At 64.5% G+C, this 111,640-nt stretch carries 112 protein-coding genes, 1 tRNA gene and 1 pseudogene (1 of these 114 cut by a window edge); 66 read left to right on the top strand and 48 right to left on the bottom strand.

Annotated elements, in window-relative coordinates; translation table 11 throughout:
• The first annotated feature begins 184 nt into the window (after positions 1-184).
• The 4 genes from EJ074_RS15330 (at position 185) to EJ074_RS15315 (ending at position 3,572) form a co-directional block, all read left to right on the top strand.
• Complete coding sequence (locus tag EJ074_RS15330) at positions 185-955, top strand: alpha/beta hydrolase (RefSeq protein WP_095805158.1); 771 nt, start codon at positions 185-187, stop codon at positions 953-955.
• Between the two features lie 3 nt (positions 956-958).
• Positions 959-2,101 carry a benzoate/H(+) symporter BenE family transporter gene (locus tag EJ074_RS15325; RefSeq protein WP_095805157.1) on the top strand — a complete coding sequence of 381 codons (1,143 nt, stop codon included), beginning with the start codon at positions 959-961 and terminating at the stop codon, positions 2,099-2,101.
• Between the two features lie 116 nt (positions 2,102-2,217).
• Positions 2,218-2,700: a DUF2852 domain-containing protein gene (locus tag EJ074_RS15320; RefSeq protein WP_095805156.1), complete on the top strand. Its 483-nt coding sequence runs from the start codon at positions 2,218-2,220 to the stop codon at positions 2,698-2,700.
• 119 nt (positions 2,701-2,819) lie between these two features.
• Complete coding sequence (locus EJ074_RS15315; RefSeq protein ID WP_095805155.1) at positions 2,820-3,572, top strand: M48 family metallopeptidase; 753 nt, start codon at positions 2,820-2,822, stop codon at positions 3,570-3,572.
• Positions 3,573-3,827: 255 nt separating this feature from the next.
• Here EJ074_RS15315 and EJ074_RS15310 read toward each other — a convergent pair whose 3' ends face one another.
• Positions 3,828-4,046, bottom strand: coding sequence for a hypothetical protein (locus EJ074_RS15310; RefSeq protein WP_095805154.1), 219 nt, complete (start codon positions 4,044-4,046; stop codon positions 3,828-3,830).
• 110 nt (positions 4,047-4,156) lie between these two features.
• On the opposite strand from EJ074_RS15310, the gene EJ074_RS15305 reads away from it, so the two are divergent.
• The 5 genes from EJ074_RS15305 (at position 4,157) to EJ074_RS15285 (ending at position 9,493) form a co-directional block, all read left to right on the top strand.
• Complete coding sequence (locus EJ074_RS15305; protein ID WP_095805153.1) at positions 4,157-4,816, top strand: phosphoribosylanthranilate isomerase; 660 nt, start codon at positions 4,157-4,159, stop codon at positions 4,814-4,816.
• A gap of 86 nt (positions 4,817-4,902) precedes the next feature.
• Positions 4,903-6,153 (top strand): tryptophan synthase subunit beta, encoded by a 1,251-nt coding sequence (gene trpB, locus EJ074_RS15300; RefSeq protein WP_095805152.1) that lies wholly within the window; start codon positions 4,903-4,905, stop codon positions 6,151-6,153.
• Between the two features lie 2 nt (positions 6,154-6,155).
• Entirely contained in the window at positions 6,156-6,995 is an 840-nt protein-coding gene (gene trpA, locus EJ074_RS15295) for a tryptophan synthase subunit alpha (RefSeq protein WP_095805151.1), read from the top strand.
• Positions 6,996-7,091: 96 nt separating this feature from the next.
• Positions 7,092-8,018: an acetyl-CoA carboxylase, carboxyltransferase subunit beta gene (accD, locus tag EJ074_RS15290; protein ID WP_095805150.1), complete on the top strand. Its 927-nt coding sequence runs from the start codon at positions 7,092-7,094 to the stop codon at positions 8,016-8,018.
• A 149-nt stretch (positions 8,019-8,167) separates the two neighbouring features.
• Positions 8,168-9,493 carry a folylpolyglutamate synthase/dihydrofolate synthase family protein gene (locus EJ074_RS15285; protein WP_095805149.1) on the top strand — a complete coding sequence of 442 codons (1,326 nt, stop codon included), beginning with the start codon at positions 8,168-8,170 and terminating at the stop codon, positions 9,491-9,493.
• Between the two features lie 22 nt (positions 9,494-9,515).
• On the opposite strand, the gene EJ074_RS15280 is transcribed toward EJ074_RS15285, so the two are convergent.
• From EJ074_RS15280 to EJ074_RS15205, 15 genes are all read right to left on the bottom strand, one after another.
• Positions 9,516-9,929 carry a type II toxin-antitoxin system VapC family toxin gene (locus EJ074_RS15280; RefSeq protein WP_095805148.1) on the bottom strand — a complete coding sequence of 138 codons (414 nt, stop codon included), beginning with the start codon at positions 9,927-9,929 and terminating at the stop codon, positions 9,516-9,518.
• Positions 9,926-10,174: a type II toxin-antitoxin system VapB family antitoxin gene (locus EJ074_RS15275; protein WP_095805147.1), complete on the bottom strand. Its 249-nt coding sequence runs from the start codon at positions 10,172-10,174 to the stop codon at positions 9,926-9,928. Before EJ074_RS15275 ends, EJ074_RS15280 begins: the two co-directional genes overlap by 4 nt.
• Positions 10,175-10,353: 179 nt before the next feature.
• Positions 10,354-10,635, bottom strand: coding sequence for a cupin domain-containing protein (locus EJ074_RS15270; protein WP_095805146.1), 282 nt, complete (start codon positions 10,633-10,635; stop codon positions 10,354-10,356).
• A gap of 130 nt (positions 10,636-10,765) precedes the next feature.
• Entirely contained in the window at positions 10,766-11,089 is a 324-nt protein-coding gene (gene trxA, locus EJ074_RS15265) for a thioredoxin (RefSeq protein WP_041000044.1), read from the bottom strand.
• A gap of 74 nt (positions 11,090-11,163) precedes the next feature.
• The gene (addA, locus tag EJ074_RS15260; RefSeq protein ID WP_095805145.1) at positions 11,164-14,676 is read right to left on the bottom strand and encodes a double-strand break repair helicase AddA; all 3,513 of its coding nucleotides are present in this window, start codon (positions 14,674-14,676) and stop codon (positions 11,164-11,166) included.
• Complete coding sequence (gene addB, locus EJ074_RS15255) at positions 14,673-17,792, bottom strand: double-strand break repair protein AddB (RefSeq protein WP_095805144.1); 3,120 nt, start codon at positions 17,790-17,792, stop codon at positions 14,673-14,675. The genes addA and addB overlap by 4 nt, the downstream gene beginning before the upstream one ends.
• 60 nt (positions 17,793-17,852) lie before the next feature.
• Positions 17,853-18,614 (bottom strand): nucleotidyltransferase family protein, encoded by a 762-nt coding sequence (locus tag EJ074_RS15250; protein ID WP_095805143.1) that lies wholly within the window; start codon positions 18,612-18,614, stop codon positions 17,853-17,855.
• Positions 18,611-20,122 (bottom strand): tRNA (adenosine(37)-N6)-threonylcarbamoyltransferase complex ATPase subunit type 1 TsaE, encoded by a 1,512-nt coding sequence (tsaE, locus tag EJ074_RS15245; protein ID WP_095805142.1) that lies wholly within the window; start codon positions 20,120-20,122, stop codon positions 18,611-18,613. The genes EJ074_RS15250 and tsaE overlap by 4 nt, the downstream gene beginning before the upstream one ends.
• Before the next feature lie 4 nt (positions 20,123-20,126).
• Positions 20,127-22,688 (bottom strand): PAS domain-containing sensor histidine kinase, encoded by a 2,562-nt coding sequence (locus EJ074_RS15240; RefSeq protein WP_095805440.1) that lies wholly within the window; start codon positions 22,686-22,688, stop codon positions 20,127-20,129.
• Positions 22,689-22,875: 187 nt separating this feature from the next.
• A complete protein-coding gene (gene ahcY, locus EJ074_RS15235; protein WP_095805141.1) occupies positions 22,876-24,276 on the bottom strand; it encodes an adenosylhomocysteinase in 1,401 nt (466 codons plus the stop codon).
• A 438-nt stretch (positions 24,277-24,714) separates the two neighbouring features.
• Positions 24,715-25,011 carry an HPr family phosphocarrier protein gene (locus EJ074_RS15230; protein ID WP_095805140.1) on the bottom strand — a complete coding sequence of 99 codons (297 nt, stop codon included), beginning with the start codon at positions 25,009-25,011 and terminating at the stop codon, positions 24,715-24,717.
• Complete coding sequence (locus EJ074_RS15225) at positions 25,008-25,409, bottom strand: PTS sugar transporter subunit IIA (protein ID WP_095805139.1); 402 nt, start codon at positions 25,407-25,409, stop codon at positions 25,008-25,010. The genes EJ074_RS15230 and EJ074_RS15225 overlap by 4 nt, the downstream gene beginning before the upstream one ends.
• 166 nt (positions 25,410-25,575) lie before the next feature.
• The gene (locus EJ074_RS15215) at positions 25,576-26,037 is read right to left on the bottom strand and encodes a serine kinase (protein ID WP_095805138.1); all 462 of its coding nucleotides are present in this window, start codon (positions 26,035-26,037) and stop codon (positions 25,576-25,578) included.
• 13 nt (positions 26,038-26,050) lie between these two features.
• Positions 26,051-27,835 (bottom strand): sensor histidine kinase, encoded by a 1,785-nt coding sequence (locus tag EJ074_RS15210; protein WP_095805137.1) that lies wholly within the window; start codon positions 27,833-27,835, stop codon positions 26,051-26,053.
• A 119-nt stretch (positions 27,836-27,954) separates the two neighbouring features.
• Positions 27,955-28,656 carry a response regulator transcription factor gene (locus EJ074_RS15205; RefSeq protein ID WP_006201274.1) on the bottom strand — a complete coding sequence of 234 codons (702 nt, stop codon included), beginning with the start codon at positions 28,654-28,656 and terminating at the stop codon, positions 27,955-27,957.
• Between the two features lie 342 nt (positions 28,657-28,998).
• Here EJ074_RS15205 and EJ074_RS15200 point away from each other — a divergent pair, with 342 nt between their 5' ends.
• The 3 genes from EJ074_RS15200 to EJ074_RS15190 all read left to right on the top strand — a co-directional run bounded on the left by EJ074_RS15200 (position 28,999) and on the right by EJ074_RS15190 (position 31,906).
• Positions 28,999-30,609 (top strand): phosphoenolpyruvate carboxykinase, encoded by a 1,611-nt coding sequence (locus EJ074_RS15200; RefSeq protein ID WP_095805438.1) that lies wholly within the window; start codon positions 28,999-29,001, stop codon positions 30,607-30,609.
• An 81-nt stretch (positions 30,610-30,690) separates the two neighbouring features.
• Positions 30,691-31,128 (top strand): alternative ribosome rescue aminoacyl-tRNA hydrolase ArfB, encoded by a 438-nt coding sequence (gene arfB, locus EJ074_RS15195; RefSeq protein ID WP_095805439.1) that lies wholly within the window; start codon positions 30,691-30,693, stop codon positions 31,126-31,128.
• A gap of 166 nt (positions 31,129-31,294) precedes the next feature.
• Positions 31,295-31,906, top strand: coding sequence for an alpha-ketoglutarate-dependent dioxygenase AlkB (locus tag EJ074_RS15190; protein ID WP_095805136.1), 612 nt, complete (start codon positions 31,295-31,297; stop codon positions 31,904-31,906).
• Positions 31,907-31,909: 3 nt separating this feature from the next.
• Here the strand turns inward: EJ074_RS15190 and EJ074_RS15185 are convergent, their stop codons facing one another.
• The 11 genes from EJ074_RS15185 to hisB all read right to left on the bottom strand — a co-directional run bounded on the left by EJ074_RS15185 (position 31,910) and on the right by hisB (position 40,474).
• Entirely contained in the window at positions 31,910-33,451 is a 1,542-nt protein-coding gene (locus EJ074_RS15185; protein ID WP_129553555.1) for a hypothetical protein, read from the bottom strand.
• A 68-nt stretch (positions 33,452-33,519) separates the two neighbouring features.
• Complete coding sequence (locus tag EJ074_RS15180; RefSeq protein ID WP_095805134.1) at positions 33,520-34,557, bottom strand: glycosyltransferase family 2 protein; 1,038 nt, start codon at positions 34,555-34,557, stop codon at positions 33,520-33,522.
• Between the two features lie 78 nt (positions 34,558-34,635).
• Complete coding sequence (gene coaA / locus EJ074_RS15175; RefSeq protein ID WP_095805133.1) at positions 34,636-35,595, bottom strand: type I pantothenate kinase; 960 nt, start codon at positions 35,593-35,595, stop codon at positions 34,636-34,638.
• A gap of 145 nt (positions 35,596-35,740) precedes the next feature.
• The gene (locus tag EJ074_RS15170) at positions 35,741-36,064 is read right to left on the bottom strand and encodes a phosphoribosyl-ATP diphosphatase (RefSeq protein ID WP_095805132.1); all 324 of its coding nucleotides are present in this window, start codon (positions 36,062-36,064) and stop codon (positions 35,741-35,743) included.
• Positions 36,065-36,073: 9 nt separating this feature from the next.
• Entirely contained in the window at positions 36,074-36,868 is a 795-nt protein-coding gene (gene hisF, locus EJ074_RS15165) for an imidazole glycerol phosphate synthase subunit HisF (protein WP_165350086.1), read from the bottom strand.
• Positions 36,865-37,704: an arginase family protein gene (locus EJ074_RS15160; protein WP_095805130.1), complete on the bottom strand. Its 840-nt coding sequence runs from the start codon at positions 37,702-37,704 to the stop codon at positions 36,865-36,867. Before EJ074_RS15160 ends, hisF begins: the two co-directional genes overlap by 4 nt.
• On the bottom strand, positions 37,701-38,447 hold the full coding sequence (gene hisA, locus EJ074_RS15155; RefSeq protein ID WP_095805129.1) for a 1-(5-phosphoribosyl)-5-[(5-phosphoribosylamino)methylideneamino]imidazole-4-carboxamide isomerase: 747 nt from the start codon (positions 38,445-38,447) through the stop codon (positions 37,701-37,703). Before hisA ends, EJ074_RS15160 begins: the two co-directional genes overlap by 4 nt.
• 2 nt (positions 38,448-38,449) lie before the next feature.
• Positions 38,450-38,740, bottom strand: coding sequence for a DUF1330 domain-containing protein (locus EJ074_RS15150; protein ID WP_095805128.1), 291 nt, complete (start codon positions 38,738-38,740; stop codon positions 38,450-38,452).
• Positions 38,741-38,742: 2 nt separating this feature from the next.
• Complete coding sequence (gene hisH, locus EJ074_RS15145; RefSeq protein WP_095805127.1) at positions 38,743-39,393, bottom strand: imidazole glycerol phosphate synthase subunit HisH; 651 nt, start codon at positions 39,391-39,393, stop codon at positions 38,743-38,745.
• 1 nt (position 39,394) lies between these two features.
• Positions 39,395-39,871 (bottom strand): DUF2628 domain-containing protein, encoded by a 477-nt coding sequence (locus EJ074_RS15140; RefSeq protein ID WP_095805126.1) that lies wholly within the window; start codon positions 39,869-39,871, stop codon positions 39,395-39,397.
• Positions 39,872-39,874: 3 nt separating this feature from the next.
• Positions 39,875-40,474, bottom strand: a complete 600-nt coding sequence (gene hisB, locus EJ074_RS15135) for an imidazoleglycerol-phosphate dehydratase HisB (protein WP_095805437.1) — start codon at positions 40,472-40,474, stop codon at positions 39,875-39,877.
• 215 nt (positions 40,475-40,689) lie between these two features.
• On the opposite strand from hisB, the gene hslV reads away from it, so the two are divergent.
• From hslV to EJ074_RS15110, 5 genes are all read left to right on the top strand, one after another.
• Entirely contained in the window at positions 40,690-41,241 is a 552-nt protein-coding gene (gene hslV, locus EJ074_RS15130) for an ATP-dependent protease subunit HslV (RefSeq protein WP_095805125.1), read from the top strand.
• A 15-nt stretch (positions 41,242-41,256) separates the two neighbouring features.
• Positions 41,257-41,781: a GNAT family N-acetyltransferase gene (locus EJ074_RS15125; protein ID WP_095805436.1), complete on the top strand. Its 525-nt coding sequence runs from the start codon at positions 41,257-41,259 to the stop codon at positions 41,779-41,781.
• Between the two features lie 4 nt (positions 41,782-41,785).
• Complete coding sequence (locus tag EJ074_RS15120) at positions 41,786-42,385, top strand: DUF2585 domain-containing protein (protein WP_095805124.1); 600 nt, start codon at positions 41,786-41,788, stop codon at positions 42,383-42,385.
• Between the two features lie 5 nt (positions 42,386-42,390).
• Entirely contained in the window at positions 42,391-43,701 is a 1,311-nt protein-coding gene (gene hslU, locus EJ074_RS15115) for an ATP-dependent protease ATPase subunit HslU (RefSeq protein WP_095805123.1), read from the top strand.
• A 256-nt stretch (positions 43,702-43,957) separates the two neighbouring features.
• Positions 43,958-44,917, top strand: a complete 960-nt coding sequence (locus EJ074_RS15110; RefSeq protein ID WP_095805122.1) for a DUF1402 family protein — start codon at positions 43,958-43,960, stop codon at positions 44,915-44,917.
• Between the two features lie 33 nt (positions 44,918-44,950).
• Here EJ074_RS15110 and EJ074_RS15105 read toward each other — a convergent pair whose 3' ends face one another.
• Genes EJ074_RS15105 through EJ074_RS15090 form a run of 4 tightly spaced genes read right to left on the bottom strand, consistent with a single transcriptional unit; the run spans position 44,951 to position 48,493 of the window.
• Positions 44,951-45,757: a 3-methyl-2-oxobutanoate hydroxymethyltransferase gene (locus tag EJ074_RS15105; protein WP_095805121.1), complete on the bottom strand. Its 807-nt coding sequence runs from the start codon at positions 45,755-45,757 to the stop codon at positions 44,951-44,953.
• Between the two features lie 34 nt (positions 45,758-45,791).
• The gene (locus EJ074_RS15100) at positions 45,792-47,021 is read right to left on the bottom strand and encodes an FAD-dependent oxidoreductase (protein ID WP_095805120.1); all 1,230 of its coding nucleotides are present in this window, start codon (positions 47,019-47,021) and stop codon (positions 45,792-45,794) included.
• A 4-nt stretch (positions 47,022-47,025) separates the two neighbouring features.
• Entirely contained in the window at positions 47,026-47,340 is a 315-nt protein-coding gene (locus EJ074_RS15095) for a MocE family 2Fe-2S type ferredoxin (RefSeq protein ID WP_095805435.1), read from the bottom strand.
• 46 nt (positions 47,341-47,386) lie between these two features.
• Complete coding sequence (locus EJ074_RS15090) at positions 47,387-48,493, bottom strand: fatty acid desaturase family protein (protein WP_245420303.1); 1,107 nt, start codon at positions 48,491-48,493, stop codon at positions 47,387-47,389.
• Positions 48,494-48,663: 170 nt separating this feature from the next.
• Here EJ074_RS15090 and EJ074_RS15085 point away from each other — a divergent pair, with 170 nt between their 5' ends.
• The 9 genes from EJ074_RS15085 (at position 48,664) to EJ074_RS15045 (ending at position 57,684) form a co-directional block, all read left to right on the top strand.
• Positions 48,664-49,695, top strand: coding sequence for a LacI family DNA-binding transcriptional regulator (locus tag EJ074_RS15085; RefSeq protein ID WP_095805119.1), 1,032 nt, complete (start codon positions 48,664-48,666; stop codon positions 49,693-49,695).
• A 323-nt stretch (positions 49,696-50,018) separates the two neighbouring features.
• Positions 50,019-50,960 carry a sugar ABC transporter substrate-binding protein gene (locus EJ074_RS15080; protein ID WP_129553554.1) on the top strand — a complete coding sequence of 314 codons (942 nt, stop codon included), beginning with the start codon at positions 50,019-50,021 and terminating at the stop codon, positions 50,958-50,960.
• A gap of 230 nt (positions 50,961-51,190) precedes the next feature.
• Positions 51,191-52,267 (top strand): ABC transporter permease, encoded by a 1,077-nt coding sequence (locus tag EJ074_RS15075; protein WP_095805118.1) that lies wholly within the window; start codon positions 51,191-51,193, stop codon positions 52,265-52,267.
• A 2-nt stretch (positions 52,268-52,269) separates the two neighbouring features.
• A complete protein-coding gene (locus EJ074_RS15070) occupies positions 52,270-53,040 on the top strand; it encodes an ATP-binding cassette domain-containing protein (protein WP_040972873.1) in 771 nt (256 codons plus the stop codon).
• An 80-nt stretch (positions 53,041-53,120) separates the two neighbouring features.
• Positions 53,121-54,113: an inositol 2-dehydrogenase gene (gene iolG / locus EJ074_RS15065; protein WP_095805117.1), complete on the top strand. Its 993-nt coding sequence runs from the start codon at positions 53,121-53,123 to the stop codon at positions 54,111-54,113.
• Between the two features lie 29 nt (positions 54,114-54,142).
• On the top strand, positions 54,143-54,937 hold the full coding sequence (locus EJ074_RS15060; protein ID WP_095805116.1) for an SDR family oxidoreductase: 795 nt from the start codon (positions 54,143-54,145) through the stop codon (positions 54,935-54,937).
• A 160-nt stretch (positions 54,938-55,097) separates the two neighbouring features.
• A complete protein-coding gene (locus tag EJ074_RS15055) occupies positions 55,098-55,364 on the top strand; it encodes a type II toxin-antitoxin system Phd/YefM family antitoxin (RefSeq protein ID WP_095805115.1) in 267 nt (88 codons plus the stop codon).
• The gene (locus EJ074_RS15050) at positions 55,361-55,783 is read left to right on the top strand and encodes a type II toxin-antitoxin system VapC family toxin (protein WP_095805114.1); all 423 of its coding nucleotides are present in this window, start codon (positions 55,361-55,363) and stop codon (positions 55,781-55,783) included. The genes EJ074_RS15055 and EJ074_RS15050 overlap by 4 nt, the downstream gene beginning before the upstream one ends.
• Before the next feature lie 809 nt (positions 55,784-56,592).
• Positions 56,593-57,684: a 3-deoxy-7-phosphoheptulonate synthase gene (locus EJ074_RS15045; protein ID WP_095805433.1), complete on the top strand. Its 1,092-nt coding sequence runs from the start codon at positions 56,593-56,595 to the stop codon at positions 57,682-57,684.
• 27 nt (positions 57,685-57,711) lie between these two features.
• Here the strand turns inward: EJ074_RS15045 and EJ074_RS15040 are convergent, their stop codons facing one another.
• On the bottom strand, positions 57,712-58,347 hold the full coding sequence (locus EJ074_RS15040; RefSeq protein WP_095805112.1) for a LysE family translocator: 636 nt from the start codon (positions 58,345-58,347) through the stop codon (positions 57,712-57,714).
• A 127-nt stretch (positions 58,348-58,474) separates the two neighbouring features.
• Between EJ074_RS15040 and EJ074_RS15035 the strand changes: the two genes are divergently transcribed.
• Complete coding sequence (locus EJ074_RS15035) at positions 58,475-59,176, top strand: YafY family protein (RefSeq protein WP_095805111.1); 702 nt, start codon at positions 58,475-58,477, stop codon at positions 59,174-59,176.
• 12 nt (positions 59,177-59,188) lie between these two features.
• Here the strand turns inward: EJ074_RS15035 and EJ074_RS15030 are convergent, their stop codons facing one another.
• The gene (locus EJ074_RS15030; RefSeq protein ID WP_095805110.1) at positions 59,189-60,298 is read right to left on the bottom strand and encodes a Gfo/Idh/MocA family oxidoreductase; all 1,110 of its coding nucleotides are present in this window, start codon (positions 60,296-60,298) and stop codon (positions 59,189-59,191) included.
• A gap of 154 nt (positions 60,299-60,452) precedes the next feature.
• Between EJ074_RS15030 and EJ074_RS15025 the strand changes: the two genes are divergently transcribed.
• From EJ074_RS15025 to phnN, 9 genes are all read left to right on the top strand, one after another.
• Positions 60,453-61,298 carry a MurR/RpiR family transcriptional regulator gene (locus EJ074_RS15025; protein WP_165350085.1) on the top strand — a complete coding sequence of 282 codons (846 nt, stop codon included), beginning with the start codon at positions 60,453-60,455 and terminating at the stop codon, positions 61,296-61,298.
• A gap of 156 nt (positions 61,299-61,454) precedes the next feature.
• Positions 61,455-63,389: a 5-dehydro-2-deoxygluconokinase gene (gene iolC / locus EJ074_RS15020; RefSeq protein WP_095805109.1), complete on the top strand. Its 1,935-nt coding sequence runs from the start codon at positions 61,455-61,457 to the stop codon at positions 63,387-63,389.
• Positions 63,390-63,415: 26 nt separating this feature from the next.
• Entirely contained in the window at positions 63,416-65,266 is a 1,851-nt protein-coding gene (gene iolD / locus EJ074_RS15015) for a 3D-(3,5/4)-trihydroxycyclohexane-1,2-dione acylhydrolase (decyclizing) (RefSeq protein ID WP_129553553.1), read from the top strand.
• A gap of 172 nt (positions 65,267-65,438) precedes the next feature.
• Positions 65,439-66,356, top strand: coding sequence for a myo-inosose-2 dehydratase (iolE, locus tag EJ074_RS15010; RefSeq protein WP_095805107.1), 918 nt, complete (start codon positions 65,439-65,441; stop codon positions 66,354-66,356).
• Positions 66,357-66,419: 63 nt separating this feature from the next.
• Positions 66,420-66,629 carry a DUF3329 domain-containing protein gene (locus EJ074_RS15005; RefSeq protein ID WP_095805431.1) on the top strand — a complete coding sequence of 70 codons (210 nt, stop codon included), beginning with the start codon at positions 66,420-66,422 and terminating at the stop codon, positions 66,627-66,629.
• A gap of 376 nt (positions 66,630-67,005) precedes the next feature.
• The gene (iolB, locus tag EJ074_RS15000) at positions 67,006-67,818 is read left to right on the top strand and encodes a 5-deoxy-glucuronate isomerase (RefSeq protein WP_095805106.1); all 813 of its coding nucleotides are present in this window, start codon (positions 67,006-67,008) and stop codon (positions 67,816-67,818) included.
• Positions 67,819-67,962: 144 nt separating this feature from the next.
• Positions 67,963-68,670: a DUF1045 domain-containing protein gene (locus tag EJ074_RS14995; RefSeq protein ID WP_095805105.1), complete on the top strand. Its 708-nt coding sequence runs from the start codon at positions 67,963-67,965 to the stop codon at positions 68,668-68,670.
• A gap of 31 nt (positions 68,671-68,701) precedes the next feature.
• Positions 68,702-69,841, top strand: a complete 1,140-nt coding sequence (locus tag EJ074_RS14990; protein WP_095805104.1) for an alpha-D-ribose 1-methylphosphonate 5-triphosphate diphosphatase — start codon at positions 68,702-68,704, stop codon at positions 69,839-69,841.
• Positions 69,838-70,464: a phosphonate metabolism protein/1,5-bisphosphokinase (PRPP-forming) PhnN gene (gene phnN, locus EJ074_RS14985; protein WP_165349942.1), complete on the top strand. Its 627-nt coding sequence runs from the start codon at positions 69,838-69,840 to the stop codon at positions 70,462-70,464. Before EJ074_RS14990 ends, phnN begins: the two co-directional genes overlap by 4 nt.
• 45 nt (positions 70,465-70,509) lie before the next feature.
• Here the strand turns inward: phnN and EJ074_RS14980 are convergent, their stop codons facing one another.
• The 3 genes from EJ074_RS14980 to EJ074_RS14970 form a co-directional block, all read right to left on the bottom strand.
• Entirely contained in the window at positions 70,510-71,505 is a 996-nt protein-coding gene (locus tag EJ074_RS14980) for an ABC transporter permease (protein ID WP_095805103.1), read from the bottom strand.
• On the bottom strand, positions 71,502-73,067 hold the full coding sequence (locus EJ074_RS14975) for a sugar ABC transporter ATP-binding protein (protein ID WP_095805429.1): 1,566 nt from the start codon (positions 73,065-73,067) through the stop codon (positions 71,502-71,504). The genes EJ074_RS14980 and EJ074_RS14975 overlap by 4 nt, the downstream gene beginning before the upstream one ends.
• A gap of 136 nt (positions 73,068-73,203) precedes the next feature.
• Positions 73,204-74,166, bottom strand: coding sequence for a sugar-binding protein (locus EJ074_RS14970; RefSeq protein WP_095805102.1), 963 nt, complete (start codon positions 74,164-74,166; stop codon positions 73,204-73,206).
• Between the two features lie 600 nt (positions 74,167-74,766).
• On the opposite strand from EJ074_RS14970, the gene EJ074_RS14965 reads away from it, so the two are divergent.
• The 3 genes from EJ074_RS14965 to EJ074_RS14955 all read left to right on the top strand — a co-directional run bounded on the left by EJ074_RS14965 (position 74,767) and on the right by EJ074_RS14955 (position 78,144).
• Entirely contained in the window at positions 74,767-75,882 is a 1,116-nt protein-coding gene (locus EJ074_RS14965) for a LacI family DNA-binding transcriptional regulator (RefSeq protein WP_165349941.1), read from the top strand.
• A gap of 50 nt (positions 75,883-75,932) precedes the next feature.
• Positions 75,933-77,012: a nitronate monooxygenase gene (locus EJ074_RS14960; protein WP_095805427.1), complete on the top strand. Its 1,080-nt coding sequence runs from the start codon at positions 75,933-75,935 to the stop codon at positions 77,010-77,012.
• Between the two features lie 325 nt (positions 77,013-77,337).
• A complete protein-coding gene (locus EJ074_RS14955; RefSeq protein WP_095805101.1) occupies positions 77,338-78,144 on the top strand; it encodes a class I SAM-dependent methyltransferase in 807 nt (268 codons plus the stop codon).
• Between the two features lie 118 nt (positions 78,145-78,262).
• Here EJ074_RS14955 and EJ074_RS14950 read toward each other — a convergent pair whose 3' ends face one another.
• From EJ074_RS14950 to EJ074_RS14935, 4 genes are all read right to left on the bottom strand, one after another.
• A complete protein-coding gene (locus EJ074_RS14950) occupies positions 78,263-79,285 on the bottom strand; it encodes an ankyrin repeat domain-containing protein (protein ID WP_095805100.1) in 1,023 nt (340 codons plus the stop codon).
• Positions 79,286-79,480: 195 nt separating this feature from the next.
• Positions 79,481-79,557: transfer RNA gene (locus EJ074_RS14945), tRNA-Arg, on the bottom strand.
• Between the two features lie 241 nt (positions 79,558-79,798).
• Positions 79,799-80,725 (bottom strand): DUF1003 domain-containing protein, encoded by a 927-nt coding sequence (locus EJ074_RS14940; RefSeq protein ID WP_129553552.1) that lies wholly within the window; start codon positions 80,723-80,725, stop codon positions 79,799-79,801.
• Positions 80,726-80,938: 213 nt separating this feature from the next.
• Positions 80,939-81,892 carry a D-alanyl-D-alanine carboxypeptidase family protein gene (locus EJ074_RS14935; protein ID WP_095805098.1) on the bottom strand — a complete coding sequence of 318 codons (954 nt, stop codon included), beginning with the start codon at positions 81,890-81,892 and terminating at the stop codon, positions 80,939-80,941.
• Positions 81,893-82,119: 227 nt separating this feature from the next.
• Between EJ074_RS14935 and EJ074_RS14930 the strand changes: the two are divergent.
• The 4 genes and pseudogenes from EJ074_RS14930 (at position 82,120) to EJ074_RS14915 (ending at position 86,565) form a co-directional block, all read left to right on the top strand.
• Positions 82,120-83,924, top strand: a pseudogene (locus tag EJ074_RS14930) (methyl-accepting chemotaxis protein).
• Positions 83,925-84,094: 170 nt separating this feature from the next.
• Positions 84,095-85,201, top strand: coding sequence for a hypothetical protein (locus tag EJ074_RS14925; RefSeq protein WP_095805096.1), 1,107 nt, complete (start codon positions 84,095-84,097; stop codon positions 85,199-85,201).
• Positions 85,202-85,544: 343 nt separating this feature from the next.
• Positions 85,545-86,156 carry a nucleoside triphosphate hydrolase gene (locus EJ074_RS14920; RefSeq protein ID WP_095805426.1) on the top strand — a complete coding sequence of 204 codons (612 nt, stop codon included), beginning with the start codon at positions 85,545-85,547 and terminating at the stop codon, positions 86,154-86,156.
• Positions 86,157-86,238: 82 nt separating this feature from the next.
• Positions 86,239-86,565, top strand: coding sequence for a hypothetical protein (locus EJ074_RS14915; RefSeq protein ID WP_095805095.1), 327 nt, complete (start codon positions 86,239-86,241; stop codon positions 86,563-86,565).
• Between the two features lie 9 nt (positions 86,566-86,574).
• Here EJ074_RS14915 and EJ074_RS14910 read toward each other — a convergent pair whose 3' ends face one another.
• From EJ074_RS14910 to EJ074_RS14900, 3 genes are all read right to left on the bottom strand, one after another.
• On the bottom strand, positions 86,575-87,279 hold the full coding sequence (locus EJ074_RS14910) for a glutathione S-transferase N-terminal domain-containing protein (RefSeq protein WP_129553551.1): 705 nt from the start codon (positions 87,277-87,279) through the stop codon (positions 86,575-86,577).
• A gap of 126 nt (positions 87,280-87,405) precedes the next feature.
• Positions 87,406-88,614 (bottom strand): beta-ketoacyl-[acyl-carrier-protein] synthase family protein, encoded by a 1,209-nt coding sequence (locus tag EJ074_RS14905; protein ID WP_095805094.1) that lies wholly within the window; start codon positions 88,612-88,614, stop codon positions 87,406-87,408.
• Between the two features lie 4 nt (positions 88,615-88,618).
• A complete protein-coding gene (locus EJ074_RS14900) occupies positions 88,619-88,873 on the bottom strand; it encodes an acyl carrier protein (protein ID WP_095805093.1) in 255 nt (84 codons plus the stop codon).
• Positions 88,874-89,074: 201 nt separating this feature from the next.
• On the opposite strand from EJ074_RS14900, the gene EJ074_RS14895 reads away from it, so the two are divergent.
• Genes EJ074_RS14895 through EJ074_RS14875 form a run of 5 tightly spaced genes read left to right on the top strand, consistent with a single transcriptional unit; the run spans position 89,075 to position 91,467 of the window.
• Positions 89,075-89,926, top strand: a complete 852-nt coding sequence (locus tag EJ074_RS14895) for an urease accessory protein UreD (protein WP_095805424.1) — start codon at positions 89,075-89,077, stop codon at positions 89,924-89,926.
• A gap of 36 nt (positions 89,927-89,962) precedes the next feature.
• Positions 89,963-90,265 (top strand): urease subunit gamma, encoded by a 303-nt coding sequence (locus EJ074_RS14890; protein WP_095805092.1) that lies wholly within the window; start codon positions 89,963-89,965, stop codon positions 90,263-90,265.
• A gap of 11 nt (positions 90,266-90,276) precedes the next feature.
• A complete protein-coding gene (locus EJ074_RS14885) occupies positions 90,277-90,531 on the top strand; it encodes a DUF1272 domain-containing protein (RefSeq protein WP_095805091.1) in 255 nt (84 codons plus the stop codon).
• A gap of 28 nt (positions 90,532-90,559) precedes the next feature.
• Entirely contained in the window at positions 90,560-91,153 is a 594-nt protein-coding gene (locus EJ074_RS14880; RefSeq protein WP_095805423.1) for a HupE/UreJ family protein, read from the top strand.
• A gap of 8 nt (positions 91,154-91,161) precedes the next feature.
• Entirely contained in the window at positions 91,162-91,467 is a 306-nt protein-coding gene (locus EJ074_RS14875) for an urease subunit beta (RefSeq protein ID WP_095805422.1), read from the top strand.
• Between the two features lie 20 nt (positions 91,468-91,487).
• Here the strand turns inward: EJ074_RS14875 and EJ074_RS14870 are convergent, their stop codons facing one another.
• Complete coding sequence (locus EJ074_RS14870) at positions 91,488-91,964, bottom strand: hypothetical protein (RefSeq protein WP_095805090.1); 477 nt, start codon at positions 91,962-91,964, stop codon at positions 91,488-91,490.
• Positions 91,965-92,093: 129 nt separating this feature from the next.
• Entirely contained in the window at positions 92,094-92,471 is a 378-nt protein-coding gene (locus EJ074_RS14865) for a hypothetical protein (protein ID WP_095805089.1), read from the bottom strand.
• A 164-nt stretch (positions 92,472-92,635) separates the two neighbouring features.
• Between EJ074_RS14865 and ureC the strand changes: the two genes are divergently transcribed.
• The 7 genes from ureC to EJ074_RS14830 all read left to right on the top strand — a co-directional run bounded on the left by ureC (position 92,636) and on the right by EJ074_RS14830 (position 98,275).
• Positions 92,636-94,351, top strand: a complete 1,716-nt coding sequence (ureC, locus tag EJ074_RS14860) for an urease subunit alpha (RefSeq protein ID WP_165350084.1) — start codon at positions 92,636-92,638, stop codon at positions 94,349-94,351.
• A gap of 106 nt (positions 94,352-94,457) precedes the next feature.
• Complete coding sequence (locus tag EJ074_RS14855; protein WP_095805087.1) at positions 94,458-95,063, top strand: glutathione S-transferase family protein; 606 nt, start codon at positions 94,458-94,460, stop codon at positions 95,061-95,063.
• Positions 95,060-95,623, top strand: a complete 564-nt coding sequence (ureE, locus tag EJ074_RS14850) for an urease accessory protein UreE (RefSeq protein ID WP_095805086.1) — start codon at positions 95,060-95,062, stop codon at positions 95,621-95,623. Before EJ074_RS14855 ends, ureE begins: the two co-directional genes overlap by 4 nt.
• Positions 95,580-96,287, top strand: coding sequence for an urease accessory protein UreF (locus EJ074_RS14845; RefSeq protein ID WP_245454877.1), 708 nt, complete (start codon positions 95,580-95,582; stop codon positions 96,285-96,287). Before ureE ends, EJ074_RS14845 begins: the two co-directional genes overlap by 44 nt.
• The gene (locus EJ074_RS14840) at positions 96,284-96,724 is read left to right on the top strand and encodes a DUF3995 domain-containing protein (RefSeq protein WP_095805085.1); all 441 of its coding nucleotides are present in this window, start codon (positions 96,284-96,286) and stop codon (positions 96,722-96,724) included. Before EJ074_RS14845 ends, EJ074_RS14840 begins: the two co-directional genes overlap by 4 nt.
• Positions 96,721-97,395 (top strand): urease accessory protein UreG, encoded by a 675-nt coding sequence (gene ureG / locus EJ074_RS14835; protein WP_095805084.1) that lies wholly within the window; start codon positions 96,721-96,723, stop codon positions 97,393-97,395. The genes EJ074_RS14840 and ureG overlap by 4 nt, the downstream gene beginning before the upstream one ends.
• Positions 97,396-97,516: 121 nt before the next feature.
• Positions 97,517-98,275, top strand: a complete 759-nt coding sequence (locus EJ074_RS14830; protein ID WP_095805083.1) for a class II aldolase and adducin N-terminal domain-containing protein — start codon at positions 97,517-97,519, stop codon at positions 98,273-98,275.
• Positions 98,276-98,356: 81 nt separating this feature from the next.
• Here the strand turns inward: EJ074_RS14830 and EJ074_RS14825 are convergent, their stop codons facing one another.
• Together EJ074_RS14825 and EJ074_RS14820 are read right to left on the bottom strand one after the other, a co-directional pair.
• Positions 98,357-98,989, bottom strand: a complete 633-nt coding sequence (locus EJ074_RS14825; RefSeq protein WP_095805082.1) for an HAD family phosphatase — start codon at positions 98,987-98,989, stop codon at positions 98,357-98,359.
• A gap of 121 nt (positions 98,990-99,110) precedes the next feature.
• Positions 99,111-100,130: a 1-aminocyclopropane-1-carboxylate deaminase gene (locus EJ074_RS14820; protein ID WP_095805420.1), complete on the bottom strand. Its 1,020-nt coding sequence runs from the start codon at positions 100,128-100,130 to the stop codon at positions 99,111-99,113.
• 139 nt (positions 100,131-100,269) lie between these two features.
• Here EJ074_RS14820 and EJ074_RS14815 point away from each other — a divergent pair, with 139 nt between their 5' ends.
• Positions 100,270-100,746, top strand: coding sequence for an Lrp/AsnC ligand binding domain-containing protein (locus tag EJ074_RS14815; protein ID WP_095805081.1), 477 nt, complete (start codon positions 100,270-100,272; stop codon positions 100,744-100,746).
• Positions 100,747-100,870: 124 nt separating this feature from the next.
• The gene (locus EJ074_RS14810; RefSeq protein ID WP_095805419.1) at positions 100,871-101,827 is read left to right on the top strand and encodes a sugar-binding transcriptional regulator; all 957 of its coding nucleotides are present in this window, start codon (positions 100,871-100,873) and stop codon (positions 101,825-101,827) included.
• Positions 101,828-101,848: 21 nt separating this feature from the next.
• Here the strand turns inward: EJ074_RS14810 and EJ074_RS14805 are convergent, their stop codons facing one another.
• Complete coding sequence (locus EJ074_RS14805) at positions 101,849-102,034, bottom strand: hypothetical protein (protein ID WP_095805080.1); 186 nt, start codon at positions 102,032-102,034, stop codon at positions 101,849-101,851.
• A gap of 110 nt (positions 102,035-102,144) precedes the next feature.
• Between EJ074_RS14805 and gcvA the strand changes: the two genes are divergently transcribed.
• From gcvA to EJ074_RS14760, 9 genes are all read left to right on the top strand, one after another.
• Positions 102,145-103,053 (top strand): transcriptional regulator GcvA, encoded by a 909-nt coding sequence (gcvA, locus tag EJ074_RS14800; RefSeq protein ID WP_095805079.1) that lies wholly within the window; start codon positions 102,145-102,147, stop codon positions 103,051-103,053.
• 164 nt (positions 103,054-103,217) lie between these two features.
• Positions 103,218-104,528, top strand: a complete 1,311-nt coding sequence (locus EJ074_RS14795; protein ID WP_095805078.1) for a sugar ABC transporter substrate-binding protein — start codon at positions 103,218-103,220, stop codon at positions 104,526-104,528.
• 140 nt (positions 104,529-104,668) lie between these two features.
• Positions 104,669-105,541, top strand: coding sequence for a sugar ABC transporter permease (locus EJ074_RS14790; protein ID WP_095805077.1), 873 nt, complete (start codon positions 104,669-104,671; stop codon positions 105,539-105,541).
• Between the two features lie 12 nt (positions 105,542-105,553).
• A complete protein-coding gene (locus tag EJ074_RS14785) occupies positions 105,554-106,378 on the top strand; it encodes a carbohydrate ABC transporter permease (RefSeq protein ID WP_095805076.1) in 825 nt (274 codons plus the stop codon).
• Positions 106,379-106,419: 41 nt separating this feature from the next.
• Positions 106,420-107,424, top strand: coding sequence for an ABC transporter ATP-binding protein (locus EJ074_RS14780; protein WP_095805075.1), 1,005 nt, complete (start codon positions 106,420-106,422; stop codon positions 107,422-107,424).
• Complete coding sequence (locus EJ074_RS14775; protein WP_095805074.1) at positions 107,421-108,191, top strand: L-iditol 2-dehydrogenase; 771 nt, start codon at positions 107,421-107,423, stop codon at positions 108,189-108,191. The genes EJ074_RS14780 and EJ074_RS14775 overlap by 4 nt, the downstream gene beginning before the upstream one ends.
• 157 nt (positions 108,192-108,348) lie before the next feature.
• A complete protein-coding gene (locus tag EJ074_RS14770) occupies positions 108,349-109,827 on the top strand; it encodes a mannitol dehydrogenase family protein (protein WP_095805073.1) in 1,479 nt (492 codons plus the stop codon).
• An 18-nt stretch (positions 109,828-109,845) separates the two neighbouring features.
• A complete protein-coding gene (locus tag EJ074_RS14765; protein ID WP_095805072.1) occupies positions 109,846-110,529 on the top strand; it encodes an HAD family hydrolase in 684 nt (227 codons plus the stop codon).
• Positions 110,526-111,640, top strand: partial view of an FGGY-family carbohydrate kinase gene (locus EJ074_RS14760; RefSeq protein ID WP_095805071.1) — the 5' portion only. 472 nt of this gene lie beyond the right edge of the window; only the first 1,115 of its 1,587 coding nucleotides appear in the window; the start codon lies at positions 110,526-110,528; its stop codon lies beyond the right edge, outside the window. The genes EJ074_RS14765 and EJ074_RS14760 overlap by 4 nt, the downstream gene beginning before the upstream one ends.

Here is a 111,640-nt window from a genome sequence, read left to right as displayed (position 1 = left end):
GACGCGCCAATGTGGTGAGCGCGCGGGCGGAGTCAATAGCACAGGCTTATCGGAAAATCACCTGCAAGCTTGCCCCAGAGGCTTGCCCCAGAAGCTTGCATCCTCTGCACCAGCAAGAAAACACGCGAGCACTTTTCGTTGAACCGTCGGTTGTGTCAAAAGACCGGCCAGGAAGGATAGAGTCATGAACGCCAGCGCGCCAGTTTTCATCGACGTGGACGGGTCAAGTATCGCCGTCAGGCAGATGCCGGGTGCCGCGCCGGGCGTAGTCTGGCTCGGCGGCTACAAGTCCGACATGCTGGGCACGAAAGCGCAAGCCCTGTCGGACTGGACGAGCCGCGAAGGGCGCGCCTATCTCCGCCATGACTATTCCGGCCACGGGGAATCGGGTGGTGCTTTCGCCGACGGCACGATCTCGAAATGGCTGGCCGAGAGCCTTGCCGTCTTCCGACGGTTCAGCCAAGGCAACCAGATTCTCGTCGGCTCCTCGATGGGCGCATGGATTGCGCTGCGCATGGTGCAGGAACTGCGCAAGGCGGGTGACAGCCGCGTCGTCGGCCTGGTGCTGCTCGCCCCCGCGCCGGATTTCACACTCGAACTGATCGAACCTGTGCTGACAGACGCGCAGCGGCAGGATCTCGAGGAAAAAGGGTTCTTCGCCGAGCCGTCCGACTATTCGGACGAGCCCTATATCTACACGCGCGCGCTGATAGAGGACGGCCGTGCGAACCGGGTGATGGCCGGGCCGATCGACACCCACTGCCCGGTGCATATCCTGCAAGGCCTGGCCGATCCGGATGTGCCGTCGGGCCATGCGCTGAAGCTGGCGGCCTTGCTCCCGGCCGACGACGTCACGCTGTCGCTGATCCCCGATGGCGATCATCGCCTGTCCCGCCCCGAGGATATCCGGATGCTGTTGCGGGCGGTGGGCGACATGGCGCGACGGACCGCCTGACCGATGCGCATTTCCATTCCCATATCCGCCTTCGTTGCGGCGATCGTCGGCTTTGGCGGCACGCTGGCCGTCGTCATCGCCGCCGCCAAGGCGGTGGGCGCGACGCAAATCGAGACGGCAAGCGGAGTGACGGCGCTCTGCCTGGCGATGGCGTTCGAATGCCTGTGGCTGTCCTGGCGCACCAGAATGCCGGTCATTTCCGCCTGGTCGACGCCGGGCCTGGCGCTCGTCGCCGCCTCCAGCGGCTTCTCCATGGCTGAGGCCGTCGGCGCTTTCGTCATCACCGGCATTCTGCTGGTCGCCACCGCCCTGTTGAAGCCGCTGGCCCGGCTGATCGCCAGCATCCCGGCCTCGGTTGCCTCGGGAATGTTGGCCGGCATCCTGGTCAGTTTCGCCGTCAACGCGATCAAGGCGGTTCCGGCCGATCCGTGGCTGATCCTGCCGCTGATCGCCGCCTTCTTTGTGATCCGGCTGTTCAATCCGGCTCTGTCGGTGCTCGTGGTGCTGGTCGGCGGCGGCCTTGCCGCCTTCCTCACCGGCCGCGTCGGCGGCTTGCCGGCGCCCGAACTGTCGACGCTGACCTGGATCATGCCTGATTTCAGCACCGGCGCCGTCATCGGCCTGGGCCTGCCGCTCTATCTCGTCACCATGGCCTCGCAGAACCTGTCCGGCCTCGCCGTGCTGCGGGCGGCCGGCTACCACCCCGATTCGCGCCTGCTGATCGGCGTCACCGGCCTGTTCTCGCTGCTGTCGGCGCCCTTTGGCGCCGGCACCACCAATCTAGCGGCGATCTCGGCGGCGCTCTGCACCGGGCCGGACGTCCATCCCGATCCGGGGGAACGCTGGAAGACCGGTCCGTTCTATTCGTTGGCCTACCTGATCTTCGCCGTCTTCGGCGCTTCGCTGGTGGCGGTCTTCGCCGTCCTGCCGCACGGCCTCATCGTTCTGGTCGCCGGCCTGGCCTTGCTGGCGCCGCTGGCCAATGCGCTCTCGATCGCGCTGAAGGACGAGGCCGAGCGCATGCCGGCGACCGTCACCTTCGCCGTCACCGTCTCCGGCCTCACACTGTTCGGTGTCGGTGCGGCGTTCTGGGGCCTGGTTACCGGCATGGCGGTGCTTTTCCTCGAAAAGCTCAAAAAGCGATAATCCTTTCAGGCTCTTCGCCGGTTTTGGCCGGACTTGTCTTGAATCGCCGATTTCGCCTTCCCATTTCGATTCCACGCAGCCGGTTTGGCTGTCTCCAACGGAAGGATTGGAAGGAAATGAACACATCTGCATTGATCCGTCCGGCCTGGACGCCGGCGACCATCGCACTGATGGTGATCGGCTTCATGGTGTTCTGGCCGCTCGGCCTCGCCATGCTCGCCTACATCATCTGGGGCGACCGGCTCGACGGCTTCAAGCGCGACGTCAACCGCGCGACCGACGGCATCTTCGCCGGCTGCCGCCGCGGTTCCGACAGGGCCGCCCGCTGGGGCCATGGCTCGTCCCGCACCGGCAACGTCGCTTTCGACGAGTGGCGCGAGAAGGAACTCGAGCGCCTCGCCGAGGAGCGCCGCAAGCTCGACGACATGCTGAGCGAGTTCGACGAATATGCCCGCGAACTGCGCCGCGCCAAGGACCAGGAAGAGTTCGACCGCTTCATGGCCAATCGCAACAAGTCGACCGCGCCGACCACTACGACCGGCCCGACCGGAGCGACAGGACCGAAGCGCGGCAAGGGCGAAAACCTGCTTGACGACTGAGGCCCGTGTCTACCTAGCGTTATGAAATGCGGCGTCGCGCCAGCGGCGCCGTTTCTTTTTTGTTCTCCATGTCGCTTCCCTGCTCTGGCCGTTTTCCTCGAATCGCGTATCGTCCAGCCATGACCCTCGGCTTCTTTCGCAACCTGACCAAGCCCAAGCCTGTCGTCGAGCGCGAGCATTGCGTCGCCGGCCGCACGCTGCCGCTCAAGATCGTCGAGAGCGCGCGGGCCCGGCGGCTCACGCTGCGCATCGATTCCGGCGGCCAGGGCCTGCGCATCACGGTGCCGCCGGGCCTGCGGCGCGGCGAGGTGGAAAAGTTCCTCGACCGTCATCAGGACTGGCTGGAGCAGCGCCTGGCCAAGGTGCCGACGCGCCCGCAGGTGCGGCCAGGCATCAAGATCCCGATCCGCGGCGTGCCGCACCGCATCGTCCATGAGCCGGCAAAGCGCGGCACCGTCACCATTGTGCGCGACGAGCGCGGCCCGCTGCTGGTCGTCCATGGCGAGCGCGTGCACCTGCCGCGCCGCATCGCCGATTATCTCAAGCGCGAGGCCAAGCGCGAGATCGAGAAGCTGGTGGTCAAGCACACCGAGGCGATCGGCAAGCGCGCCAAGGCGATCCGCTACAAGGACACGTCCAGCCGCTGGGGGTCATGCACCTCGGAGGGCAATCTCTCCTTCTCCTGGCGCATCATGATGGCCCCGCCGCCGGTGATCAACTACCTGGTGGCGCATGAGGTGGCGCATCTGAAAGAGATGAACCACGGCCCGAAATTCTGGAAGCTGTGCGAGAAGCTCTGCCCGGAGACCGACCGCTGCAAGGACTGGCTGAAGCGCAACGGCGGGGCGTTGCAGGCGATTGTATTTGAATAGGGTCGGTAGGCGGTGGCCCAAGCTATTTGCCATAGCGGGAACGTCGAAGATTGGCCTATCCCCGTGACGTCGTCATACTCGGGCTTGACCCGAGGATCCATTCCGTGGCCTCCGCGCAGAACGCGACGGCGCAGAATTCTGCAACCGTGGCAACGCCTTAGCGTAACGGAATGGATTCTAGGGTCTGCGCGCGTCGCTGCGCTCCTTGCTCCGCCCTAGAATGACGAAGGCACTGTTGCCGAGCCCCGAGAACCATCAATCGTCATTCGCCGCGTTCAATTCCTCCGGCCTGAGCCCCTCTTCGCCTGAATGCGGCCACGGCAGGAAATTCCGGTCGAAGGCATCGCTGCCGAAATAGTCGAGCGCCCGGTGCGCCTCGGCGCCGTTGAAGGCGGCTTTGTCCATTAGAAGCGCGATCACCTCGCGCGCCTGCGCGATCTTCTGTCTGAGTTCGGCGACGGTCTGGTCGGCCATGGTCGTCTGCTCCCGCCTGCATGGTTTATTTCAAAGTTAGCGCATTGCGCTCGCCCGGCAACAGCATGCTTTTTCTCGACTCTTGCGGCTTTTCGTGCCAATCCCGCGCCATGACGCTCGACATCAAGATCTGCGGACTGAAGACCGACGCCGCGATGGCCGCTGCCCTTGCCGGCGGCGCCAGCCATGTCGGCTTCATCTTCTTTGCCAAGAGCCCGCGCTATGTCGACCCGGCCGAGGCCGGCCGCCTGCGCCAGGCGGCAATCGGCAAGGCCATGGCCGTCGCCGTCATCGTCGATGCCGATGATGGCTTCCTGGATGAGATAGTCGCCCAGGTGCGGCCCGACATGCTGCAGCTCCACGGCGCCGAAACGCCGGAACGGGTGGCGGAGATCAAGGCCCGTTATGGCTTGCCGGTCATGAAGGCGCTGTCGGTCGGCGAGGCTGCGGATATCGAACGGACAAAGCCGTACATCGGCGTCGCCGATCGCTTCCTCTTCGACGCCAAGCCGCCGAGGGGATCGCAATTGCCCGGCGGCAACGGGATTGCCTTCGACTGGCGCATCCTTGCCGGCCTTGACGCCGGCGTCGATTACATGCTTTCCGGAGGGCTCAACGCGGCCAATATCGGCGATGCCCTGAGACTGGCCAATCCGCCCGGAATAGACGTTTCGTCGGGTGTGGAGAGTGCTCCGGGCGTCAAGGATCCGGCGCTGATCGAGCAGTTTTTCCGGGCCGTCAGGGCCGCGCGCGACGACCGCGCCGCCTGAGCGGCCTTTTCAAACCGAGCATGTCCCGGAAAAGTGGAATCCCCGGTATGGACATGCTCGCAAGTCAAGAATTTAGGAGATCGGCGATGAACAGGCCGGCCACGCCCAATTCCTTCCGCACCGGACCCGACGAGCAGGGCATGTTCGGCATTTTCGGCGGCCGTTTCGTAGCCGAGACGCTGATGCCGCTGATCCTCGATCTCGAAGAGCAGTGGAACAAGGCCAAGACCGATCCGGAATTCAAGGCCGAGCTGCAGAACCTGTCGACCCACTATGCCGGGCGGCCCTCGAAGCTCTATTTCGCCGAGGGGCTGACGAAGCATCTTCGCGAGGTTTCCTCGGCGAAGGGCCTCGGCGGCGGCGCCAAGGTCTATTTCAAGCGCGAGGACCTGAACCACACCGGTTCGCACAAGATCAACAACTGCCTTGGCCAGATCCTGCTCGCCAAGCGCATGGGCAAGAAGCGCATCATCGCCGAGACCGGTGCCGGCCAGCACGGTGTCGCTGCGGCAACCGTTGCGGCGCGCTTCGGCTATCCTTGCGTCGTCTACATGGGCGCCACCGACGTCGCCCGCCAGAGCCCCAACGTCTTCCGCATGAAGCTGCTCGGCGCCGAGGTGCGGCCGGTCACCGCCGGCCACGGCACGCTGAAGGATGCCATGAACGAGGCCCTGCGCGACTGGGTGACCAATGTCGAGGACACCTATTATCTGATCGGCACCGCCGCCGGCCCGCATCCCTATCCGGAGCTGGTGCGCGATTTCCAATCGGTGATCGGTTGGGAAGCCCGCGCCCAGGTGCTGGAGCAGGAAGGCCGGCTGCCCGATGTCATCATCGCCGCCGTCGGCGGCGGCTCCAACGCCATTGGCCTCTTCCATCCCTTCCTCGACGACAAGGATGTGCGCATCATCGGCATCGAAGCCGGCGGACGCGGCCTCGACGGCGTCGAGCATTGCGCCTCGATGAATGCCGGTGCGCCCGGCGTGCTGCATGGCAACCGCACCTATCTGTTGCAGAATTCCGACGGCCAGATCCTCGACGGCCATTCGATCTCGGCCGGTCTCGACTATCCGGGCGTCGGACCCGAACATTCCTGGCTGCGCGACAGCGGCCGCGTCCAATATGAGCCGATCCTCGACGACGAGGCACTGGAGGCCTTCCAACTGACGACGCGCGTCGAAGGCATCATTCCGGCGCTGGAATCCGCGCATGCCATCGCGCATGCGATGAAGATCGTGCCGGCAATGCACAAGGACCAGATCGTCATCGTCAACCTGTCCGGCCGCGGCGACAAGGACGTGCATACGGTGGCCAAGATGCTGGGCATGGAGATCTGACAATGACCACCCGCATCGACCGCCGCATGGCGAAGCTCAAATCCGAGGGCCGTCCGGCTTTGGTCACCTATTTCATGGGCGGCGATCCGGACTACGAGACCTCGTTGGCCATCATGAAGGCGCTGCCGGGGGCCGGCAGCGACATCATCGAGCTCGGCATGCCGTTCTCCGATCCGATGGCCGATGGTCCGGCGATTCAGGCGGCTGGCCTGCGGGCGCTGAAGGGCGGTCAGACGTTGGTCAAGACGCTGAAGATGGCGTCCGAATTCCGCGCCGGCGACGACGAGACGCCGATCGTGCTGATGGGTTACTACAACCCGATCTACATCTATGGCGTCGACCGGTTCCTCGCCGACGCCAAGGCCAGCGGCATCGACGGCCTCATCGTCGTCGACCTGCCGCCGGAAATGGACGAGGAGCTCTGCATCCCGGCGCTCAAGGCCGGCATCAACTTCATTCGGCTGGCGACGCCGACCACCGATGACAAGCGCCTGCCCAAGGTCTTGGAGAATACCTCCGGCTTCGTCTACTACGTATCGATGACCGGCATCACTGGTTCCGCGCTCGCCGACACCGCCAAGGTCGCTGCGGCGGTCAAGCGCATCAAGGGGCATACCGCGCTGCCGGTCTGCGTCGGCTTCGGCGTCAAGACCGCCGAGCAGGCGCGCACCATCGGCGCTTCGGCCGACGGCGTCGTCGTGGGCACGGCGATCGTCAACGCTGTCGCCAACGTGCTGGGGCCGAAGGGTGAGAAGACCGCCGATCCGGCCGAGGCCGTCGCCACTTTGGTCAGCGGCCTCGCCCAGGGCGTCCGCTCGGCCCGCCTTGCTGCCGCCGAATAAGTCTGCCTATTTGTCGTTACGCAATTCCGGACGGAAAACCGCCACACACTTTTCCTGGAATTGCTCTAGGTTTCTTCTAGGACGGGAGCCGAAGCCATGAACTGGATCACCAACTACGTTCGCCCGAAGATCAACTCGATGCTCGGCCGGCGCACCGACATGCCGGAGAACCTGTGGATCAAGGATCCCGAGACCGGGGAGATGATCTTCCACAAGGATCTCGAATCGAACCAGTTCGTCATCCCGTCATCCGGCCATCACATGAAGATTTCGGCCAGGGAACGGCTGAAATACTTCTTCGACGACGGCAAATACGAGACTCTGGAAAACCCCAAGGTCGTCCTGGATCCGCTGAAGTTCCGCGACGAGAAGCGCTACACGGACCGCCTGAAGGAGGCCAAGGCCAAGACCGGGCTGGATGATGCCATCCTCAATGCGACCGGCACCATCGAAGGCCTGCCGGTGGTGGTGACGGTGCAGGACTTCGCCTTCATGGGCGGCTCGCTCGGCATGGCTGCGGGTGATGCCATCGTCCACGCCTTCGAGGTGGCGCTGCAGCGCAGGCGGCCGCTGATCCTGTTCGCGGCCTCGGGCGGCGCCCGCATGCAGGAGGGTATTCTGTCGCTGATGCAGTTGCCGCGCACTACGGTCGGCGTCGACCGGTTGAAGGAAGCCGGTCTGCCCTACATCGTCGTGCTGACCAACCCGACCACCGGCGGCGTCACCGCTTCCTATGCCATGCTGGGCGACGTCCATATCGCCGAGCCCGGCGCGCTGATCGGCTTTGCCGGACCGCGCGTCATTGAGCAGACCATCCGCGAGAAGCTGCCGGACGGCTTCCAGCGTTCCGAATATCTGATGGAGCACGGCATGGTCGACATGGTCGTCTCGCGCCTGGAGATGCGCCAGACCATCGCGCGGCTGGTGAAGATGCTGCTCAAGGTGCCGGAAGCGCAGAAGCCGCTCGAACCGGAAATCCTGCCGCCGACGCTGGTCGGCGCCGAGGCGCGGCCGCAGGCCTGAAACGACATCGTTCGCCGAGCCCCGCTTTGCGCGGGCGGCCCTCATATGCCTGGAGCGCTACAGCTTGGTAGAGTAGCGACCCGCTCTGATTTTCTCGTTTTACGCAATTCCGGAGGCACTTTTCCTGGAATTGCTCTAGGATTCGGCCCATGACAACGCTCGCCGCCGACCGTGAAATCGAACAACTGATGGCGCTCCATCCGAAAGGCTTCGACCTTTCGCTGGATCGCATTACCCGCCTGCTGGAGCGTCTCGGCAATCCGCAGGACCGGCTGCCGCCCGTGATCCACATCGCCGGCACCAACGGCAAGGGTTCCTGTGCCGCCTTTTCGCGCGCGCTCCTGGAAGCGGCAGGCCATCTCGTCCATGTCCACACCTCGCCGCATCTGGTGAACTGGCATGAGCGCTACCGGCTGGCGGCCGAAGGCGGCGGAAAGCTGGTCGATGACCAGGTCTTCGCCGAGGCGATCGCGCGCGTCGCCGAGGCCAATGCGGGCCAGAAGATCACCGTCTTCGAGATCCTCACCGCCGTCACCTTCATATTGTTTTCCGAACATCCGGCCGAAGCCGCCATCATCGAGGTCGGCCTCGGTGGCCGCTACGACGCCACCAACGTCATTGCCCGGCCGGCTGTCTCGGTGATCATGCCGGTGTCGATGGACCACGAGGCCTATCTCGGCGACCGGGTCGAGCTGATCGCCGCCGAAAAGGCCGGCATCATGAAGCGCGGCTGCCCGGTGGTCATCGGCGCGCAGGAAAGCGGCACGGCGCTCGAGGTGCTGATCGATACGGCCGAGCGGCTCGATTGCCCGACCGTCGTCTACGGCCAGGATTTCCTCGCCTTCGAGGAGAACGGCCGCATGGTCTATCAGGATGAGCAAGGCCTGATGGACCTGCCGCCGCCGCGACTGCCCGGCCGGCATCAGTTCGCCAACGCCGCGGCGGCGATCGCCGCGATCAAGGCCGCGGGATTCGAGATCGGCCACCGTGCCGCCGAGCGGGCGATGACGCAAGCCGCCTGGCCTGCCCGCATGCAGAAGCTGTCGCAGGGCAGACTGGTGGAGCTGGCGCCGAAGGGCGCCGACATCTGGCTGGACGGCGGCCACAATCCGGGCGCCGGCGTCGTCATCGCCGAGGCGCTGGCCGAGCAGGAGGAGAAGAACCCGCGTCCGCTGTTCCTGATCTCCGGCATGATCAACACCAAGGACCAGACCGGCTATTTCAGCGCTTTCAAGGGCCTTGCGCGGCATGTCTACACGGTGCCGGTGAGCAACAGCGATGCCGGCGTGCCGAATGACGAATTGGCCTTGCGCGCCACCGAGGCTGGCCTGTCGGCCGAGCCGGTCAGCTCCGTCGCCAACGCGCTGATGCTCCTGCGCGACACATGGGACGGTCCGGCGCCGCGCATCCTCATCGGCGGCTCGCTCTATTTCGCCGGCGCAGTATTGGAGGAGAACGGCACGCCGCCGACCTGACGCAATCGGTCCAAGAGGCGGCTCAGAAATCCCACGGTGAGATCAGGTCAAGGTTGGCGGAGCCAAAATCGGGCAGATTGCGTGTTGCCAGTCGACCACCGTTGACGCGTGCGATCGCCGCAATCATGCCATCGGGAGCCGACATGCCACGGCCTTGGCGCAAGGCGGTCCCCATGATCTCGCCATAAGCCAGGGCAGCCTCTTCCGTCAGTCCAAAAATGCGGTCGGCAAAGCGGTGGCGCCACTGAGAAAGCCCTTGCTCCAGGCGAACGGCACGCTCATCGGGTCGTATCTTTTGGATGCCGAAGGCGATTTCAGCAATGGCCACGGTAGGAAGGGCCAATTCGGCATCGTTGCGGACAAGCCAAGCCAGAACGGCTGGGTCCGGTACCTTCTTGAGCGTCTCAGAAATCACGTTGGTGTCGACGAAAATCAAAGATCAGGTCCCGTATGAACCTGACGGCCTTCGCGGATAATTTTCTCCAGATCAATGTCGGTGCCACAGCTCGCTGCCAGGCGAGCATAGAAGGTGGATGCGGGTTCGCGCCCTGCCTCACGAATTTCGTAGGATTCAAGCGCGCGTTCGACGACATCGGCTATGGACCGATTTTCGCGACGAGCAAGTCGATGTGCGAGATCCCGTGCTTTTGCGCTACGGACTGAGAGCTGTGGTTCGGCCATACAGACCTCCGTTATTAATGCATGTCGCCCAGAAGTGTGTAGCGGTTCTGGGCAACGACATGCATCAAATCAAAGACTTAAAGCGCGTCGCCCGGATACGTTTCAGCGCGACGCGCTTTAGGAGAATATATAGGTCGATCAGCAATTGCCATCAAGATGGCAGTTGATGGCTCGCCATCTCACCTCAGCTCGATTTCGATGAAGGCAAATTCCCCGTCATTGGCACTGATGACGTCGTGCTCGACCCCTTCCTTGCGGAAATAGGGGGCACCCTTCTTCATCTCGGCGAAGGACTCACCCTCCTTGGTCAGAAGCTTCACCTTGCCATCCATCAGCGGCACTATGACATAGTCGTGGCCGTGGCGGTGCCAGCCGGTGTTGTCACCCGGTTGGAAACGGTATTCGGTGACGATGACCCGCTCATTGTCGATGAAGACGGTGGCCTTGGCTGTTCCGGTCATGGGGTTCTCCTTTTCGCGTAGAAGAGGAGGTGGATGGCCGCGTCGGCAGTGCCAGAGCGCCGTCAGCGATGGCGCCAAAGAAAAGCCCGGCGCGATGGCCGGGCTCGTTCGTTCGAATGTTTGGATTGGCTCAGGCGAGGCTGCCGTTGATCCAGTGCGAGAGCGCGGTCTTCGGCGCCGCGCCGACCTTCATATCGGCGACTTCGCCGCCCTTGAAGATCATCAGCGTCGGGATCGAGCGCACGCCGTACTGCGCGGCAAGCTCGGGATTCTCGTCGATATTGAGCTTGGCAACCTTCACTTTCGAACCGAGCTCCTTGGCGATGTCTTCCAGCGCCGGGGCGATCATCTTGCAGGGACCGCACCACTCGGCCCAGAAATCCACCACGACCGGCTCCTTGGCGTTGAGCACATCGGCCTGGAAATTGCCCTTGTCGACCTTGACGGTGGCCATGCTGAAATCCTTTCGAAAACTCGGGTTGCACCAAATGTGGTGGTTGTGGTGGCGATCTTCAAGCAGTTCTTGTGTCACGCTGCCGTGAGTCGAGCAAGGGCGTCGTCCATGGCCGCGGCCGGCAGCTCGATCAGCCTGGGCGCCTCGGTGAACAGCAGCGCCGCCGACACGTCGCGGCCCGGATAGAGCGGTTGGAGCAGCGCGCGGTAGAGCGCCAGCTGCAGCACATAGGCCGGCGGCACTTCCGCCAGGCTCGTCGGCGCCGGCCGGTTGGTCTTGTAGTCGACGATCGCCAGCTTTTCCGGCGTGACCGCCAGCCGGTCGATCTTGCCGGAAATGGAGCGCAGCTTGCCCTTGACCTCCAGGCTGCCCATGACCGCGACTTCGGCCCGCGACGATGGCGAGAACAGCACATCGAACCGGCCGTCGGAAAGGATCGACAGCACTGCTTCCAGCGCCTTTTCGCGCTCACCGTTCGGCCAAGCAGCACCGGCACGTGCCAGATAGCGTTCCGCTGCATCCTGCCTTTCGCCCTCGGCGATCCCGGGCAGCATCTGCAGCAGCTTGTGCAGTGCCAGCCCGCGCATCACCGCGAAGCCGGGCTCGGCCTCGGCGTCCAGCACCGGCGAGCGCGTGTCGGGCAGTGCTTCGGTCGTTTCGTCGATCAGCGCCGACGCACCGGAGGGCGACAACGGTCGCGGCAGGTCCTCGTAAGGCGGCAGCGGTCGGAACAAGCCGTCCGGCAGCGGTGCGGCATGTTCGAACGTCGCCGTCTCGTCGGTCCCGGTGTACGCCACCGGCGGCAGCTTCGTCATATGGAAGCGATGCACCGCCACATCGGCCGTCGCGGGGTGCCGCCGCTCCGTGCTTTCCGGCGCGCCGGTCAGCGCGCGGCTGACGACCGAATGCCAGGTGCCGGTGCTGGGCTGGCGCTTGCCGTGATAGCCGCAGACGATCAGCCGGTCCTCGGCGCGGGTCATGCCGACATAGAGCAGCCGGCGGTACTCGTCGTCCGCCAGTTCGCGCGCCCGCGCCGAGGCCGCCCGCGAAACGCCATTGGCGACGTCGCCGGCCGAGCGCCACAGATAGCCCTTGCCTTTCCATTGCGCACCCGAGCCTTCGAACGCCATCAGCCGCGGCAGATGCTGGTCGCTGAAAGGTGCCGAGCCGCCGTCGACCAGGAAGACGACCGGCGCTTCAAGACCCTTAGCGGCATGCACGGTCATGACGCGCACCTCGTCGCGGGTCTGGTCCATCTCGCGCTTGATCTCGGGGCCGCTGTTTTCCAGCGTCGACAGGAAGGATTCCAGCCCAGGCAGGCCGGTGCGCTCCTCGGCCAGGCAAAAACTCAGGAATTCGTCGAGGATGTCGCCGGCTTCCGGCCCGAGCCGCGCCGTCATCTTGCGGCGCAGCCCGTCGCGCGCCAGCGCTGCGGCATAGAATTCGAACACGGGCTTGAAAGCGGCCTCGTTCGCCCAGCCATCGAGCCGGCCTACGATAGCGGCCAGCGCCTCATCTGCAGCAGCGTGCTGGCGGAGCGAGCCGATCAACGACTGGCTCCTGGGCCTCTTGCCGGCGAGCGCCAGCAAGGTTTCCTCCGAGACGTCGAAGATCGGGCTGCGCAGCACCGCGGCCAAGGACAGGTCGTCCTCGGGCTGGATCAGGAAATGGCCGAGCGCGATCAGGTCCTGCACGGCGATATGGCCGGGCAGGCTCAGACGATCCGCACCGGCGACCGGGATCTGCCGGTTCTTGAGGCTGCGCGACAGCGCATGCACGAAGCGGTCGCGCTTGCGCACCAGCACAAGGATGTCGCCGGCAGTCAGCTTGCGGCCCTTGCCCTCGATGACCTCGCCGTTCCTCAGCCAGTGCTGGATGGTCGCGGCAACATGCTCGGCGACGCGCACGGCGGGTGCGCTGGCGTGGTTGACCGGGAGGGTCCAGTCGTCTGGCTCCTCGACCATTTCGGCGCCGATCGAGGGCCACACCTCGACATAGCCCGGCGCGTCGGTGCGGATCGCCTTGTGGCTCAGCGGATCGGGATCATGGCTGATGCCGCGCCGCACGCCCGGTTCGGCAAAGACCCGGTCGACTGCCGCCAGCACGTCGTCGCTGGAGCGAAATGACCAGGTGAGTTTTAGGTTGGCGAAGGAGGCCTCCGCGTCGCGCACGCGCCCGGCAAACAATAGCCGGCTTTCGGCAAAGGAATCTGGGGCCGCCCCCTGGAATGAATAGATCGACTGCTTCTCGTCGCCGACGGCAAAAACGGTACGCCGCACCGCCTCGCGCTGGCCGAGCCCGGCGAAGAATTCTTCGGTCAGCTTCTTCACCACTTCCCACTGGTCGGGGCTGGTGTCCTGCGCTTCGTCGAGCAGTATGTGGTCGATGCCCTGGTCGAGCTTGAACTGCACCCATGGCCCGGCATCGGGCCGCGACAGCAGGCTGACGATACGGGTGATCAGGTCGTTGAAGTCGAGGAAGCCGCGGCTTCGCTTCAGCTGCTCATAGCGGGCGATCAGCCAGCCGCCGACGGTCAGCGCGGCCGCCGTGCCTTCGAGCATGCGGAACAGCGCCAGCCGATCCGACACCTCCAGGATCGCCTTGGCCGCTTGGAGGTAGCGCTCCGAAAGGTCGGGCAGCCGATCGACCAATGCCTTCTTGAACACTTTCGGCGGGTCGTAAGGATCGCCGTCGGAGCGCAGGAAGGCCTTGCCGAGCAGCCGCAGCCGCCGGATCGGATCGGCTTCGGCAAAGGCGCTCTCTGCGTAAGGCAGGACGTTGTTCAGCACCTGGCGCGCGTCGGCTGCTTCGGCAGCACGCGCGAATTCGGCGAATTGGCTTGGCGCAAAGCCCGTCAGCGGCCAGACCGACGCGGCGATGTCATCGGCAGTCTGTCCGAGCCGGAAGCCGAACTCGGCGAAAAGCGGCCGGAAGTCCCGGCCCTTGCCGAGCTTTTCGATGAAGGCACGCAATTCGTCGCGCTTGCCGACGATTTCCGAAAGCAGCGCGTCCAGCCCGGACTCGCCGCCGCGCTCCAGCACCATGGCGAAGGCTTCCGCCAGGCCTTCGACGCCGGCGCTCGCGCCCGAGATCATGTCGCGACGGGCATCCGCGAACAGCGAGGCCTCCATCTGCGGATCGAGCATCTCGAAATGCGCGGGGATGTTGGCCTCGAGCGGAAACTGGTGCAGCACCGATTCGCAAAAGGCGTGAATGGTCTGGATCTTCAGGCCGCCCGGCGTCTCCAGTGCCTCGGCGAACAGCCGGCGCGCGCGGCGCAGGGTATCGCGGTCGGCGCCGCGGCCGTCCAGCGCCGCGATCCTCGCCGCAAGCTCAGCATCGGCAAGTGCTGTCCACTCCGACAGGGTCGAGAACACGCGGTTCGACATGTTGGCGGCGGCGGCGCGCGTATAGGTGAGGCACAGGATCTTCGAGGGATCGGTGCCGTTGAGCAGAAGCCGGATGACGCGCTGCGCCAGCACATGCGTCTTGCCCGATCCGGCATTGGCCGACACCCAGGCGGAATTGCCGGGATCGGAGGCGCACGCCTGGCTGGCGGCGGTATCGGAGGGGATCGGATATTTCATCCTTCCGCCTCGTCTTCGCTTGCGCCGCCGGCCGACCATTCGAGCACGCGCGCCAGATGATCGTAGTCTCCATCGGCCTCGCCCTCGCGGAAGGGCAGCGCGCGTGAAAGATAGCCGGTGTTCGGATCGGCATAGTGGAAGAGCAGCCGCTCCAGCCGCGCCCAGGCTTCCTCGGACAGGTCGTTGGCGGTCCTTGGCTTGCGGTTGTATTCGAGGATCGATTCCTCGAACACCTCGCCGTTGGGCTTCAGCCGCACGAAGGCAAGCTGCGAGGGCTCGCAGATACCCAGCTCCTTGAACGCGCCGCGTCTGAGAAGCGCGCCTTCGAGCGCCAGCTGCGGCGACAGCAGCGTGTGCGCCTGTGCCTTCGAGGGCGATGAGCCGGTCTTGTAGTCGAGGATATCGGCCATGCCGCCGGCAAGCAGGTCGACCCGGTCGGCATAGCCGGAGAGCGTGACGCCGGTGCGACCGACAATCGTCTTCTCCGCGCGCTCCTCGGCAAAGCGCCTGGCCACCGCTTCGGCGCGGCCATGCTCCCATTCGATGATGTTGGCGGCAAGCTTTTCGAAACGCGGCCACCACACCGCCTCGATGTCTGGCGGCAGTGCTGCGTCGGCAAAGCAAAGGCGCCCGGCCTCGATGAGAGCTGCCAGCGCGCCAGGCTCCCGCGGATCCTCAACCCGTCGGGAAAAGAGATGCAGGATTTCGTGGAACAGGGTGCCGCGTTCGGCGGCGCCGGGATCGCGGATGAGCGGGTCGAGCGGCATTAGGCTGAGAACCCGCCTGGCATAGATCGCATACGGGTCGCGGCGCAGCGTCTCGATCTCGGTGACCGAGAAATGCTGCGGCCTGAGGCTGAGCGGCGGCTTCGGCTGCGGGCGGGTTGCGAACTCTTGTCTTTCGCCGGCATCCAGCGCGCGCGCCCAGACAAGCAGCGCATCGCCGCGCTGGCGAAGCCCCATCGCGGGATCCTTGCCGATGAAGGTAAGGATGCGCTGCAGCCAGCGCGACGGAACAGCCGGCGCGTCGCCGGATCGCGCCGAGCGCGTCAGCACGACTTCCTTGCTGCCCATCGCCATCTGGAAATCATGCGCGGCAAGACCGATGCGCCGCTCCGGCGGCTCGAGGTCGATGCCGGTCTTCATCAGCCGCGACATGAAGCGGTCGCTCTCAGGCTTCCGGGGCCAGACACCTTCATTGAGGCCGCCGACGACGAGCGTGTCGACGCTCTGCAGGCGGGCTTCCAGCGCACCCCAGATGGCGATGTTGCGGTCGGTGCCATGCGCCGGCTTGACCGTTTCCGGCGCGATCAGCGCTTCCAAGACGTCCGGCCATTCGCCGGCCGCAAAGATGAAGGGAGAGGCCGCGGCAATCAACCAGCGCAAAAGGTCCGCCAGCTTTTCGCCGGCGTCGCCGCCATAGAGCCCGGCGAGGCTGCCGTCGGGCGCGCGGCCAAGGCTTTCCAGCGTTTCGACGCTTGCACGCGTCAGCGTCGCGATGTCGGCGTCTTTGTCGCCGCGCATCGCCGTGAGAGGGGCGAGCGCTTCGGCAAGGCGGCCAAGCACATCTTGCGCTTGCTCGATGCCGTTGACGGTCAGGCGTGGGAACCAGAAGGGCGGACGGCTGTCGTCGCCGAGGCCGGCGAGCCGCGCCTCGAAGAGCGCACTGAGCGAGGCAATGTCCGGCCGGCCGGTGCCGCCGCGCAACGCCACCAGCTCGATCAGTTCGGCCGTCTTGCGCAGGGCGTGGCGTTCGAGGCCGAGCCCAAGCAGCGGATGCTTGAGCAGCGACAGCAGGCCCACCGGGTCGCCGGGCCGGAACGCTGCCTGCAATGCGAGCCTCAAGAGACTGGCCGCCGGCGTGTTGACGAGCGGCGTGCCGCCTGAGTCGTCGGCTACGACGCCGAAGCGCAGAAGCTCGGTCGAGACCCGCCGCGCCAGCGCGCGGTCGCCTGTGACGAGCGCCGCGCGCTTGCCTGGCATTTCCACGGCGCGCTTCAGCGCGATCGCGATCGCCGCGGCCTCGTCCCGCTCGTTGGCCGCCTCCACCAACGTCACGCCGGCCAGCGCCTGCTCGAGGTCTGTTGCCGTGAAGCGCGGCCTCGTTTCCGTCCAGCGCTCGGTGGTTTCGGCCGGCCGCAGCGCCTCGCCGACCAGAGCCGCACGCAATGCCAGCGGCGTCGCCGCTGCGCCGATCGGCTCGACATCGCGCCGTGCGATGCCGATGCCGCCGATCAGCTTCGCCAGGCCGTATTGCGGATGGCCGAGCGTCGCCGGTCGCGCGCCCAGTGCCGAAATCGCCGCAAAAGACGCATCGTCCAGCTCGCGGTCGAGACCGGGCAGCACGACGGCGCCGCTGGGCAGACTGGCGATCACGGCAAGCAGCTCCGCCGTCGCGGGAATCGAGCCGGTCGATCCGGCGGCAATCACCGGTCCGGCCGGCAGATTGCGCCGCAGCCGCGCCGCCTCCAGCCGGATCAGCGCGCTGCGATGGGCCGCCGGATTGGAGCGGTTGCGCTCGGCAAGCAGCTTCGGCCAGTTGTCGGTGACGATGCCGAGGAAATCGAGGGTCACCTGCCACCAGCCTGCGAGGTTGCCGCTAACCAGCGTCGCGAGCTTGCCCCAATCCGTGCCCTCGGTCTCGATCTCGTCCATCAGCCGCGCAAGGTCGCGCGCCAGCCAGATGGCGTCGGCGGCCGAGGTCGGCACGACGAACTCTTCGTTGAACCGAGCCGCGACATGCGCCGGCAGGCTCTCCTTCCAGGCGCGCACCAGCGGCGCCAGCAACAGGAGCCGCTCCTGCGCGGCGATCGGCGGTGCAAGTTCGATTGCCGGTGCGGCCTCGGCGTCAAAGGCCGCCTCGTCCTCATCGAACTCGCCGAGCGGCCGCACGGTCGGCAGGATGGCCGACCGGCGCCCGAGCACATCGACGAAGACGCCGCGCAGCGCCCGCGCAGCGCGACGCGTCGGCACATAGATGGTGGCGTCGGCCAATGCCAATGGGTCGCCGTCGAAGCGGAAGCCGGGAATGAGGCTGCCGTCGAGCAACGCCTCCGCCAGCGTCGGCAAGAACGGCGCTCCGGGCGGGATGGAGAAGACGCGGCGCGAGCCGCTCATACCGCATGGGATCGCCGTGTGCCCGTTGGGGCGCACAAAGGACGATCTAACTTTTTGAATCTACGCATCGTGCCTTCCAAAAATCGGAGCCGATTTTTGGGCCGATGCGGTCGCTAGAGCGCCGGCGACCGCCGCCTCGGCGGCCGGAATGGCGTCGGGGGTGCCGACCGTGATCCAACGGCCGCTCATCGCCATCCCGAACAGCCGGCCGGCGGCGATCGCCTTGTCGAAATAGACATTGAGAGAATGTGAGCCCGTCGGGGCGTCCTTGAAGATGCGGGGATGGATGATCGCGGCGCCGGCATAGATCAGGCCGGCCGAATCGCCCTTCGAGCGGCGCAAGGCGCCATCCGGCGCGACCATGAAATCAGTGCCGACGCCGTGTCCGGTCGCTGAGTCGAGATCGGTGAGCATCAGCAGAATATCCATTCTGGCGGCGTTCCATGCAAGGGCAAGGCGCTCCAGGCTGGGCTCACCGCTGTCGATCCAGAACGTGTCGGCGTTAATGACATAGAAGGGCTCGCTGCCCAAGAGCGGCAGCGCCTTGACGATGCCGCCCGCCGATTCCAGCAAGGCCTCGCGCTCGTCGGAAATGACGATCTCCGGTTCCCGGCGCCCGGCGACATGGGCGATGATCTGCTCCGGCAGATAGTGCACGTTGACGATCGCCTTGCTGATCCCGGCAGCTTCCAGGCTGTCCAGCCCCCAGTCGAGCAGGGCCTTGCCTGCGATCTTCACCAGCGGCTTCGGCATCGTGTCGGTGAGCGGCCGCATGCGCTTCCCCAGCCCCGCGGCCAGCACCATCGCGGTCGTCGGCCTCATGGCGAGCGTTCCTCCAGCAGGCCGTGAGCCATGTAGAAATCCCTCAGGCCGGTGAGCGCCGGATGCGCCAGGGCCCGCCTCAGATAGTCGCGGATGCGCGGCAGATGTTTCAGATAGTAAGGCTTGCCGTCGCGCTTTTCGAGTCGCACGAAAATGCCGAGGATCTTCGAATTGCGCTGCGCCGCCATAATCGCATAGGCCTCGGCGAAACCGGCCTCGTCGAAGGCGCCCGCAGCATACCGCGCCGCGACATAGGCCGCGACCGTCCGCTGCTCGATCTCGGGCGAGACGGTGACGCGTGCATCCATGGCAAGCGAGGCGACGTCATAGGCGGCCGGGCCGATCAGCGCGTCCTGCACGTCGACGATGCCGAGCCTGTCGAGGCCGGAGCGCTCGCCGCGCCAGATGATGTTGGGGGAATGGAAGTCGCGCAGCATCAGCGAATTTTCGCTTCCAGCGAGCCGATCGAGCACCGCATTCCATTCCTTGTAGTAGCCGGCCCGCAAGGCATCGCTTGCCGGCTTGCCGGTCGCCATCGGCACATACCAGTCGACCAGAAGGTCGGCCTCTATCAGCATGGCGTCGCGATCGAATGGCGGCACCTCATGGAACACGCCGGGCGCGGCCTCCATGCGCTCCGGCCAAGCCTTGCCATGCATCGCGGCCAGCAGTTCCGCGGCTGCCTCGTAGCGCTCGGCGATTGGCTGGCCGTCGGTTCCCAAAAAAGCTTCCGAGCCGAGATGCTGGAGCAGAAGAAAACCCTGGTCGAGGTCCTGAGCATGGATCACCGGCACGCTGACACCGGCCGCAAGCAGCGCCCGGTCGATGGCGACGAAGGCGGTCACCGACTGCGCCGTATGGGCGATCACCGCATATGGCTTGCCGTCGCGCACCGGCGGGCCGAGCACGAGGCGCGGCGAGTTCATCAGCACGCGCCGCGCATGCCCGGAAAGCGAGACGATCTCGTAGGAGCGGGCGGACGCATCGCCGACGAAATGGCGGCGGCTGGCTTCGCCCCATCCGGCCGTGGCGAGAAAATCGCGCATCGCCAACGACCGTGCGGCGCGTTCGAATACGGCATCTTGTCCGGCGATTGTCGCAAGCCGCCCCTCGCCGTGCTCTGCAAGCTCCACCTGGAGCGCGCCCGCCGGCAAACGGTCTCCGGCCCGTTCCGGCCATTCGATCAGTGCCGCGCCTTGCTCCAGCGCATCGTCGAGCCCAAGCTCATCGAGTTCGTCCGGGGAGGCAAGGCGGTAGAGGTCGAAATGATGGACCGGTATGCGCGTGTCGTAGCTCTGCAGCAGCGTGAAGGTAGGGCTCGGCACTTCGAGGCTGGCATCATCGGCAAGCGCCCGGATCAGGGCACGGGCCAGCGTCGACTTGCCGGCGCCGAGGTCGCCCTTCAGCGCGATCACATCGCCGGCGCGCACCGCCATGGCGAGGTCCTCGCCAAGCCGTGCCGTCGCCGCCTCGTCGGCGAGAAAACGCTCCACCACCATCCCTGCCAAACTGTTACTCGGCCGCTTCGCGGATACCACCGGAAGGCGTGTCGGGGAAGGTGCACACGACGGTGGTGCCCTGGTCCCTGCCGGTCTCGATGCGCACGCTGCCGCCATGCAGTTCGACGAAGCTCTTGACGATCGAGAGCCCCAGCCCGGCGCCGCGCCGCCGCCCGCCATTGGCGCGCGGCTCGAAGCGGCGGAACACCGATTCCAGAACATCCGGCGGCATGCCGGGTCCGTCGTCATGGACGGAGAACTCGACGCCTTCGGCCAGTTGGCGGCAAGACAGGATGATCGTGCTCGCCTCCGGCGCGTAATTCGCGGCATTGCTCAACAGGTTGTAGAGGATCTGCCGGATGCGGATCTCGTCGCCATGGAAACTCTTGGGGGCCGCCGCCGCATCGACCTTGAGCTTGATCGAATGCTCTTCCAGCCGATCGGCAACCAGCTCGGCCGCCGCCGTGATCGTCCTCTCGATGCTCATCTCCGAAATGTCGAGCTGCATGATGCCGGCATCGACCGTCGCCAGGTCCAGTATGTCGTTGACGATGGTGAGCAGCACCGAGGACGACGAGCCGACATGCTCGACATATTCGCGCTGCTTCGGCGTCAGCGGCCCGGTCGCGGGCAGCGACAACAGCTCGGTGAAGCCGATAATGTTGGTCAAAGGCGAGCGCAGCTCGTAGGAAACATGCTGCACGAACTCGTTCTTCAACTGGTCCGACTTCTCCAGCGCCTCGTTCCTGTCCTTCAGCGCCCGTTCGACATTGACGGTGTCGGTGACGTCGACGAAGGTCATCATCACCTGCCCGTTCGGCAAATGGATCACCGCATAGCTCAGCACCGTGCCGTCGACGAGTTCGGCCTGGCCGTGACGATCGCGCCGCTCGTCGTCGAAGCCGGTGATGGCGGCGACGAAGCCTCCCCACGGACTGTCGGCCGCGCGCCGATCGCAAAGGTCGCGGATCGCCGAGACATGCACGTTGGGCTTGATCGCATCAGGCTCCAGCCCCCACAGCGCGACGAAGGCGGGGTTGGACAGCCGGAGCCTCCCGTCAGGCCCGAACACGGCGACACCCTCTGCGAGGTTGTCCAGCGTCTCGCCCTGCACGCGCACCGCGGTCTGGTAGCGGCTTTCGAGATCGATCTTCTCGGTCAGGTTCTCGAACACCCAGGTGACGCCGCCCTTCGGCTGCGGGTTGGCGACCACGCGGATCGTCTTGCCGTCCGGCAGGTGCCACCAGTGCTCCTGCGATTCGACCGCCCGGTAGGCGCCAAGCAGGTTCTCCTTCCAGCGGCGCCACTCCGGCTGTTCGGCGATCTTGCCCTCGCTGCGTAGCCGGTCGAGCAGCATCGCATTGGAAGGGGCGCTGTGCAGGAAGCCGCTGTCCAGGCTCCAAAGCTTCTGGAACGCCTGGTTGAAGAAGCGCAGCTTCTCGTCGGTGTCGAAGATCGCCACCGCCGTGTTGAGTTGATCGAGCGTGTCGGCGTGGCTGCGCACCGTGCGCTCATATTCGGCGCGGATCGTCTCCATGGCGCTGGTGTCGCAGGCGAGCCCGGCCGCGCCCTCGGCGCTCGCGAAGTCGGTCACCGAAAACATCCGGCGGTCGCCCTCGATCACCGTCGACAGCGTCTGCTCGAAGACCGCGCGCGACTTGTGCTGCTCGACGATCTGCTCGCGCGCCTGGCCGCCGAGGAACTCCTTCGCCTCGCGCACGGCCGCTTCGGCGCTTTGCGCCTCTACAGCCTCGGCATAGGCGCGGTTGACCCATTTCAGCCGCCCGTCGGCCGCGCGTAGCCATGCCGGCATCTTCAACGCGTCGAGGAGGCCGAAAATGATGTCGTAGTCGGCGTTGAGCCGCTGGTTCTCGATCTTCAACCTGGCCTGGCTGCGCAGCGTCTCGGACAGCGAGATGAAGCGCACCAGCACATGCGCGGCGCTCTTGCGGCCATGCACTTCGAGCGGCATGCCGGCCTGCGTTTCGATGACGAGATCGAAGGTCTTGGCCTTTTCGCGCAAGGCGGCGACCGCGTGTTCCAACGCGGCTGCCGAGCGCGGCATCAGCCAGCGGCCGAAGGCCAGGAAGGCGGCACGGTCATCGGGCGCGCCGCTTTCGAGCGGCAGACTGCCGATGAGTTCCGGTTTCTTGTTGTCCGAGGTCCAGACGACCACGCGCTGGTCGCGCAGGTTGAGCAGCGCCTCGGAACGCTGCAGCGCCGCGTTGACGTCGGCGATACGCGCCCTGAGCTCGGCGTTCTGCGCCGCCGTGCGCGCCCGCTCGCGGATCAGGAATATGGCCGACAGCAGCGCCGCGCCCATGACGCCGGCAAACATGGCGAGCTGCATCACCTCGACGGTGCTGACCGACAGCTTCGCCGCCTGCGCGAAGCCGGTTTGCGCCTGCGCCGCCGCGCAGAGCAGCGGGCCGGCAAGCACGAAGGTCGCGACAAACGCGCCGATCCGCGCGGCGCGCCGCGGAAACCCGCCACCGGCGGCGGAGCCGCTCATCCTCGAATCCTCGTGGCCGCCGGAAACGGCCTCTCCCGCGCTTGGCGGGTATTCCCCCGGCATGTCTTGGTCCTCTTCGCCGCTTGAATGCAAGACCGCCCTGATGCGTCCCCGGCCCATCTGTCCCCGGACCGCGAATCACAACAATAAACCCTGCCGGAATCGGCGTGAAGAATCATTGACGCAAAAATAAAGCCGGGCGGAAAGTCAACCACCCGGCTTCAATATATGGTAGATTATTGCGTCTTGGTTAATAGCGGTAGTGTTCCGGCTTGAACGGTCCTTGGGGCGTCACGCCGATATAGGCGGCCTGCTCGGAAGACAGCTCCGTCAGCCTGGCGCCCAGCTTGCCGAGATGCAGCCGCGCGACCTTCTCATCGAGATGCTTGGGCAGGACATAGACCTGGTTCTGATACTGGCCGTGCTTGCTGAACAGCTCGATCTGCGCCAGCACCTGGTTCGTGAACGAGGCCGACATCACGAAGCTCGGATGCCCCGTGGCGTTGCCGAGGTTGAGCAGGCGGCCCTCCGACAGCAGGATCATCCGCTTGCCGTCCGGGAAGGTGATCATGTCCACCTGCGGCTTGACGTTGGTCCACTTCAGGTTGCGCAGCGACGCCACCTGGATTTCGTTGTCGAAGTGGCCGATGTTGCCGACGATCACCATGTCCTTCATCGCCCGCATGTGGTCGAGCGTCACGACGTCCTTGTTGCCGGTGGTGGTGATGACGATGTCGGCGGTGGGCGCGGCGTCTTCCAGCGTGACAACTTCGAAACCGTCCATCGCCGCCTGCAGCGCGCAGATCGGGTCGACTTCGGTCACCTTGACGCGGGCGCCGGCGCCGCGCAGCGAGGCGGACGAGCCCTTGCCGACGTCGCCATAGCCGCAGACGACCGCGACCTTGCCGGCCATCATCGTGTCGGTGCCGCGGCGAATGCCGTCGACCAGCGATTCCTTGCAGCCGTATTTGTTGTCGAACTTCGACTTGGTGACGGAGTCGTTGACGTTGATCGCCGGGAAGGGCAGCAGGCCCTTCTTCTGCAGCTGGTAGAGGCGATTGACGCCGGTGGTCGTCTCCTCGGTGACGCCGCGGATCGCATCCCTCTGCTTGGTGAAGAAGCCCGGTGAAGCCTTCATGCGCTTCTTGATCTGCGCGAACAGGATCTCTTCCTCTTCGCTGCCGGGATTGGACAGCACGTCCTCGCCGGCCTCCGCGCGGGCGCCGAGCAGAATGTACATGGTGGCGTCGCCGCCATCGTCGAGGATCATGTTGGAGGTGCCGCCATCGGCCCACTGGAAGATCCTGTCGGTGTAGTCCCAGTAATCCTCGAGCGTCTCGCCCTTGATCGCGAACACCGGAATGCCGGCTTCGGCGATCGCCGCCGCGGCATGGTCCTGGGTGGAGAAGATGTTGCAGGAGGCCCAGCGGATATCGGCGCCCAGCGCCTTCAGCGTCTCGATCAGCACCGCCGTCTGGATCGTCATGTGCAGCGAACCGGTGATGCGCGCACCCTTGAGCGGCTTCTTGTCGCCGAATTCCTCGCGGCAGGCCATCAGGCCCGGCATTTCGGTTTCGGCGATCTCGATCTCCTTGCGGCCCCAGCCGGCAAGCGAGATGTCGGCGACCACATAGTCCTTGCTACCCGTCATGGCAGTACTCCGGTGTGATTTGTCTCGAGCGCGCCGGCGCCGGGAGGCGCATGGAGGGGCGCGAAATGCCGGTCTGACTAGCAGATCGGGCGTCAAACGACAATGGGATATAAAGAAATCTTTATTCGTGCATGTCTTTCAGGCAATGCATGTCGCCCAAAACTGCGCAGGTTTTGGGACAACGACATGCATCAACCAAAAAGCATGTCGCCCAAAATTGCGCAGCGGTTTTGGGACAACGACATGCATCAACCAAAAAGCAGTCGCCCAAAACTGCGCAGCGGTTTTGGGACAACGACATGCATCAAATCAAAAAGCATGTCGCCCAAAAGTGTTCAGCGGTTTTGGGGTCACGACATGCGTCGAACCAAAAAGCATGTCGCCCAAAAGTGTTCAGCGGTTTTGGGGTCACTACATGCGTCGAACCAAAGACTGCCGTCAGATTTCCTCGCCGAAGCGCGAAGCGACCAGCTGTTCCAGCGCGTCCATGGCAGGTCCGGCTTCCCGTCCGGTGGCGGTGACACGGATCGAATAGCCGGGGCTTGCCGCCAGCATCATCAGGCCCATGATCGAGGTCCCGCCCACCTTCACGCCATCCTTTTCGACATGGATGGTGGCATCGAAGCCGCTTGCGACCTGGACGAACTTGGCCGAGGCGCGGGCATGCAGGCCGCGCTGGTTGACGATCGGAAACTCCCGCACCACCTCGTCCTTCTCCGGCGCCTGGGTGTTCATTTGCTGCTCAGAAGCTGGCTGGCGACGTTGATGTATTTGCGGCCCGCTGCCTGCGCCTCGTCGAGCGCGGCGGCCATGTTGTCGCCCTTGCGAACCGACGACAGCTTGATCAGCATCGGCAGGTTCATGCCGGCGATCACCTCGGTGCGGCCGGATTCCATCACGGAGATGGCGAGGTTGGAGGGCGTGCCGCCGAACATGTCGGTGAGCACGATGACGCCGGCTCCGGTATCGACGCGCGCGACTGCGTCGACGATGTCAGCGCGGCGCTTCTCCATGTCGTCGTCGGCGCCGATCGCAACGGTTTCGAAATTGTCCTGTGGTCCCACCACATGTTCTACGGCATGCCGGAACTCGTTGGCGAGTTGACCGTGCGTCACGAGCACGAGTCCGATCATTCGTTGAAGGCTCCCGTCATCGCCGTTTTCACAGGCGTATCTTATGTTCGCCGGCCATTCCAGGCGGCGGGAGCGCTATCTTGTCGACGCGCGGCCGGTTGACAAGCCCAAAATTGCGCCGGCCCGAGCCATTTTGACGCATTGCAACAAAAAAATCCGCGCCGGGTCATGAAAAAAGCCGGGCCGAGAGCCGCGCCATCACAACCGGCAGCGCGGATGTGGCGTTTTGTCGGACAACATCGACAATCGGAACCGCACAACCGGCGAACTCCTCGGTCGCTTCGTCCTGCAGACGCGCCGTCTCGCTCCGTTCCACCAAGCGCACGGCGAGGTCGATTACAGCGGCCGGCTCGAAGGGCACTGGCTGCGGTCCGATGCCGGGCACCTCGACCAGGCCGGCGATGGTGGCGGGGGTACGGCAGACTAGCCGGCCGCCGTGACAGCTTGCAAACAACTGGTCGTCGCCGACCAGCCGGGCGAACTGCGCTCGCGCGCGGCAATGGTCGATCAGCGCCAGGGCCAATGTCGTCTTGCCCGAGCCGGACGGCCCGACGATCAGCACGCCGCGCTCGCCGATCAGGATCGCCGTCCCATGGATGTTGAGTGGCTTCGCGGCTGGATCTGCCATAGCTCGCCCGAGGTCAGCCTTCGGCGGGCATTGTCACGACGAAGCGCGCGCCCTTGATCTCGCCGGGCTTGGTGCCTGGGATGTTCTCGGCTGTCAGCGTGCCGCCATGCGCCTCGACGATCTGGCGGCTGATCGACAGGCCGAGGCCGGAATTCTGCCCGAACGCCTCGCCGGCCGGCCGGTCGGTATAGAAGCGCTCGAAGATGCGGTCGATGTTCTCGGCCCGGATGCCAGGACCGTTGTCGTCGACGGTGATGATGTTGAACTTGCCGGCGCGCGCCAGCGACACCGTGATGTGGCCATGCTCTTCGGGCACGAAGGAACGCGCGTTTTCGATCAGGTTGGTGATGACCTGGCCGATCCTGAGGTCGTGGCCGACCACGAAATAGCCCTTGACCCCTTGCGGCAGCTTGCCGATCTTGAGCTCGATCTCGACCGCCTTCTTGTGGCGGGTCGTCTCGCGCGAGACGGCGATCAGATCGGTGACGAACTTCTTCAGGTCGACCGTGCCGGCATCTTCGCGCGCCAGCTCGGCGTCGAGACGCGAAGCGTCGGAAATGTCGGTGATCAGCCGGTCGAGCCGCTTCACGTCGTGCTGGATGATCTCCATCAGCCGCCCGCGCGAATTTTCGTTCTTCGCCAAAGGCAGCGTTTCCACAGCGCTGCGCAGCGACGTCAGCGGGTTCTTCAGTTCGTGCGACACATCGGCGGCGAAGCTCTCGATCGCCTCGATGCGGGCATAGAGCGCGTTGGTCATGTCGCGCACCGCGATCGACAGATTGCCGATCTCGTCCTGCCGGTCGGAAAAGTCGGGTATCTCCTCGCGGCTCTTGATGCCGCGCCGCACGCGCACCGCAGCGGCGGACAGCCGCCGCAGAGGGTTGGCGATGGTCGAGGCGAGCAGCATCGACAGGATCGCGGTGACCAGGGCGGCGACGCCGAAGACGCGCAGGATCGCCTTGCGCTCCGCAGCGACGATCTTGTCGATGTCGCCGCCTTCGGTCGACAGCATCAGCACGCCGAGCACGGCGCGGAAGCGCTGGATCGGCACCGCGACCGAGACGATCTGCTCGCCCTGCTCGCTCACCCGCACGATGGTGGAAGGGCTGCCGGTCAGCGCCTTGACCACTTCCGGGAACGCCGCGCCGTTGCCGCCGGGTTGCTCGTGATAGATCGGCAGATCCTTGTTGCGGAAGAAGTCGAACACGAATTTTTCGACACGTTCCAAAACCCCCGGTTCCTCGTCGTCGACGGGCGGCAGGTCGTAGCGCAGGATCTGGCCGCGCGAATAGAGGTGGCGCGAATCGAGCAGAAGGTTGGCGTCCCGGTCATAGATGCGGGCGCGCGTCCGGGTCGGCGAGATCAGTCGCCGCAGCACCGGGGCGACGCGCTCCGGATTGATCGGGAAATCGAGATTGTCGAGCTGGTCGGAGCCGGGCCCCAGGCTTTCGCCGGCCTGCAGCTCGAGCAGCTTTTCCGGATCGATGCTGATCGAATCCGTCTCGACCGTCGCCGAGGCGGCGATGGCGCCGGCGATGATCTCGCCTTGCGTCATCAGGCTTTCCACCCGCGCGTCGATCAGCCCGTCTCGAAAGGTGTTGAGATAGAGGATGCCCGTCACCAGCACGGCGAGGCCGGCCAGGTTGAGGAACAGAATGCGCCGCGTCAGGCTGGAGAAGATGTGGTGGCCGAGGAAGCGGCGCATCGGCACCGTGACCTTCGACACGAAGGCGGGCAGAATCCGCGATGGGCGCTTCCCCGCGCCCATCCGCCTGACTCGCTCTGTCTCCACTGCCATCGAATAGCAGTCCCTGTCCTGGTTAAGGGTGAATGGTGAATGGTGAATGGAACAATGGGCGCTCAAGAGAGCCGGATCATAGGTGCCGCTCGCACCATTCACCATTCACCATTCACCATTCAAGCTTCGCGGAACCGGTATCCCACTCCGTAAAGGGTTTCGATCATCTCGAAGTCGTCATCGACCGCCTTGAACTTCTTGCGCAGCCGCTTGATGTGGCTGTCGATGGTGCGATCATCGACATACACCTGCTCATCATAGGCTGAGTCCATCAGCGCATCACGGCTTTTTACCACACCTGGCCGTTGCGCCAGCGAATGCAGGATCAGGAACTCGGTCACCGTCAGCGTCACCGGCTCGCCCTTCCAGGTGCAGGTGTGCCGCTCTTGGTCCATCACGAGTTGGCCGCGCTCGAGCGAGCGCGCCTGCTGGCTTGGCGCCTTGGCCGCCGCCTCGCGGGCGCTGGTGCGGCGCAGCACCGCGCGCACCCGCTCGACCAGCAGGCGCTGCGAGAAGGGTTTGCGGATGAAATCGTCGGCGCCCATCTTGAGGCCGAACAGCTCGTCGATCTCATCGTCCTTCGAGGTCAGGAAGATCACCGGCAGGTCGGATTTCTGCCGCATGCGCCGCAGCAGTTCCATGCCGTCCATGCGCGGCATCTTGATGTCGAGGATGGCAAGGTTCGGCGGACGCGCCGCCAGGCCTTCCAGTGCCGACGCACCATCCGTGTAGGTCTCGACCCGATAGCCCTCGGACTCGAGCGCGATCGACACCGAAGTCAGAATGTTGCGGTCGTCATCGACAAGCGCGATTGTTGCCATTTCAAGCGGCTCCCTCATGGGCTGTCCCTTCTGTCGTCGAGAAGGGGCTTTTGCAGGACAAATTGGGTACAAAATGTGGCATAGGCGCCGTCCGAAGTCACGGACAGCCTGCCGCTACACACGATCGCACCCGACTCGGGATTGGACGATCGAAGCCTGCCAATCCTTTGGGCAACCTCTGTGACTTTTTGCACATTTAAACGATTTAAACAACTTTCAAATTTTTTAAATCGATTAATGATTTGATATCATTCGGCTTTTCTGGTTCTCACCATCTAGGCACCCTGGCCGGCCTTGAGACATTCGCCAAGCTGGCGCGGCCAATCCAGAGAGGAACAGTTGATGTTGGAAGCCGGAAAACGCAACCCCGACTGCGCGATTGATGCGATCGGCCTGACGACCACGGGCATGGTGCGCTACAATTTCGGACCAGCACTTCTCTATGAGGAATCGATCCGCCGCGGCGAGGCCAGATTGACCGCGCATGGCGCGCTGGTCGCGGAAACGGGGCAGCATACCGGCCGCTCGCCCAAGGACAAATTCGTCGTGCGCGACGACAGGACCGAGCCGCATGTCTGGTGGGACAACAACAAGGCGATCTCGCCTGCTCAGTTCGAGGCGCTGCTCTCCGACTTCCGCGCCCATGCCGCAACCAAGGACCTCTATGTCCAGGACCTTGTCGGCGGCGCCGACGCCGATCTCAGGCTGCCGGTTCGGGTCGTCACCGAATTCGCCTGGCATTCGCTATTCATTCGCAACCTTCTGATCCGTCCGCAACCGGCCGAACTCGAGCGCTTCGTGCCGGAAATGACGATCATCGATCTGCCGTCCTTCCGCGCCGACCCGACGCGCCACGGCACCCGCACCGAAACCGTGATCGCGGTCGATCTGACGCGCAAGATCGTGCTGATCGGCGGCACCTCCTATGCCGGCGAGATGAAGAAGTCGGTATTCACCATGCTGAACTACCTGCTGCCGGAAAAAGGCGTGATGCCGATGCATTGTTCGGCCAACGAGGGACCCGCCGGCGACGCCGCGGTCTTCTTCGGCCTCTCCGGAACCGGCAAGACCACCCTCTCGGCCGATCCTTCGCGCACGCTGATCGGCGACGACGAGCATGGCTGGGGTCCGCATGGCATCTTCAATTTCGAAGGCGGCTGCTACGCCAAGACCATCAGGCTGTCGGCCGAGGCCGAGCCGGAGATCTTCGCCACCACGCAGCGTTTCGGCACCGTGCTGGAGAACGTCGTGCTCGACGCCGGCCGCCTGCCGGATTTCAACGACGGCAGCCTCACCGAGAACACCCGTTGCGCCTACCCGCTGGATTACATTCCCAACGCCAGCCGGAGCGGCCGCGCCAGCCACCCGAAGAACATCATCATGCTCACCGCCGACGCCTTCGGCGTGATGCCGCCGATCGCCAGGCTGACCCCTGCGCAGGCCATGTACCACTTCCTTTCCGGCTATACGGCAAAGGTCGCTGGAACCGAAAAGGGCGTCACCGAGCCGGAGGCGACCTTCTCGACCTGCTTCGGCGCGCCCTTCATGCCGCGCCACCCGTCCGAATACGGCAATCTGCTGCGCCAGCTTATCGCCGGCCACGGCGTCGCTTGCTGGCTGGTCAACACCGGCTGGACCGGCGGCGCCTACGGCACCGGCCGGCGCATGCCGATCAAGGTGACGCGCGCCTTGCTCGGTGCCGCGCTCGACGGCTCGCTGAATGCCGCAGCCTTCCGGACAGACGCGAATTTCGGCTTCGAGGTGCCGGTGGCGGTTCCGGGCGTCGACAGTGCCATCCTCGATCCGCGCTCGACCTGGGCCGATAAGCCCGCCTACGACCGGCAGGCGGCGAAGCTGGTCAGCATGTTCGCCGTCAATTTCGAGAAGTTCGAGCAGCATGTCGACGCCGCCATCATGGGCGCCGCGCCGCGCCTGCAGGAAGCGGCCGAATAGCGGCCGTCGCATTGTTGCCGATTCGGGCCCGGCTCCGGCCGGGCCTTTTCTTTTTCTCGCCGCCGCGTCATGACTGCGCGCATGAACGCCGACGACAAGATCATCATCGCCGACGAGGCTGTCATCAGCCCCGGTGATCTGCGCGAGGATTTCATCCGGTCCTCCGGCCCGGGCGGCCAGAATGTCAACAAGGTGGCGACCGCGGTGCAACTGCGCTTCGACGCGGCGAACGCGCCGGGCCTTTCCGAGCGCGTGCGGCAGCGAACGATCAAGTTCGCCGGCCAGCGCGCCACCAAGGACGGCGTCGTCGTCATCGAGGCCGGCCGCTTCCGCACCCAGGAGCAGAACCGCGCTGACGCCAGGGCCCGGCTGACCGCGCTGGTCATGAAAGCGGCTGAGCCGCCACCGCCGCCGCGCAAGAAGACCAAACCTTCGAAAGGCGCCGTCGAACGCCGCCTCAAGACCAAGGCCGGTCGCTCGACGGTCAAGAAGCTGCGCGGCCGGGTCGACAGCGACTAGGCCATTCCAGGAAAAGTGCGTAGCGGTTTTCCCACCGGAATGGCGTAAAACAAAACCTGGAGCGGTGAACAGCTGAACCGCTCGATCCTCGAAGGGCAAGCTCTTTCGGGTCGCGGTGCCTCTCGCCGGGTGGCATGATCCGGCAAAATTCATCGGATCAACTCGCATGCTCGTTCTGCCCAAGGGCGTTCGCCATATGCCGGCTTATCTTTCCCGCCCGGCCCAGGAAGCTCTGGTCGAAGAAATCAGGCGCGTGGTGCAGGCTGCACCCCTTTACGTGCCGGCCATGCCGCGCACGGGCAAGGAAATGAGCGTGCGCATGACCAATTGCGGCGCGTTGGGCTGGGTGACCGACAAGGAGCGCGGCTATCGCTACCAGCCGACGCATCCGGTCACCGGCCAGCCCTGGCCACCGATCCCCGAGGCCTTGATGCAGCTTTGGCGCGAGGTGTCGGCCTATCCGCACCCGCCGGAAGCCTGCCTCGTCAATTTCTATTCGAGCGACGCCAAAATGGGCCTGCACCAGGACCGCGACGAGCAGGATTTCGCCGCACCCGTGGTCTCCGTGTCCCTGGGAGACGACTGCCTTTTCCGCGTCGGTCAGACCACGCGCGACGGTGCGACGAAGTCGTTCAGGCTCAAAAGCGGCGATGTCGTCGTGCTCGGCGGCGAGGGGCGCCTCGCCTTCCACGGCGTCGACCGCATCTATCCGGCGACCTCGGCTCTATTGAAGAACGGCGGCCGCATCAACCTGACGCTGCGGCGGGTCTGCCGCTGAGTGTCACCCACTCGCGCCCAGTTTTCGCGAACCGCTGCGAATATAGACACCTACGCTTTGATCCTCGGTAAGCAATTGATAGTCCTTCATGAAGTTGGCGAAATCGCCACGCTTCATCACTTGCGCGATCCAGAAGGTGTCCGCCTTCTGGATAAGGATCAGATCAGGTTTCTTTGTCTCGAAATTCTTGATCTTGGCATTGAGATAACTGCGTTCGAGCGCCTCATGCCGAGCTGCGTCGACTGCGTCTCCCCGGGCGCGTTCCGATTGCGCGAATGCGCTGGCGAAGCTGCCAAACCAATCACTGCAATAGGCCGATATCCATCGTCCGTCGAGCATTCGGGTGAGCGGGTGGCCGATTTGAACGCCGGAGCCGATTAGGCCGACCGTGGGATGATCGACGGCGGCACGTATGGTCGCAACGAAATCCGATCCAGGCTTCTGGGTCGTCGCGAAGGGCAGCCAATTTGATGCAATCACAGCCCCCAAGAGGATTTTCTGCGCAAGGGACATGCGCGTCATGCCGGGTGGCCGTGTGGCGACGCTGCATAGGATCGAGCCCAGGAGCAGGACGACGGCCGGATAGGCATGATAGGGCCAGCCTTTTCCTTGGTAGATCAGGGGCACCAAGGCGGCAGCGGATGCGACCGCCGGCACCATCACCAGAGGCGGCAGCGCCCGGCCGGTTTGCAAGCGCATGAGAAAGCAGAGGGAGACCAGGTATGCGCCGCCATAGGTAAGGATTGTCGGCACGTACCACTTGTAGCGCAAATATGTGTCGGCGAGCTTCGGATAGAGGTCGCGGATGAATTCTGGGTAAAGGCAAAATACCGCCGTCAGGTAAGTCAGACAGGCAATGCCAGCGACCCAATATTCGATGGCGAACAAGTGTCTGATGCTGCCCCGGCGCCAGGCGACGTAGAGCGCCGGCGCCACGACCATGAGCGCGTAGTAAGGTTTCACCAGAACCATGATGCTGCCGGAGAGGCCGGCCGCCGCCGCCAACCACCAATCGGGCTCCGACCTCCGGTCCTCCGATGCGCGCCATGCATCAAGGACCAGCAGCGGCAAGAACATGGCTATTCCCAAATTCTCGCGCTCGCTGAAACTATTGCCGGGAAACACCACAAGCAGGGCCAGGAACATCGGGAGAAAGGCGGAGAGTTCGGAATTCCCGGGAAACTGGGCGCGATGGGCTACAAAGCCGGCAAAGCCCAAGCCGAAAATGCAGATGGCGTAAGAGTAGCCATGGACCACATATTCGGGAGCCACGCCAAGGATGTTGGCGAGATAAACCGCCGGCAGGTACAGCCATATGGTAAAGGGCGGATTGGTCTCTATGAGGTCGACGTACAAGCGATCCCCAGCCAGCACGCGCTCGCACATGGTGATGATCCAGCTTGTGTCGGGTATCGTACCCCACCGCGTTTGCCATGGCACAGCAATCGCCAGAACCAATAGGCAGGAAACCATGACCCATAAATGGCGCACCCGGCCGGTGACGTTCGAAAGACTCGCCACCGTGCGATCCTGGACTGCGGACATCGCGCGCTGCTCCGCAAGTGCCTCGGCCGCAGCATACGTTCTTTGGGATTCCATAGCCTGTCCCAACGTCAGCCGAAGCGCTGCTCGCGCGTCGCCGTCGGCCGATCCTTCGAGGCTTCGGCATTGGTCATCGCGGAGATCGCTTCCTCGAAGCCGTTCAGGCGATCGATCACATAGAGGGGCCTGCGCTTCACCTCGGCGTGGATGCCCCCGACATAAAGGCCGATGATGCCGGTCATGAAGAGGTTGATGCCTGACAGGAAGGAGATGATCACCACTGTCGACGTCCAGCCATGGACGACACCGCTGACGAAAAGCCACGAAAACAGGGCATAGAGGCCGAGCAGGGCAGCGACGCCGGCAATGGCGAGGCCTACCCACAGCGAAAGGCGCAGCGGTTTGTCTGAAAAGCTCATGATGCCGTGCACCGCCAGCCGCGTCATTTTCCAGAACGGATATTTGGTTTCCCCGGCCGCTCGCATCGGCCGCTCGAACGGCACCGCGGTCTGCCTGAAGCCCATCCAGCCGAACATGCCGCGCACGAAGCGATCGCGCTCGGGCATGCTCTTGAAGGTCTCCAGCGCCTTGCGCCCGACAAGTCGGAAATCGCCTACATCGCGCGGGATGGTGACCGAGGTCATGTGTTCCAGCACGCGGTAGAACAGCTTGGCGGTCATTCGCTTGAACAGGGACTCGCCTTCGCGCTTGACGCGTCGGGCGTAGACGATCTCGTAGCCTTCCTTCCACTTGGCAATGAGATCGAGCACCACTTCTGGCGGATCTTGAAGGTCGCCATCCAGGACGATCACGGCGTCGCCAGCGGCGGCGTCCATGCCAGCCGTGATCGCGATCTGATGGCCGAAGTTGCGAGACAGCTCGATAAGACGGAAGCGCGGCTCCTCGACGACCATCCCGCGCAGGAAAATGGCGCTGGTGTCACGGCTGCCATCGTCGACGAAGATGGCTTCGCCGCTTGCGTCCAGCCTGTCGAGCAAAGCCGTGATCCGGCGCACCAGCAGCGGCAGCACCGCTTCTTCATTGAAGATAGGAATAACCAGGGAATAGGCCGGGGTCCTGCGGCCCGCGGCATTGCTCACCTTGTTCACCAGGTTGCTCCCGACACCCGCTAAAGTTGCCGGCCGGAAGCTAAGCCCGGATTGCCTAAAGCCCCGTTAACCCAGTCGTCACAATTTCCGCAGCGCCACTTCCTCGACAAGGTGGTTGGCGCCCTTGCGCAGGATAAGGTCGGCCCGCGCCCGTGTCGGCAGGATGTTCTCGCGCAGGTTCTTCAGGTTGATATTGGCCCACAGACCTTCGGCGATGGCGCGCGCGGCGTCCTGCGACAGTTGCGAATAGCGGTGGAAGAAGGATTCCGGATTGCGGAAGGCCGTCTCGCGCAGCCGCATGAAGCGCTGGATGTACCACTGGTGGATCAGCGTCTCGTCGGCATCGATATAGATCGCGAAGTCGAAGAAATCGGACAGGAACGGCACGATCTTGCCGTCCTTCGGCAGCTTGCCCGGCTGCAGCACGTTGATGCCCTCGAAGATCAATATGTCCGGCCGGTCGATGGTGACGAATTCGCCGGGGATGACGTCATAGGTGAGGTGCGAGTAGACCGGCGCCCGCACATTGCGTTGCGCCGATTTGATGCCCGACAGGAAGCGCAGCAGCGCGCCGACATCGTAGCTTTCAGGAAAGCCCTTGCGCTCCATCAGATTGTCGCGGCGCAGGATCTCGTTCGGCAAAAGGAAACCGTCGGTGGTGATGAGATCGACCTTGGGGCTCGAGGGCCAGCGCGCCAGAAGTTCCTTCAGCACGCGTGCCGTGGTCGACTTGCCGACGGCGACCGAGCCGGCGATGCCGATGATGAAGGGCGTCTTGGTCGCATCCTCGGCGTTGAAGAAGGCCTGGCGCTGGCGAAACAGGAGCTGGCTTGCCTCGACATGCGCCGAGAGCAGGCGCGACAGCGACAGATAGATGCGTTTGACCTCTTCGAGGTCGACCGGATCGTTGAGCGAACGCAGCCGGTGGATCTCGTCCTCGGTCAGTGTCAGCGGCGTATCGGCGCGGAATTGTGACCATTGCTCGGCGGAAAAAAATCGGTAGGGGGAATATTTCTCGGTAGGAGCAAGCTGGTCCATCGAGTTCCTGCCCTCCTAGAGCATGATGCCGAAAAGTGAGAAGCGGTTTTCGGGCGACATCATGCTCTATCCGTCCCTTTGAGCATGATGCCGAAAAGTGAGAAGCGGTTTTCGGGCAACGTCATGCTCTATCCGTCTCTTTCGGTCAGCCCTTGGGCCGCGACGCCTTTTCGGCGAGGCCCGAGCGACCGGTGCGTCCCTCGAGCTCCTTCATCACGTCGTCCAGCGGAACGCCCGCAATGCCAAGGACGACCAGCCAATGATATAGAAGATCCGCACTTTCCGAAACGAGGGCGGCGCGGTCGCCGCGGATGGCGGCGATAACGGCCTCGACCGCTTCCTCGCCGAGCTTCTGCGCCGCCTTGTCCATGCCCTTGGCGAACAGCTTCGCCGTCCATGATTCCGGGTCGCCCGAATGGGCGCGCTGATGGATGATCGTTTCCAGCTCGGCGAGCGAAAATTGAGCCATAGCAGCGGTTTAAGTCCGATGGGCGGCCGAGTCCAGCCGCATCGGCAGGCCGGCCTTTGCCATATGCGCCTTGGCTTCGGCGATGGTGTAGGTGCCGAAATGGAATATCGAGGCGGCCAGCACCGCGCCGGCATGGCCGTCGCGGATGCCTTCCACCATGTGATCGAGCGTGCCGACGCCGCCCGAAGCGATGACCGGCGCTCGCACCGCATCGGCGATGGCGCGCGTCAGCGCGATGTCGTAGCCGGCCTTGGTGCCGTCGCGGTCCATCGAGGTCAAAAGGATCTCGCCGGCGCCGCGCTCCACCATCCGCGTCGCGAATTCCACCGCATCGATGCCGGTCTTCTCGCGGCCGCCATGGGTGAAGATCTCCCAGCGGTCGGCCTCGCCGGCCGCCGACACCTTCTTGGCGTCGATGGCGACGACAATGCACTGGTTGCCGAACTTGTCGGCGGCTTCCGCGACGAAATCGGGGGTCTTCACCGCGGCCGTGTTGATCGACACCTTGTCGGCGCCGGCCAGCAACAGCTTGCGGATGTCGGCCACCTGGCGCACGCCGCCCCCGACGGTGAGCGGCATGAAGCACTGTTCCGCCGTGCGGGCGACGACGTCGAAGATCGTCTCGCGATTGTCCGACGAAGCGGTGATGTCGAGGAAGCAAAGCTCGTCGGCGCCAGCCGCGTCATAGGCCTTGGCGGCCTCGACCGGATCGCCCGCATCGATGAGGTCGACGAAGTTGACGCCCTTGACGACGCGGCCGTTCTTGACGTCGAGGCAAGGGATGACGCGGGCCTTCAGCATCAGCGTTTCTCCAGCGTCGCGAGCAGGTCGACAAGCAATCCGCCCACCAGCGGCGGCACCTCGCCCTTGGCGTCGAAAGCCGGGTCATAGGCGGAGATGGTGAGGCCGGCGATGCTCAGCCGCCCTGCAAGGCCGCAAATGGCCGAACGCACCTGTTCCGGCGCCGGACCACCGGGCGTGCTGTAGTGATTGGCCTGCAACTCCTCAGGGTCATGCACATCGAGATCGAGATGCATATGGACCCGCTCGGCGCCGGCTGCGTTCAGCGTCTCGGCCACCCCCGCCCAGCCTGGACATTCGGTGCGAAGAATCGGCTGCCTATCCAGCAGCTCTTTTTCCGCGGGGTCGAGGTCGCGCGCATCGACCAGCACGCAACGAGCCGGATCGATCGGCTTGAACCCCGGAATCTGCATCGCCAGCCGCCGCCAGCAGAGGCCAAGCACGGTCGCCAGCGCCATGCCGTCGAGAAGGCCGGAGGTGGAGGTGTCGGGCGTGTTGAGGTCGCCATGCTGGTCGGCCCAGATGATGGCGTCTGCGCCCTCGCCGGCCACGGCACCCGCGCTGGTCAGGCAGTTTCCGGCCAGAACGATGGGAAATCGCCCGTTGTCCAGCGCGATGCGAACCTCGCCCGAGACGGCATTGCAGACGGCAAATCCGGTGCCGATCTCGCGCTCCTGTTCGTCCTCGACGACCTTGCCGATGTCGTGCACGTCGACCTCGTGGCCGGCCAGCCTCAGGGCGTCGGCCAATCCGCCGGAGATCAGCGCGTCGGGACCCTGGCCCCAGCCGCCGTGATAGTGGCCGCTGTCATAGGACGCCAGGATGATCGAAACCTTCACGGCCTGGCCTCCAGGCTCTCGCCGCGCAGGATCGCCAGCGCCTCGGCCGGATCGATGCGCCCGTCATAAAGCGCCCGGCCGGAGATTGCGCCTTCCAGCTTGGTCGCGTCGGGCATGGTCATGCGCACGATGTCGGCGATCGAGGCGAGCCCGCCGGAAGCGATCACCGGGATCGATACGGCCTCGGCGAGGCTGATGGTCGAATCCCAGTTGATGCCGGTCAGCACCCCGTCGCGGTCGATGTCGGTGTAGATGATGGCGGCGACGCCCGCGCCTTCGAATTTTTGCGCCAACTCGATGACGCCGAGTTCCGAGGCTTCCGCCCAGCCTTCGACGGCGACCTTGCCGCCCTTGGCGTCGATGCCCACGGCGATCCTGCCGGGAAAGGCCTTGCAGGCTTGCTTCACCAGCTCCGGCTCGCGCACTGCGATGGTGCCCAGGATGACGCGCGCCAGCCCGCGGTCCAGCCAGTCTTCGATCTGCGGTAGCGTGCGGATGCCGCCGCCGAGTTGCACCGGGTTCTTCGTCGCTTTCAGGATGGCGCCGACCGCGGCGGAATTGACGCTCTGGCCCTTGAAGGCGCCGTTGAGGTCGACGACATGCAGCCATTCGAAGCCCTGCTCCTCGAAGGCTTTCGCCTGGGCCGCCGGATCATCGTTGTAGATGGTGGCGGTCGCCATGTCGCCATGCTTCAGGCGCACGCATTTGCCGTCCTTGAGGTCGATCGCGGGAAACAGGATCACGGTCAGGCACCCTCGACGATGACGAAATGGCCGGTCGACGCAGCTAGCCGGAATTTGGAGGCTTCCTGGTATTCGGGCGAGTCATAACAGGCGAGCGCTGTCTCGTAGGACGGGAATTCCACCACCACGTGACGATTGCCGGTCGGCCCTTCCGGATTCGAATAGCGGCCCGCCCGCACTGGAAACGTCGCGCCATATTTGGCGAAGGCCTTCGCGTTGGCCTCGATATATTTCTGGTAGACGTCGGGATCGCGGACGTCGATCAGGGCGATCCAATAACCCTTCTTGCTCATGCCTAGGGCCTCCATCTGAGGAAATTGGCGATCAGCGCCAGACCGAGCGCCTGGCTCTTCTCGGGATGGAATTGGGTGCCGACGAGGTTGTCGCGTGCAACCGCGGCCGTTACGGGGCCGCCATAGTCGGCCGTCGCCAGCACCTGGTCTGGCTTCGTGGCTTGAAGATGATAGGAATGCACGAAATAGGCGTGCAGCCCTTTCGGACCGGTCTCGATGCCTGAGAACAAGGGGTGCGGACGGGCAAGCTCGATCGTGTTCCAGCCGATCTGCGGGATCTTCAGCGCCGGATCGGCCGGCGCGATCTCCTCGACGTCGCCGGCAATCCAGCCGAACCCCTTGGTGATCGTCTTCTCAAGACCGCGTTCCGACATCAGCTGCATGCCGACGCAGATGCCGAGAAACGGCCGTGCTTTGCGAAGAGCCACCTCTTCCACCGCTTCCCACATGCCGGCCACGGCATGCAGGCCGGCGGCGCAGTCGGCATAGGCGCCGACGCCCGGCAGCACGATGCGGTCGGCGGTGCCCACCCGCTCGGCATCGGCGGTCAGCTCTATGGTTGCGGCAATGCCGCCCTCATGCGCGGCCCGCTCGAAGGCTTTTGTTGCCGAGCGCAGATTGCCCGAGCCGTAATCGATGATCGCAACCCGCATGTCAGGGCCGTCCCGGCGTGTGGGTCAGTCCCAGCGCCAAGCCCGTCTGGGCCGGTCGCGCCAGCTGCGTGTCCGGAACGATGCGCGGCAAAGGCGCCTGTTCCTCGGCCCCCGCTTCGGCTTCGAGCGCGTGACGGATCTCGGCGTCTGCGAGCCAGCCGGCCTCGACCACGCCCCATTCGCGCCAGCCACGGCGGCGGAGCGCCGCGATACGCAGGGCCTGCCCTTCCAAACCGACATAGAGCGACACCAGCAGCGACAGCGCTGAGCCGGCCCACTCAAGCCCGAGTTTCTCGGCCAGCAGAGGCAGCACGGCCATCACCGCGAAGGTGAGGGCCGCTTCGATCCAGAGCCGGTGCCAGGCGAGCCACAGCGGCGAAAACAGGAAGCCCAGCCAGGTGAAGCCGTCGCGCACGAAGCGCGTGGCGTCGCCTCTGCTGGCGCCCGCCGGCGGGTCCATCACGACATAGATCGCCATCGCCTAACCTTTCAGCGAACCCTTGGTGGAAGGCACTGCCTCGGGCTGGCGCGGATCGCGTTCCAGCGCTGCGCGCAACACCCGCGCGACCGCCTTGAAGCAGGTCTCGGCAATATGGTGGTTGTTGGCGCCGTAGTGGTTGGTGACATGCAGCGTGATGCCGGCATTCTGCGCCAGCGCCTGGAAGAACTCGCGCACCAGCTCGGTGTCGAACGTGCCGATCTTCGGTGACGAGAAAGCGACGTTCCAGACCAGGAACGGCCGCCCTGAAACGTCGATCGCCGCCCTGGTCAGCGTCTCGTCCATGGCCAGGTCGAGCGAGGCATAGCGCATGATGCCGCGCCGGTCGCCCAGCGCCTGGCTCAGCGCCTGGCCGATCGCGATGCCGGTATCCTCGACCGTGTGGTGGTCGTCGATATGCAGGTCGCCCTTGGCGTTGATGGTCATGTCGATCAGCGAATGGCGCGACAGCTGGTCGAGCATGTGATCGAAGAAACCGACGCCCGTCGAAATCTCGGCCTTGCCCTTGCCGTCGACATGGACCGAGACCGAAATCTCGGTTTCCTTGGTCTTGCGGCTGACTTCGGCGGAACGGGGCGGCATAACTCTGTCCTGACTGTCCTGCCCGGGGGCTCGGGCTTGAAAACGAAAGCCTTCTATCAGCATGATCCGGCGATTGCCAGTTGCCATTCCAGACGGTATCGGCGTTGCCGGAGAGCGGTTTGCAATCACCCGCCGCATGCATACATATGGCCGATCAAACTCACTCGTACCGCGCCAATCGCCTTTCAAAGGGATAGCGCGAATCGGAGCTGGAAATGTCGAATGAACTGACCATGCACGCCACGACCATCGTCACCGTGCGCAAAGGCAACAAGGTCGTGATTGCCGGCGACGGCCAGGTCAGCCTTGGCCAGACCATCATGAAGGGCAACGCCAGGAAAGTGCGCCGCATCGGCAAGGACGGCAGCGTCATCGCCGGCTTTGCCGGCGCCACCGCCGACGCCTTTACCCTGCTCGAGCGGCTCGAAGCCAAGCTGGAGCAATATCCGGATCAGCTGACGCGCGCCTGCGTCGAGCTCGCCAAGGACTGGCGAACCGACCGCTATCTGCGCCGCCTGGAAGCAATGATGCTGGTTGTCGACAGGTCGGTTTCGCTGGCGTTGACCGGTACCGGGGACGTGCTCGAACCCGAGCACGGCGTCATGGCCATCGGCTCCGGCGGCAACTATGCGCTGGCCGCGGCCCGCGCGCTGATCGATACCGAAAAGGATGCCGAGGAAATCGCCCGCAAGGCCATGCAGATCGCCGCCGACATCTGCGTCTACACCAACAGCAACTTCGTCGTCGAAACGCTCGATGCCGCCTGAGCCGGCGTCGGCATGATGCCCAATCAAGCCCATGTCTACGATTTTCGGCCGGTCACTGAAAAAGACCTGCCGATGATCGCCGGCTGGTTGGCAGAACCGCATTTGGCTGAATGGTGGGGCGATCCGGACAAGGAAATCGCCGAGATCCGCGAGCACATCTCGTCGGTTTCGGTCGAGCCCCTGATCGTCGAGCTCGACGGCAGGCCGATCGCGTATCTGCAGAGCTACGATCCGCATCTGGAGGACGACCACCCCTATGCCGACCAGCCGTTCGGCACGCTGGGCATCGATCTGTCGATCGGTCCGCCGGAGCTGGTCGGCATCGGTCACGGCTCGGCCATTGTCCGCCAGTTCGTAGAGGCGCTGTTCGAGGAAGGCGCGCCGCGCGTCATCATCGATCCGCATCCCGATAACGGCCGCGCCATCCGCGCCTATGAGAAGGCCGGCTTCAGGCCGATAGGCCGCAGGCAGTCGGAATATGGCGACGTCGTGTTGATGGCCGTCGATGCGGACGAGGCCGATTTGGAAGAGGGGGAATGACCAGATGACCGCATCCGAGGAAGACAAGACACTTTCCGCCTATGAGGACAGCTGGCGCATGGGGCTGCTGCTGGTGCTGGCTCTCGTCGTCTTCCAGGCCGGCGTTCTCTATGGCATGGGTCATCCGCCGATCTGCACCTGCGGCTATGTCAAGCTCTGGCACGGCGTGGTGAACAGCTCGGAGAACTCCCAGCACATTTCCGACTGGTACACTTTCTCGCACATCATCCATGGCTTCCTGTTCTACGCGCTCGGCACCTTCCTGTTCCCGCGCTCGCCGGTGGGGCTGCGGCTGGCCTTCGCCGTCCTCATCGAAGGCGGCTGGGAACTTCTGGAGAACAGCCCGTTTATCATCGAGCGCTACCGCGCCGGCACCATCTCGCTCAACTACTACGGCGACAGTGTCATCAACTCCGTGTCCGACACGCTGTTCATGGTGCTCGGATTTGTGATGGCGCGAAAGCTTCCTATATGGGTGGTCGTTGCCCTGGCGCTCATCTTCGAGTTCGGCACGGGCTACATCATCCGGGACAATCTGACGCTCAACGTGATCATGCTGCTGCATCCGTTCGAGTCCATCAGGCAGTGGCAAAGTGGAATTTGACTGATATGAGCACCTTCTCTCCCCGCGAAATCGTTTCGGAACTCGACCGCTTCATCATCGGTCAGAAGGACGCCAAGCGCGCCGTCGCCATCGCCCTGCGCAACCGCTGGCGCCGCCAGCAACTGGACGGCCAGATGCGCGAAGAGGTGATGCCCAAGAACATCCTGATGATCGGCCCGACCGGCGTCGGCAAGACCGAAATCTCGCGCCGCCTGGCGCGGCTTGCCGGGGCTCCTTTCGTCAAGGTCGAGGCGACCAAGTTCACCGAGGTCGGCTATGTCGGCCGCGATGTCGAGCAGATCGTGCGCGATCTCGTCGAGGTCGCCATCGGCCTTGTGCGCGAGAAGATGCGCGAGGACGTCAAGGCCCGCGCCCACATCAACGCCGAGGAGCGCGTGCTCGAGGCGCTGGTCGGCAAGACGGCGAGCCCGGCCACGCGCGACTCGTTCCGCAAGAAGCTGCGCGACGGCGAGCTCGACGACAAGGAAATCGAGGTCGAGGTCGCCGATACGGGCACCGGCGGTATGCCGGGCTTCGAGATTCCGGGCATGCCCGGCGGCAACATCGGCGTGCTCAACATCAACGACATGCTGTCGAAGGCCATGGGCGGCCGCAGGACCAAGACCCGCAAGACGACGGTCAAGGAATCCTACGAGCTTCTGATCAGCGACGAGTCCGACAAGCTGCTCGACCAGGACGAAGTGGTGCGCCGCGCGCTCGATGCCACGGAAAACGACGGCATCGTTTTCCTCGACGAGATCGACAAGATCGCCGCCAGAAGCGACATTTCAGGCGGACCGTCGCGCGAAGGCGTGCAGCGCGACCTGCTGCCGCTGGTCGAAGGCACCACCGTTGCGACCAAATATGGGCCGGTGAAGACCGACCACATCCTGTTCATCGCCTCCGGCGCCTTCCACGTGTCGAAGCCGTCGGACCTGCTGCCGGAGCTGCAGGGCCGGTTGCCCATCCGCGTCGAGCTGCGCGCGCTGGAAAAGCAGGATTTCGTCCGCATCCTCACCGAGACGGAAGCAAGCCTGATCAAGCAGTACATTGCGCTGATGAAGACGGAGGGCGTCGATCTCAGCTTCACCGACGATGCCATCGATTCGCTCGCCGGCATTGCCGTCGATCTCAACGCCAGCGTCGAGAATATCGGTGCCCGGCGGCTGCAGACGGTGATGGAGCGCGTCCTGGACGAGATCTCCTTTGACGCGCCGGACCGGAACGGCACCGCGGTCACCATAGATGCCGCCTATGTGCAGAAGCATGTCGGCGACCTGTCGCGCAACACCGACCTGTCGCGCTTCATCCTCTGACAAGCACCGTTTCAGGCCGGCGCAACTGCCGGCCTGATGCGCAAGGTGTGGCCAAATGGAAGCATCCCGCCGCCATTCTTGGTGGCGGGCGATGGCCTTCTCTCGACTCTCCCGCGCGCTTTACCTAGTTTGCCGCCCGATTCCGGAGGCAATTTCAGGAAAAGTGCGTTTTCCGTCCGAAATTGCGCAAAAATGAGTGGTTGGAACAGGTCGGCGACCCGTTGATGGCTGGTCCGTTCCAAAGTGGCGGCGGCGCATGAAGAAAAAAGTGGTCCTCTTTATCGGCCTGGCATTGGCTGCTCTAGTGGCAACGGCCGATGCGGCTACCATGGTGCCGCCCGGCAACCGCAACGCGGTGCAGCCCGACATTCCCGGCGCTTCCAGCCGCCGCACCCAGGCCACCAACACCACCTTCCAGGCCAAATACCGCAAGGTCTACGCGCTGTTGCAGAACGACGCCGAGCTTCGCGCCAAGATCAGGAAGGCGGCCGCGGCCTATGGCATCGATCCGATGCACATCGTTGGCGCCATCGTCGGCGAGCATACCTACAATGTCGACGCCTACGACCGGCTGCAGACCTACTACGTCAAGACGATGTCGTATCTGTCGAGCAAGCTGACCTTCGCCTACGAGGGCGAGGACGTCAGCGATTTCGTGCAGCGGCCCGAGTTCAAGAAATGCGCCGGCGTGAGCGGTAGCTATGACCTCTGGGAGTGCCGCGAACAGGTCTGGAACCACGCCTTCCGCGGCAGGAGCGTCGGCGGGACAAGCTTCCCCAACGACCGTTTCGGCGCCACCTTCTTTCAGCCCTACTATGCCGGCCAGACCTTCGGCCTCGGCCAGCTCAACCCGCTGACGGCATTGCAGATGAGCGACCTCGTGCACGAAGTCTCGGGGTTGCCGAAGCTCGACGTCGAGGATCCGAACGCGGTCTACAAGACCATCATGGACCCGGACCTGACATTGCCTTACGTCGCCGCCACGATCAGGAAGTCGATCGATGCCTACAAGAGCATCGCCGGCTTCGACATCTCCGACAATCCCGGCCTGACCGCCACGCTTTACAATGTCGGCAATCCCGAGCAGCGCGCCTATGCGCTGAAGGAGGAGAACGAGAAGCGCCGCGCCGCCGGCGAGCCGGAAAAGCTGCCCGAGGAAAATTATTACGGCTGGCTGGTCAACGACAAGCTGAACGAGTTGAAGGCGCTTTTCTGACCGGCGGATGCCGATCTGGCCCGGCTTGGCGGATCAGCCTTCGGACGCCAGGAAAGCTTCGAATTTGCGCAGTTCCTCCGCATCCGCCTCGACGATGTGCCGTGGCGCCGGATAGGCGCCGGACTGGATATCTGCGGCATATTCGCGGAAGGCGGCGATGCGCTCGTTCTGAAGACGGTCGAATTCCGCCGCGAAGTCGCGATAGCGCTTGGCATGGCGCGGATAATGGCCGCGATTGCTGCCGAGCACGTCTTCCGAGAACAGGTATTGCGCGTCGCAGCCGGCACCGGCCCCCATCGAGATCATGATCAGCGACGTGCGCCGCGAGATCGCGCTGGAGACACCAGCCGGCACCACCTCGATCTCCGCGGCGAAAGCGCCGGCTGCTTCGAGGTCCTTGACCTGCTTCCAGACGAACGTCGCGCTCTCGGCCGTCTTGCCCACCGCCTTGAAGCCGCCCGTCCAGGTCGCATGCGCCGGAATCAGGCCGACATGGCCACAGACCGGAATGTGCTCGTCGCGCAGCCGGCGAATGGTCTGCAGGCTGGCCGAACAATACATGGCGTCGGCACTGGCCGCGCGCAGCTTCACCGCCATGCGCAGGATCTCGTCGGTGGTCGCGCCGAGCTTCACGCGTTCGTCGCCGGGAATGGCAAAGCAGGTTGGCGCGGCGTCGCGGAATCGCGGATCGAACATCAAATCATAAGGTACCGAGATGAGGTCGATGCCGGCGCGCTCGGCGGCCTCGGCCTCCTCCAGCGAGAAGACGCGCAGCTTGGAAAGCTGGCGCTTGCCCTTCAGCGACTGCAAATCGGCGACGGTCGGTCTGCTGCGTGCCATTTCCACCCCTCGATGTGTCTGTTGATGTGGCCGCTTACGCCGCCAGCAGTGATTTCAGCTTGACCGTCTGCGACCCCAGCGCCTCCGGCGCCGGCTTTGCCCGCTTGGCAATCAGCATCTCGCCCAGGCGGATGTCGCGCGCCACCGCATTGCCCGGGCCGATGCCGCTCGCCGCCACCAGCCGCCCATCCTCAGCCAGGTGGAACAGGATGAAAGCATCGTCGTCGAGGTCGCGACGCACGATCGAGCGGCCTTCGTCGGAAAGTCCGGCGATCTGCAGCGTCAGGCCATATTGATCCGACCAGAACCACGGCACGGCGGCATGATCCTCGTTTGCCCCCAGCATGTTCCTGGCCGCGAGCGCGCCCTGTTCCTGCGCATTGCGCCAGGCCTCCAGCCGCACGCGTCGTCCGCCATAGATGGCGAGCGGAAACGAGCAGCAGTCGCCGGCTGCGAAAATATCCGGATCGGCGGTACGCAATTGCCGGTCGACGGCGATGCCGTTGTCGATGGCAAGTCCCGCTTCGGCGGCGAGCGCCGTCACCGGCACCGCGCCGATGCCAATCACTGCTAGATCGGCAACGATCTGCTGGCCGTCGGCAAGCGTGATGCGGACCTGAGTGCCGTCATCGGCTATCGCCGTGATGCCCTGGCCGGTGAGGATTTTCACGCCTTCGGCCTCATGCGCCTGATGGATGATTTCGGCGATGTCGGCCGGCACGCCGCGCATCAGGATTCGCGGCTGCGCCTCTATGACGGAGACCGTGGCGCCAAGCTTGCGCGAGGAGGCGGCAAGCTCGAGACCGATGAAGCCGCCGCCGATGATGGCGACGCGGTTGCCCGCCCGAAGATGAGCGCGGATGGCGAGCGCGTCGTTGAATGTCCTGAGATAGACGCAGCGTCCGCCCAGGCCCGGCATCGGCAGCCTGCGCGGCACCGATCCGGTTGCAAGCAGCAGCTTGTCATAGGGGAGTGAGGAGCCGTCCGAGAGAGTTACGAGATGCGCGGCGCGGTCGATGCCGACGGCCCGCACGGAATGGAGGTGCCGGATCGACCGCTCGGCAAGAATTTCGTCGCTGGCGATCGCCTTGATGGCCGGCGCCTCACCGGTCATGGCCTCTTTCGAGAGCGGCGGCCTTTCATAGGGCAGGTGCGGCTCGTCGCCGACCAGCGTAACCGGACCTTCGCAACCGAGATCGCGCAAGGTGAGCGCTGCGCGCCCGCCGCATTCGCCGGCGCCGATGACGACCATTCCTCCCGCCATCGCGTCACCCGACCTGAATGAGGACTTTGCCCGCGTCGACCTTGACCGGATAGGTCTTGAGATTGACGCATACCGGCGCGCCCCTGGCGTCGCCGGTCTTGTAGTTGAAGCGCCCATTGTGCTTGGGGCATTCGATGATGTCGTCCATCACCAGCCCGTCGGCCAGGTGCACCTTCTCATGCGTGCACAGCCCGTCGGTCGCGAAATATTCGTCATCGGGGCTGCGATAGATCGCGTAGGTTCTGCCGCCGTGGTCGAACCGCATCACGTCCTCTTCGTCGATGTCTCCGGCCGTGCAGGCCTCGACCCAGTCGCTCATTTTGTCCTCCGGCGAAATTGAATTGCCCGGCATTCGTGCCGGGCGGTCACTCGGCCGCCGCCGCAGCGGGATCATCGCTGTGCAGGTCCTCCCGATAGGGCCGCGCCGTCGGCGGCAGCTCGCGCTTGATGAAATAGTCCTCGTAGCGCAGCTGGCGCAGGAAGGCGGGGATCATCTCGCGGTAACCGGCCAGGATCGACGGCGTCGGCGCCGGCAGGTCGTGCTTGATCATCTCATGCAGCTTCGACAAGGCGTGGTAGGGCACCATCGGGAACATGTGGTGCTCCACATGGTAGTTCATGTTCCAGTAGATGAAGCGGCTGATCGGGTTCATGTAGACGGTGCGGCTGTTGAGCCGGTGGTCGGTGACATTGTCGGCGAGGCCGCCATGCTGCAGCAGGCCGGTCATGACGTGGTGCCAGGCGCCGTAGAGCCGCGGCAGGCCGACCAGCATCAGCGGCAGGAACGATCCGAAATAGAGCGCCAGGGCGATCGTGGCGGCATAGATCGCCGTCCAGATCCGGGCGATGCGGATCGCCCTCGGCTGCTCCTGCTCGGGAATGAAGGTCTTTTCCGCCGCGCTGATGTTGCCGGCCGCGTTGCGCAGCATGTCGCTCATCGCGTGCCAGGCGTCGAGAATGCCGACGAAGGCCAGCACGGTGCGAACCAGGTCCGGCGGCCGCATCACGGCGATTTCCGGATCGCGGCCGACAATGATGGTGTCGGTGTGGTGGCGCGTGTGGCTCCATCGCCAGGTCACCGGATTGCGCATGATCATGAAGCAGGCGATCTGGTAGACGGCATCGTTCATCCACTGCGTCCGGAACGCCGTGCCGTGGCCGCATTCGTGCCAGCGGGAATCGGTCGAGGAACCGTAGAGCGTCCCGTAGACGAAGAAGAAGGGCACGCACCACCAGGTGCCCCAGAACCAGGCGCCGCCTGCGGCACTGATGATCAGGGCGCCGAGCCAGATGATGGTGTCGCGGATCGCCGGCTGGTCCGAGCGCTGCATCAGTTCCTTCATCTGCTTGCGCGGGATCTCGGTGTGGTACCACTCGGCCGATGCCAGTCCGTTCTCGACCGCGAGCTTGGCATCACGACCGACCAGGCTGTAGTCGCGGCGGGACGGTGCTGCGTCCATCGTTGCCGTCATGAGGTTCCTCCGTCAGCGCCTGGCGAGTCGCCCGCATGCAAAACGGGCGCTATGGCGGGCGTCGAGGCGCAAAATAGCGCTAATGGATGATAGCCTCAATATCACAAAGATAGTTTCTATCATTTCACATCAGAATGATGTAACGTGAATGGGCAGCAAACGGAGGTTTCATGGCAAAGCGGCCAACCATCATCGATCTGGCTCGCGTCTCCGGCGTCAGCGTCGCCACCGTTGACCGGGTGCTCAACAACCGTCTGCCGGTAAAGGAGGAGACGGCGCGCCGTGTCTACGAGGCCGCGACCGACATCGGCTATCACGCGGCCGGGCTCATCAAGCAACGTATGCGCCAGGAATTGCCGGAATACCGGCTGGGCTTCCTGCTCCTGAGGGGCAATGATATTTTTTACAACGATTTTGCACGCGAGCTCGAACTGGCGGTCTCGCAATCGCAACGATTCCGCGGCGTCGCCACTATCGATTTCGCTGCCTCCCTCGCGCCCAGCGAGATTGCCGCCCAGATGCGAAAGCTGGCGGCGAAATCCAGGGCGATCGCCGCTGTCGGGCCGGATCATCCGACGCTGACGGCGGTCGTGGAGACGCTGAAGGCGAGAGGGCAGCCGGTCTTCTCCCTGCTCTCCGACTTCGCCGCCGGCATCCGCGAGGGCTATGTCGGCCTGGACAACCGCAAGGTCGGGCGCAGTGCGGCCTGGATGATCGCCAAGGCGGCACGCAAGCCCGGCAAGGTTGCCCTGTTCGTCGGCAGCCACCGCTTCCATGGCCATGAGCTGCGCGAGATCGGCTTCAGATCGTTCTTCCGCGAGCATGCCCCGGAATTCACGGTGCTGGAGACGCTGGTCAACCTTGAAGCCAACCAGGTGACGCATGATGCGATGCTCGATCTTCTGGCGCGCTATCCCGATCTTGCCGGCTGCTATGTCGCCGGCGGTGGCATGGAAGGCGCGGTCTCGGCGCTGCGGGCCGCAAAGCCCGCGAATATGCCGGTGGTCATCTGCAACGAGATCAACGCCGAGTCGCGGGCTGCGCTCGCGGACAACGTCCTCACCATGGTCATCTCGACGCCGCTGCCGGCGCTCTGCCGCGAGCTTGTCGGATTGATGGCGCACGCCATCGAAACCGGAGCCGCGAATGCTCCGGGTCAGACCTTCCTGCCGTTCGACATCTACCTGCCGGAAAACATCTAGGGATTAGCGACCGGCCAAGGGTGGCCGTCAATGATGATGGGATCCATCACCCTGATAGAATGTTGCAGGGTCCGCCTGCGAAAATCCGGCGCTCCATTTTGGAATCGCCCTTGACGCCGTCCCACGAAATGGAATAAATATTTCACTAGCAGAGCATTTTGGTCCTTTCGTTCCGGGAACATTTGTTTCAAGCGGGAGCCTGGCGTTCCAGCCGTCGGAAAACGTCGCCGGAGCCGAAATGATCGTCGGGAGAGATTCCCCGCAGGATCGGGGATTCCGGTTCAATCGGTGCAGCCGGACACCAAGTGGAGGAGAGAGATAAAATGAAGAAACTGCTTTTGGGCCTCGCGCTGTCGGCGCTGATGTGCTCGTCGGCCTTTGCCGCCAAAGTCGGTGTGTCGATGGCCAAGTTCGACGACAACTTCCTGACCGTGCTGCGCAACGGCATGATCGCCCAGGCCAAGGGCATGGACGGCGTCGAGCTGCAGGTCGAGGACGCGCAGAACGATGTCGCCAAGCAGCTCGACCAGATCAAGAACTTCGCCGCCTCGGGCGTTGACGCCATCATCGTCAACCCGGTCGACACCTCGGCCACGCAGGCGATGTCGGACGCGGCCGCCGCGGCCAAGATTCCGCTGGTCTACGTCAACCGCCAGCCGGTCAATGTCGACTCGCTGCCGGACAACCAGGCCTTCGTCGCTTCGAACGAGGCTGAATCCGGCACGCTCGAGACCCAGGAAGCCTGCCGACTGTTCAAGGAAGCCGGCAAGAAGGAAGCCAACGTCTATGTCATCATGGGCGAGCTTTCGAACCAAGCCGCGGTGCAGCGCACCAAGGACATCGAGGAAGTGATCGCCACGCCGGACTGCAGCTTCATCAAGATCATCGACAAGCAGACCTCGAACTGGGACCGCGACCAGGCGCAGAACCTGATGACCAACTGGCTGTCGTCCGGCAAGCCGTTCGATGGCGTCATCGCCAACAACGACGAAAGCGCTATCGGAGCCATCCAGGCCATGAAGGCCGCCAACATCGACATGAAGTCGGTCGTGGTCGGCGGCGTTGACGCCACCCAGGACGCGCTGGCCGCGATGCAGGCGGGCGATCTCGACGTGACGGTCTTCCAGGACGCTGCCGGCCAGGGTGCCGGTGCGCTCGATGCGGCGTTGAAGCTCTCCAAGGGCGAGAAGGTGGAAAAAAAGGTCTATATTCCGTTCCAGCTCGTCACGCCGGCCAACATCGACAAGTTCCTGAAGAAGAACTGAGGCTGCGCGAGAGGCAATTCCAGGAAACGAGCTGAGCGGTTTTCCGCACGGAATTGCCAGGAAACTTCCACGGCGGGTCACCTTTCCATCGAAAGCTGACCCGCCCTGCAAGGAGCGGCGCAGGAAGGCATCGGACCGGCTGACATCGGCTGCTGGTGAAGCGCCGCCGCCCTTCCTTTCTCCGCCCACAGCGCGGGAGAGCGGGGCGCGGCCATTCGGAGGAAGAAGACGTGTCACAGACATCGCATGGCATTGGCGGGCTGAGCTACGATGCCAAGAAGCGCCCCTGGCCTGCCGAGTTCAACGTGCTCCTGGCGCTCGTCATTCTCGTCGGCGCCTTCGAGCTGATCGGCCGCGTCTTCCTCGGCGACAGCTTCCTTTTCAACACCCGTGAAAATGTCGACGCCATCTTCAACGAGCAGCGCCTGCAGATCATCATCCTGCAGGTCTCGATCGTCGGCATCATCGCCATCGGCGTCACCCAGGTCATCATCTGCGGCGGCATCGACCTGTCCTCGGGCTCGGTCGTCGGCGCCACCGCCATGATCGCCATGAGCTTCGCCCAGGTGGCGACGGTCAACGGCAATCCAAATCCCAAGGCGATGTTCATCGACTATGGCTGGACCGACTTGCCGGTCATCGTGCCGCTGCTGGTGGCCATCGGCTGCGGGTTGATAGCCGGGCTGATCAACGGCCTGCTCATCGCCTACACCCGCATCCCGCCCTTCATCGCCACGCTCGGCATGATGGTCACCGCGCGCGGCATCGCCAAATGGTGGTCGAAGGGCCAGCCGATCTCGTTCCCGACCGACAGCTTCGCCACGATCGGCAAGGGGCTGATGCCGGTCATCATCTTCATCTCGCTGGCGATCCTGTTCCAGCTGATCCTGAGCTACACGAAATACGGCAAGCACTGCTACGCCATCGGCTCCAACGAGGACGCCGCGCGCATGTCCGGCATCAAGATCGCCAACCACAAGGTGCTCGTCTATGCCATCGCCAGCATCCTGGCGTCGCTCGCCGCGGTGGTGCTCTGCTCCAAGAACCTTACCGCCCAGGCCGGCATGGGCGTCATGTACGAACTCGACGCCATCGCCATGGCGGTCATCGGCGGCGTCTCGCTGTCGGGCGGCCGCGGCTCGATCATCGGCACGGTGATCGGCGCGCTGATCTTCGGCGTCATTATTTCCGGCTTCACCTTCCTGCGCCTCGACGCCTACTACCAGGAGATGGTCAAGGGCGTCATCATCGTCGGCGCAGTCGTTCTCGATCAGTGGCGCCAGCGCCGCCGGGCGATAGGAGCTTGACCATGTCGGACATCGTTCTGAAGACCGAAAACCTCACCAAGCACTATGGCGGCGTGCATGCGCTGCAGGAAGCGAATTTCGAGCTGCGCAAGGGCGAGCATGTCGCCATCATGGGCGACAACGGCGCCGGCAAGTCAACCTTCGTGCGCCAGATCACTGGCGTCGAGCAGCGCACCGACGGCAAGATCTGGTTCGACGGCAAGGAAGTGAATTTCGCCGGCCCGATCGAGGCGCGCGAGGCCGGTATCGAGACAGTGTTCCAGAACCTCGCGCTGGCCGATGACCTCGACGTGCCGTCGAACCTGTTCCTCGGCCGCGAGAAGGTGCTGTTCAACCTCGGGCCGTTCTCGATCCTCGACCGCAAGGCGATGCGCAAGGCGACCGAGGCGGCACTGATCCGCACGGCGGTGAAGATTCCCAACCTTTCCAGCACCATCCGTCACATGTCGGGCGGTCAGCGCCAGTGCGTGGCGATCGCCCGCACCGCGACCTTTGCCTCGAAGCTGATCATCATGGACGAGCCGACGGCGGCCCTCGGCGTGCAGGAGACGGCGCAGGTCGAAAACATCATCCGCACGCTGAAGGAGAATGGCGAGCCGCTGATCCTGATCAGCCACAACATGCGCCAGGTGTTCGACCTGGTCGACCGCATCGTCGTCTTCCGGCGCGGCCGCATCGTCGCCAATCTGCGCAAGCAGGACACTGACGGCAACGACATCGTCGCCTACATCACCGGCGCCAAGACCGGACAGGCGGAACTCCAGGCCGCCTGACCGGCGCCACGCCAAGATCACCCAAATCGTCCGCGCCGGCAGGCGCGGACACGCATTAGAACCACCTCAAAGGACATTCCATGACTCTCCGCTTCGCTCTTCTCGGCGCCGGCCGCATCGGCAAGGTGCATGCCCGCGCGGTTGCCTCCAACCCGCAGGCCAGACTGGTGGCCGTGGCCGATGCCTTCGAGAAAGCCGCAACCGAGCTGGCCGGCGCCTATGGCGCCGAGGTGCGCACGATCGACGTCATCGAGCAGGCCAAGGACATCGACGCCGTCATCATCTGCACGCCGACCGACACCCATGCCGACCTGATCGAACGCTTCGCCAGGGCCGGCAAGGCGATCTTCTGCGAGAAGCCGATCGACCTCGACGTCAAGCGGGTCGAGCAGTGCCTGACAGTGGTCGAGAAGGCCGGCGCCACGCTGATGGTCGGCTTCAACCGCCGCTTCGATCCGCATTTCGCCGCCGTCCGCAAGGCGATCGACGACGGCGCCATCGGTGACGTCGAGATGGTCACCATCACGTCGCGCGATCCGGGCCCGCCGCCGCTCGACTACATCGCCCGCTCCGGCGGCATTTTCCGCGACATGACCATCCACGATTTCGACATGGCGCGCTTCCTGCTCGGCGAGGAGCCGGTTGCCGTCAGCGCCCACGCCTCGGTGCTGGTCGACAAGAAGATCGGCGAAGCCGGCGATTTCGACTCGGTCAGCGTCATCCTGGAAACCGCATCCGGCAGGCAGGCCGTCATCTCCAATTCGCGCCGCGCCACCTATGGCTACGACCAGCGCATCGAGGTGCATGGGTCGAAGGGCATGGTCGCCGCCGAAAACCAGCGGCCGGTCTCGATCGAGCTTGCCAACGACAAGGGCTACACCCGGCCGCCGCTGCACGACTTCTTCATGACCCGCTACATCGATGCTTATGCCAATGAGATCGCGTCCTTCATTGCCGCCAACAGCGCCGGCAAGAAGGCGGCGCCGAGCGGCAGGGACGGGCTGGTCGCGCTGAAGCTGGCCGACGCGGCCTTGCAGTCGGCAAAGACGGGCAAGACCGTCCGCGTCGATTGAACCTTTGAGTTGATTACAGGAGCAGAGCGATGAGCGGTTTGGCCGGTCGCAATTCAGAAACGCGTGCCATCGTCACCGGCGGCGCGCAGGGCGTCGGCTTCGCCGTCGCCGAGGCGCTTGCCGACGAGGGCTGCCGGGCACTGGCGCTGGTCGGCCGCTCGCAGGAAAAGGGCGACAAGGCGGTCGCCGCGCTGAAGAAGAAAGGCGTCGACGCCATCTTCATCAGCGCCGACGTCGCCAAGGTCGCCAACTGCAAGCGCGCCGTCGCCATGGCGCTCGCGCATTTCGGCACCGTCAATGCGCTCGTCAACGCCGCCGCCACCTCGGCGCGCGGCTCGCTGGTCGAGACCACAGAGGAGCTTTTCGACCAGATATTCGACACCAATGTGCGCGGCCCCTTTTTCCTGATGCAGGGCCTGGTCGCGCATCTTCTCGAGCGCAAGGCGCCGGGCTCGATCGTCAACGTGCTGTCGATGTCTGCCCATGCCGGCCAGTCCTTTCTGACGGCCTATTCGACCAGCAAGGGCGCGCTGATGACCTTGACCAAGAATGTCGCGAGTTCCCATCGGCGCAACCGCATCCGCTGCAACGCCGTGCTGCCCGGCTGGATGGACACCGAAGGCGAGGACATCGTGCAGAAGAAGTGGCATGACGCGCCGGACGACTGGTTGGCGAAGGCCGAGGCCGCTCAGCCGATGGGCCAGTTGGTGAAGCCTGCGCAGCTTGCCCGGCTGATCACCTATATGCTGAGCCCGCAGGCCGGCGTCATGACGGGGTCGCTGGTCGACTACGACCAGAACATCGCCGGCGTGATCGGCGAGTAGGTGCAACCGAGTAACCTCGCGTCCACAAGCAGTTCGGCCGTCCGTGCAGCAGTGATTGGCCTCGCGCGCCTGCCAGGGCGTCCTGGGCCCTGTAAGCCCTGTTGCCGCGACATCGCTATTCCCATATAGTCAGGATGGTCAGAATAGGCATGAGATTGAAATGCTGCCTGGACCCAAAGAAGATGTGAGCTGGACGGTCGCTGGGGCAAAAGCCCGGCTCTCGGAGGTTATAGATCGGGCACAATCGTCGCCGCAGACGATCACCCGAAACGGCAAACCAAGCGTCGTCGTCGTGTCGGTAGACGAATGGCGGCGCAAGACCGCACGGAAAGGCACCCTCGCTGAGTTCCTGCTGGAGTCGCCGTTGCGCGGCTCCGATTTGAACCTTGAGCGTCAACGCGACGAGCCGCGTGACCTGCCGCTGTGAGGATACTGCTTGATACGAATGTCCTGTCCGAAGTGACGAGGCCGGCTCCAGACACACGCGTGTTGGGTTGGCTGGACGAGCTTGACGAGGACCGCTCGTTCATCAGCGTTGTGTCGATCGCCGAGATCCGGCGCGGCGTTGCCCTCATGGATGACGGCCGCAAACGCGAGGCACTGGCTGAATGGCTCGCTCGGGACTTGCCGCAGCGCTTCGAGCAGAGGGTTTTGCCGGTGGATGAAGCGGTTGCGTTGGCCTGGGGCGACCTAATGGGGCTTGCCAAGCGCCGCGGTCGCGGTCTGTCGTCGATGGACGGCCTGATCGCGGCCACCGCGATTGCGCAGCAGCTCACCTTGGCAACGCGCAACACAAAGGATTTCGAAGGCTTTGGAATCGAAATTTTCGATCCCTGGACTGCATGAACAGGGCATGTCGGGCTCGAGAGCGCCCATGTTCCCTCGCCACAAGAGAATGTCTCGATGCACCCATATTGGATCACGGTAAGCGGCCATCTTGGGGTTGGCGTCACCGCGCGGTCGGAAGCCGACGCTCTACAACTGTTCTCGCTAGCCTTCGGATCCGTGCAAAAGGTCGTCAGCATCGAGATGATCAAGAACATGGATGATCTCGATCAAAATCACGTCATACCGAATTTGGGATGGGCAACTGGTTTCGTCGTGGCATCTGGTTTCCCCAAGGCCACGAGCACATTTCAAGCTGAGACGAGGCCCGCACCGAAAGAAAGGTGTCTCAATTGAGTGATCCTCAACCCATCACGAACGAAAATATCCTGAGGATTCTCGGCATCGTCCTCGTCGAAATTCGCGCGACCGATGAACTACGTACAGCACGTATGCTTGCAGACTCATTTCACAACGCGCCGGCCATGATCGCCCGCGGTGCTGATCCGCAGGATACGTGGACAAGCGTTCTCAATACCGCTCGCAGGCTTGAGATGGAACGATATGTCGTCTCACTGTTGAACCACGTTCAGGCGAGACAAACTTCAAGTCGAGCCCCTACCGACACGTGACAAGCGCCTCGACTTCGACTATATGAGCCGCATGATCCACCTGACCGCCTCGTTTTGGTACTTTAGCTACGGTAGCTCGCTGGCGGCGGGAGGATTGCGCTCGATCTGAAGATTGCAGCATAAAAATCCGACAAGCCGCCAGACCTGGCGGCTTTTTTGTTTCAGCCGGCAGGTCTCCTAAACCAGGAGCAGAAAGCCGTGTTGACCACCACAGACGACCTTCGGGTCACCGAACTCAAAGTCCTGAGCACGCCGGACGACGTGATGCGCGAGATACCGCGCTCACTCACGGCGACGCGCACCGTTGCCGCCTCGCGCAACGCCATCCATTCCATCCTGACCGGGGCCGACGATCGACTGGTCGTCATCGTCGGCCCTTGCTCCATCCACGATCCGGTTGCCGCCGTGGACTACGCCAGCCGTCTGGCGGCGCTGCGCGAGGCCTTGGCCGACCGGCTCGAGATCGTCATGCGCGTCTATTTTGAGAAGCCGCGCACCACGGTCGGCTGGAAGGGCCTGATCAACGATCCCGACCTCGACGGCAGCTTCAACATCGACAAGGGGCTCAGGATGGCGCGCAACGTGCTCTCCGCCGTCAACAATCTCGGTCTGCCGGCGGCGACCGAGTTCCTCGACATGACGACGCCGCAATACATTGCCGACCTCGTCGCCTGGGGTGCGATCGGCGCACGCACGACCGAGAGCCAGATCCACCGCGAGCTCGCCTCCGGCCTCTCCTGCCCGGTCGGGTTCAAGAACGGCACCGACGGCAATCTCAGGATCGCCGGCGAGGCAGTGAAGTCGGCCGCCCAACCGCATCACTTCATGGCGGTGACCAAGGGCGGCCGCAGCGCCATCGCGGCGACCACCGGCAACGAGGACTGCCACGTCATCCTGCGCGGCGGCGTTGTGCCCAATTTCGATGCGGCAAGCGTTGACGCCGCCGCGGCCGAGCTCGCCCGCATCGGCGTCGCGCCGCGGCTGATGATCGATGTCAGCCACGCCAACAGCGCCAAGAAGCCGGAGAACCAGCCGAAGGTCGCCGCCGACGTGGCGGGGCAGGTTGCCGCGGGTGACGAGCGCATCATCGGCCTCATGATCGAAAGCAATCTCGTCGCCGGCCGCCAGGACGTCGTGCCCGGTAAGCCGCTTGTCTATGGCCAAAGCATCACCGATGGCTGCATCGACTGGGCGACGACCGAGACGGTGTTGCACGGGCTTGCCGGCGCCGTCGAGTGGCGCCGCTCGATGAAGCGCGAGGCGCTCGCCATCCGGCAGGGCGCTGCGTGACCGGATCGCGAGGGCGGCGGCCTCTTTTCACGCCGCCCTCAGCCCCTCCCATGCGGTGAACACCGAGACCGCGAACAGCAGCAGCCCCGCCGCGCGCCCGGCTATGATCGTCGCCCGGGGATTGTCGACGAGCAGTTTCCGGCTGCGTCCGGCGGTGATGGCGAGCCCGCCATAGATCGCCGCCTGCGTGGCCACTGTGAGCAGGCCCATCACGGTCGCCTGCATCCAGATCGGACCGTAAGCCGGCTTCAGGAATTGCGGATAGACGGCAATCACGAACAGATAGGCCTTCGGGTTGATCAGGCAGGTGACCAAGCCCTGGCGAAACGCCTTCCACGCAGTGCGGCTGCCCGGTGGGCCATTGTCGTCGACAGTGATGGAGCTGCGCATCAGCGTGATCCCGATATAGGCCATGTAGGCGGCGCCGGCGATCAGCAGCGGCGTGAACAGGATCGGCACGAAATGTATGAGCAGGCCGACGCCGATCGCGCCGTTCAGCGTATGCGCGACGCCGCCGAGCATGATGCCGCCGGTCGCTGCCAGACCTCGGTCGCGCCCGCCGGTCAGCGCATTGGCCAGCACGAACAGCATGTCCATGCCGGGCACGACGATGATGCCGAACAGCAGGACGAAGAACAGCCAGAGATTTTCCGTGTAGCTCATGTCAGTTGCGTGCACTCCCATACGGCCAAGCCAGCGAGCAATCCGTTGCTTTTCAAGCCGATGCACGCTCCTATAGAACGCCCCAACTGACGAGGGTGTGTCAGTTGCGTTGAAAGCCGGTGGGAAAATGCGCAAGGCGTCGCGTCTGTTCGAGATCATCCAGATCCTGCGCTTGGCTCGGAAACCAGTGACGGCGGCCATGATCGGCGAGCGGCTGGAGGTGACGGTGCGCTCGGTCTACCGGGACATCGCAGCGCTGCAGGCGATGCGCGTGCCGATCGAGGGCGGGCGCGGCATTGGCTATATCCTGCGCCCCGGCTTCGACCTGCCGCCGCTGATGTTTTCGATCGAGGAGATGGAGGCGATCGTGCTGTCGCTGGCGCTGCTCGAACGCACCGGTGACGAGGAGCTCAAGCAGGCCGCCAAGCGCGTCGGCGCCAAGATCGCTGGCGCCGTGCCGCCGCCCTTGCGGCAGACGCTCGACGCCAATGCCTTGCATGCCTGGGGGTTCGCGGCACCGTCGGCGGGCGCGATCGATCTCGCCTTGGTGCGCCGCGCAATTCGCGACGAGGAGAAGCTGGATTTGTCGTATCGCGACGAAGCGGGCCGGGACACAAAGCGCATCATCCGTCCGGTAGCGCTCATCTATTACGCGGAGACCGCCAACATCGTCGCCTGGTGCGAACTGCGCCAGGCCATCCGCAACTTCCGCAGCGACCGCATCGAGGACTGCAGGACGACGGGCCTGTGGTTCAAGGGCGAAGGCGACCGCCTGCGCCAGACCTGGGTGGAGGGCTGGGAGGTCGATGCCTCGGCGAGCACCACCTGACGAGGGGCTAGCTTACCTTACATCCATCCAACGCTGTTCCTGGAACGAACGCGCCATCGCATGCACCGTGCGCTCGATCTCCAGCCCCTCGTCGAAGTCGATGATCCGCGCCGGCTTGCCGGCGATGCGCATCAACAGCTCGCGGCACTCGATCATCTTGAGGTCGTTGAAGCCGAGGCCGTGGCCGGGCGCCGGCACGAAGGCACCGTATGGTTTGTGGTGCGGCGCCACCAGGATGGTGCGGTAGCCCTGTTCGGTCGGCCGGTCGGCGGTGAGGTAGAGCTGGAACTCGTTCATCCGCTCCTGGTCGTAGAGGATCGAGCCCTTCGAGCCGAAGATCTGGATGGCGATGCGGCCCTTGCGGCCCCAGGCCGAGCGGTTGACCAGCAGCGTGCCGGCGACGCCGTTCTCCAGATGCATCAGCACGCTGGCGATGTCGTAGGTCTCGACCGCGCGGCGCCCGCCGGACGCGACCTGCCGGTCGGCATAGGGTTTGACCATGTCGCACATGACGCGGGCGACGCGGCCGAACAGCACCTTGATCAGCGACAGCGGGTGCACGGCGAAATCGTCGAGCGCGCCATAGCCGGAGGCGGCCTCATGCTTCCAGAAGAACAGCGCGTCGGGGTCGGCCATGAAGTCCTCGTCCATCTCGATCCGCACGAGATTGACCTCGCCGATGACCTTTTCCTCGAGCAGCGCGCCGATGTGCCGGATCGCCGGGTTCTGGATGTAGTTGTAGCCGAGCGCGGCCACCTTGCCGGATGTCCTGGCCGCCTTCGCCATCGCCTCGGCCTCGTCGAAGCCCGGCGCCATCGGCTTCTCGCACCAAAGATGTTTGCCGGCTTCCAGGATGGCGATCGCCATTTCCGGATGGAACTGGTTGGGCGTGGTCAGCGAGACGACCTCGACTTCCGGATCGTTGACCACGGCCCGCCAGTCGCCGGATCCCTTGGCGAAGCCGAACTCGCCGGCCTTGCGCCGGGCAAGCTCGTCGGTCACCTCGCCAAGATGCACCAGCCTCGGCTTGTCGACATCAGGGAAGACGGTGCCGACCGCGTTCCATGCGATGGCGTGGCACTTGCCCATGAAGCCCGTGCCGATGAGGCCCACTCCGACCATGTCGATGTCTCCGAGATAGGGGTAGATGACATGGATGAATTAATCCATTTTGGTAGAAAATGGAACGTCCAAATCATTTTTTATGGTGTTCTTGCGCGAAGCCGCTATGATGAGGCAGGAGAGGAACACCAGCATGGCCGTGGGCGGAGCGACGATGGACGAACGGGTGCCTCGCGATTTCGAAACGCTGCGCACGACGATCCTGGAACGGCGTGCGAGCCTGCCGAAGCGCATCGCGCAGATCGCCGCCTATGCGCTCGACAATCCCGACGACATCGCCTTTGGGACGGCGGCAAGCATCGCCGCTTCGGCCGGCGTCCAGCCCTCGACGCTGATCCGCTTCGCCCAGCAGCTTGGCTTCGATGGCTTCACCAGCCTGCAGCTTGTGTTTCGCGAGCGCTTGCGTGAACGCAATTCCTCTTATGACGAGCGGCTTGCGGCACTGCGCGCCAAGGCTGAGGAAGGTGCCGGACACCGGGCGATCTTCGACGGCTTCGTCGCCGCCGCCAGCACCTCGCTTAGCGACATTTCGCGTGCGCTGAACGATGCGCATTTCGAGCAGGCGGTTGCCTTGCTAGCCAGGGCCGAGACCATCTACGTGCTGGCCAAGCGCCGTTCCTACCCGGTCGCGTCCTACATCGCCTACGCGCTGGGCAAGCTCAAGATCCGCAACCAGCTCGTTGAATCCGCGGCTGGCCTCAATGCCGAAATAATCGGCTTCGCCACGCCGCGCGACGCGGTAATCGCCATCAGCTTCTCGCCTTACGCACCGGCGACCATCGAGGAGACACGCTCGATCTCGGAGCAGGGCGTGCCGATCGTCGCCATCACGGACAGCTCTTTCTCGCCGCTTGCCCAATTCGCCCGGGTCTGGTTCGAAGTGGCCGAAGCCGATTTCGGCGGCTTCCGCTCGCTGTCGGCGACGATGGCGCTCGCCATGGCATTGACCGTTGCCGTTGGCGAAAAACGTCGCGACGCCGGCCGCAAACGCAGGGCTTGAACGGCATCGCCGTCGCCGTTTTTCCATCCGGGAACACTCATTCCATATTGACTACAGATTGGAATTATTATTTCATATTGACGGCGCCACGCTGCCGTCCGCGCGTGCTGCCCAAAACAGCGCTGCTCTGCACAGCAAGGCCGATGGGAGGTTCGAATGGGCGAAGCCGTGGAAGCGAAACATCCGCCGCTCGACGTCATCACGATCGGCCGCGCCTCGGTCGATCTCTACGGCCAGCAGATCGGCTCGCGCCTGGAGGACATCACCTCTTTCGCCAAGTCGGTCGGCGGCTGCCCGGCCAATATTTCCGTTGGCACTGCAAGGCTTGGCCTGCGCTCGGCGCTGCTCACCCGCATCGGCGACGAGCAGATGGGCCGCTTCATCCGCGAGCAGCTCAGCCGTGAAGGCGTCTCTGTCGACGGATTGAAGACGGACAAGGAGCGGCTGACGGCGCTTGTGCTGCTGTCCGTCGAGGACGAAGGCGTCTCGCCGATGATCTTCTACCGTTCCGACTGTGCCGACATGGCGCTGTCCGAAGAGGATATCGACGAGGCGTTCATCGCCTCGGCACGCGCCGTCGTCGTCACCGGCACGCATTTCTCGCGCCCCAATTGCGATGCCGCCCAGCGCAAGGCGATCCGCCTCATGAAGGCGAAAGGCGGCAAGGTGGTGTTCGACATCGACTACCGTCCGAACCTCTGGGGTCTTGCCGGTCACGCCGAGGGCTTCGAGCGCTACGTCAAGTCGGACCGCGTCTCGGCGCAGCTGAAGACGGTGCTGCCGGATTGCGATCTCATCGTCGGCACCGAAGAGGAGGTCATGATCGCTTCGGGCGCCGACGATTGCCTGAGCGCGCTGAAGACGATCCGCTCCTTGTCCTCGGCCACCATTGTGCTGAAGCGCGGCGCCAAGGGCTGCATCGTCTATGACGGCCCGATCAGCGACGATCTCGAGGACGGCATCGTCGGCAAGGGTTTTCCCATCGAGATCTATAATGTGCTCGGCGCCGGCGACGCCTTCATGTCCGGTTTCCTGCGCGGCTGGCTCGGCGGCGAGAGTTTTGCCACGGCCGCCACCTGGGCCAATGCCTGCGGCGCCTTCGCCGTGTCGCGCCTGCTCTGCGCGCCGGAATATCCGACTTTCGAGGAGCTGCAGTTTTTCCTGAAGCACGGCAGCAGACATCTGGCGCTGCGCAAGGACGACGCGATCAACCACATCCATTGGGCGACCACGCGCCGGCGCGATATCCCATCGCTGATGGCGCTCGCCTGCGATCATCGCGTCCAGTTGGAAGATGTCGCCGCCAAGGTCGGAGCCGACGCGTCGCGTATCCCCGACTTCAAGGTGCTCACCGTCAAGGCGGCGGCCAAGGTCGCCGCCGGCCGAGATGGCTACGGCATGCTCATCGACGAGAAATACGGCCGCGACGCCATGTTCGAGTTCGCCCGCCACCCCTTCGCCTGGCTCGGCCGCCCGGTCGAATTGCCGGGGTCGCGGCCCGTGCGCTTCGAGTTCTCGCAGGACATCGGCTCGCAGCTGATCGATTGGCCGGTCGACCACTGCATCAAATGCCTCTGCTTCTACCACCCGGACGATCCGGAAGCGCTGAAGAGCGAGCAGCAGCAGAAGCTGAGAGCCCTGTTCGAAGCCGCGCGCAAGGTCGGCAGGGAACTTCTGGTCGAGATCATCGCCGGCAAGCACGGCAAGCTCGACGACACCACCATTCCTCGCGCGCTGGAAGAACTCTACGCGCTCGGCATCAAGCCCGATTGGTGGAAGCTCGAACCGCAAGCCTCGGCAGGCGCCTGGGCCAAGATCGAACAGGTGATCGTCAGGAACGATCCCTGGTGCCGCGGCGTCGTGCTGCTCGGCCTCGAGGCGCCGCAGGACGAACTGGTCGCGGCCTTTGCCGCAACGGCCAATGCGCCGGTCGTCAAGGGATTTGCCGTCGGTCGCACCATCTTCATCAACGCCGCCGAACAATGGCTTGCCGGCAAGATGTCGGATGACGAGGCTGTCGCCGACATGGCCTCGCGCTTCGAGCAGCTGACCGAGGCGTGGCTTGCCGCGCGCGGCCGCAAGGCAGCATAACAAGGCGGCATCCGGAGGAAACGACAATGACCAACACCGTTCGCCTGACGATGGCGCAGGCAGTGACCCGCTTTCTGTCCCGCCAGATGACCGAGATCGACGGCAGGAAGCTGCCGCTCTTCGGCGGCGTCTGGGCGATTTTCGGCCACGGCAATGTCGCCGGCATCGGCGAGGCGCTCTACCAGGTCCGCGACGAGCTGCCGACCTTCCGTGCCCATAACGAACAGGCGATGGCGCATGCCGCGATCGCCTATGCCAAGGCGAATTTCCGCCGCCGTTTCATGGCCGCGACCACCTCGATCGGCCCCGGCGCGCTGAACATGGTGACCGCTGCTGCCCTTGCCCATGTCAACCGGTTGCCGGTGCTTCTGCTGCCCGGCGATGTCTTCGCCAACCGCTTGCCCGATCCGGTGCTGCAGCAGGCGGAAGATTTCTCCGACGGCACGGCGAGCGTCAACGACTGCTTCCGCGCCGTCTCGCGCTATTTCGACCGCATCACGCGGCCGGAACAGATTATCCCGGCCCTCAATCGCGCCATGCAGGTGCTGACCGATCCGGCCGAGTGCGGCCCGGTCACGCTGTCGCTCTGCCAGGATGTGCAGGCCGAGGCCTATGACTATCCCGAAAGCCTGTTTGCCGAGCGCGTCTGGACGCTGCGTCGGCTCCGCCCGGACCGCCACGAACTGCAGGTCGCGGTGGCGGCGCTGAAGGGCGCCAGGAAACCGCTGGTGATCGCCGGCGGCGGAGTGCTCTATTCGCAGGCTTCCGCAGAATTGGCCAAGCTGGTGCAGGACGCGGGCATTCCGGTCTGCGAGACGCAAGGCGGCAAATCCTCCCTGCCCGATGATCATCCGCTTAACATGGCGGCGGTCGGCGTCACCGGCACCTCGGCCGCCAACCGGCTGGCCGAAGAGGCCGATGTAGTGCTTGCCGTCGGCACCCGCCTACAGGATTTTACCACCGGCTCCTGGGCGCTGTTCAAGAATGCCGACCGCACCATCATCGGCCTCAACACGCAAGGTTTCGACGCCGGCAAGCATTGGGCGCTGCCACTGGTCACCGACGCGGCCGAAGGTTTGGCCGAACTCGCCGCTGCATTGAAGGGATGGAAGGCGCCGACCGCCTGGACCGACAACGCGCTGAGCGGCAAGAAGGATTGGCAGGCCGCGGCCGCCAAGGTGACGGCCTCGACCAATGCCGCCTATCCTTCCGATGCGCAGGTGATCGGCGCCGTGCAGCGCGCCCTGGGGTCGGGCGTCACCCTGCTGCACGCTGCCGGCGGTTTACCGGGCGAATTGCACAAGCTGTGGCAGGCGGGCGCGCCCGGTTCCTATCACGCCGAGTACGGCTTCTCGACCATGGGCTACGAGATCGCCGGCGGTCTCGGCGTCAAGATGGCGAAGCCCGACCAGGAAGTCGTCGTCATGGTCGGCGACGGCTCCTATCTGATGCTGAATTCCGAGATCGCCACATCGGTGATGCTGGGCCTGAAGCTCACCATCCTGCTGCTCGACAACCGCGGCTATGGCTGCATCAATCGGCTGCAGATGGCGACCGGCGGCGCCAACTTCAACAATCTGCTCAAGGACGCCCGCCACGAGGTGATGGCGGAAGTCGACTTTGCCGCGCATGCTGCAAGTCTCGGCGCGATTTCCGAGAAGGTGGCCTCGATCGCCGAACTGGAGACGGCGCTCGCCAAGGCGAAGGGCAACGACAAGACCACCGTGCTGGTCATCGACACCGACCCGCTGGTCTCGACCGAGGCCGGCGGCCACTGGTGGGATGTCGCCGTGCCGGAAGTCTCGTCGCGACGCGAAGTGAACGCCGCGCGCAAGAAATATGAGGACAAAAAGCAGATGCAGAGCATCGGTGATTGAAGCCGGCGCGGCCCCTCACCCATACCCTCTCCCCGTGAAGAACGGGGAGAGGGGGCGTCAGCGCTGGAGCTAGTCCTTCTCCCCGTCACTATACGGGGAGAAGGTGCCGGCAGGCGGATGAGGGGCAGCGTCGACCAACGAAAATTGGATAATCCGAATCTGGAGTGACGACTTGAAAGCCAAACTGGGCATGTCCCCCATCGCGTGGTGGAACGACGATCTCGTGGAATTGAGCGACGACGTGTCGCTGGAGGAATGTCTGCGGCAGTCGCGTTCGGCCGGCTTCACCGGCATGGAGATGGGCCGCCGCTTCCCCAACGACCCGAAGGTGATGCTGCCGATCCTGAAGGAGGCCGACGTCACGCTCTGCGGCGGCTGGTTTTCCGGCACGCTGGTCAACGAGGACATGTCCAGGAACAAGGACCGCATCGAGCCGATGATCGACCTGTTCAAGGCCGTCAACGCGCCCTGCATTGTCTATGGCGAGGTCGGCCGCTCGATCCAGGGCGACCGTTCGAAGCCTTTGGCCACCAAGCCGAAGCTCACGGGCGACGAGATGAAGGCGTACGGCAGGCGTCTCACCGAGTTCGGTGAATGGTGCGCCGAGCAGGGCATGCCGCTCTCTTATCATCATCACATGGCGGCGGTCGTCGAGACCGAGCCGGAGCTCGACGCCTTCATGCGCCACTCCGGCGAAGGCATTCCGCTGCTGCTCGATGCCGGCCACCTCGCCTTTGCCGGCGGCGATGTGCTGCGCGCCATCGACAACCATCACAAGCGCATCAACCACGTCCATGTGAAGGACGTGCGCATGGGCGTCATCGACGCCCTTGATCGCACGAAGCAGTCGTTCCTCGATGCAGTCGCGCTCGGCGCCTTCACCGTGCCGGGCGACGGCTCGCTCGATTTCGGCGCCATCGTGCAACGCTTCGCAGATCACGGTTATGAGGGTTGGTTCGTCGTCGAGGCCGAACAGGATCCGAAGAAGAACCCGCCGCTGAAGATGGCTGAGGTCGGCCACAGAGAGCTGATGCGGGTGATGACGGCCGCCGGCTATACGGTGGAGACGCAAGGCTTCCCGAATGCCTGACTGGTGGATTTGCCGGGGCGCTCGCTCTATCTGAGGCGCTTGGAAAAAACCTGGATTGGCGCGATGAAAGATTATGAGCACCCCTTCTTCCGGCCGCTGTGGCGACGCATCGCCGTCGTCGCCGTCTGCCTGGTCTGGTCGGTGATCGAGTTCGCCTCCGGCACACCTTTCTGGGGCGTCATCGCGCTCGGCTTCGCCGGCTATGCGGTGTGGCAGTTCTTCTACCTATACAAGCCGGCCGAGGAGAAGCCGCCTGTTGAGCCGAAAGAATGATCGGAACCATGGCGCAGAAGCTTTTGTGGATTGGATCCTGCGTGTCTGAGGGATCGCATACGTTGGCGGTTGGCCGAAACGCCTCTCGCTCCGTCATCCACGGGCGAAGCGACGCGGCGCAGACCAGAGGATCCATGCCGTGACGTCAACACAGCCGCCGCGGTACAGAATTCTGCTCCGCTGCGCCTTTCGACCGAGGTTACGGCATGGATCCTAGGGTCTCCGCGACGGAGCTTCGCTCCTGCTGCGCCCTAGGATGACGACATTGAGAGGGACCGGCCAATCTCCAAGCTTTGTAAATAGTCCATCGAACGATGCGATCTCGGCTGCAAACAGACTGAAAAATCGGAATGTCCCGGAACTAAGGAGACAAAAAATGTCGAAACTGCTCGTCAAGGCCGACAAGGGGCACGGCCGCGTCGCTCACGTCACGCCGCAAAGCGCCGGCTGGACTTACGTCGGCTTCGACCTCCATCGCCTGAAGCCCGGCGAGACGGCATCCGGCGAGACGGGCAACCGCGAGGTCTGCCTGGTCTTCGTCACCGGCAAGGGTAGCGCATCGGTCGGCGGCAAGGGTCTCGGCCTGCTCGGCGAGCGCATGTCGCCCTTCGAGGGCAAGCCCTGGTCGGTCTATGTGCCGCAGGGCTCCGACTGGTCGGTGACCGCCGATACCGAGCTCGAGCTCGCGGTCTGCTCGGCGCCGGGCCTCGGCGGTGGGCTTCCAGCACGCGTCATCGGACCCGAGGATCTCGGCCAGGAAGTGCGCGGCAAAGGCACCAACACGCGCTACGTCACCAACATCCTGCCCGAGGGCAAACCCGCCGACTCGCTGCTGGTGGTCGAAGTCATCACCCCCGGCGGCCACACTTCCAGTTATCCACCGCACAAGCACGACCAGGACAATCTGCCGGCCGAGTCCTATCTCGAGGAGACCTACTATCATCGGCTCAACCCGCCGCAAGGCTTTGCCTTCCAGCGCGTCTACACGGATGCCAACGACAACGGCGAGCGCGATCTGGACGAAGCAATGGCGATCGAGGACGGCGACGTCGTGCTGGTCCCGAAGGGGTACCATCCCTGCGCGGCCTGCCACGGCTACGATCTCTATTATCTCAACGTCATGGCCGGTCCGAAGCGGACCTGGAAGTTCCATAACGCGACCGAACATGAGTGGCTGATGAAGGCTTGAGGTCCGACGCCGCCCGAACTGTTGGTCCAGCGCTAAAAAAGTCGCCGGCTAAGCACCGCCAGGGTTTATTTGCCTTCGAAAACCCACGAAAGCTTCGTCAATCCGTCATGGAAATCACCTATGGCGGGCTGACGAGGATCTTTCATGCGTTACGCCATCTATTACACGCCACGGCAGGACGAGCGCCTGGCGCGCGTCGCCGCCAACTGGCTGGGACGCGACCCTTTCGGCGCGGCGACGCGCCCAGTCGAGGCCGTGGGTGATCTGTCGGCGGCCGAAGTGGCCTTTCACACCGCTTCTGCCAGGCGCTATGGATTCCACGCAACGCTGAAGGCGCCGTTCCGGCTGGCGCCGAACGAGACGGAAGCCTCGCTTCGCGTCGCCCTCGACAGTTTCGCCGAAGCGGCGCCACCAGTCGTCATTCCGCGGCTTGTCGTCGGCCAGATCGACGGTTTTTTCGCGCTGGTGCCGGAAGCCCCGTTTGCCGCCCTCAACAGTTTCGCCGGCGAGGTCGTGCGCGGCTTCGACCGGTTTCGCGCGCCGCTGACGGAAGCCGAGATCGAACGGCGCAGTCCCGACTCGCTGAAGCCGGAGGAGTTCCGCAATCTTTGCCAATGGGGCTATCCCTACGTTTTCGAGACTTTCCGGTTCCACATGACGGTGTCCGGCCGCGTTGGGCCACAGGAAAGCCGCCGTCTTCGTGCAGCAATCGACAGCCTGTTCGCGGACGTGCTGCTGCATCCGGTGCCGGTGGATGCGCTGACGCTGTTTGTCGAGCCGGAACCGGGCGCGCCGTTCATGGTGCTCTCCCACCATGCGCTCAGCCGCCGCCCCGCCAGAAAAACCGCCTGATGCCAGTGCCTGAGACCATGGACCGCCTGAAATGACCGCCGAAACCGTGCTCGCCAATGCCCGCATCGTGCTTGCCGACGAGATCGTCGAGGGCTCTCTGCTGCTGCGCGAAGGCCTGATCGCAGCGATCGAGCCGGGCGCTACCCGCGCCGGCGAGGACATGGGCGGCGACTATATCCTCCCGGGTCTGGTCGAGCTGCACACCGACCATCTCGAAGGCCATTACGCGCCGCGTCCCAAGGTGCGCTGGAACCCGATCGCCGCCGTGCTTGCCCATGACGCGCAGGTGGCGACCGCCGGCATCACCACCGTGCTCGACGCCCTGCGCGTCGGCATGGACGAGGATGCCGACCTGAAGTCCGACGACATCCGCAAGCTCGCCGACGCGATCGCCGACAGCGTCAAGCAGGATCGGTTGCGGGCAGAGCACTTCATCCATCTGCGCTGCGAGGTCTCGGCGCCGGACTGCCTGAAAGCCTTCGTCAATTTCGAGGCCGACGACCGGGTGAGGCTCGCTTCGCTGATGGACCATGCGCCGGGCCAGCGCCAGTTCGTCGACATCGAGACCTATGCCTCGTATTACCAGCGCAAGCTGAAGCTGACGGGCCGCGATTTCCAGGAATTCTGTGACAAGCGCATGGCGGAATCGGCGATTAACTCTGGCCCGAACCGCGCCTTCATTTCCGCCGCCTGCCGCGAGCGCGGCATCGTGCTCGCCAGCCATGACGACGCTACCGCCGGCCATGTCGAGGAAGCGGTGGAGCAGGGCGTGCAGGTTGCCGAGTTCCCGACCACCGAGGAGGCGGCAAGGGCTTCCAAGGCGGCGGGCCTCGGCGTGCTGATGGGGGCGCCCAACGTCATGCGCGGCGCCTCGCATTCGGGCAACGTCTCGGCGAGGTCGCTCGCCGGCGACGGCCTGCTCGACATATTGTCATCCGACTACATTCCCTTCAGCCTGATCCAGTCGGCCTTCTTCCTCGGCAATGTCGTGGAAGGCATCTCTCTGCCGCAGGCTGTCGCCATGGTCTCCAAGAACCCGGCCGAGGCTGTCGGCTTGACTGATCGAGGCGTCATCGGGTCGGGCCGCCGCGCCGACCTGGTGCGCGTGCGCGTCGACGACCACGTCCCGGTCGTGCGAACCGTCTGGCGCGAAGGGCGCCGGGTGGCATGATGGTTTCGGCACTGATCGAGCGCGAGCTCACCGAAGCGCATCCTATCCGCACCGGCGTCTTCGTCGCGGTGGTCGGCCCGAGCGGCGCCGGCAAGGACACGGTGATCGGCTATGCAAAAAGCCGTTTTGCCGGCGAGCCTCGGCTGCATTTCGTGCGCCGGGTGATCACCAGGCCGAGCGACGCGGCAAGCGAGGATCATGACACGCTGGCCGATGCTGCCTTCGCCGAGGCCGAAGCCGACGGCGCCTTTGCCATCTGCTGGGACGCGCACGGCCTGCGCTATGGTCTGCCGGCCGATGTCGATGGAGCGATTGCCCGCGGTCATGTCGCGGTAGCCAATGTCTCCCGCGCCGCCATCACGGCGCTGCGCGCGCGCTATTGCAACCTTGCCGTGGTCGAGATCACCGCCGCGCCCGAGATCCTCGCACAGCGCCTGGCGGCGCGCGGCCGTGAATCGCGCGGCGAGGTGCTGGCTCGTCTGGCCCGCAGCACCAGCGTTGCGCTCGCCGGGCCGGACGTCACCTCGATCGACAACAGCGGCGCCATGGAGATCGCCGGCGAGCGCTTCGCCGAGGTGCTGCGCAAGGCAATGGCGTTCTCCGACCTGTCCGGGATGATCTGAGGCAGCCTTTCCCTTTTGCCGCAAGGAGAGAAGGACGAGGCAGAGCTACTCCGCAGGCGCGCCGGCGACGTTCCTGCGCGTCGCTTCCATCATCCGGCGCCGGGCGCGGAACACGCCCCATTGCTGGTCGACCAGCACGCCGATCAGGATCACCCCGCCCATCACCGCGAAGTTCAGCGAGGAGGGGATGCCGAGCAGGTTGACCAGGTTCTGCAGTTCCTGCAGCAGCACCGTGCCGAGCAGGACGCCGATCAGCGAGCCCTCGCCGCCGCGCAGCGAGAAGCCGCCGAGCACTGCCGCGGCGATGGCGTAGAGTTCGTAGAACTGGCCGTGGCTGGCCGGCGAGATCGAGCGGGTGTACATGGCGAAGTAGATCGCCGACAGTGCCGTCAGCACGCCGCAGATGACATAGGCGGCGATCACGACCCGTCCGGTGCGGATGCCGGAATACTTCGCCGCTTCCTCGTTCTTGCCGATGGCGTAGAGATAGCGCCCGAACACCGAGCGGTGCAGCACCACCCACATCACCATGGCGATGACGATGAGCGCGATGAAGCTGTTCGGCACGCCATAGGAACGGCCCGCGGTCAGGAATTCGAGGTCCGGGAAATTCTGCCCGAAGGCGAAGCCCGCCGTGCCGTCGGCGGTGTAGAAGCGCGCCACGCCGCGGTAGATCAGGAGGCCGCAGAGCGTCACCACGAAGGGCTGCATCTTGAGCCGCGTGATCAGCCAGCCATGCACGAAACCGATGACGGCGCCGAGCACGATGATCAGCACGAAGGCCAGCGGCCAGTCCATCTCGCGCACGGCGATGAAGTCGATGAACAGCGTGCCGAGCAGCGCCACCAGCGAGCCCACCGAGAGCTCGATGCCGCCGGTGATGATGACGAAGGCCTGGCCGATGGACAGGATGCCGAACAGGCCGATCAGGTTGGATGTGTTGGCGAGGTTGATCGGCAACAGGAAGCGCGGGTTGATGGCCGTCACCACCGCCCCGACCACCAGGATCAGGACCAGCAGGCCGAGATCTTTCTTGCTCATTGCACTCCTCCCACGGCGTGCGCCGGCAGGGGCTTCTTGCCCACCGCCAACCGAAGCACGTTCTCCTGGCTGAAATCGTCCCGGTCGAGAATGCCGGAGATCTGCCCCTCATGCATGACGGCGATGCGGTCCGAGACGCCGATCACCTCTTCCATGTCGCTGGAAATCATCAGCACCGCGACGCCGGCATCGGCCAGTGACCGCATCAGCCCGTAGATCTCGGCCTTGGCGCCGATATCGATGCCGCGCGTCGGCTCGTCGAGAATCATCAGCCTCGGGTTCATCGCCAACCATTTGGCCAGCACCACCTTCTGCTGGTTGCCGCCCGACAGGGTGCCGGTGCGGGTCAGCACTGACGGCGCCTTGATGCCGAGGTTCCTCTTCTGCTTTTCGGCCGTGGCGATCTCGGCGCTGGTCGAGACCATCGCGCGTTTGGCATGCGCCGGCAGGTTGGGCAGCGATATGTTCTGCGCGATCGACAGGTCGAGCAGGATGCCGGTCAGCTTGCGATCCTCCGGCACCAGGAAGATGCCGCTCGCCACCGCGTCCGCCGCGGAGCCGACATCCAGCGCCTTGCCGTCCAGCGTCACGCTGCCGCCGAGCCGCTCGTCGATGCCGAACAGCACCCGCGCCAGTTCCGTGCGGCCCGAGCCGACCAGACCGGCAAGCCCGAGGATTTCGCCGTGCCGCACATCGAGATCGACGGGGCGGTCGGGATAGGCGCTGGAGCGCACGGCCTTCGCCGAGAGCGCGACGCCGCCAGGCGCGCGCGCCGCCTCCGCAGCCTTCTCGCGCTCCTTCAGCATGCGCCCGATCATCAGCTTGACCATCTGATCGTGGTTGATCTCGGATTTCGGCAGCGTGCCCGCGAGCATGCCGTCGCGCAGCACCACGACGCGATCGGCGACGCGCTCGACCTCGTGCAGCCGGTGCGAGATGAAGATGACGCTGATGCCTTCCGCCCGCAGCCCCTTGATGACGTCGAGCAGTTTGTCGGTCTCGGCGATCGGCAGGCTGGAGGTCGGCTCGTCGAGGATCACCAGCCGCGCCTTGATCGACAGCGCCTTGGCGATCTCGACCATTTGCTGCTGCGCCAGCGACAGCGAGGCGACCGGGGTGTCGGCCGAGAAATTGGCGCCGACGCGCTTCAACAGCGGCGCTACCATCTCGCGCAGCCTGGCGCGGTCGACCAGCCTCAGCGGCCCGGCCTTCAGCGGCTCGCGGCCGAAGAAGATGTTGGCGGCGACGTCGAGGTTTTCGAACAGGTTGAGTTCCTGGTGCACGAAGGCGATGCCGGAACCGATGCTGGCTTCCACGGTAAGGCCGTCATGCGCTGTGCCGTCGACGGTGACGCTGCCGCTGTCCGGCCGCGTCACGCCGCCCAGGATCTTCATTAGCGTCGATTTGCCGGCGCCGTTCTCGCCGACCAGGCCGATGACCTCGCCCGGCCTGACCTCCATCGAGAACCCGTCCAGCGCCACGACGCCGGGATAGATCTTGCGCACGTTCTCGAGGCTCAGGAACGGAGCGGATTGGACGATGGATGGGTCGGAATAATTCATCACGCCATAATTCATCGCGCGCCACACTGACGGCGCTTGTCGGCAGCCTGCGGCAACAGACTGACGGGCCTTGGCAGACCCGTCAATACGGACGCCGGCTCGAGGTCGAGCTCGAGCCGGCGCAAGCCCATTGGGCTTATTTGCCCGCCATCGCCTTGAGGTTGGCGGCATAGGCGTCGACGTCGTCCTTGCCGATGATCTTGGTCGGCACGATGATCAGGCCGTTGGCCGGGATGCCCGACTTGTCGCCCTTGAGGTAGGAAGCCATCAGCTTCATGCCCTGATAGGCCCATTCGAACGGCTGCTGCACAACGGTCGCGGCCACCGTGCCTTCCTTGACGCCGCCCAGCGTGATCGGATCGTCGTCAAAGCCGACGACGGTGATCTGGCCGAGCTTTCCGGCGTCGCGCAGCGCTTCATAGATGCGGGGCGTGTTGTAGGAATAGAAGCCGACCATGCAGGTGATGTCGGGGCTGGCGACCAGCGCGTCCTCGACATTCTTCTTGGCCCGCGCCTGGTCGATGTCGTCGCCGCGCACGTCGACCAGCTCGATTTTGCTGCCGGCAAGGCCGTCCTTCATGCCCTGGATGCGCTCCTTGGCGTTGTCGGCGCCGAGCAGGCCGACGAAGCCCAGGCACTTGCCGCCGTTCGGCATTGCCTTCTTGGCGATCTCGGCCGCCTGCTTGCCGGCGTCGACATTCGACGAGCCGATATAGGCGACGCGCTTGGTCTGCGGCGCATCGGAGTCGGTGGTGAACAGTGCCGTCTCGGAGGCGATCTTGTTCAGCCCGTCGGTCGAGGTCTTGGGGTCGACGGCGGAGACCATGATACCCTTGACGCCTGCGGTCACCAGATCGTCCATCAGCCGCTGCTGGATGGCGACCGAGGACTGCTCGGGATATTTGAGCTCGAGATTGTAGTCGGGCAGTTCCCCTTGAGCCTTCTTCACGCCGGCTTCCGCCGCCTTCCAGAAGTCGGACGCGCCGTTGACGACGAAGGCCAGCGTCGGTTTGTCGTCGGCACGCGCGATCGCGCTCGCCGACAGGCCGAGCGCCAGCGCCGCCGCGGCGATGGATGCGTTACGGATCACAGATTTCATGTTCAACCTCCCTTTTGAAAACTGATCGCGGAAATCTCGGCTGCGGCCCCGACGCCTCTCCTCCCAAGCCCTGGTATGCAAAAGGGGTCGGGCAACCAAAGTTCAGGGCCCCTCCAGCCGCGACCGGAACACTAGACACTGATTTGCAGTTCGTAAATAGTCCGATTTGTCTGACATTTTCGTGAGAGTGCGGCTGCCCTGTTCCGGATCCCTGCCGGCCTCGTGGCGTGCCGCAATCGCACCTGCCGGGGCCGGCGAAGCTGGGCCGGCCGCGACGAATTGACAGTAGAACGCTTACAGATATTAGTAAATAGTATTAGTAATGGAGTCGCTGGGCGGGCGCCAGCAGCGGAGATGCCGGGACCTGAGGCTGTCAGGGAAGAAGAACCGACGGCGTCGAGAAGCCGCCATCTGGCGGGAATTCCGCCACGAATCGTCAGTCTTGCTGACCCTTCGGCCATTTCGTCGGTAGGCGATGCGGCTGGCGCGGAACAAGTTGCGTCTGATAATAGTTATAACCAAAGCCGGCGCGCCGGACGAAAACCTTCTTGCCGTTGCGGCCGGCCTTGCTTAACAACCGGCCGGGTTTGGGAAACGACCATGAGCGAACCGACGGAACTGCGCGACCCTCCGGATGCCTCTCGGCGCCGCAAGCCGTCGGCGAGGCCGAAGGGCCGCGTCACCATGACCGACATTGCGCGCGCCGCCGGCTGCTCGCAGGCGACGGTCTCCTTTGTGCTCAACAATTCGCCGGGCATCCGCCTGTCGCAGCAGACGCGCGACCGGGTGATCGAGGCGGCCCGCTCGCTCGGTTATTCGCCGCCGGTCTTTTCCGCTCTGCGCCCGCCGGTGACGCCCTTCGAGGGGTTGGACGGCGTCATCGGCTTTGCCGTCGACCAGCTCGCCACCAGCCCGGAGGCGGTGGTCGCCATCGAAGGCGCCCGCCAGGCCTCGTGGAATGCCGGCAACGTGCTTCTGGTGGCGCAGACGATGGGCGACGCCGTGATGGAACTGCGCGCTATTTCAGCCCTGACGAAGCGCGGCATCTCGGCGCTGATCTACATGACCATTTTCACCCGCGAGATCACCGCCCCCGAGTTCCTCTACAGCCTCGACATTCCGGTGATCCTGCTCAACTGCTACACCGCCGATTATGCCTTTCCGGCCGTGGTGCCGTCCGAGATCGCCGGCGGCCAGAGCGCGACCAGGCATCTGATCGGCCATGGCCACCGTCGCATCGCCACCATCACCGGCGAGCCGTGGATGCAGGCCGCGCAGGATCGGTTGAAAGGCTACCGCCGCGCATTGGCCACCGCCGACATCCCCTTCGATCCCGAGCTGGTTGTCGAAGGTGACTGGTCGGCCAGCGCCGGCTATGCCGCCACGGTGAAGCTGCTGGCGCTGAAGGACCGCCCGACCGCCATCTTCTGCCAAAACGACCGCACCGCGATCGGCTGCTACGAGGCGCTGAAGGAAGCGGGCCTGCATATCCCTGGGGACATTTCCGTCGTCGGCTATGACGACGAGGAGATCGCTCGCCACCTGTTCCCGCCGCTCACCACCTCGATCCTGCCGCATCTGGCGATGGGCCAGTGGGCGATCGAGCAGCTCGAGACCCCGCCGGTGCCCGGCCGCGGCCGCTATCCGATCACCAAGCTGGAATGCCCCTTGGTGGAACGGGAGAGCGTGGCGAGCGTGCCCGCACAATTCCGGTGACCGGGACCTGACACAGGCCTATGCTGGCGCGCTACACCGGAAACGCGCTCATGTGGCCGAACCATCGCCTATGCGATCTGCTGAACATCGAACATCCCATCATCCAGGCGCCGATGGCCGGCTCGGCGACACCGGAACTCGCGGCGGCGGTAAGCAACGCCGGCGGGTTGGGATCGCTCGGCTGCGCATTGATGCTGCCGGACGGCCTGCGCAGCGTCACGCAGCGGCTGCGCGCCCTGACCAGCCAACCGATCAACCTCAATTTTCTCGTCTGCCCGCAGTCCAGCACCAGCGATGCCGTCCTGGCGGAGGCCATTGCCAGGCTGCGGCCTTACTATGAAGAACTGTCTCTCGAGCCGCCGACTAGGCTTCCCCCGATCGGGCCGGGTTTCGATGACGAAAAGCTCGACCTGGTCCTCGATATAAAGCCGCCGGTCGTGAGCTTTCACTTCGGCATGCCGGACCCGGCCAAGGTCGCCAGGCTGAAGCAGGCCGGGATCGCAATCATCAGCACCGCGACGAACGTTGCCGAGGCACGCAAGCTCGCCGACAGCGGTGCCGACGCGGTCATAGCGCAGGGATGGGAAGCGGGAGGCCACCGGGGTTCGCACGCGCCCACAGGCCCTGGCGATGGCGTTGGAACGATGGCGCTGGTTCCCCAGATCGTCGATGCCGTCAAGCTTCCGGTCATCGCAGCCGGAGGGATCGCCGATGGCCGGGGCATTGCGGCCGCCTTCGCTCTCGGCGCCAGCGGCGTGCAGATCGGCACCGGCTTTCTGTCGTGCGACGAAGCCGGCACCGACCCACCGCGCCGAGCATTGATCCGTGCGGCGACGGACATGGACACGATGGTCACCGATGCCTATTCGGGCCGGGTCGCCCGCGCCAGGCGCACACGCTATGCCCTGGAGATGGAGGAAAACCGGACGCGCCTCCCCGATTTCCCGCAAATGTATGCGCTGAGCGGGCCGCTTGGCGATGCCGACCAGGCAAATTTCGCCTTCCATCTCTACGGGCAGGCGGCCGCGCTGAACCGGGAGCTTCCGGCGCAGGAACTGGTGCGAACGCTTGTTGCTGAAACGGGCAGGGTGTTCAACGCCCTCTCGGCCCGCAAGACCACGCATGCCTGAGCGAGGTTCCCCGTTTTGGGGTTTGGCGAAATCGCCTGCTGCAGCCCTTTCGCCCCGTTTACAGGGCGAAATGTCCAGCAGGACAATGAGGGGCGGCGCCGGCCTGTCAAGCAAAACGATGCCAGCCCGAAGCAATCTAAAGCGTCGCGCTGAAACGGATTCAGGCGACGCGCTTTAAGTATTTGATTTGATGCATGTCGTTGCCCCACAACCGCTACACACATGCATTTGCCTCGGGCGGTCGCCCCGGCACTCGCGGCTTGGCATCCTTCCCCTCGCGGTTTAGCCTGAACCAAGCGCCTGAACCAAGCGAAGGGAGGGCGAAATGACCTCGAGCTTCACCGTTCACGCCGCCTCTGGCTATGAGCAGCTCATGGGCCGCTGGAGCCGCAGGCTGGCCCCCAAATTCATCGACTTCGCCGGTCTCGGCGCCGGCGAAAAGATCCTCGATGTCGGCTGCGGCACCGGCAGCCTGACCTTCGAGCTGGCGAAATCCGCCGCTCTCGCCGAGATCCAGGCGATCGATTTCTCGCCGGTGTTCGTCGAGTCGGCGAGGCAGCGCAACAGCGATCCGCGCATCACCATCGCCCAAGCCGACGCCACCGCCCTGCCATTCGAGGACGACGGCTTCGACCGCGCGCTGGCTTTGCTGGTGCTCCACTTCGTGCCGGAGACCGGCAAGGCGGTCGCCGAGATGCGTCGCGTGGTGCGGCCGGGCGGCGTGGTCGCGGCCGTGGTGTGGGACCACTACGGCGGCATGCCCGGCATGCGCATGATGATCGACACGGCTGCCGCGCTGAGCGAAGCCGGCCGCCAGATGCGCAGCCGCTATTGCTTCCAGCCGATGATGCAGCCCGGCGAGATGAAGCGTACCTTCGTCGAAGCCGGTCTTGCCGACGTCACCGAGACCGAGCTGATGATCCGCATGGACTACGAGAATTTCGCCGACTACTGGGCCCCGATCGGCGCCGGCGAAGGTCCGCTCGGCAAGTACATGACCACGCTGGGGGGCGATGAGAGGGAGCGCGTGGAGGCGGCGGTCCGGGATGCCTATGAGGCAGGGCGGCCGGATGGGCCGCGATCGTTTGCCAACGTGGCTTGGGCTTGCAGGGGTATGGTTGGGCGGGAATAGCGCCGCATCGATGGCCGGGCGGCGGCCCGGCGAAGTGGGATTTCCACAACCGGGACCGTGTGTCAGCCGATGAGGATTGCGAGGCCCGAAGCTTCGCCAGTTGGCATCACAGCCGCAATCAATTCGGAAGCGGCAACGGCGCGTCGCTCAAGGTCCGCAGGTAAGCAATCAGGTCCGCTCGCTTCTTCTCGTCCTGTAGGCCCGGGAAAATCATATCTGTCCCAGGAAAGGTGAATGCGGGGTTTGAGATAAAGGAATTGAGCTCCTCAAAGGTCCATGTGCCGCCGGCGTCCTTCAGAGATGACGAATAGGGGACATCGCTTTGTGAAGCCTTCGGGCGCCCCACCACGCCCCACAGATTGACCCGTTTGGGAATCTTGAGGCTCGGCGATGCAAGATGACAAGCCCCGCAGATACCGTCGAAAATCTCTTTGCCCGATTCAGCGCTTGCCGATGCAAGTCGTGCCGAAATCGGCGCAACGGCCGGTCGTCCGGCGCCGTGCCCGCGTAAGTAGGCCGCGATGTCTTCATGACCACTGAGCTTGGCCAGATGTATGGGCGGATTTCCATTCGATGTCAGTGCATTGACGTCTGCGCCAGCATCCACAAGATAGATGACGCACTGAAGGCAGCCATTCTCGGCAGCCACGTGCAGCGGGGTTTGCGCTTTCGCCACCTGATTTGGATTGGCCCCATTGTCGAGCAACAATTTCACGACGTCGGCATGACCAGCCTTGTTGGCGGCGTAGAGTGGCGTCCTTTGCCAGCTGACCGGCAGGTTGACGTCCGCCCCGCGATTGATCAGAAGTTTTGCCAACTCGGCATTGCCGGCTTCGCAGGCGATATAGAGCGCAGTAACACCGTCTACTTCGTTGATAGCGGCTCCTTTGTCCAAGGCGGAAGCCACCCCTGCGACGTCGCCATGCCTGACAAGATCACCCAAGGCGCTCGCCTGGGCGGGCAGTGTCAAAAGCCAAAGAACCCACGAAACCCCTATCCCCCACATGCGCCGCTTGATCATTGCATCCTCTCTGATGAGTTCTGGGATTTTCAACGGCGAGACGGCATCATCGACAGCGTTGGCCGGGGTGCAATTACGCAGCCACCCGACATCGCTGCCGCGCAGAAGCTTGGCTCGCATTGCGGCACCGGCTCCCTGCAGGAGCGAATTTTAGCAGACGCTTATGTAAAGGCCAAGGAGTACGGCAGGTTATTCTTTGGTTTGTCGGCTTGAACTTCCGCGCGATGAACTCGAACAGAATATCGCAAATTCATCGAGACGCCGTGGGGGAAACTGGTGTCGCCCACACACACAATAGCTAAGCACTTGATTTTTTGGCGCACCCGACAAGATTCGAACTTGTGACCTCTGCCTTCGGAGGGCAGCGCTCTATCCAGCTGAGCTACGGGTGCTTCCCGGGAAACCGGAAAACGAACCGGCCAGTGAGCCGGCCAGCCACGGCTTCTTAGCGGAAGCAGACGCGCGCTTCAACGGCCAATTGGAATGGCGAGGCATTGAGGCCCGTGACCGCCAGCTTGGGCTTCGGCAGCAGCGGGCGACATCCCGGCGCCCGAAGCGAACGATCTCTCCGCCGCCGTTCTGGCAAGCGCGGCCTGGCTTGAGCGCGCTATCTCCTGAGCGAATGCCGCCGTCTCACCCCGCCATCTCGCTCTTCACCGCCCGCCGCCGCACCCCCCGCGCCGCGCGCTTCGGCTTCTTGGCGCCGGTAAGTTCGTGCATGGCGTCGAGCTGCATCTGCTGCATCTCGGCCAGCCGCTGCCATTGGCGCGAGATCAGGTAGTCGAGCTTTTCGTGCAGGTGCCGCACTTCCAGCTCGGCCTTCAGATTCACCCGGTAGTCGTTGAAGGAGCGCAGCCGGTCTTTTGCCTCCTGCCGCTTCTGGCTCATCATGATCACCGGCGCCTGGATGGCGGCGATGCAGGAGAGCAGGAGGTTGAGCAGGATGAATGGGTAGGGATCGAAGGCGGACGCCATGCCCTCGAACAGGTTGATGCCGATCCACAGGAACAGCACGCCGGCGAAGGAGATCAGGAACCACCAGCTGCCGCCGAACTCGGCCATGTTGTCGGAGACGCGGTCGGCGAAGGAGCGGTGCTCCTCGAATTCCTCTTCGGAGTTCTCCGAGATGGTGTCCTGCCTGGCGATCGATTCCACCACCTGGCGGTCGAGCTCGGAGAATTCGCCGTGCTCCTGCTGCAGCAGTTCCTCCATGTAGCGCATGCGGTAGCGGCCCAGCTCCTCGCGGCTGATGCGGGCGCCGCGCGGCAGGTCGGGATGGTCGGAGCGGATGCGGTCGGCAAGGCTCGGCCTGAGATCGTCGATGCGCACCAGGTCGCGCTTGCGGAACTTTCGGCCGCTGATCGCCGACGGCTTCTTCTTCGGCTTGACCCGCACTGCTCCCGGCACATGCGGTTCCGAATCCGGCACCTCCGGCGCTTCGAGGATCTCGTCGGCAGCCTCCTGCGCGTCTTCCGGAACGGTGGCCGCCTCGAAATATTCGCTGCCGGTCTCCTGCTGCTCGTTATCTTTCTGCTCGGGCGCTTTGGGGTCGCTGGCCATCGTCGGTGCTCCTGTCTTTCCGATACGATACGCCAAGCCGGCGCGGCATATCCATTGTCACGGTGAAATGCCGCATCTCTGTAAAGTTCTTGTGATGGGCGGGCGACGCAGCATGGCGCCCAGCAGCGATATGCATGCAGCACTCAGAGTGGCGCTGCCCTCCTCCGCCTCGAGCGAAAGAGATCCTTCGCCGGCGATTTGTTTTGTGACGATCTACTGTGATGGCAAACCCGGCAAACCGGACGGCGTCGAATCGGGAAGCGGAGAACCCGTCGGCTGCTGCCCGGCATACATCAGCCTCGGCTGCGCATCCGCCACGGTCGCCGTAAGACTGCGCTGGATCAGCGCCTCGACATGGTCGTTGCGCTGCCGTGCGCTGTCGGCGCCCATCACCACCACGATCAATTGGCGGCCGTCGGCGCTGTAGGACGTCACGATGTTGTAGCCGGAGGCGCGGATAAAACCTGTCTTGATGCCGTCGACGCCGCGCACGCGTCCCAGCATGTCGTTGTGGCCGCGCACCAGCCGGCCGCGGAACATGAAGTCGCTTTCGGAGAAATAGTGGAAATGCTGCGGGAAGCGGTGCCTGAGCGCGATTCCCAGCACCGCCATGTCGCGCGCGCTCGTCACCTGGCCGCCATCGGGCAGGCCGGAGGCGTTGCGGAAGATGGTGCTCGTCATGCCGAGCTGGCGCGCCTTGGCCGTCATCATGGCGGCGAACTGGTCCTCGCTGCCGCCCAGATATTCGCCCACCGCCACTGCCACGTCGTTGGCGGACTTGACCACGATCGCACGGATGGCGGAATCGACGTCGATCGTCTCGCCGGGCCGGAAGCGCAGCTTCGTCGGCGGCTGCGAGGCGGCGTGCCCGGAGACCGGAATCTGCGTCTCCTTGCTCACCCGGCCGCTCTCCAGCGCCTCGAACAGCAGATAGAGCGTCATCATCTTGGTCAGCGAGGCGGGATAGCGCTGCGCCGTCGAATTCACCTCGAACAGCTGCTTGCCGGTGCTGGCGTCGACCACGATCGCCGCATATTTCTGCGGCGCCGCCGGCACGGCCAGCACGCTTTCCGGGGGTGCCGCGGTGGTGCAGCCGGCGACCAGCATGAACAGCGCAAGCATGGCCAGCAATTTCTGGATGAGCGGAAAGGAACGCAGGTAGGACAAGACTGTTCTGGACGCGGCTGTTGCTGAGACGAGGCGAAGCTAGCCTAACCCGCCCGCCGCGTCCAACTGGTTAACCGCTGTGGCGGCGAGTTTGCCCAGCTTTCATGGCTTGTGCCGGGTTACTTTGCTTCCATGCCAAATCTAGGGCATTGGCGGTCACCGGCCCCCACTTTGCCTTCCACCCCAGCTTCCCGCTATGATGCCTTCATCGATTTGGGGGAATCGGCATGTCGGAAATCGCCACCGGTACGACCTCGCTGCTGCGGGCATCGCTAAGCCGCACCGGCAAATGGGCGGCGAGCTTTGCCTTTGTCAGCGGCGCGATCGGCGACGTGCTCAACCCGCTCGGGCCTTTCGCCGCCTATATTGCGCTGGGCGCGGCGGTCGCGGCGTTGGTCATCGCCATCGCCATGGTGCTGCGGCTGGTTCTGGCGGCGAGGGCCATGCCGGCGCTGATCTTCGCCACCAGTGCGGCTGCGATCGCCGCCGGCTCTATGGCATCCAGCAGGAAACCAGTTCCCAGAACGGCGTCATCGCCGCCCTGGTGCCGGCGGTGGCCGAGCTGCAGCAGTCGCTGGGCATCGTTTCCGAGAAGGTGGCCAAGATCGAAAAGACCGTCACCGAGACGCAAAAGACGGTTGAGGCGGTGAAGCAGACCACCGACACGGTGGCGCAGAAGACGCAAGAGATCGCCTCCGCCCAGCAGCAGCAGGCGGCCCAGGGCGCCGAGACGCAGAAGACGGTCGAGGCGGTCAAGCAGACCGCCGACACCCTGGCTGCCGGGCAGAAGCAGCAGCAGGCCCAGGCCGACAAGCTGCAGGCGACGACCGAGCAGATCGCCGCGTCCATCGACGCAATAGCCAAGGGCTTCGCCCAGCTGTCCGCCCAGGGCGGCGCGATCGCCGACCCCAAACGCCCCGACGAGTTCTACCACAACGCCCGCGTCTATGAGCTGGCCGGCGATATGCTGAACGCCCGCCGCTCCTACCTCGCCTTTGCCGGCTTCGACGTCGACGCCATCGACCCCTACACGCGCTTTGCCACGCTGCTCCGCGTCCAGGACGGCAAGGCCGGCGCGCGCGAAGTGTTCGGCACCTTGGCCGAGAAGGCCAAGGCGCCGTCGATCAAGCTTGTCCATTTCCTGCAGTTCGACGACGCTCAGCGCCTCGACAAGCTCAACGCCTTCATATCGGCCAATCCGGACTATGCGCCGGCCTATTTCCTCGAGGCGCAGGAATTCTCCGAGGACCGTCTGGGCAGTCAGACGCTGGCCGACAAGCGTAGCGAGGCGCAGGCGCTGACCAAGTTCGTCTCCTATGAAAAAGACGGCGGCCTGCTCAAATATTTTGTCGACCAGACCCAGTTGGCCGACTGGCTGGACCGCAGCCGGACCCGGCTGGCCGCGCTCGGCGACGTGCTCGATCCGTCACGCTTCAGGCCGACGCTGACGCCGACGCGCTCCAATGCCGGCTGGTCGATGACGATCTCGCTGCCAGAACCGGCCACCGCTATTTCCTGGCGGCTCGGCGAAAGCGGCCCGTTCACCGACACCGGGCTGATGGCGATGAACGACCAGCGCACCGGCAAGCCGATGCCCAATCCCAGTTTCGAGCTGCCCGACAGCACCGCGGCCACCAGCATCGCGATAAAATATCTCGACATCAGGGGCCGCGAGACTGGTCCGTTCGACATCCGCTTCGATCCGGACACGGCCCTGCAGCAGGGCAACAAGCAGATCCTCGACCAGTTCTGGACCTCATGGATCGCCTTCGACGCCAGCGGTAACCACGGGCTGGTCTATTTCACGCAGATGCTGTCCTTCCGCTGCGCCATCAAGGAAGTGCGTTACAGCCTGAACGGCACCGCGCTCGACAAGACGCTTGCCATGCCGCCCTGCGATGCGAAGGACCCCTACGCCATCCCCGCCGACTACCAGCCCTACTTCAAGGTCAAGGACGAGGTGAATTCGATGGCCGTGCAGGTGACTTACACCGATGGCACGAAGTCGCCGGTGCGGGAGTATAAGCGGTAAAGGGCGGCGGACGTTGGGTGAGGCCGGGATCATGCAGCGCCGGCGGTCGACCGTGATCGACTCGCGCTACCGCTGCTAGACAAGCAATGATGCAAATTGCCAATCACCTCGCTTGCGCCGAGCGCCCTCAGCAGGCTTTGCTGGCGCCCCGAACGATTCGAGGTAGAACGATGGACGCGGTCACGATCGGTGCAAAGGGCATTTCGGTTTCGCTCGATCTGACGGTAGGCCATATCGCCGCCATGGAGGTCGAGGCCGACGGCCACGTCCTCAACCCGCTGCACCGCGCGCCCTGGGTCGGCGCGCCGCGCGAGACGCTGCCGCAAAACCTGCCTGAGGGCACGGTGCGGCTTTCGGGCGATTTCCTCTGCGCGCCGTTTTCCACCAGCGATGTCGAGGCCGCACCCCTGCATGGCTGGCCGGCCAACAGTGCGTGGGACGTCGTCGAGAACGGCGCCATTGCCGACGGCTGGCGGGCCGTGTTCCGCCTGCGGCGCAAGGTAATGGGCGCCAGCGTGGACAAGATTTTCACACTTCGCGACGGCAATCCGTTCCTCTATCAGGAACATGTCTTTTCCGGCGGCTCCGGCGCCATCTCCGTTGCGCATCATCCGATTACCGTGATGCGGGGCGGCGGGCGGCTCGGCTTCTCGCCGAAGCGCCTGGCGGTGACGCCGCCCACCCCGCTCGAGCCCGATCCGGCGCGCGGCCGTTTCCGGCTCGCCTATCCCGCCCGCGCCACCGATCTGACCCGGTTCCCGCTCGCCGCCGGCGGCACCACCGATCTTACCGACTACCGCATGGAGGACCGGCGCGAGGATTTCATCACTTTGGTCGAGGCCGATCACGGCGGACCGGGCTGGACGGCGCTCGCCCGCCGCGCCGAGCAGGACCTGGTGCTGGTGCTGAAGAACCCGGACGAGCTGCCGGTGACGATGCTGTGGTTCAGCAATGGCGGGCGCGACTACGCGCCCTGGAGCGGCCGCCATCTCGGCGTGCTCGGCATCGAGGACGGCCGTGCCGCGGTCGGCCATGCCGCGTCGCTCGGCGACAACTGGCTGAAGCATGAGGGCGTGGCGACGGCCTTCGCGCTGAACGAAGGGCGCAGCGTCTCCTTCCGCCATGTCATAGGCGTGGTTCCGGCTGCCGATACCGAGGCGCCGGTGAGCATCGAAACCGATAGTGGGGGAATGCGCATCCTTGGCTCTGATGGCACGGAGAAGGCGGTGCCATTTGACGGCGACTTCCTGCGTATCGGCCGTTCGGCTCCGGCTTGAACATTCGGGCCAGCCTTGAGGTCGTCATTCCAGGGCGAAGCAGGAGCGAAGCTCCGTCGCGCAGACCCTGGAATCCATGCCGTGACTTTCGCCGAAGGGCGCAACGGCGCAGAATTCTGAATCGCGGCGGAACATCCGAAGTCACGGAATGGATCCTCGGGTCTGCGCTGCGTTGCTACGCTCCTTGATCCGCCCATGGATGACGAAGGGATGGGCGCTCCAGCTAGTCGCGAAGGCACCGACTGGCCCGCAAGCGATCGAATCCCATCACCAAAGAGCAGGTTTGAAATTTCCGCCGACTGCCGCCAAGATGCGGCCGAAATCGCTTCCGGAAAGGCGCCGAATGTCCGAAATCGCCCATATCGCAGCCGCCATCTTCAAGCGTGCCGGCAAAGCCAAGCGCTTCATCGTAGCCATCGCCGGGCCGCCGGGATCCGGCAAGTCGACGCTGTCGGCGAACCTCAATGAATTGCTGCCCGAAGGCACATCCGAGGTCGTGCCGATGGACGGCTTCCACTATGACGACATCGTTCTCAACCGCCGCGGCCTGCGCTCGCGCAAGGGCGCGCCGGAGACCTTCGACTTCGCCGGCTTCGAGACGCTGTTGAAGCGCATCCGCTCCGGCGAGCCCGACATTGCCATTCCGGTCTTCGACCGCAGCATGGAATTGTCGCGCGCCGCCGCCGAGATCGTTTCCGCCGACACCAAATTCATCCTGGTCGAGGGAAACTACTTGCTGCTCGATGAGGAGCCGTGGTCGCGGCTGGCGCCGTTGTTCGACTTCACCATCTTCGTCGACGTGGCGCGGGGCGAGCTAGAGCGCCGGCTGATGGAACGCTGGCGCGGCCACGGCCGCTCCGACGAGGACGCCCGCGCCTGGATCGCCTCCAACGACATGCCCAACATCGAACGGGTGCTGGCACGGCGCAGGGCAGCCGATCTGGTTATTGGTTAACCCGCTCAATTTTCAATATTTTCGGGCGGGAACCTTAAGAGTTCCGGGCCGTTATGGCCGATAAGAAAAAGGGAACCGTCCGATGGCAGCCAAGACCAGAAAACCCGCGCCTGCAAGAAGCAGGACCAGTCAGTCCAGGGCGACGCAGGCGAAGGCCGGCGCCGGCCCGGCGGTTGCCGAGCGCTCCAAGGACGCCAAGCCGAGCTTCGGCAAGGCGGCGCCCAAGAAGGTAGTGCCCGGCGCCACGCACAAGGTCGCCGCGAAGCCGGCAAAGCCGCACAAGCCGGCGGCGAGCAAGGCCGGACCGATCCGGGCCGTGGCAAGCGCTGCAACCGGCGCGGTGGTCGCCACTGCGCGCCTTGCAGCCTCCGTGCTCGGCCGCGGCGGTGCCAAGGCCAAGACCAAGTAAAACCGGCTCTCAGCCTCGCGCCGGGACGGTCAGGCCTCTCTGCACGGCGGGTCGGGCGAGGCCGCGCTCCAGCCATGCAGCGACACCAGGAAAATCATCGAAGCCGACGAGATCGCGCGCCTCGTAGAAACCGATCAGGTTGCGCATCCAGCCGAGGGTCGACACGTCGGCAATCGTGTAGTCGTCATCCATGATCCATTGCCGGCCCTTCAGCCGCGTCTCCAGCACGCCGATCAGCCGCCGCGACTCGTCGCGGTAGCGTTCCAGCGGCCGCTTGTCGGCGATCTCGCGCCCGGCGAATTTGTTGAAAAAGCCGACCTGCCCGAAGATCGGCCCGATCGAGGCCATCTGGAAGAACACCCACTGGATTGTCTCGTAGCGCCGGATCGGGTCGGCCGGAATGAGCTTGCCGGTCTTGTCGCTGAGGTAGAGCAGGATGGCGCCCGATTCGAACAGGCCGATCGGCCTGCCGCCGGGGCCGCCGGGGTCGATCATGGCCGGTATCTTGCCGTTCGGGTTGAGCGACAGGAATTCCGGCGTCCAGCTCTCATTCTTGCCGATGTTGACCGGATGCGCCTCGTAAGGCAGCCCGATCTCCTCCAGCGCGATCGAGATCTTCACGCCGTTCGGTGTCGGCCATGAATAGAGCTGGATGCGGTCGGGATGCTTGCCCGGCCAGCGCTGGGCGATCGGGAATGCGGACAGGTCGGTCATCGAAGGCTCCAGCTTGCGCGGAGAGGCGCGGGGCAGCATCGCAAGGAACTACCGCATGTCGCGCAAAGCTGTGCAGCGGGTTTTGCGAAAATGACATGCACAAAAATGAAGCCCGGCTGGGCGGTATCAGACCGCCTTGAAGGCCAGCACCGCATTGGTGCCGCCGAAGGCGAAGCTGTTGCTGAGCGCAGCACGCACCTTGCGCTCGCGCGCCGTGTTCGGCGTCACGTCGAGATCGCAGTCGGGGTCGGGCTCGCGGAAATTCGCCGTCGGCGGCACGACCCCGTCGCGGATGGCCATGATGCAGGCGATCATCTCCAGCCCGCCCGACGCGCCGAGGCAGTGCGCGTGCATGGACTTTGTCGAAGAGACCGAGAGTCCGCGCGTGTGCTCGCCGAAGACGCGCTTGATCGCCGCCGTCTCGATCTGGTCATTGGCCTTGGTGCCGGTGCCGTGCGCGTTGAGATAGTCGATATCTTCCGGATTGAGCCCGGCATCCGCCAGGCAAAACCGCATCGCCGCCTCCGGTCCCTCGACGGTCGGCGCGACGATGTCGGAGGCGTCGGCCGACAGGCCGGTGCCGGCGATCTCGGCCAGGATGGTGGCACCGCGCGCCGTGGCGTGATCGTAGCTTTCCAGCACCGCCATGCCGGCGCCTTCGCCGAGCGACAGGCCCTGGCGGTCGGCCGAGAAGGGCCGGCACGTATCGGGCGAAAGCACTCTGAGCGCTTCCCAGCCCTTGAGCACGCCCCACACCAGCGGCGCCTCGGTGCCGCCGGCGACCATCACGTCGGCGCGGCCGAGCCTGATCTGGTCGACGGCGCTGGCGATGGCGTGATTGGCCGACGAGCAGGCCGAGGTGACGCCGAACACCGGGCCGCGCAGGCCGAGATTCATGCTGACCTGGCCGGCTGCCGCACCCGGCATCACCTTCGGCACGGTGAAGATGGCGGCGCGGCTGCGCCCATCCACCAGGATCGCGCGATAATTCTCCTCGATGGTCTCGAAGCCGGCGACGCCGACGCCGACGACGGCACCCATCCGGTAGGTGTTGTCGGCATGCGCCGCCAAGCCGGACTGCCGCATGGCTTCCCGGGCGGCGATCACCGCCAGCAGGCTGAAGCGGTCCATCGACACCAGTTGCTTGCGGTCGATGCCGTGGTCCGGCAACGTCTTGACTTCGCAGCCGACCTTCACCTTCAAATCATGCAGGAACGGATTCTCGATCGTGCCGATCGCCGAGCGGCCGGCGCGCATTTCGTTCCAGATGGCGGGCACATCGTTGCCGAGCCCGCATATCCCGCCAATGCCGGTGATGACGACGCGTTTCAGCATGCAGTCAGGCTTTTTTCGCGATCAGCGCGCGAACCGCCTCGACCATGTCGCCGACGTTCTTCAGGTTGCTCCAGGCATCGACCGTGTTCATCTCGATCTCGATGCCGTATTTCTCCTCGAGATCGAAGATGATCTCGGTGAGCTCCAGCGAATGGATTCCCAGCGTGTTGAGGTCGGTGCTGGTGGTGATTTCCTCGCCCCCGGTCTCGGCATGAGCCTTGATCTTCTCGATGATTTCGGTCGCCAGCTGGTCAGCCATTCGGTTCCTTCCCCTGTCGTTTCCCGACGCCAACGGATCAGCGCCCTTTGATCCCGGATCTGCGAACGTCGTCGCCTTCTACCTCGCCAGGCACCGCGTGACGCTCCAGGGTGGCTTCCCTCTATAGAAACCGAAACAATGTCAAGCAACAAGCTCTATATCGACAAAGCGGCCGGAGTGCTTAACGTTGGCGCCGTGGACATGATCGACGATAGCTTGCCTCGCTTGACCGCGAACCCGACGCCGGCCACTCAACGGGTTGCCGGGCGAGCCAGGCTTTTCTGCGGCAGAGCCGGCGGCCGCACGCGTCTTCAACGGCTTTATCAGGACGGATCGGCCAAGATCCGCATGCCCGCCGTGCGGGGTGATCCGCTGGAGGCCGTGCTGATCAACACCGCCGGCGGGCTGACCGGCGGCGACCGGCTGGCCTGGGAGGTGAAGGTCGATGCCGGCGCGTCGGTCTCCATTACCACCCAGGCGTGCGAGAAGGTCTATCGGGCGGCCTCGGACCGGGCCGAGACCCGCGTCGATCTCGGCGTCGGCGCTGGTGGCCGCCTCGCCTGGCTGCCGCAGGAGACAATCGTCTTCGACCGCGCGGCCTTCGCCCGCACGCTGGATGTCGAGCTCGCCGCCGGCGCCGAAGCGCTGCTGCTGGAGGCCACGCTTTTCGGCCGGCTCGCCATGGGCGAGCGCATGATTGCCGGCAGCTTCCATGACCGTTGGCGGATCCGCCAGGAAGGCGCCCTGGTCCATGCCGAAGATTTCCGCATCGAACCTGAGATAGCGGCCAGGCTTCAGCACCCGGCGGTGGCTGGCGGGGCGGTGGCCATTGCGACGCTGCTCCTGGTCTCACCGCGCGCCGAGATGCTCCTCGAGCCGGCACGCACGATCATTGCAGACCGGGGCGGCGCCAGTTTCTGGAGCGTCGGCCGATCTGGCAAGCTTCTTGCGAGGCTTGCCGCCGGCGATGGCTACCGGCTCCGCAAGCGGCTGGTACCGCTCATCGAGCTGCTCAACGGGCAGGCTGGCCTGCCCAAATTATGGTCACTCTGACCTCGAATGGTTTGGTTTTGAATACTGGAAAGACGCATGAATTTGACGCCGCGTGAAAAGGACAAGCTGCTCATCGCCATGGCGGCGATCGTGGCGCGCAAGCGGCTGGAACGCGGCGTCAAGCTCAACCACCCCGAGGCGATTGCTTTAATCACCGACTTCGTCGTCGAGGGCGCCCGCGACGGCCGCCCCGTGGCCGAGCTGATGGAAGCCGGCGCCCATGTCGTCACCCGCGCACAGGTCATGGACGGCATTGCCGAGATGATCCACGACGTCCAGGTCGAGGCGACGTTTCCCGACGGCACCAAGCTGGTGACAGTTCACGAACCGATCAGGTGAGGAGAAGCGCAATGCTGGAGCTCAGGCCTAACTGCGAATGCTGCGACAAGGACTTGGCACCCGATGCCACGGACGCCGTGATCTGCACCTTCGAATGCACTTTCTGCGCCGACTGTGCCCAGAATGTGCTGGGGGGCGTCTGCCCGAACTGCGGCGGCAATTTCTCGCCCCGGCCGATCCGGCCGGCGGCAAAACTGGAGAAATATCCGGCCTCGACCAGACGCGTGCTCAAGGCCGAGGGCTGCGGCCCCGCCAAGGCCGCCTGACCCGAAAACGTTCAGAAGGAAGGCTATGATGATCTTCGGTTCGACGATACGCACCACGCTTGCAGCCATCCTGCTCGTGGCAGCCGTGATGCCCGCCTATGCCCATGTCGGAATCGGCACCACCTCCTCTTTCACCGCCGGCTTTGAGCATCCGATGTCCGGCCTCGACCATGTGGCGGTGATGATCGCCGTCGGCCTGTGGGCAGCGCTGAAAGGCGGCAGGGCAGTTTGGGCATGGCCGCTTGCCTTCGTCGGCGTCATGCTGGCCGGCGCCGCGCTCGGAATGCTGCAGGTGCCGGTTCCCTTCGTCGAGCCGGGCATTCTCGCCTCCGTCGTGGCGCTCGGCCTGCTTGTGGCTCTGGCGGTAGACCTGCCGGTCTCGGCAGGTGTCGCGATCATCGGCCTATTTGCTCTCTTCCATGGCCATGCGCACGGCACCGAAGTGCCGGAGACAGCAGCCGGCCTCGAATACGTGGCCGGCTTCGCCGTTGCGACGGCGCTTCTGCACGCCGTCGGCATCACGGCAGCACTCGGGCTCGGGACGCGGTTTCGTGGCCTGACCCGCGCCGCCGGTGCCTCCTGCGCGGCGGTCGGCATTGGCCTCGCCTTCGGCGTGCTGTGAGGTTCGTGATGATCCCCGGCGAAGTCGTCACGGCAGAAGGCGAGATCGAGCTCAACAAGGGCCTGCCGACGGTCACGCTGAAAGTCGCCAACAGCGGTGATCGGCCGATCCAGGTCGGCAGCCACTATCATTTCTTCGAGACCAACGCAGGCCTGAAGTTCGCTCGCGAACGCGCGCGCGGCATGCGGCTCGACATCGCCGCCGGCACGGCCATGCGCTTCGAGCCTGGGCAGGAGCGCGACGTGACGCTGGTGCCGCTCGGCGGTAAGCGCGAGGTCTTCGGATTTCAGCAGAAGGTGATGGGCAAGCTGTGAGGTCTGCCCCGATGCTTCGATCACTTCGCCGGCTTGGCAGCCGCGTAGATGACGATCTTGCCGGGATCGTCGAATTCGACGGCGAGGACATCCTCGGTCAGCACGCGGCGGGAATCGATGGCGTTGAACAGCAGCGCGTTCGCCTCGATCTCCTGGCGCAGTTGCGCGACGTCGTCCTTGTGCTGCCGTACCTTGCTCTCGATCGCCGGCGGCGGACCGCCTTCGCTGCGCGCGGCGTCGGTCAGGAACACGATATCGACCTTGTCGAGCTTGGACGTCTTGCGCACCGCGCTGATGTTCTCGCGCGTCCGGTCGATCGCCGAGCTGACTTTTCCGATCTCGGCGTTCGTGCTGGCCTCTTCCTGGTTGACGGCGGAGCCGACGATCCTGTTGACGGTCTCGGTGCTTTCCGGGCCCTGCGCGAAGGCAGGTGTCGCGAGTGCCGCGACGAAGGTCGCGGCGATAAAAGGTCGGCTCTTGAACGGGCTGATCGCCATCGTCCGCTCCTGACAGGGTTCGTTGCGGGGCGCGAGCTGGCGCGAAAAAAGCAAAACGATTCCTCTCGGGCGAAGGTTCCTTGCGTCGTTGGACGGGCGGGCCGAAATCCGACCCGCCCCGGCGCGCGATCAGCTCGCCTTCTTGGTGATCAGGGTCAGCGCCCCGTTCGGCTGCATGCTGGCGGCGATCACCTGCGCCGACGTGATGCCCTTGGCTTCCAGCGCGGACTTCACCTTGGGCGTGGCGTCGATCGACTTGCGCAATGTCTGCAGGCCGGCGTCGCCGCGCTGCGCGACGATCTGGTTGACCTGGGTCTGCGTGTCCTTGGGCAGTTCGGTGATGTCGACGATGCTGACGCTCTGGATGGATGGCACGCCCGGCTGGGCCTTCGGCGTGGCCGGCTCAGCCGGCGCTGGGCGGGGTTGCGGGGTCGGCTGTTGCTGAGCGTTTGCAGCGCCCGCCAGCATCAGGGTGGCGGCCGCGGCCAAGAGTATCGTCTTGCGCATGGATATTCCTTCCATCGGTTGGGCAAACGGTTGTTTTGGGCTGACTCGGCCACCTCAACCGCCAAATGGGTACGCAAAGTGTCGCCGAGCGGGTCATTGCGTGACCATTGGATGGCGACAATGTGCGGCCCAAATTCGATCGAACTTCATTTCGGGAGCAATCGCTGATGGCCAGAATTAGCCGCGCCGCCTATGCGCAGATGTACGGCCCGACCGTCGGCGACAAGGTACGGCTGGCCGACACCGAACTCTTCATCGCGGTCGAGGAGGACTTCACCGTGCATGGCGAGGAGGTGAAGTTCGGTGGCGGCAAGGTCATCCGCGACGGCATGGGCCAGAGCCAGGCCGCGCGGGCTGAGGGCGCGGTCGACACCGTGATCACCAACGCACTGGTCGTCGATGCGCTGGCCGGCATCGTCAAGGCCGACATAGGGCTGAAGGACGGGCGCATCGCGGCCATCGGCAAGGCCGGCAATCCGGACACCCAAGCCGGCGTCACCATCATCATCGGTCCCGGCACCGAGATCATCGCCGGCGAGGGCAAGATCCTGACCGCCGGTGGCTTCGACGCGCATATCCACTTCATCTGCCCGCAGCAGATCGAGGAAGCGCTGATGAGCGGCATCACGACGATGCTCGGCGGCGGCACCGGTCCTGCGCATGGCACCTTGGCGACCACCTGCACGCCGGGTCCCTGGCACATGGCGCGCATGATCCAGTCCTTCGACGCCTTCCCGATGAACATCGGCTTGGCCGGCAAGGGCAATGCCTCCCGGCCGGCAGCGCTCGAGGAAATGGTGCTTGCCGGCGCCTGCTCGCTGAAGCTGCATGAGGACTGGGGCACGACGCCGGCCGCGATCGACTGCTGCCTGTCGGTCGCCGACGCCTATGACGTGCAGGTGATGATCCACACCGACACGCTGAACGAATCGGGCTTCGTCGAGGATACGGTCGCGGCGATCCAGGGTCGCACCATCCATGCCTTCCACACCGAAGGCGCCGGCGGCGGACATGCGCCCGACATCATCAAGGTCTGCGGCCTGCCCAACGTCATTCCGTCCTCGACCAATCCGACCCGGCCCTACACGGTGAACACCCTCGCCGAGCATCTCGACATGCTGATGGTCTGCCACCATCTGTCGCCCTCGATCCCCGAGGACATCGCCTTTGCCGAAAGCCGCATCCGCAAGGAAACGATCGCGGCCGAGGACATACTGCACGACCTCGGCGCCTTCTCGATCATCTCCTCCGACAGTCAGGCCATGGGCCGCGTCGGCGAGGTGGCGATCCGCTGCTGGCAGACCGCCGACAAGATGAAGCGCCAGCGCGGCGCGCTGCCTGAGGAAACCGGCGACAACGACAATTTCCGCGTCCGCCGCTACATCGCCAAATACACCATCAACCCGGCCATCGCGCATGGCCTGTCGAAGGAGATCGGCTCGGTGACGGTGGGCAAGCGCGCCGACCTCGTGCTGTGGAATCCCGCCTTCTTCGGCGTCAAGCCGGAGATGGTGCTGGTCGGCGGCTCGATCGCCGCAGCACCCATGGGCGACCCCAACGCCTCGATCCCGACGCCGCAGCCGATGCATTACCGGCCGATGTTCGGTGCCTATGGCAAGGCGCTGACCAACTCCTCGGTGACTTTCGTCTCCAGGGCCGCCTTCGATGCCGGCCTGCAGGGCAGGCTGGGCGTGGAGAAGGCCATGGTCGCGGTCGAGAACACGCGCGGCGGCATCGGCAAGCGTTCGATGGTGCTGAACGACGCCACGCCGCATGTCGAGGTCGACCCGGAAACCTATGAGGTCCGCGCCGACGGCGAGCTGCTGACCTGCGAGCCGGCGACGGTGCTGCCGATGGCGCAGCGGTATTTCCTGTTCTAACGCTGTTCGATTTGGTCCATCTGCGGCTCTTCGACATCTTCATTTGACCGCCATTGGTCTGACGGCTGGGATGGTCTAGGGTCCGGAAAAAGGCAAAGATTCAACAATGTACAAAGCTGTCGGATCGCGAGGCTCACGGGTCAGCCGTGTGCTGTGGATGCTCGAGGAACTCGGTCAGCCCTACGAGTTCGTCGAGGTCAAGCTGCGCTCGCCGGAGGCCTTTGCGCTCAATCCTTCCGGCAAGGTGCCGATCCTGATCGACGGCGATCTGAGGATCACGGATTCGGCGGCGATCTGCGTCTATCTGGCGGACAAGCATGCGGAAAAGGGCATGGGCGCCGGTCCCGGTCTCGCCGGCCGCGCCGAGATGGATTCCTGGATGCATTTTGCCCAGTCGGAATTCGAGGCGCCGTTGTGGAACAAGCTGCGTCACCGCTTCATCTTGCCCAAGGAGCTGCGGGTCGATGTCGGCCCGGCCGCGGCCCATGATTTCGCTTCCGAGGTGAAGGCGCTGAATCGGCGGCTTGGCGACAAGCCGTTCGCGCTTGGCGACCGCTTCTCGGCCGTCGATGTCCTGCTCGGCGACATGGGCGGTTGGGCACGCGCCGGTCGATTCCCGATCGAATCCGAACGGGTCAAGGCCTATTTTGATCGCGTGCTGTCGCGACCCGCTCGTGCAAGATCGCAGGCTAATGGCGGAGCCATGAAATGAAGCTCAACATCACCACCGATTTCACCAAATTCCCGCGCGCCGTCCGGGTGTTATCCGCCGGGGCGGCGGAAGCGGTGGCACCCTATGACCAGGCCGTGCTGGCGCATGACGAGCGGCATCTGCGCCGCCGCGCCATCGAAACGGCAACTGGCAGCAAGGTGTTGGTCGATCTGCCCGAACCGGTGGCGCTCAACAATGGCGACCGGCTGGTGCTGGAGGACGGCCGGCAGCTCGAGATTATCGCCGCGCCGGAAGAGGTCTACGACGTCCGCGCCCGCGACGCCGTGCATCTGACCGAACTCGCCTGGCATATCGGCAATCGCCATCTCGCAGCGGCGATCGAGGAGGACCGCATCCTCATCCTGCGCGACCATGTCATCAAAGCGATGCTGGAAGGGCTTGGCGCTGTGGTGCGCGAAGTGTCCGAGCCGTTCAGTCCGGTACGCGGCGCCTATTCCGGACATGGTCACGACCATGGCGGCCACGCGCATGACCATCATCACCATCATCACGGTCATGACCGCCATGAGCATGGTCATGATCACCATCACCATGACTGAGCAGCCGTCCGGCATAGCGCTGCTGCGGCTGATGGCCTGGCTGTCGCCGTCCTTTCCGGTCGGGGGCTATTCCTACAGCCATGGTATCGAGCGCGCCGTGCATGACGGGCTGATCTCAGATCGCGACGATCTTGCCGGCTGGCTGGAGACGCTGGTCGAGATGGGCTCCGGTTGGAACGATGCGGTGCTGTTCGCCGAAAGCTGGCGGCGGGCGCGGGACGGCGGCGATCTGGCGGAGCTTGCCACGCTTGCAGAGGCGCTTGCCGGTTCAAAGGAGCGCCACCTCGAAACCATGCTGCAGGGCGCGGCCTTTCTCAAGGCCGCATCCGCATGGCCATGCCCGGCGCTGGAACGCCTGCCGAGCGACTGTCCCTATTGCGTTGCGGTCGGCGCCGTTGCCGGCAGCCATGGCATCGGCCTTGCCGAGGCGCTTTCCGCCTTTCTGCAGGCGTTCTTCTCCAATCTCCTGCAGGCCGCGATCCGGCTCGGCGTCCTCGGTCAGGTTGATGCCACATCATTGTTGGCCGGCTTCGAGCCTTTGGCACTTGCGACGGCGACCCGCGCGGCGAGGTCCTCGCTTGACGATCTCGGCGGCTCGGCCTTCGTGTCGGACATCATGGCCATGCAGCACGAAACCCAATATTCGCGACTGTTCCGCTCATGATCATCCTTGCCTTGATCATCTCCTTGGTTCTGCTTCTGATCACCACGCTGCATGTCTATTGGGGCCTCGGCGGCATCTGGCCGGGCACGGACGCCAAATCCTGCGCCCGTGCCGTCGTCGGCTTTCGCGGCGTCGACGAGATGCCGTCGCCCGTGGCGAGCTTCGCGGTTGCCGCTTGCCTTGCGCTTGCTACGCTCTGGCCGCTGGCGCTCGCAGGTCTATTCGCCACGCCCTTTCCGAGAGAGGGGCTCGCCACCACCGCCTTGCTCATCGGCCTCGTCTTCCTCGGCCGCGGCATAGCCGGCTTCACGCCCTGGTGGCGCCGGCTTGCGCCGGAGCAGCCTTTCGCCCGGCTCGACCAGCGCCTTTATTCGCCGCTCTGCCTGCTGATCGGGGCAGGCTTCGCGGTTCTCGCCATCACGGAGTTTCCGGCATGAGCCAGCCCAACGGTCCCCTTCGCATCGGCATCGGCGGCCCCGTCGGTTCCGGCAAGACGACGCTGACCGAAAAGCTCTGCAAAGCTCTGCGCGACCAGTTCTCGATCGCCGTCGTCACCAACGACATCTACACCAAGGAGGACGCCATGATGCTGGCGCGCCTGCAGGCTCTGCCGGAGGATCGCATCGTCGGCGTCGAGACCGGCGGCTGTCCGCATACGGCCATTCGTGAGGACGCCTCGATCAACCTGCGGGCCATCGCCGAGCTGAACAAGAAGTTCCCCGGCCTCGACATTGTTTTCATCGAATCCGGCGGCGACAATCTCGCCGCCACCTTCTCGCCGGATCTCGCCGACCTGACGCTTTACGTCATCTCGGTCTGCCAGGGTGAGGAGATCCCGCGCAAGGGCGGCCCGGCCATCACCCGCTCCGATTTCCTCATCATCAACAAGAGCGACCTCGCGCCCTATGTGAACGTCAACCTCGACGTGATGGAGGCGGATGCCGCCCGCATGCGCGGCAAACGGCCGTTCGCCTTCACCGATCTATCGCGCGGCAAGGGCTTGCAGGAGGTGATCGACTTCATTGTCGAGCATGGCGGGCTGCAATCGGCGCGGCTTGGAGCGATCCCGGAAAAAATGCACAGCGGTTTTCCGTCCGGAACTGCGTAAAATGACTATTGGAAGCAGCCAGCGTCTTCGGACACCGAACTGCGTGACGGCCTGACCCACCAGTTTGCGGTTGCTGGCCACCGCCTTGCACGGCATGCTCCGGGACACCGGAGGATTTGCGATGAGCCTTGCCCGCCTGCAGAAGACCAACCTGCCTTACTACGAAGAGCGTGTCGATCTCGCGGCCGCCTTCCGCTGGACCGCGCGCCTGAACATGCATGAGGCGGTGGCCAATCACTTCTCGCTGTCCGTCAACGAGGACGGCACCAAGTTCCTGATGAACCCGAACCAGGTACATTTCTCGCGCATCAAGGCGAGCGACCTGCTCCTGATCGACGCCAGCGACCCCGACACGCTGTCCGGCCCCAACGCCCCGGACCCGACCGCGTGGGGCCTGCACGGCGCCATTCATCGCAACGTGCCGCATGCGCGCTGCGTCATGCATGTGCATTCGATCCACGCTACGGTTCTTGCCTCGCTGGCTGACTCGACGCTGCCGCCGATCGACCAGAACTCGGCGATGTTCTTCAATCGCCATGTCGTCGATGCCAACTATGGCGGGCTGGCTTTCGAGGAAGAGGGCGAGCGCTGCTCGCAGCTTCTCAACGACCCAAAGGTCAAGGTGATGGTCATGGGCAATCACGGCGTGATGGTCATCGGCGACACTGTCGCCGACACCTTCAACCGCATGTTCTATTTCGAGCGCGCCGCCGAGACCTACATCAAGGCGCTGTGGACCGGCCGCCCGTTGCGCAGGCTCTCCGACGAGATCGCGGAAAAGACGGCCAGCGAGATGGACGACTATCCCGGCCAGGCCGAGCGCCATCTTTCCGAGCTGAAGGCGATCCTCGACGAGGAGGAGCCCGCCTACCGGAATTGAAGCTTCTTGCTTCTCCCGTCACCATACGGGGAGAAGGTGCCCGAAGGGCGGATGAGGGGCGGTAGCGACCTTGCGACTCGTTCAGAGTCCGAGTTCGGCTCGCAGCTCTTCGGCGCTGTTGATGACGATGGCGCCGGGGGGCCCTTCCATCGGCGCCTCCGGCCAGAAGATCGTCTTCATTCCCGCCGCAAGTCCCGCCATGGCGCCGGTATGGCTGTCGTCGACGGCGACCGCATCCGCCGGATCGACACCGGCGAGGTAGGCGGCGCGCAGGAAGGGCTCCGCATGCGGCTTGCCTTGGCGCACGTCGTTGCGGCTCACCGTATGCATGCCGGGATAGACGAGACCGACCGCGCTGAGATTGGCGTCGACGATCAGCCGGTCGGAATTGGACACCACGGCCTGCTCGATTCCCTGCGCCCGCAATTCGTGGAACACTTCGATCGCGCCCGACCGTGGCCTCAGCGTTTCGGCCAATGGCAGGTAGTGGTCGTATTTGCGCACGATCCAGTCGTCGAAGGGCAGGTCGAGGCCGAACTCGTCGCGCAGCATCTCGTACACCGGCCAGGCGGCGATGCCGAGCACGCGCTCATGCAGGTTGGTCGGCGGCGCGATGCCGACGCTGCGCAGCGCGGCGATCAGCGCCGCCTCGTGCAGCGGCTCGCTGTCGACCAGCGTGCCGTCCATATCCCAGAAAACCGCTCTCGGCGTCATGCAAGGCTCCTTTGCCGATCCCCTTAATGGGTTTCGCCACCGAGATAAACCGCCCTGCCGTCGATTGGCGGGCTGGAAGCGCCTTGATGCTGGAACTGGCTTGGTGACTCAGATCGGCCGGTCAGCCTTCCCGGTAATAGTAGCTGTAGCCGTTGAGTGCCGGCGCGCCGCCGAGATGGGCGTAGAGCACTTTCGAACCTGCCGGGAAGAAGCCCTGGCGTGTGAGATCGATGAGGCCCTGCATCGATTTTCCTTCATAGACAGGGTCGGTGATCATGGCCTCGGTGCGCGCCGCAAGCCGGATCGCCTCGTTGGTTTCCTCCGATGGCACACCGTAGGCCGGATAGGCGTAGTCGGGATTGATGACGATTTCGTCTTCGCGGACCTTGCGGCCGAGGCTGACCAGTTCGGCGGCGTTGTCGACGATCTGACGCACCTGGGCGCGGGTCTGCTCGAGCGTCCCTGAGGCGTCGATGCCGATCACGCGATCCGCCCGGTCCTGCGCGGCGAAGCCGACGATCATGCCGGCCTGGGTAGACCCGGTAACGACGCACACGATGATATAGTCGAACTTGAAGCCGAGTTCCGCTTCCTGTTGCGCCACTTCCTCGGCGAAGCCGATATAGCCCAGCGCGCCATATTTGTGCACCGAGGCGCCCGCCGGAATCGGATAGGGCTTGCCGCCGGCGTCCTTCACCGACTGGATGGCGTCCTCCCAGCTCTTGCGGATGCCGATGTCGAAACCGTCATCGACCAGCCGGCTGTCGGCGCCCATCAGGCGCGTCATCAGGATATTGCCGACGCGATCATAGACGGCGTCGTAGTGCGGCACCCACTTCTCCTGGATGACGACGCACTTCATCCCGAGCTTGGCGGCCGTCGCCGCTACCATTCGCGTGTGATTGGACTGAACGCCGCCGATCGACACCAGCGTGTCGGCGCCCGAGGCGATCGCGTCCGGCACGATATATTCGAGCTTGCGCAGCTTGTTGCCGCCCATCGCCAGGCCGGAATTGCAGTCGTCGCGCTTGGCATAGACCTGCACCTTGCCGCCAAGCGCCGCGGTCAGCCGCGGCAGATGCTCGATCGGCGTCGGGCCGAAAGTGAGCTTGTAGCGTTCGAATTTCTCCAGCAGCGACATCGACCAGGCTCCGAAAAATGACATTTGGAAAGATAAGCAAAAGCTCGCGAAAGGTGCTCTCAATCTTCAAGGGCTCCTTTGCTTGCCAGCTATGCCGTGATACAGATTTCGCAGCATTCGATCATTTGGCAGCCAAATTTTGGAAGAATCTTTCACAACGACTCTCGATCGCGTCGACGTCAGGATTTTGCGCGCGCTTCAGGCGGAAGGCCGGCTCACCAATGCCGAACTCGCCGTGCGCGTGAATGTCAGCCCCGCGACATGCCATCGGCGTACCCAGCGGCTCTTCGAGGAGGGCTATGTCACCGGCGTCAGGGCGGAGGTTTCGCCGGCCGCCGTGGGGCTGGGAACGCTGGTCATGGTCGGCGTCGTTCTCGACCGCTCGACGCCGGAGAGTTTCGCCGCCTTCGAGAAAGCGGTGCTGACCATGAAGGACGTGCTCGATTGCAATCTGGTGGCCGGCGACTTCGACTACCTGCTGAAGATCCGCGTCCGCGACATGGCGGATTTCAACAAGCTGCACGGGCAGAAGCTGATCACGCTGCCGGGCGTCAGGCAGATACGCACCTTCTTCGTCCTCAAGGAGGTCAAGGAGAACGCGCGCCTGCCGTTTTGACGGCCCTATGCGGAGGAACGTCTCCCGCGGCCGCTGCAATTTCAGGCAAGCAAATGCTCTTTCAATAGACAATTGCGCATGGCTGCATTCGCTGTAAGCTATGCGCAGTTTCGGGGAGGCGGACGTGAACGCGCGACAGGAAGCCGGCAGCACAAGGTTGGACGACGCCGCGCGCGCCGGCTGGCTCTATTATGTTGCCGGCAACACGCAGGACCAGATCGCCGCGACGCTGGGTATTTCCAGGCAGACGGCACAGCGTCTCGTGTCGCTGGCCGTCTCCGAAGGGCTGATCAAGGTCAGGGTCGATCATCCGATCGCCAACTGCCTCGACCTCGCTGCACGGCTCAAATCACGCTTTGCGCTCGATCTGGTCGAGGTGGTGCCGAGCGATCCGACCTCGTCCTCGACCACGATCGGCGTCGCCGAGGCGGCCGCCGCCGAGATCGAACGGCGGCTGCGCTCGCCGACGCCCATCGTCATGGCGATCGGCACCGGCCGCACGCTGAAGGCGGCAATCGAGCAGCTTCCGCCGATGGAGTGCCCGCAGCACAAGGTCGTGTCGCTGACCGGCAACATCTCGCCGGACGGTTCGGCGGCCTTCTACAACGTCATCTTCACCATGGCCGACCGCGTCAAGGCGCGCTCCTTTCCGATGCCGCTGCCGGTCATCGCCTCCTCGCCGGAAGAGCGCGAGATGCTGCTCAACCAGCCGATGATCCAGCCGACGCTGGCGCTGGCGGCGGAGGCCGACGTCACCTTCGTCGGCATCGGCGATCTCGGCCCGAAAGCGCCGCTCTATGAGGACGGTTTCATTTCCGAAACGGAACTGAAGGCGCTGCAGAAGGCCGGCGGCGTCGCCGAGATCGTCGGCTGGGTGTTCGATCGCGAGGGTCGCATGATCGAGGGCATCACCAACGACCGGGTGTCGTCGGCCGCGCTGCCTTCGCGCGAGAAGTCCCTGGTCATTGCGCTCGCCATGGGCGAGCGCAAGCTGCCGGGTATCCTGGCCGCCGTGAACCGGCGGCTGGTCAACGGCCTCATCACCGATGAGCGCACGGCGGCGGCCTTGCTCGGGAGCTGATCGCTGATAAAAGAGAGCTGGCTACTTGTGGCGCCCGAGCGGATCGTTGCCGTCGAGAAAGCCCATGTCCCGCTGCAGATGCGGCGACAGTTCCCTGACGTCGATATATCCGCGCCTGCGGCGCGAAAATCGTGAAAACTCGCGCGTCAGCGCGGAAAACCAGCCATTCGCAGGGATCGAAACGAGCTTTTCCTGAAGCGTGGTCATGGTCGTCAGCCTCCGCTAGACTTGAATTGGACGGATCGTCGACCTCAGATATCGGCTCGATTGGCCATTGCTTCCAATCAAACGTCGATCATGACCCATAAAGAGGCCTTATGCCCGAACTCACCGCCCGGCAGAATGTCCAGCTCCCGCCGCTGCAGGCGATCCGGGTGTTCGAGGCGGTGGCGAGGCACCTCTCCTTCACCAAGGCCGCCGAGGAGCTCGGCATGACTCAGGCCGCCGCGAGCTATCAGATCAAGTTGCTCGAGGAGCGCATCGGCGCGCCCCTGTTCCTGCGCCGGCCCAAGCAGATCGAACTGACCGAACCCGGACAGCGCCTGGCACCGGCCGTCAGCGAGGCGTTCGCGCTGCTGAGCGGCGCCTATGCGGCGGCCCGAGCCGGCGCCGACGGCGTGCTCTGCGTCTCCACCTTGCTCACCTTCGCCTCGAACTGGCTGGCGCAGCATCTGGGCTCGTTCCAGGTTGCGCATCCCTCGCTGGCGGTGCGCGTCGACACCTCGAACCGGGTCGTCGATTTTGCCCGCGAGGACATCGACATCGCCATCCGTTCCGGCGGCGGCAACTGGCCGGGAGTGGAAACCCACATGCTGTTCAAGGCCGACTTCACACCGGTGCTGAGCCCGAAGCTCGCGGCCAGCATCGGCGGCGTCAAGGAGCCGGCCGATCTGTTGAAGCTGCCGATCCTCGATCCAGGCGACATCTGGTGGAAGGAATGGTTCGCGCTCGCCGGCCTGCCGACGGAAGAACTCGCCAGCCGGCCTGGCACCAGCATGGGTGCGCAGGCCTACGAGGCGAATGCCGCGATTGCGGGGCAAGGCGTGGCGATCGTCACCAAGGCGTTGTTCCAGAACGAATTCGCCGACGGCCGCCTGATCCAGCCCTTCGACCTGGTCGGCGACGACGGGCATGCCTATTGGCTGGTTTATCCCACGGCGCGGCGCAACGTGCCGAAGATCCGTGCCTTCCGCGACTGGATCCTCTCCGAGATCGCCTCCCAGTAAAGTTCCCGACATCAAGTCAGACCTCGCCCAGCGCCCCTCCGGGCCGCGCGGCGTCGATTTGTGCTGCGATGCAGCATCGATTCCGGCTTGACATAATTCACGCTAAGTGAGTAATTGCCCAAAGCCAAGGCAAATGCTCAACTTGGTTTTAGGGAGGAATTTTGATGAAACTTCGCACGCTCACCCTTGGCCTGTTATCGGCCAGCGCCTTCGCTTTCGCCGCGCATGCCGAATCCATCACCATCGCCACCGTCAACAACGGCGATATGGTCCGCATGCAGACGCTGACCGACGACTTCACCAAGAAGAACCCTGACATCCAGCTCAACTGGGTCACGCTCGAAGAGAACGTGCTGCGCGAGCGCGTGACCACCGACATCGCCACCAAGGGTGGCCAGTACGACGTCATGACCATCGGCACCTATGAGGTTCCGATCTGGGCCAAGCAGAACTGGCTCTTGCCGCTCGACAAGCTCGGCGACGATTACGACGTCAAGGACATCATCCCGGCCATCGCCGGCGGCCTCTCGGTCGACGGCAAGCTCTATGCGGCGCCCTTCTACGGCGAGAGCTCCTTCGTCATGTATCGCAAGGACCTGATGGAGAAGGCCGGGCTGAAGATGCCCGACGCCCCGACTTGGGACTTCATCAAGCAAGCCGCTGACAAGATGACCGACCGCGCCAACGGCGTGAACGGCATCTGCCTGCGCGGCAAGGCCGGCTGGGGCGAGAACATGGCCTTCCTGACCGCCATGTCGAACTCCTTCGGCGCCCGCTGGTTCGACGAGAACTGGAAGCCGCAATTCGATCAGCCGGAATGGAAGAACACGCTGCAGTTCTATGTCGAACTGATGAAGGCCGACGGCCCGGAGGGCGCTTCATCCAACGGCTTCAACGAGAACCTGGCGCTCTTCCAGCAGGGCAAGTGCGGCATGTGGATCGATGCCACCGTCGCCGCTTCCTTCGTCTCCGATCCGAAGGCCTCCAAGGTCGCCGACAAGGTCGGCTACGCGCTGGCCCCCGATACCGGTCTCGGCAAGCGCGGCAACTGGCTCTGGGCCTGGTCGCTGGCTATCCCCGCCGGCACGCAGAAGGCGGATGCGGCGCAGAAGTTCGTCTCCTGGGCGACGTCGAAAGGCTATCTCGAGCTGGTCGCTTCGAAGGAAGGCTGGGCCAACGTTCCGCCGGGAACGCGAACCTCGCTCTACAACAATCCGGAGTACCAGAAGGCGGCGCCGTTCGCGAAGATGACGCTGGACTCCATCAACGCTGCCGACCCGACGCATCCGACCGTCAAGCCGGTGCCCTATGTCGGCGTGCAGTTTGTCGCCATCCCTGAATTCCAGGGCCTCGGCACCACCGTCGGCCAGCTCTTCTCGGCAGCCCTCGCCGGCCAGTCGAGCGTCGACGACGCGCTGAAGCAGGCCCAGGACGCAGCCACCGCGGCGATGACCGAAGGCGGCTACATCAAGTAAGGCTCCTCCCGGTGCCGAACGCCGGTAGCGCATCATGACCGGCAACGGCCGCCCGAAACCCAGTTCGGGCGGCCACCTTCGCAGCTGAAAAATACTGGCACGGCTCTGAAAATCTGGCTGACCTTTGGAGGGTGACCGTCATGGCTACTCAGCAAACCCGTTCGCTTGCCCGTTTCATGATGGCGCCATCGGTGATCCTGCTGTTCATCTGGATGATCGTGCCGCTGGTCTTCACGCTCTGGTTCTCGTTCCTCCAGTACAACCCGCTCAATCCGATCCGCGATGGGTTCGTCGGCTTCGCCAACTACAAGCTCTTCTATTCCAACCCGGCCTTCCTGCAGTCGATCCTGAACACGCTCACAATCGTCGTCAGCGTGCTGGCTATCACCGTGATCGGCGGCATCCTGCTGGCCTTGCTCCTGGACCAGCCGATGTGGGGGCAGGGGATCGTGCGCATCCTCGTCATCTCGCCCTTCTTCGTCATGCCGCCGGTCGCGGCTCTGGTCTGGAAGAACATGATCATGCATCCGCAATACGGCGTCTTCGCCGATATTGCGCGCTTCTTCGGCATGCAACCGATCGACTGGTTCGGTCAGCACCCGCTGACAGCGGTCATTCTGATCGTCGCCTGGCAGTGGCTGCCCTTCGCGACGCTGATCCTGCTCACCTCGCTGCAATCGCTTGACGGCGAGCAGAAGGAGGCGGCCGAGATGGACGGCGCCGGCTTCATCAGCCGCTTCATCTATTTGACGCTGCCGCACATGTCGCGCGCCATCACCGTCGTGATCCTGATCCAGACCATCTTCCTGCTCTCGGTCTATGCCGAGATCCTGGTCACCACCAATGGCGGTCCGGGCTACGCCTCCACCAACCTGCCCTTCCTCGTCTATCAGAAGGCGCTTTTGGAATTCAAAATCGGCCAGGCATCCGCCGGTGGCGTCATCGCCGTCATTCTCGCCAACATCGTCGCCTTCTTCGTCATGCGCGCCGTCGGCAAGAACCTGGACAAGTAAAGGGAGGATAGGATGGCACGCGCAGTCACCACCCAGCACAAGACGATCGCCACGGCCGCGGCCTGGATCGTCGCCCTGCTGATCTTCTTCCCGATCCTTTACACGATCATCACCTCGTTCAAGTCGGAGCAGGAGGCGATCCAGGGCTTCGCCCTGTTCCCGTCCGGCACCACCGAAAGCTATGCCGAGGTGCAGGCGCAGAGCGGCTATTTCAAGTTCTTCCTGAACTCGGTGATCCTGTCGGTCGGCTCGACCGTGCTGGCGCTGCTGATCGCGATCCCCGCGGCATGGTCGATGGCCTTCTCGCCGACCAAGCGCACCAAGGACATCCTGATGTGGATGCTCTCCACCAAGATGATGCCGGCGGTCGCGGTGCTGTTTCCGATCTACCTGATCTTCCGCGACACCGGCCTGCTCGACAGCCGCGTCGGCCTGACCGTGATGCTGATGCTGATCAACCTGCCGATCGTGGTCTGGATGCTCTACACCTACTTCCGCGAGATCCCGGGCGAGATCCTCGAAGCGGCGCGCATGGACGGCGCCTCGCTGTGGAACGAGATCATCTATGTGCTGACGCCGATGGCGGTGCCCGGCATCGCCTCGACCATGCTGCTCAACATCATCCTGGCCTGGAACGAGGCGTTCTGGACCATCCGTCTGACCACCACCGACGCCGCGCCCCTCACGGCCTTCATCAGCTCCTTCTCCAGCCCGCAAGGCCTGTTCTGGGCCAAGCTCTCGGCGGCCTCGACGCTGGCGATCGCGCCGATCCTGATCATGGGCTGGTTCAGCCAGAAGCAGCTGGTGCGCGGCCTGACATTTGGCGCGGTGAAGTAACAGCGCCGCAAGCGGCGGACGAAATCCCCGGGGAGGAAACCATGGGAAATATCACGCTCAAGAACGTCTCCAAGTCCTTCGGGTCGACGACCATCATTCCGAATATCGACCTCGTCATCGAGGACGGCGAGTTCGTCGTGTTCGTCGGGCCGTCGGGCTGCGGCAAGTCCACGCTGCTGCGTCTGATCGCCGGTCTCGAGGACACCAGCGGCGGCACGATCAGCATCGATGGCCGCGACGTCACCCGCGAGGCGCCGGCCAAGCGCAAGCTTGCCATGGTTTTCCAGTCCTACGCGCTCTATCCGCATATGACGGTGGCCAAGAACATCGCCTTCCCGCTGAAGATGGCGGGCGAGGACCAGGCAACCATCGACAAGAAGGTGAAGGACGCCGCGCGCGTCTTGAACCTCACCAACTATCTCGAGCGCCGTCCGGGCCAGCTCTCCGGCGGCCAGCGCCAGCGCGTCGCCATCGGCCGCGCCATCGTGCGCCAGCCTTCGGCCTTCCTGTTCGACGAGCCGCTGTCCAATCTCGACGCGGCGCTGCGCGGCACCATGCGGCTGGAGATCAGCGAACTGCATCATCAGCTGAAGACGACGATGATCTACGTCACCCACGACCAGGTCGAGGCCATGACCATGGCCGACAAGATCGTCGTGCTCAATGCCGGCAACATCGAGCAGGTCGGCTCGCCGATGGAACTCTACAAGACGCCGAAGAACCTGTTCGTCGCCAGTTTCATCGGCTCGCCCAAGATGAACCTCATCGAAGGCGCGCCGGCCGACAAATACGGCGCCAAGACCATCGGCATCCGGCCGGAGCACATCAACATCTCGACCACGGCCGGCGACTGGAAGGCGACGGTCGGCGTTGCCGAGCATCTCGGCTCCGACACCTTCCTGCATGTCCAGACCGACGGCATCGGCACAATCAATGTGCGCGCCGACGGTGAGGTCGCGGTGAAGCACGGCGACACCGTCTATCTGACGCCCGACAGGGCCAAGCTCCATCGCTTCGGCGCCGACGGGAAGGCGCTCCTGCAATGAGGCTGAAAGGCAAATCGGCGCTGATCACCGGATCGGCGCGCGGCATCGGCAAGGCCTTCGCCGAAGCCTATGCGCGCGAAGGGGCAACTGTGGCGGTTGCCGATATCGATCTTCAGGCCGCGGAGAAGACGGCGGCCGGGATCGGAGGGAAGGCCTACGCCTTGAAGCTGGACGTCACCGACCAGGCCTCGATCGATGCCGCGGTGCAGGCGGTCGAGGCGAGGGCCGGCGGTCTGGACGTGCTGGTCAACAACGCGGCGATCTTCGATCTGGCGCCGATCGTGGAGATCACGAAGGCGAGCTATGAGAAGCTGTTCGCGGTCAATGTCGCCGGCACGCTGTTCATGCTGCAGGCCGCCGCCCGCTCGATGATCGCGGCTGGCCGGGGCGGCAGGATCATCAACATGGCGAGCCAGGCCGGCCGGCGCGGCGAGCCGCTGGTCGCCGTCTACTGCGCCACCAAGGCCGCGGTCATCTCGCTCACCCAGTCGGCCGGGCTCGACCTGATCAAGCATCGCATCAACGTCAACGGCATCGCCCCCGGCGTCGTCGAGAGCGACATGTGGGATCAGGTCGACGCGCTGTTCGCCAAGTACGAGAACCGGCCGAAGGGAGAGAAGAAGCGCTTGGTCGGCGAAGGCGTGCCTTACGGCCGCATGGGCAAGCCGGAGGACCTCGCCGGCATGGCCGTGTTCCTGGCCAGCGACGAGGCCGAATACATTGTCGCCCAGACCTACAACGTCGATGGCGGCCAATGGATGAGTTGAAGCGGATGAGTTGAGGGGGAAGGTGCTTCTCTCTTCCTCCGGAGAGAATGCGCCGCGGGGCTGGTGAGGGGCAGCGCGGAACAACCGCGCCGTCCCTCACCGCTCTCCCGATCGAGACGGAATTGTTGGGCTGCAGATCGGCCGAAGGGTAAGCAAGATGACCGTGAAACTCTCTTCCTCCAACCTCGCAACGCTTCCCTCGAAGGTTTCCGGCCCGAAATACGACCGCTCCTCGCTGAAAGCCGGCATCGTGCATTTCGGCGTCGGCAACTTCCACCGCTCGCATCAGGCCGTCTATCTCGACGACCTGTTCAATTCCGGGCTCGGACATGACTGGGCGCTGATCGGCGCCGGCGTGTTCGAGGGCGAAAAGCTCGGCCGTGCCAGGCTCGAGGAGCAGGACTGGCTGACCACGGTGGTCGAGCAGGACCAGGGCCATATGAGCGCCCGCGTCACCGGCGCCATGATCGACTTCCTGATGCCCGGGGATGCAAACGCGATCGTCGAGCAACTCGCCGATCCCGCGATACGGATCGTCTCGCTGACCATCACCGAAGGCGGATATTTCATCGATCCAGCCTCCGGCAAGTTCAACCCGGCCCATCCCGACATCGTTGCGGATGCTCAGCCAGGCGCGGTGCCGAAAACCGTCTTCGGCATCATCCTTGCCGGATTGCTGCGCCGGCGCGCCGACGGCATCGTGCCCTTCACCGTCATGTCCTGCGACAACATCCCTCACAATGGCCATGTCACTTCCGATGGCGTCATCGGCCTTGCCCGGCTGATCGACGAGGACCTGGCCGACTGGGTGCGGGACAAAGTCGCCTTCCCGAACGGCATGGTCGACCGCATCACGCCGGCCACCACCGACCGCGAGCGCGGCATCCTGGCCGGCGACTTCGGGCTGGACGACAACTGGCCGGTCTTCTGCGAGCCGTTCAAGCAATGGGTGCTGGAAGATCATTTCACCGCCGGCCGCCCGCCGCTTGAAAAGGCCGGCGTGCAGTTCGTCAAAGACGTCGCGCCCTATGAGCTGATGAAGATCCGCATTCTCAATGGCGGGCACGCCACCATCGCTTATCCGGCCGGGTTGATGGACATCCATTTCGTTCACGAGGCGATGCAGGAGCCGCTGGTGCGCGGCTTCCTCGCCAAGCTGGAGCGCGACGAGATCATCCCGACGGTGCCGCCGGTGCCCGACACTGTGCTGGAGGACTACTACCAGCTGATCGAACGCCGCTTCTCTAACCCGAAGATCGGCGACACCATCCGCAGGCTGTGCCTCGACGGCTCCAACCGGCAGCCCAAGTTCATCATCCCGACTATTGCCGACCGGCTGAAGGCGGGAAAAAGTATCACCGGCCTGGCGCTGGAATCGGCGCTCTGGTGCCGCTACTGCTTCGGCACCACCGACAGCGGCGCCGTCATCGAGCCGAACGATCCGAACTGGGACCGGATGCAGGCGAGCGCGAAAGCCGCCAAGGATGCGCCCGGCGCCTGGCTTGCCATGGAGGACATCTACGGCGATGTCGGCCGCTCCGCCGGCTTCGCCGGAGCCTTCGCCCATGCGCTGAACGCGCTGTGGGCGAACGGCGCGCGCGAAACCTTGACGCGCTATCTCGCCGGCAAGCTCTGAGTCCTGGAAACAGCCGGGATGACGCCCGATCTGGTCATCTTCGACTGTGACGGCGTGTTGGTCGATAGCGAAGCGCTGTCCGTCTCGGCGCTGCTCGACATGATCGAGCTTGCCGGCGGCACGGTCAGCGAAGATGCCGCCTATGAGCATTTCCTCGGCAAAAGCATGAAAAGCGTGCGCGAGATCCTCGGCCGCGATTTCGGGCTCGAAATCAGCGACCAGCACCTGACCGCCATGCGCTCCGAGCTGATGCGCAAATTCAGTGAGGAACTAGCGCCGATCCCCGGCATCAAGGAGATCCTGCCAAGGCTTGGTCTGCCTTATTGCGTCGCCTCTTCCGGCACGCTGGAGCGTATCCGCTACGCGCTCGACGTCACCGGCCTGCTGGCGTTGCTGGAGCCGCATCTTTTCAGCGCCGCCATGGTCAAGCGCGGCAAGCCGGCGCCGGATCTGTTTCTCCATGCCGCCGCCGCCATGCGCGCGCATCCGCGCAAATGCCTGGTCATCGAGGATAGCCCGGCCGGCATCGCGGCGGCACGGGCGGCCGGCATGCGGGTCTTTGCCTTCACCGGCGGTTCGCATGCCGACAACCCCGCCTTGAAGGCGCGGCTTGCGTCGACGGAACCGGACTCTATATTCGCTGACATGCTGCAATTGCCCGATCTGATTGCAGGCCTGGGAGCGAGAGTAAAAGCATCTTGACGACGAGTTTCGTTTGCGCGGTCGATGTCGGCACCGGGAGCGCTCGCGCGGGCATTCTCGACTCTGCCGGCAACCTGTTGGGGCGTGCCGAGCGGCCGATCGCCATGCACCAGCCGAAGGCCGATCACGCCGAGCATGATTCGCAGGATATCTGGTCGGCCGTCTGTGCCGCCGTACGTGCGGCGCGCGACAAAGCGAATGTCGCTGCCGCCGATATCGTCGGCATTTCCTTCGATGCCACCTGCTCGCTGGTCGTTCGCGACAGGCAGGGCGGCCAGCTCAGCGTCTCGGTCAGCGGCGAGAAGCGCTGGGACACCATCGTCTGGCTCGATCATCGCGCCATCGCCGAGGCCGACGAATGCACCAGGAGCGGCCATGCCGTGCTCGGCTATATCGGCGGCGTGATGTCGCCGGAGATGGAAACGCCGAAGCTGATGTGGCTGAAGCGCAACCTGCCCGGGACATGGAACGAAGCCGGCTATCTGTTCGATCTCGCCGATTTCCTGACCTGGAAGGCGACCGGCTCGCTCGCCCGCTCGCAATGCACGCTGACGGCCAAATGGACCTATCTCGCGCATGAGGAAACCGGTTGGCGACGCGATTTCTTCGCGCTCGTCGGCCTCGATGATCTCTTCGAGCACGGCAGCCTTCCGGAAAAGGCGAGCCCGGTCGGCGCCGATATCGGTCCGCTGACAGCGCAGGCCGCGGCCGAGCTCGGCCTGACCGAAAAATGCCGGGTCGGCGCAGGTCTCATCGACGCCTATGCCGGCGCGCTCGGTGTCCTCGGCGGCTTTGCCAGCGACGAGACGAATATCAGCCGTCATCTGGCGCTGATTGCCGGCACCTCGTCCTGCGTCATGGCGATGTCGCGGGACCCGCAGCCTTTCGACGGCGTCTGGGGGCCGTATTACGGCGCGGCCTTGCCGAAGCTGTGGCTGTCGGAGGGCGGCCAGTCGGCAACGGGCGCCTTGCTCGACCACATCATCCGCTGGCATGGCGCCGGCGGCGAGCCGGATGCGGCGATGCATGCCAGGATCGCCAGGCGCGTCACCGAGCTGCGCGCCGCGGAAGGCGAGGCGCTGGCGGCGCGGCTGCACGTCCTGCCGGATTT

Origin of the sequence: Mesorhizobium sp. M3A.F.Ca.ET.080.04.2.1 (assembly GCF_003952525.1) — a bacterium.
GTDB lineage: Bacteria > Pseudomonadota > Alphaproteobacteria > Rhizobiales > Rhizobiaceae > Mesorhizobium.
The sequence above is the reverse complement of the archived record's forward strand: the minus strand, read 5'-3'. Positions and strand labels throughout refer to the sequence as shown.

Excerpts from the sequence above, each read along its gene's own strand:
- EJ074_RS15330 (WP_095805158.1), top strand. The coding sequence starts at position 185 with ATGAACGCCAGCGCGCCAGTTTTCATCGACGTGGACGGGTCAAGTATC.
- EJ074_RS15325 (WP_095805157.1), top strand. The coding sequence starts at position 959 with ATGCGCATTTCCATTCCCATATCCGCCTTCGTTGCGGCGATCGTCGGC.
- EJ074_RS15320 (WP_095805156.1), top strand. The coding sequence starts at position 2,218 with ATGAACACATCTGCATTGATCCGTCCGGCCTGGACGCCGGCGACCATC.
- EJ074_RS15315 (WP_095805155.1), top strand. The coding sequence starts at position 2,820 with ATGACCCTCGGCTTCTTTCGCAACCTGACCAAGCCCAAGCCTGTCGTC.
- EJ074_RS15310 (WP_095805154.1), bottom strand. The coding sequence starts at position 4,046 with ATGGCCGACCAGACCGTCGCCGAACTCAGACAGAAGATCGCGCAGGCG.
- EJ074_RS15305 (WP_095805153.1), top strand. The coding sequence starts at position 4,157 with ATGACGCTCGACATCAAGATCTGCGGACTGAAGACCGACGCCGCGATG.
- trpB (WP_095805152.1), top strand. The coding sequence starts at position 4,903 with ATGAACAGGCCGGCCACGCCCAATTCCTTCCGCACCGGACCCGACGAG.
- trpA (WP_095805151.1), top strand. The coding sequence starts at position 6,156 with ATGACCACCCGCATCGACCGCCGCATGGCGAAGCTCAAATCCGAGGGC.
- accD (WP_095805150.1), top strand. The coding sequence starts at position 7,092 with ATGAACTGGATCACCAACTACGTTCGCCCGAAGATCAACTCGATGCTC.
- EJ074_RS15285 (WP_095805149.1), top strand. The coding sequence starts at position 8,168 with ATGACAACGCTCGCCGCCGACCGTGAAATCGAACAACTGATGGCGCTC.
- EJ074_RS15275 (WP_095805147.1), bottom strand. The coding sequence starts at position 10,174 with ATGGCCGAACCACAGCTCTCAGTCCGTAGCGCAAAAGCACGGGATCTC.
- EJ074_RS15270 (WP_095805146.1), bottom strand. The coding sequence starts at position 10,635 with ATGACCGGAACAGCCAAGGCCACCGTCTTCATCGACAATGAGCGGGTC.
- trxA (WP_041000044.1), bottom strand. The coding sequence starts at position 11,089 with ATGGCCACCGTCAAGGTCGACAAGGGCAATTTCCAGGCCGATGTGCTC.
- addA (WP_095805145.1), bottom strand. The coding sequence starts at position 14,676 with ATGAAATATCCGATCCCCTCCGATACCGCCGCCAGCCAGGCGTGCGCC.
- addB (WP_095805144.1), bottom strand. The coding sequence starts at position 17,792 with ATGAGCGGCTCGCGCCGCGTCTTCTCCATCCCGCCCGGAGCGCCGTTC.
- EJ074_RS15250 (WP_095805143.1), bottom strand. The coding sequence starts at position 18,614 with ATGAGGCCGACGACCGCGATGGTGCTGGCCGCGGGGCTGGGGAAGCGC.
- EJ074_RS15240 (WP_095805440.1), bottom strand. The coding sequence starts at position 22,688 with ATGCCGGGGGAATACCCGCCAAGCGCGGGAGAGGCCGTTTCCGGCGGC.
- ahcY (WP_095805141.1), bottom strand. The coding sequence starts at position 24,276 with ATGACGGGTAGCAAGGACTATGTGGTCGCCGACATCTCGCTTGCCGGC.
- EJ074_RS15230 (WP_095805140.1), bottom strand. The coding sequence starts at position 25,011 with ATGAACACCCAGGCGCCGGAGAAGGACGAGGTGGTGCGGGAGTTTCCG.
- EJ074_RS15225 (WP_095805139.1), bottom strand. The coding sequence starts at position 25,409 with ATGATCGGACTCGTGCTCGTGACGCACGGTCAACTCGCCAACGAGTTC.
- EJ074_RS15215 (WP_095805138.1), bottom strand. The coding sequence starts at position 26,037 with ATGGCAGATCCAGCCGCGAAGCCACTCAACATCCATGGGACGGCGATC.
- EJ074_RS15210 (WP_095805137.1), bottom strand. The coding sequence starts at position 27,835 with ATGGCAGTGGAGACAGAGCGAGTCAGGCGGATGGGCGCGGGGAAGCGC.
- EJ074_RS15205 (WP_006201274.1), bottom strand. The coding sequence starts at position 28,656 with ATGGCAACAATCGCGCTTGTCGATGACGACCGCAACATTCTGACTTCG.
- EJ074_RS15200 (WP_095805438.1), top strand. The coding sequence starts at position 28,999 with ATGTTGGAAGCCGGAAAACGCAACCCCGACTGCGCGATTGATGCGATC.
- arfB (WP_095805439.1), top strand. The coding sequence starts at position 30,691 with ATGAACGCCGACGACAAGATCATCATCGCCGACGAGGCTGTCATCAGC.
- EJ074_RS15190 (WP_095805136.1), top strand. The coding sequence starts at position 31,295 with ATGCTCGTTCTGCCCAAGGGCGTTCGCCATATGCCGGCTTATCTTTCC.
- EJ074_RS15185 (WP_129553555.1), bottom strand. The coding sequence starts at position 33,451 with ATGTCCGCAGTCCAGGATCGCACGGTGGCGAGTCTTTCGAACGTCACC.
- coaA (WP_095805133.1), bottom strand. The coding sequence starts at position 35,595 with ATGGACCAGCTTGCTCCTACCGAGAAATATTCCCCCTACCGATTTTTT.
- EJ074_RS15170 (WP_095805132.1), bottom strand. The coding sequence starts at position 36,064 with ATGGCTCAATTTTCGCTCGCCGAGCTGGAAACGATCATCCATCAGCGC.
- EJ074_RS15150 (WP_095805128.1), bottom strand. The coding sequence starts at position 38,740 with ATGAGCAAGAAGGGTTATTGGATCGCCCTGATCGACGTCCGCGATCCC.
- hisH (WP_095805127.1), bottom strand. The coding sequence starts at position 39,393 with ATGCGGGTTGCGATCATCGATTACGGCTCGGGCAATCTGCGCTCGGCA.
- EJ074_RS15140 (WP_095805126.1), bottom strand. The coding sequence starts at position 39,871 with ATGGCGATCTATGTCGTGATGGACCCGCCGGCGGGCGCCAGCAGAGGC.
- hisB (WP_095805437.1), bottom strand. The coding sequence starts at position 40,474 with ATGCCGCCCCGTTCCGCCGAAGTCAGCCGCAAGACCAAGGAAACCGAG.
- hslV (WP_095805125.1), top strand. The coding sequence starts at position 40,690 with ATGTCGAATGAACTGACCATGCACGCCACGACCATCGTCACCGTGCGC.
- EJ074_RS15125 (WP_095805436.1), top strand. The coding sequence starts at position 41,257 with ATGCCCAATCAAGCCCATGTCTACGATTTTCGGCCGGTCACTGAAAAA.
- EJ074_RS15120 (WP_095805124.1), top strand. The coding sequence starts at position 41,786 with ATGACCGCATCCGAGGAAGACAAGACACTTTCCGCCTATGAGGACAGC.
- hslU (WP_095805123.1), top strand. The coding sequence starts at position 42,391 with ATGAGCACCTTCTCTCCCCGCGAAATCGTTTCGGAACTCGACCGCTTC.
- EJ074_RS15110 (WP_095805122.1), top strand. The coding sequence starts at position 43,958 with ATGAAGAAAAAAGTGGTCCTCTTTATCGGCCTGGCATTGGCTGCTCTA.
- EJ074_RS15105 (WP_095805121.1), bottom strand. The coding sequence starts at position 45,757 with ATGGCACGCAGCAGACCGACCGTCGCCGATTTGCAGTCGCTGAAGGGC.
- EJ074_RS15100 (WP_095805120.1), bottom strand. The coding sequence starts at position 47,021 with ATGGCGGGAGGAATGGTCGTCATCGGCGCCGGCGAATGCGGCGGGCGC.
- EJ074_RS15095 (WP_095805435.1), bottom strand. The coding sequence starts at position 47,340 with ATGAGCGACTGGGTCGAGGCCTGCACGGCCGGAGACATCGACGAAGAG.
- EJ074_RS15090 (WP_245420303.1), bottom strand. The coding sequence starts at position 48,493 with ATGACGGCAACGATGGACGCAGCACCGTCCCGCCGCGACTACAGCCTG.
- EJ074_RS15085 (WP_095805119.1), top strand. The coding sequence starts at position 48,664 with ATGGCAAAGCGGCCAACCATCATCGATCTGGCTCGCGTCTCCGGCGTC.
- EJ074_RS15080 (WP_129553554.1), top strand. The coding sequence starts at position 50,019 with ATGAAGAAACTGCTTTTGGGCCTCGCGCTGTCGGCGCTGATGTGCTCG.
- EJ074_RS15070 (WP_040972873.1), top strand. The coding sequence starts at position 52,270 with ATGTCGGACATCGTTCTGAAGACCGAAAACCTCACCAAGCACTATGGC.
- iolG (WP_095805117.1), top strand. The coding sequence starts at position 53,121 with ATGACTCTCCGCTTCGCTCTTCTCGGCGCCGGCCGCATCGGCAAGGTG.
- EJ074_RS15060 (WP_095805116.1), top strand. The coding sequence starts at position 54,143 with ATGAGCGGTTTGGCCGGTCGCAATTCAGAAACGCGTGCCATCGTCACC.
- EJ074_RS15055 (WP_095805115.1), top strand. The coding sequence starts at position 55,098 with ATGCTGCCTGGACCCAAAGAAGATGTGAGCTGGACGGTCGCTGGGGCA.
- EJ074_RS15040 (WP_095805112.1), bottom strand. The coding sequence starts at position 58,347 with ATGAGCTACACGGAAAATCTCTGGCTGTTCTTCGTCCTGCTGTTCGGC.
- EJ074_RS15035 (WP_095805111.1), top strand. The coding sequence starts at position 58,475 with ATGCGCAAGGCGTCGCGTCTGTTCGAGATCATCCAGATCCTGCGCTTG.
- EJ074_RS15030 (WP_095805110.1), bottom strand. The coding sequence starts at position 60,298 with ATGGTCGGAGTGGGCCTCATCGGCACGGGCTTCATGGGCAAGTGCCAC.
- EJ074_RS15025 (WP_165350085.1), top strand. The coding sequence starts at position 60,453 with ATGGACGAACGGGTGCCTCGCGATTTCGAAACGCTGCGCACGACGATC.
- iolC (WP_095805109.1), top strand. The coding sequence starts at position 61,455 with ATGGGCGAAGCCGTGGAAGCGAAACATCCGCCGCTCGACGTCATCACG.
- iolD (WP_129553553.1), top strand. The coding sequence starts at position 63,416 with ATGACCAACACCGTTCGCCTGACGATGGCGCAGGCAGTGACCCGCTTT.
- EJ074_RS15005 (WP_095805431.1), top strand. The coding sequence starts at position 66,420 with ATGAAAGATTATGAGCACCCCTTCTTCCGGCCGCTGTGGCGACGCATC.
- iolB (WP_095805106.1), top strand. The coding sequence starts at position 67,006 with ATGTCGAAACTGCTCGTCAAGGCCGACAAGGGGCACGGCCGCGTCGCT.
- EJ074_RS14995 (WP_095805105.1), top strand. The coding sequence starts at position 67,963 with ATGCGTTACGCCATCTATTACACGCCACGGCAGGACGAGCGCCTGGCG.
- EJ074_RS14990 (WP_095805104.1), top strand. The coding sequence starts at position 68,702 with ATGACCGCCGAAACCGTGCTCGCCAATGCCCGCATCGTGCTTGCCGAC.
- phnN (WP_165349942.1), top strand. The coding sequence starts at position 69,838 with ATGATGGTTTCGGCACTGATCGAGCGCGAGCTCACCGAAGCGCATCCT.
- EJ074_RS14980 (WP_095805103.1), bottom strand. The coding sequence starts at position 71,505 with ATGAGCAAGAAAGATCTCGGCCTGCTGGTCCTGATCCTGGTGGTCGGG.
- EJ074_RS14975 (WP_095805429.1), bottom strand. The coding sequence starts at position 73,067 with ATGAATTATTCCGACCCATCCATCGTCCAATCCGCTCCGTTCCTGAGC.
- EJ074_RS14970 (WP_095805102.1), bottom strand. The coding sequence starts at position 74,166 with ATGAAATCTGTGATCCGTAACGCATCCATCGCCGCGGCGGCGCTGGCG.
- EJ074_RS14965 (WP_165349941.1), top strand. The coding sequence starts at position 74,767 with ATGAGCGAACCGACGGAACTGCGCGACCCTCCGGATGCCTCTCGGCGC.
- EJ074_RS14960 (WP_095805427.1), top strand. The coding sequence starts at position 75,933 with ATGTGGCCGAACCATCGCCTATGCGATCTGCTGAACATCGAACATCCC.
- EJ074_RS14955 (WP_095805101.1), top strand. The coding sequence starts at position 77,338 with ATGACCTCGAGCTTCACCGTTCACGCCGCCTCTGGCTATGAGCAGCTC.
- EJ074_RS14950 (WP_095805100.1), bottom strand. The coding sequence starts at position 79,285 with ATGCGAGCCAAGCTTCTGCGCGGCAGCGATGTCGGGTGGCTGCGTAAT.
- EJ074_RS14940 (WP_129553552.1), bottom strand. The coding sequence starts at position 80,725 with ATGGCCAGCGACCCCAAAGCGCCCGAGCAGAAAGATAACGAGCAGCAG.
- EJ074_RS14925 (WP_095805096.1), top strand. The coding sequence starts at position 84,095 with ATGGACGCGGTCACGATCGGTGCAAAGGGCATTTCGGTTTCGCTCGAT.
- EJ074_RS14920 (WP_095805426.1), top strand. The coding sequence starts at position 85,545 with ATGTCCGAAATCGCCCATATCGCAGCCGCCATCTTCAAGCGTGCCGGC.
- EJ074_RS14915 (WP_095805095.1), top strand. The coding sequence starts at position 86,239 with ATGGCAGCCAAGACCAGAAAACCCGCGCCTGCAAGAAGCAGGACCAGT.
- EJ074_RS14910 (WP_129553551.1), bottom strand. The coding sequence starts at position 87,279 with ATGACCGACCTGTCCGCATTCCCGATCGCCCAGCGCTGGCCGGGCAAG.
- EJ074_RS14905 (WP_095805094.1), bottom strand. The coding sequence starts at position 88,614 with ATGCTGAAACGCGTCGTCATCACCGGCATTGGCGGGATATGCGGGCTC.
- EJ074_RS14900 (WP_095805093.1), bottom strand. The coding sequence starts at position 88,873 with ATGGCTGACCAGCTGGCGACCGAAATCATCGAGAAGATCAAGGCTCAT.
- EJ074_RS14895 (WP_095805424.1), top strand. The coding sequence starts at position 89,075 with ATGATCGACGATAGCTTGCCTCGCTTGACCGCGAACCCGACGCCGGCC.
- EJ074_RS14890 (WP_095805092.1), top strand. The coding sequence starts at position 89,963 with ATGAATTTGACGCCGCGTGAAAAGGACAAGCTGCTCATCGCCATGGCG.
- EJ074_RS14885 (WP_095805091.1), top strand. The coding sequence starts at position 90,277 with ATGCTGGAGCTCAGGCCTAACTGCGAATGCTGCGACAAGGACTTGGCA.
- EJ074_RS14880 (WP_095805423.1), top strand. The coding sequence starts at position 90,560 with ATGATCTTCGGTTCGACGATACGCACCACGCTTGCAGCCATCCTGCTC.
- EJ074_RS14875 (WP_095805422.1), top strand. The coding sequence starts at position 91,162 with ATGATCCCCGGCGAAGTCGTCACGGCAGAAGGCGAGATCGAGCTCAAC.
- EJ074_RS14870 (WP_095805090.1), bottom strand. The coding sequence starts at position 91,964 with ATGGCGATCAGCCCGTTCAAGAGCCGACCTTTTATCGCCGCGACCTTC.
- EJ074_RS14865 (WP_095805089.1), bottom strand. The coding sequence starts at position 92,471 with ATGCGCAAGACGATACTCTTGGCCGCGGCCGCCACCCTGATGCTGGCG.
- EJ074_RS14855 (WP_095805087.1), top strand. The coding sequence starts at position 94,458 with ATGTACAAAGCTGTCGGATCGCGAGGCTCACGGGTCAGCCGTGTGCTG.
- ureE (WP_095805086.1), top strand. The coding sequence starts at position 95,060 with ATGAAGCTCAACATCACCACCGATTTCACCAAATTCCCGCGCGCCGTC.
- EJ074_RS14845 (WP_245454877.1), top strand. The coding sequence starts at position 95,580 with ATGACCGCCATGAGCATGGTCATGATCACCATCACCATGACTGAGCAG.
- EJ074_RS14840 (WP_095805085.1), top strand. The coding sequence starts at position 96,284 with ATGATCATCCTTGCCTTGATCATCTCCTTGGTTCTGCTTCTGATCACC.
- ureG (WP_095805084.1), top strand. The coding sequence starts at position 96,721 with ATGAGCCAGCCCAACGGTCCCCTTCGCATCGGCATCGGCGGCCCCGTC.
- EJ074_RS14830 (WP_095805083.1), top strand. The coding sequence starts at position 97,517 with ATGAGCCTTGCCCGCCTGCAGAAGACCAACCTGCCTTACTACGAAGAG.
- EJ074_RS14825 (WP_095805082.1), bottom strand. The coding sequence starts at position 98,989 with ATGACGCCGAGAGCGGTTTTCTGGGATATGGACGGCACGCTGGTCGAC.
- EJ074_RS14820 (WP_095805420.1), bottom strand. The coding sequence starts at position 100,130 with ATGTCGCTGCTGGAGAAATTCGAACGCTACAAGCTCACTTTCGGCCCG.
- EJ074_RS14805 (WP_095805080.1), bottom strand. The coding sequence starts at position 102,034 with ATGACCACGCTTCAGGAAAAGCTCGTTTCGATCCCTGCGAATGGCTGG.
- gcvA (WP_095805079.1), top strand. The coding sequence starts at position 102,145 with ATGCCCGAACTCACCGCCCGGCAGAATGTCCAGCTCCCGCCGCTGCAG.
- EJ074_RS14795 (WP_095805078.1), top strand. The coding sequence starts at position 103,218 with ATGAAACTTCGCACGCTCACCCTTGGCCTGTTATCGGCCAGCGCCTTC.
- EJ074_RS14790 (WP_095805077.1), top strand. The coding sequence starts at position 104,669 with ATGGCTACTCAGCAAACCCGTTCGCTTGCCCGTTTCATGATGGCGCCA.
- EJ074_RS14785 (WP_095805076.1), top strand. The coding sequence starts at position 105,554 with ATGGCACGCGCAGTCACCACCCAGCACAAGACGATCGCCACGGCCGCG.
- EJ074_RS14780 (WP_095805075.1), top strand. The coding sequence starts at position 106,420 with ATGGGAAATATCACGCTCAAGAACGTCTCCAAGTCCTTCGGGTCGACG.
- EJ074_RS14775 (WP_095805074.1), top strand. The coding sequence starts at position 107,421 with ATGAGGCTGAAAGGCAAATCGGCGCTGATCACCGGATCGGCGCGCGGC.
- EJ074_RS14770 (WP_095805073.1), top strand. The coding sequence starts at position 108,349 with ATGACCGTGAAACTCTCTTCCTCCAACCTCGCAACGCTTCCCTCGAAG.
- EJ074_RS14765 (WP_095805072.1), top strand. The coding sequence starts at position 109,846 with ATGACGCCCGATCTGGTCATCTTCGACTGTGACGGCGTGTTGGTCGAT.